We start from the raw sequence: 110,727 nt of genomic DNA, 5'->3' as shown, positions 1-110,727 counted from the left end.
CCCCCTCAAGATGAGATTTCCCAATTAGTAAGACCCCTTGAAGACGACGAGGTTGATAGGCCTGGGGTGGAAGTGCAGCAATGCATGGAGCTGACAGGTACTAATCGGTCGAGGGCTTATCCAAAAACAACTCCAAAAAGTGGCGTCAGGCTGAACAAGCCGATCTGAGCACTTGAGGAGACTAAAACGCAAAGCACGTTTCGTATCCAGTTTTCAGGTGATCAAACATCTGAACACGTTTGGTGGCGATGGCGGAGGGGTTCCACGCGTACCCATCCCGAACACGACCGTTAAGCCCTCCAGCGCCGATGGTACTTGGACCGAAGGGTCCTGGGAGACTAGGACGCCGCCAAGCGAACTTTATTCCCTGATAGCTCAGTTGGTAGAGCACTCGACTGTTAATCGAGTTGTCACAGGTTCGAGTCCTGTTCGGGGAGCCATTTCATGGCCCGTTGGTCAAGGGGTTAAGACACCTCCCTTTCACGGAGGTAACAGGGGTTCGAATCCCCTACGGGTCACCATTTCTCTACTTTGTTTTTATCCCAGTAGCACGGAGGCTTAGCTCAGCTGGGAGAGCATCTGCCTTACAAGCAGAGGGTCGGGGGTTCGATCCCCTCAGCCTCCACCATATGATTTTCTTTTACTGACGCGGGGTGGAGCAGCCCGGTAGCTCGTCGGGCTCATAACCCGAAGGCCGCAGGTTCAAATCCTGCCCCCGCAATTATCCCTTCAATGGGATGCTTAACTAGTGTGGAGCCGTGGTGTAGAGGCCTAACATGCCTGCCTGTCACGCAGGAGACCGCGGGTTCGAATCCCGTCGGCTCCGCCATTTACATCTTAAGATTTCGCTTACGCGAGCCATTAGCTCAGTTGGTAGAGCACCTGACTTTTAATCAGGGTGTCGAAGGTTCGAGTCCTTCATGGCTCACCAGTTTTATTTTCTTTTTTTGCGGACGTGGCTCAGCGGTAGAGCATCGCCTTGCCAAGGCGAGGGTCGCGGGTTCGATTCCCGTCGTCCGCTCCATAATGCGCGCCCTTAGCTCAGCTGGATAGAGCGTTTGACTACGAATCAAAAGGTCAGGAGTTCGAATCTCTTAGGGCGCGCCATTCTTTTTATAGGCCGGTGTGGCGGAATTGGCAGACGCGCGCGACTCAAAATCGTGAGGGAAACCGTGGGGGTTCGAGTCCCTTCACCGGCATTTATCGGGACGTAGCTCAGCTTGGTAGAGCACCTGGTTTGGGACCAGGGGGTCGCATGTTCGAATCGTGTCGTCCCGATCCAAAACAGTCATCTTACGGATGGCTGTTTTTTTTATTGGAATTGGAAATGTGAACCGGGGTGCTAAAGGCATTGTATATTTCTAGAAACACGAGGTCAGAATATACAATAAAACTCCGATAGAAGGGGATCCTCGTGAATAAATTTCATCCTTTAAAGTGGCTCGGGAAATGTTGGAGAGCATGGAGACGTAAGGTTTTTACCATCTGTGCGTGCGGTATCGTTGCCTTTATGGCTTGGCTCGGTTTGCCGCTCTCCAAACAAATGGAAAGCCTGATGACCGAAGAACCGCTGGCCCTGGAAGCCCTCGGCAATTGGGTTGCCCCCGATACCTCGGAAGAAGCTGAAGGTTGGCTCGAAGACTTACGGAGGACGAAGCATCTCCGGATTGTACATCTGAACAAGAACTATACCTGCGGACAAGAAAGTTCGGTTCTGGGGTTAATGCGTCCCGAGGAGATTGAGGCATTGGCCAAGCAGCACCCGGAATGGAGCGGGCGTCTTGCCGCCGGCGGCGATGTTTGGTTTGATGAGCAGGTGCAGGGCATGTCGGAAATATGTGAGCGCGACGGTTATGTAGGCATTGATAAGAAGGGATATCTGAGCCTTTTTGAAGGACCGCCCAAACAGGAAAAGGTGATCCGAACCTTTTTTCAGTTGGACGTAGAAACCATGGAGAGCGCTCTGCCTACCGAAGTATTGGAGCAATTGCAAAACGGTATTCGCATCCGGGATATTGAAGAATACAACAGTGTATTATCCACCTTTAGCGACTATGCGGTAGAGGCATCCGAAGGAGCCATGAAGCCAACCGATGAAGAATAAGGAATAGGGCCGCCGCCCGTATTTAAAATAGAGAAGAGTCCAGGGACGTTGCGAGGCAACGTCTCTTTTTTGTTAGCGAAGGGCCTTCGAATTTATATTAAAGTTTTTCCTCAACCCCTTCAAACTTTTGTTATAATGAAGTGAATACATATGTTCGCTTTACCGGACATATCCCGAGGGGCTGGTGCAAACAGCCGGATCGGAGACTTGACTTGAGCAGGCTAGGGAGAGATTGGATTTTGCGAATATTGGGAATCGACCCCGGAATCGCAATTGTCGGTTTCGGTTTTATCGATAAGCAGGGGAGTAAGCTGGTACCCGTTCAATACGGTTGTATTCAGACGGAGGCCCATACGCCGGAGGAAGAGCGGCTGCTTCATGTCTATGAGGGAATGGTACAACTGATCGACAAGTATAAGCCGGATGCGGTTGCTTTGGAGAAGCTGTTTTTTAATCGGAATGTGACAACGGCGATGTCGGTGGGACAGGCCCGGGGAGTGATGGTGCTGGCTGCGGTGCAAAAAGAGTTGCCGGTCTCGGAATATACGCCGATGCAAGTCAAGCAGGCTATCGTCGGGTACGGAAAGGCCGAAAAACGGCAAGTCCAGGAGATGACGAGGATGTTTTTGAAGCTCCAGGCGATTCCCAAACCGGATGATGTAGCCGATGCGCTCGCTGTGGCGATCTGCCACGCACATTCCTGCACTTTAAATTCCAAACTAAATGAGGTATTGCGGTCATGATTGATTTTTTGCGGGGCCAGGTCGCCCATTTTGAAAGTGAATATATCGTACTGGACGTACAAGGGGTAGGGTACCGGGTCTTCTGTCCGAATCCCTATGCCTTTGCCGCCAAAAATCAGGAGATCACTACCGTGTATACGCATCATCACGTCAGAGAAGATGCCATTTTACTGTTCGGCTTCCCGTCCAGGGAGGAACAGCGGCTGTTCCGCAAACTGATCGAAGTGTCGGGGATCGGCCCCAAAGTGGCATTGGGAATTTTAAGCGGAGGCAATCCGGATACCGTGGTCGCCGCGATTCATCAGGAGAATATTTCATTTTTGACGAAGCTGCCGGGTATTGGCAAAAAGACGGCCCAGCGGATGATCCTGGACCTCAAGGACAAGCTGGATGGCATGGGCGGAACCGCCTCGCTGTTCGATCCGGTTCCGGCCGCGGTCGTGTCGGTGGACGGTGTGCCCGGCTGGCCGGAAGCCCGGGAAGGGCTAAAAGCGCTCGGATATACCGATGCCGAACTGGACCGCGTGTGGAACACCTTAAAGGATCAGGTGCATGTGGATGAAGCTGTCGATTCGGTAATGAAAAAGGCCCTCAAGCTGCTGTACGCGGGTTGATCATAGGCTGAAGGAAAGAGGTGCTGAAAAATGGAAGACCGAATCATTTCGGCAAATCTGATGATGGAAGACCAAGCCGTGGAGCTAAGCCTTCGTCCCCGCTATTTGGCGGAATATATCGGCCAGGAACGGATCAAGGAAAATCTTAAAATTTATATAGAAGCGGCCAAAATGCGCAAGGAAGCTCTGGATCATGTACTTCTTTACGGACCGCCGGGGCTGGGAAAAACGACGCTCGCGAATATTATCGCCAATGAACTGGGGGTCAATCTGCGGACGACTTCGGGGCCGGCGATCGAGCGCCCCGGCGATCTGGCGGCTTTGTTAACGAATTTACAGGAAGGCGATGTCCTGTTTATCGACGAAATCCACCGACTGCACCGGACCGTGGAGGAAGTGTTATATCCGGCGATGGAGGATTTTGCGCTGGATATAATGATCGGCAAAGGGCCGAGCGCGCGTTCTGTCCGGTTGGACCTGCCGCCTTTTACCCTGGTAGGCGCCACAACGCGCGCCGGTTTATTGTCCGCGCCGCTGCGCGACCGGTTTGGCGTAGTGAGCCGGCTGGAGTTCTATACCCGCGACGAGCTCAGCTTCATTGTGTCCCGGGGCGCCGACATTCTGGGCATCCCGATCCTGGGAAATGCCTCCGACGAAATCGCGCTTCGCTCGCGGGGGACACCGCGGATTGCCAATCGTCTGCTAAAGCGGGTAAGGGACTACGCCCAGGTTCGCGGAGACGGCATGATTACGCCGGAAATTGCTAAAGAGGCTTTGGAGATGCTGCAGGTAGATCCGATGGGCTTGGATCTGATTGACCATAAGATGCTGCGCGCCATGATCATGAGTTTTCGCGGCGGACCGGTCGGCCTGGACACGATTGCAGCGACCATCGGGGAAGAGAGCCAGACGATCGAGGATGTTTACGAACCGTATCTGCTGCAGATCGGTTATTTGCAGCGGACACCGCGCGGCCGGGTGGTAACACCGGCGGCTTATGCCCACTTGGGGCTTCCTCTGCCGGAACCGCCGAAGTAAAGGGTCGCCTGGCCACCCTGTAATAGGACTGCAACAGCAACATGAGGAGGAGTCGCGACATGAAGAACAAGACGCCGGGGATTTCCCCAAGACTATGGGGAAAAGCTCTTCTGGCCGGACTTTTGCTGGCTGGAGCCCTTCAGCTTCCCGTTTCGGCCGATCGCGGGACAAGCGCTAATGTAAGGGTAGCCATGTTTCTGGATTTCGGAGGCACCTTTAAGTCCACCGTTCCGGCGGTGACCTTGAAAGCTGATTCGGCTTGGGGAGCCGGTCTGCAGACGGGAGGGGACAATTGGGTCCGGCTGTCGGCCGGAGAATCCGCCCGTTTCAGCGTTTCCGGCTATAAGGTAAAGGTCATGGAAAGCACGGACTGGAACACGGTAGCGGCGGCGGTAAAGAAGCTGCAGGCAACCGCCGATAAACCGGTGGCGTTTGAACAGAAACAAGACGGAGGCACCCGCTATCTCATATATACCGGCCCTTACGCAAGCGAGGCGGAAGCCCGGAAAGCCGCGGATCGCACCGCTTCCGCACTTTCCGCCTCGCTAAAAGGCCAACAGCCGTCCGTGCGGGGCGTCCATTATGCTTCCGCCGGGAGCTTTGACAGTAAGGTCGAAGCGGAAGTGGTGCGCGCTTCCCTGGATGTGCCGAACGGAGAAGCGTTCGTGGTGCTTACCGGACCGCAGCAATACAGCGTATGGGCAGGGGGCGCGGCGAATGAGGCAGATCTTGCGGCGTTGAAAGGGCAACTGAACCAAACGGCGCCCCAGCTATCCTGGACTACGGCAAACACGAGTCAGCCCGCGCTGCTTATTCACAGCGACGTTACGCTCAACTTGGCAGCGCCTTCTTCAGTAGATCACTTTGAACTTAGCGGAAGTGAGGCAGCACTGCGGATTGGGGACGATGAAGATTCCTTGATCCAGGTGGCAGAACGATCCAACCGCAAATATCGCGGCGACTTTGAAATTAGCCGCTATAACGGTCAATTGGCCTTGGTTAATGAAGTCCCGCTAGAGCAATATTTATATTCCGTCGTAGCTGCCGAGGTTCCTTCTTCCTGGCCCCAGGAATCCCTGAAGGCGCAGGCGGTGGCCGCCCGAAGTTACGCGCTGTTCAACGCCTCAGCCAATAGATTCAAAGTGGCCGGATTGGTTGACACGACCTTAAGCCAGGTTTATAACGGAGCGGAGAAGGAAGTAAAGAGCGTGAAACAGGCTGTAGACAGCACGGCGGGTGAGGTTCTCACGGTAAACGGCAAAGTCATCGAGGGGATTTTCTCCTCCAACAGCGGCGGGGCCGTAGCGGATTCCTCGGAGGTCTGGAACAGCCTTGATCCGGTATTTTCCTACGTGCCGAGCGAGGAGGATCAGGCGGCGCAGGCCGGTTTGAAATCCTGGTATTACGTCCTTTTATCGAGCGGTAAGACAGGCTATATTCGGCAAGACCAAGCGGAATTAACAGGCGGCTCAACCGCCGCCGGATTAAAGAAACTGACCGCCAAGTCGAATTCGGTCATGGTCAGACCGCTGCCATTGATTCAATCGGGAGTGGACCCCGTCGCCAAAATCAATCTGGGCGACCAGGCGATCGTCCTCGGTGAACAGGTTGAATCAAACGCCTATGCCTGGATTCGGGGTCCCTTCAGTTCGGCGCAATTGGAGAAATCGTTGAAAGGCAAAACGAGCACCCCGGTACCTTCGCCCATCAACAGTCTTGAGGTCACTCAAAGAGGGCCGTCCGGTCGGGTTACCCAGGTCAAAGCCAACGGCCAAATTGTGGATGTCAAATATCCCGACGCCTTGCGTTCGGCTTTGAACGGCTTACCGAGTACCCTGTTTGATATTGTGCCTACCGGACGTTATACTTTACAAGGTGCGGATGGTGTTGTCGCCAGCAAAAAGGCATCTGAGGGCGTTCAAGTCATGACGGCTTCCGGTACCAAGAACTTGTCCGGCGGAAACCTCGTTGTTATGGACAGTAGCGGCGCGGCTCGTGTCGTGGACGATACCCAGGCGTTTTTGTTTATAGGTAAAGGAAACGGCCATGGTCTGGGATTATCCCAATGGGGAGCCAAAGGAATGGCCGACGCCGGGTATGATTATCGGAAAATCTTGCAACACTACTATCAAAATGTGACTATTGTCAAGGAATGAAGGCTAATTATGAATGTAGACCTGTACGATTTTGAGCTTCCGGAAGAACTGATTGCCCAGACGCCGCTTGCGGATCGTACCGCTTCCCGGCTGCTGGCCTTGAATAAACAAGACGGAAGCATACAGCATCATACGTTTTCGGACATCGTGGATTATTTGCAGCCGGGCGATACCTTGGTCTTGAATGATACTCGCGTAATTCCCGCCCGACTATTCGGGGTCAAGGAGGATACCGGGGCCAAAGCGGAAGTTCTCCTGCTGAAAAATTTGGGAGAAGATCGCTGGGAGGCCTTGGTCAAGCCCGGTAAAAAATTAAAAACCGGAGCGGTCATCGTGTTCGGCGAAGAGCTGAAGGCGACGATTGAACAGGAAGGTGAAATGGGCGGTCGTGTGCTTCGTTTTTCCTATCAAGGGATTTTTCACGAAATTCTCGACCGCTTGGGGCAAATGCCCCTCCCGCCTTATATCAAGGAGAAGCTGGATGACCGGGAAAGATATCAGACGGTTTACTCGAAGCATGAAGGCTCGGCGGCCGCTCCGACGGCCGGACTTCATTTTACGGAAGACCTGCTGGATGAGATTCGAAAAAAAAGGATCGATATTGCTTTTGTGACGCTGCATGTCGGGCTTGGAACGTTCCGCCCGATGTCGGTCGATCGCGTTGAGGATCATGTAATGCATGAGGAATATTATGTTCTGCCGCAAGAAACCGCGGATTTGTTGAACGAGACGAAGGCGAGAGGCGGCCGGATTATCGCCGTAGGAACGACATCCGCGCGGACGCTGGAAACGGTGGCGCAGAAATGCGGGAATGGTCCGGTGGTTCAAAGCAGCGGTTGGACCGGAATCTTTATCTATCCCGGTTATCAATTCGGGCTGGTGGATGCGCTCATCACCAATTTTCACCTCCCGAAGTCAACGCTGGTTATGCTGGTCAGCGCCTTGGCGGGCCGGGAGACAATCTTGAAGGCTTACCGGGAAGCGGTTGAGCATCGATACCGGTTCTTCAGTTTTGGGGACGCCATGTTTATTTACTAAAAGCTATAGAGGATGGATGATAGATGGCTGCAGCGATAACTTACGAACACATCAAAACCTGCAAACAATCGGGGGCCAGACTGGGGCGTGTGCATACGCCGCACGGCAGTTTCGATACCCCCGTTTTTATGCCGGTCGGAACACAGGCTACCGTCAAAACGATGAGCCCGGAAGAGCTTAAGGAAATGGATGCGCGGATTATTTTAAGCAATACGTATCACCTGTTCCTTCGTCCGGGGCACGACATCGTCCGGGAGGCGGGCGGGCTGCACAAATTTATGAATTGGGATCGCGCCATCCTGACGGATAGCGGCGGATTTCAGGTTTTTTCCCTGAGTGAAATGCGAAAGATTACGGAGGAAGGCGTGCATTTTCGTTCCCACCTGAACGGAGACAAGCTGTTTCTTTCCCCCGAGGTCGCCATGGAAATTCAGAACGCGCTCGGCTCCGATATTATGATGGCATTTGACGAATGTCCGCCTTATCCGGCGGATTACGATTATGTCAAGAAATCCACGGAACGGACAAGCCGCTGGGCCGAACGCTGCCTGAAGAGCAACGCTCGACCGCATGACCAAGGGCTCTTTGCCATCGTGCAGGGCGGCATGTATGAAGATTTGCGCAAGCAGAGCGCCAAAGATTTGACTTCCCTGGATTTCCCGGGGTATGCTATTGGTGGACTGAGTGTGGGTGAACCAAAGCATTTGATGTATGAAGTGTTGGACTATACGGTGCCTCTGTTGCCGATGGACAAGCCCCGCTATCTGATGGGCGTCGGTTCGCCGGATGCGCTGATTGAGGGCGCGATTCGGGGAGTCGATATGTTTGACTGCGTATTGCCGACACGGATTGCCCGCAACGGCACCACGATGACGAGCCAAGGAAGACTGGTCGTCCGAAACGCTCAGTATGCCAAAGACTTCGGACCTCTGGACCCGGAATGCGACTGCTACACCTGCCGGAACTATTCCCGCGCTTATCTTCGTCATCTGATCAAAGCCGACGAAACGTTCGGACTCCGGCTGACTACATATCATAATCTGCATTTCTTGATCAAACTGATGGATAACGTTCGCCAGGCGATCATGGATGACAGATTGCTGGATTTCCGGGATGAGTTTTTCGAAAAGTATGGTCTTTTTGGCAACGAAAAAGGATTTTAAAGATTCGGATATACCATGAAAGGGGGAAAAATGGGATGTTCCATCAATTTTACGCGGCAACACCGGCGGCCGGTGCACCGGGAACAGGGGGACTGCTTTCGTTCATCCTGCCGCTTGTGATTATGTTTGCCGTGTTCTACTTTTTGCTGATCCGTCCTCAGAAGAAAAAACAGCAAACCCGCAATACGATGCTCAACGCGCTGCAAAAAGGGGATAAAATCGTCACGATCGGCGGCCTGCACGGCTCGATTGTAGAATTGACCGATGATACGGTTGTCATTCGCGTCAACGATGTAACGAAAATGACGTTCGACCGCAATGCCATCAGCCACCGGGTGGATGAAAAGGCATAGCCTTACGGTGTGAACTTGAAAGAGCCTGAAGTCAAAACTTCAGGCTCTTTTTTTCGACCAATCGGAAGAGGGGAGGGACGGATTCACACTTCGATCAAGGCGCCGGGCCCATTTTAAACCAAGGCCGGATGCCAAAGTGGCGAGAAGCAGTCCGCCGATCATATCCGTTAGCCAGTGAATGCCCAGGTAAAAGATGGAGAAAACGATAATAGCCGCGCTTGCCGTAGCCGCGATCGCCCATTTCCGGTTTCCCGAACGGATCGCGAGCATCGCCATCGAAACCGAGACCGAGGTATGCAGGCTGGGAAAGCAGTTGTTAATCCCCGAAAGGGGACGGTAAAGCGTATTGAATTCCGGAAAAGCCTCCAGCATGTAGAACGCTGCTCCCGATGGCGGATAGGACCATACTTCGTTGACCGGAAACAGCGCATAGAAGGGGAGCGCGACCAAATAATTCAGCATAACCGTACAGCAAGTGGCATATACGAAAAGCTGCCGGCCGTCTCCGGCATAAATAAACAAAGAGGCTAAAATAAGCGCTTGAAATACGACCAGATAAAAGAACGACACGACCAAAGTTACCCCAGGGGCATGAAAAAGCTGCTGAAAAAAGGAAACAAAGTGGCCTTCCAGTTGGAATACCCAGGGCGTAAAATCAGCGGAATAGCTGTAATTTTGTTCCCAGGTCAATTCCAGGCTGTTTAACAGAAGCACAGCCACCATCATCGCCACCACGAGAAGCAATTTTCTGGATTTGACCAACAAGCTTAGCATAGCGGTCGCCGCGGTCCATAAAGAACGCGTACAGCAAAGTAGAACAAGAAGAAGAAATACCACCGCCGTTAGCAAGGAAATTGTAGACATCGAATGAAACTGCACGATCAAGCCTCCTACTATAGATCATCATCACTATGAAAGATTACCATAGTAGAGAGACGGGGAGTTTGCAGTTCCGTTACTTTTTCGTAAAGTTCACGCCAAATACCCCGCCGACGGCACCCAGAAGCAGCGAAGGAATGAGCAGCGCAAACTCCTGAACCCCCAGGGCATGATCCAGAGCCAGAAAACTGACAAGAAGCAACAGCAATCCGTACAGCCCCCCTGTAATAGAGCCTTGGTACAATCCTTTATGCCCGGCTTTTTTTCCGGAAACCAGCCCTCCTGCCAGCAGAGAAATCCCGTGTACCAGATAGGTATACCAAGTGAGTTCCTCTTCTTCCAAAATCCCGGATTGAAGCAGCAGCGACAAGATTAAGGCACCGATCATCATCCACAGAAAAGCGTACCATAATCCGGAAACAGTAGGATGAGAAAAGCGGAATGAGAACATACGGCGAATGAGATGCATGGCAAGTTCCTCCATTCGATATTGTTAACCCATTTTATGGCCAAGCCGGGAGCGTTATGACTGAACGTCCAAAAATCAGGAATAAATTGTTTGGCATGTTAGCGGGAAGCGAAAGCCAGAATACAGGTACACCCCATTTTTGAGAAATGACGGGAGGGAACAGTTATGGCCGGGCATATCACACATCTTTCACTTGTCGTTTTTCGAACGGTATTGATGTATGTATTGGTTTTCGGAGTCATGCGGATTATGGGGAAAAGAGAAATCGGCCAGCTGTCCATCTTTGATCTGGTCATTTCGATTATGATTGCGGAAATCGCGGTTTTCGCTCTGGAAGATCCGGAACGACCTCTATATGACGGGATTGTTCCGATGATCACGTTGCTGCTTATCCAAATCGGCATTGCCGTCTTGTCCTTGAGGTTTCGCAAGGTGCGGCTTTGGTTCGATGGCGAGCCGAGCGTCATTATCCGTAACGGGGATATCAATCAGAAAGAAATGAGAAAGCAGCGCTATAACATCGATGACTTGTTGATGCAGCTGCGGTCTCAAAATATAGACAGCGTGGCCGATGTGGAGTTTGCCGTGCTGGAAACCAGCGGAAAGCTCAGCGTGCTGCCGAAAGATAAAACACTGGCCGGCGAGCACCCCGCCAAAGATGGCAAGAGCAAGGAAGCGGTATTCCCGTCGCTCGTTCCTAAGGTAAAATATGAAGCGCTGCCCCTGCCACTGATTTTGGACGGAAAAGTGGACGATCACAATTTGAAACAAATCGGAAAAACCCGGTTCTGGTTGAAAAATCAAATTCAGGCCAAGGGGGTCCAGGATTTCAAGGATGTCTTTTTCTGTTCGATCGATCATAGGGGCAGATTTTACTTCAATCGAAAGAAGAACGACTAGGAGATTTCTAGGCCTTGAACCATCTCCGGAATAGGGGGAGGCGTTTAAGATCATGCAAATCCACGAGCCCCAGCAAACCGGATAAAATCAAATACAAAATACCCGAGAGCGAGACGGAGGTCAGAAATTGAACTCCTGCGTTACCACCCATGGGAACTTCATAGTAGAGATAAGAGGCGGCACCGGCCATGATGATCATCGCACAACAGACTTTGACCAGATCCAGCAACGGCAACCGGTAATTTAACGTTTTGGCGACGCTTTGCCCATGGAGTACAGTGACGATCACAAAGTTGACGATGATGGCAAGAATGGCCCCATAAATGCCTAGCGACGGATTTGAAGCCAGGTAAAAAATAAGAACAATTTTAACGATCGCTCCAATCAGCGTGTTGACGAGAGCCCTTCCCGGCTTATCCAGCGCTTGCAGTGTTGCCTGCAGCGGGGTTTGGACGTACAGCAGGAGCGCGAAAGGGGCCATCAGTTTCAGCATGCCCGCTATATCCCCATCATTATAGACCAACTCGCAAAGTGGTCCGGCCAAAACATACATAACCGCAGCGAAGGGGGCGCCCGTCACCAGGGCTAGCCGGATGGATTGATGCAATCGCAAGTGAATCGTTCGGTGATCCCCCCGCGCTTGCGCCTCCGCCAATGAAGGAACCAGGGAAACCGCCAGGGCGGAGGTCAAGGCCCCCGGCAGCAAAAGCAAGGGAATAACCATGCCCTGCAGCGCTCCGTACTGGGCGGTGGCCACGGCGGTAGCAACCCCTGCAATCGCTAGACTTTGCGCGGTAGTAATGGACTCCAGCAAATAGGACAGCGAGCCGACAAGGCGACCTCCGGTAACCGGAATGGCGATACGCAGAATTTTGCGGAGCATTGCGGAAAAACTCTTAACCCGGGTGGCTGGCGCGGTTACGGAGATCTCCGGGGTTCCTTGCGCCTTCTTTTCCCGACGTTTCAGCCGGTGATACTGCCATAGCAAGACCGCCATTCCGGCCATTTCACCGACAACGACACCAAGCATGGCCCCGGCTGCGGCATATTCGATTCCCATCGGCAGCAGCAGAAAGGAAAACCACAGCACGCAAATGATCCGGGCTACCGTCTCCAGAATGGAGGATACGGCCGAAGGAATCATGTCTTGCTTCCCTTGAAAATAGCCGCGGAATACGGAGGAAATGGCAACGATGACAATCATCGGGCTCATGGCCAGGAAAGTCTGATATACCCGCGGATCCGTCAAAATATAGCGCGTGACCAAAGGAGCCCCCACAATGCACAGGACCGTAAAAAACAACCCGGCCCCGGTTGCAAAAATCAGGCTTGTTCGCAAGATGGCTTTGGACCGCTCGGGGACGCCGGCCGATTCCGCCTCGGCGACCAGCTTGGCGACAGCCAGCGGGATGCCTCCGGCGATCAGCGTGACGATCACGAGAAAGAACGGATAACCAAGCTGGTAGAGGCCGACGCCTTCGGCTCCGATGACCCGGGGAAGCAAAATTCGCGGAATAAACCCGAGAATACGATTGATTATACTTGCGGCCAGCAGAATCATCGTGCCCTGGATAAAGGTCTGTTTGTTCAAATGGGATTCCCTCTCTCCTTATTAAGCGGCTTTGCGTGCATGCAAGACCCGCGGTTGTTAATAACCATATGCCGGTCCTGTCCCACTTCATGACTTGTCTTTTTGGGTCTTTATGCAGGAATCCAAAAAATAAGGTAGAATGTAATAAGACGGGGAGATAGAAGGAGGCATCATGATGGCTGAAGATGAAATGAGCGAAAAGCAGTTAAACGAAGCAATCGAAAGCCTTTGCGTCAGCAAAGCGGAGGAGTTCCGGTTAATCGGGTATGAGCATGTTACCGGCCGGGATATCTGGGAGTGCGTCAGCCAGAAATACGAGAAAGAAGGCTTCCCGCCATTGTATCAGTTAGTGAATGATATCCTTTCTTTAAAAGCGACCCAGTTTATGAACTATATGACGATTTCCGCATTTCGTGGATCCCGTTTCGAATGAAAGGGGTCTTTTTTGTGATGGAATTTTAACCACTGTTTAAAAACCGACATAATTTGATAAATTGACGCTCATTTCAGGCATAGCTATAATAGGAATATTGAGAATTGAAAGGGGAAGGAAGCACGGGATGAAAAGAATCTTTGCATTCGTAACCGTCGTGGTTGTGATTTCCGGCCTTATGGTCTGGTCAACCCCCGGATTGCTGAAAAGTGTACATCTCGGACTGGACCTGAAAGGCGGGTTCGAGATTTTGTATGAGGCTTCGCCGATGAAAGGCGGAGAGGAAGTATCCAGACAATCGCTGTTAAAAACCGCTCAGAGCCTGGAAGACCGGGCCAATAAGCTGGGAACCAGCGAACCGGAAGTTACGACGGAAGGGACGAACCGCATACGTCTGAAACTGGCAGGTGTGACCGATGAGGCCGAAGTCCGCAAGTTGATGAAGGAACCGGCTTCTTTGACTTTCCGTAGTAAGGACGGGACGGAAAAATCGGAAAACGAGTACAACAAAATCGAAATGATCGGGACGGACTTTGTCGAGAACGCGGCCAAGCTGGAAGTTAACTCGATGAACGAGCCGATCGTGAGCATCAAAGTCAAGGACAAGAAGAAATTTGCGGAGATTACGCAGCGTTTAATCGGTCAACCGCTCGCTATTTACATGAATGATAAGTTGATTTCCGACCCCATCGTACAAAACGTACTAACGGAGGGTACCGCCACAATCACCGTGGGGGGAGACCGAGAGAAAGCCAAGGAAGTCCGCGATAACATCAACCTGGGCGCTTTGCCCCTGAAGCTGACCGAGAAATATACGCAAAGCGTCGGCGCTACGCTGGGCAAGCAATCCCTCGATAAGACGATCGAAGCCGGATTGATCGCTTCCGCATTCATCTTGCTGTTTATGGTGGGCATGTACCGGGTTCCCGGTCTGGTAGCCGCCTTCACGCTGATCGTCCATACATGGCTGTTGATACTCGTCTTTGAATGGGCGGATTTCACGCTGACGTTACCGGGGATTGCAGCCCTCATTCTCGGGGTCGGGATGGCGGTCGACGCCAACATTATAACCAATGAACGGATTCATGAAGAAATGAAGAGTGGCAAGAGCGTGATGTCCGCCGTCAAAGCCGGGGATAAGCACTCCTTCCGGACCGTTATGGACTCGCAAATCACAACGATCATTGTCGCGGCCGTAATGTACTGGTTTGGAACCGGCGCGGTCAAAGGCTTTGCGCTTGTGCTTATCGTAGAGATCGTGCTGAGTATCGCAACGAACATTTACCTCTCCCGCTTCCTGTTGAACCTGCTGCTTAAAGCCGGTAAACTGTTGAAGCCGAAGTACTTCGGTGTAAAGGAGAGTGATATACGTGAGCTTTAAGAAAACCTTGGACTATGTACATCTTAGCAAGTATTTTTATATATTTTCGATCGCTCTGACCCTTGCCGGAATTATTTGTTTGTCCGTATTTGGGCTGAATTACAGCGTAGATTTCAGAGCCGGCTCCAATGTGGATATCACGTTGACCAAGGGGATCACCGCGGAGCAAGTAAAGCCGATTCTGGACAAGCTGAAGATCTCGGATGAAGCGACAATAAGTCCCGGCGAGGAACGGATGAATATCCGGTTTACCAAGGTGTTGAATGAGGACCAGGAATCCCAATTGAAGCAGGAGATAACGAAGCTTGATGAGAAAGCCTCCTTTGAGGTGAACACGGTCGATCCGGAAATGGCCAAGGAATTGGCTCGCAACGCGATCTATGCCGTCCTGATCTCCTGTCTGGGCATTATCGTTTACGTCAGTATCCGTTTCGAATGGAGATTTGCCTTGGCGGCGATTGTCTCCCTGCTGCATGATGCATTTATGGTCGTTTCGGTGTTCTCGATTTTCCGCTTGGAAGTCGATTTGACCTTTATCGTTGCCGTTTTGACGATTATCGGGTATTCGATTAACGATACGATCGTAATTTTTGACCGGATTCGTGAGAATTTGCGCTTCAGCAAGCTGAAAACCCGTCAGGACCTGGTCGAATTGGTCAACCGAAGCGTCTCGCAAACCATTATGCGTTCGATTTACACCGCATTAACGGTATTTGTGGCTGCCTTCTTCCTTTTCCTGCTCGGTGGAGAATCGATCCGGATGTTTTCGCTGGCGATGGTTATCGGGCTCTTGTTCGGGGCATATTCCTCGATCTTCATCGCAAGCCCGTTGTGGTTCGTTTTGAAGAGCAAGCAGAAAAACAAGCCGGCCAAGGCGTCTTAAGAGGCCGCTTAGCCTTTTGTTTGGTATAATAGAGCCGCGTCGAATCTTGACGCGGCTTTCCCTCTCTTTACGTAAAAATGTCTCAGGAGGATTCATATGTCGCGCGAACAAGCCGCTCCAACCAATTCCGCAGTATGGCTCGGTATCGCTAATCATATTGTTTTAGCCGCATTTAAGGGCACGATCGGTGTGCTCTTCGACAGCAGGGCGCTGCTGGCGGGCGCGCTGCATTCGGCCGCGGACGGGGCCGCCCTGGTTTGTGAGAAACTCAAGCTGCCAAGACAAGCGAAAAAGAACGGGGAATCCCGGCGGTCCGGTGCCGGAAAAGCCGGGGAGCCGCTTCTGGCCATCTTTTTGTCCGTGTTCCTGCTGATGGGAAGCTTTCAAATGGGCATTTCCTCCATCGGCGAGATATCCCAAGGAAAGATAGCTCCCCCCGGCGCCTTGGCCGGCGTGGCTATCGTCATCTCGATTGCGCTGAAGGAAGCGCTGTTCCAATACCAGTACCGCCAGCTTCGGAGGTCTAAAGGCGAACAGGTTCAGGGGTTGGTCGATTCGCACAGACATTCCCTTTACGCCTCGGTCGCCGTATTGATCGGCGTATTCGGCGCGATGACCGGCCAGGAGATGGGAGTGCCCGTGCTGCTTTATCTGGACCCGGCCGCATCGCTGCTCGTGTCCGTCATGGTGCTGTGGCGAGTGTATCGCATGATTCTGGGAACCGTATACGGTTCTTTGATTTCGGACATCCAGGAAGAGGACGCCTCCCTGTTCGTCGAGACGGTTCAGCGGGTGCATGGGGTCATCACGGTGGACGAACTGAAAGCCAAGGAAAACGGTCATTATGTAACGGTTACCGCCAGAATCAGTGTAAATCCGCGGATCACCGTCCTGGAAGCCAATGAGATCGCCACACGGGCAAAGGTATTGCTGATGACCCGGTTCACGCATATCAGCGAGGTAAGCATTCAGGTGTTTCCGTATGATCCCGGTTATCCTTACAAAAGCAATTTCGAAGGTGCCGGCGATGATCTGCCGACCTTGCTTCAGTAGGAAAGGGTCTTAGAAAGAAGGTGTTAGAGGCTTGATTCAACCGAGATATCAATGGAAAATACTCCCCAACGACCGGGATGCTGCCGCGGAATTGGAGCGGAAACTGAAGCTTCCATCGCTAGTCGCTTCTTTACTGGTGACCCGGGGATTAACCGATGCGGACGAAGCCGCAGCATTTCTCAAAGGGACTATGGGAGATTTACATGATCCGTTTCTGCTGAGCGGAATGCGAGAGGCGGTCCCGCGAATTCGGAAAGCCCTGGAGCATGGGGAGCGCATTTTGATATATGGCGATTATGACGCGGACGGGGTATCCTCGACGGCGTTGATGATTTGTTTAATGAGACATCTAAAGGCTGACTTCGAGTATTACATCCCCCACCGTTCCAAAGAGGGGTATGGACTGCATCTTCCGCCTTTACAGCAGGCCCGGGAACGCGGGGTCACGCTGGTGATTACGGTGGATACGGGGATCAGCGCCTTCGAACAGATCGCCTTTGCCAAGGAAGCCGGAATGGACGTGATTGTTACCGACCATCATGAGCCGCCTGCCCGGCTGCCGGAAGCCTTCGCATTGATCAACCCCAAGCTGCCTTATTGTCCTTATCCCTTTAAAGGACTGGCCGGAGTAGGGGTGGCGTATAAATTGGCCACGGCCCTTCTCGGGAAAGAAGTGCCCGCATCCTGGACGGAGCTTGCCGCTTTGGGCACCATTGCCGATTTAATGCCGCTTACGGGCGAGAACCGGGCGATCGTCCGCTCCGGTCTGGCGTCCATGGCGGATTCACCTTTTCCGGGGATGACCGCTCTGTTAAAAATTGCGGGCTGGAAAGCGGGGGAAGTCACGGCTATGAACGTGGCCTTTGGATTGGCGCCGCGAATCAATGCCAGCGGACGGATGAGCCATGCGGACCGCGCGGTGAAACTGCTGGTTACCGAACTGGCGGAGGAAGCGGAAGCGGCGGCTCTTGAACTTGACATCCTGAACAAAGAACGGCAGGAACTGGTGGAGCAAATCGTTCAGGAGGCCCTGCTCGGCCTGGAAGCAAAGGCGGCGGCGGGAAAGCTGCCGGATGTGATTGTCGTGGCCGGGGAAGGATGGAACGTCGGCGTCGTGGGCATCGTCGCTTCCAAAATCCTGGAGAGATACTACCGGCCAACCCTGGTGCTCGGCATTCACCCCGAGACGGGAGAATGCAAAGGCTCGGCCCGTTCGATTCCCGGTTTTGATATATACGAGGCCCTGACGGAATGTGCCGATCTTCTGGATCATTTCGGCGGGCACCCTTCGGCTGCCGGAATGTCGCTTTCCCGCGAGAATCTGGCCGACTTTGAGCGGCGCTTGAATGAGTTTGCCGCAGGTGTGCTGAAGCCGGAGCACTTTGTTCCGACAATGGTGAACGATTTGGAGTGCTCTTTGTCGGATATCACCCTATCGGTCATTGAGCAGATGGAAACTTTGGCTCCTTTCGGAATGGGCAACCCCTGTCCCCGCTTGTTGATCCGCGGTGCGAAGCTGGTGGACTGCAAGCCGATCGGAAAAGACGGCAAGCATTTACGGCTTACGGTCGCCCAGAACAACACAACGATGGAGGCGGTAGCTTTCGGAAAAGGGGAGCTGGCCATCATGCTGGCCGAGGAGGCGGAGCTCGATATCGTCGCGGAGGCGGGAATTAATGAGTGGAACGGCTCGCGGAAACCGCAATTGCTGATTCAAGACATCGCCGTGTCCCATCTGCAGGTGCATGATTTCCGCGGCTTTGGCAAGCCGGCAGCCAAACTGAACGAGTTGACCGAAGAACTCTTGAAATGCCCGGGATTCCGTGCGGAATCCGTTGCGGCGCTGCTCAACCCGGACTCCGAAATTTTGGAGCGTCCGGAATTGAATCCTGCCTCGCTTTGGGTATATGATAGGAGAGTCGGTGCCGTACCGGCAAAATCCCGCGATCCCGAAACGGGAGCCCGGGAAGTGACCACACTTTTTTTGCTGGAGCTGCCGAAAACTCCCGTGGATTGGAACCGCATACTGGGATTATTCGGGGCTTTGGAAAGGGTTTATCTGCTTCATCCGAAAACCCCGCCTCAGGAGCTGCTGGAGCCGCCGACCCGAGACCAGTTCAAGCAGGTGTATGCTTTGCTCCGAAGCTTTGCGGCCGAGGGGCAGCCGGAAGAGAAGCTGATTTCCGCCATGATGGCCAGAACGCGGTTATCCAGACGCATGTTGGCCCTTACCATGGACGTTTTTGAAGAGCTTGGCTTTATTGCACGGACTTCGGGAATAGTAACCGTAATGCCATCCCCGTCCAAGCGCCCGCTGGAATCATCCGCAAGGTACATGGAGCTGGGGCTGCTTGCGGAAACGGAGCAGATGCTGCTCAGGGCCAAGGTTTCCCAGATTACCGAATGGTTGCAAACCCGGATTCAAGGAGCTTCATAGCTATATACCATATACTTATTAGCGTTTCGCATACCTAGGAGGAGATTGTATTGGATTTTAAAGATTACATCCGGGTCATTCCCGATTTTCCGCAGCCGGGAATCAGCTTCAAAGATATTACGACCTTGCTGAATGACGGTGAGAAATACCGGCTTGCTATTGAAAAACTAAAAAGCCTGGTGTCCCACCTGAAGATCGATCTGATCGCCGGCCCGGAAGCCCGCGGCTTTGTCGTCGGCGCGCCGCTCGCTTACGCCCTGGGCGTCGGGTTCGTCCCGATCCGCAAAAGCGGGAAGCTGCCTTACGAAACCATCGAGGTCGGCTACGATCTGGAATACGGCAAGGACAAACTGGCGATGCATACGGATGCGGTTAAACCGGGGCAGAATGTGCTGATTGCCGATGATCTATTGGCAACCGGCGGTACGATCTCGACCTCGGTCGACCTGGTCCGCAAGCTGGGAGGAAACGTAGTCGGAACCGCTTTCCTGATCGAACTGGGCGACTTGAACGGCCGGGCCAAGCTGCCGGGAATCGACGTCTTCACCCTCGTCCATTACGATTTCTAACCATCGCTTAAGCGATAAGAACAACGTCTATCGACGTACATTTATAATCTAAACAAAAAGAGCTATCTTCCCGAACCGTGAACGGTTCGGAAAGCATAGCTCTTTTGCATAACTCCTAGTGGGCCGCTTCATCCTTGTCATTGGACCATCCGAGCACCTGGAACAGCTTGAAGAACAGGCTGAGCAGGATGCCGACAATCGTAGCGAGAGCCATCCCCTTCAACTCTACGTTGCCCATAACCAACTTGGTGCCGCTGAGGCCGACAACCAGGACGACGGTAGCGAGCAGCATGTTGGTCGGTTTGGAGAAGTCGACTTTCTGTTCCACGAAAATCCGCAGCCCCGATGCGGCGATCACGCCGAACAGCAGCAGGGAGACACCGCCCATGACCGCGGGAGGAATATAAGCGATAATGGCCGAGAACTTGCCCGAGAATGAGAGCAGGATGGCAAAAAACGCCGCACCGCCGACGACAAAGACGGAGTAAACCTTGGTCAGCGCCATAACCCCGATATTTTCTCCATAAGTAGTATTAGGCGTCGAACCGACAAAGCCGGACAGGATCGTCGACAAGCCGTTGCCGAGCAGAGAGCGGTGTAGGCCGGGATCCTTGGACAAATCTTTGCCGACGATATTGCTCGTTACGAGCAAATGGCCGATATGCTCCACGATCACGACCAGCGCGACGGGGATGATGGTGATGATTACAGAGGGATCCCACTGCGGCGTAGTGACGGTAGGGAGCGAAAACCATTTCGCCTTGGCGATCGCCGCGGTGTTTACCTCGCCCATAAAATAGGCGGTCACGTAGCCGACCACGATTCCGATCAGAATATGAATAATTTTCGGGAATCCGCGAAACAGGACCGCGCCGAGAACCGTTACGCCAAGGGTGAGCAGGGACAGCAGAATTGTCGGAGGGTCGGGTGTCCAAGGCTCTGTCGGATTGGTGGAAATCCATCCGGCCATACCGGCGGCAACCGGGATCAATTCAAGCCCGATCAGGGCAACGATAGCGCCCATGGCGGCCGGAGGGAACACGACGTCAATCCAGCCGGTCCCCGCGTATTTGGCGATAAGACCAACGGCGATGAAGATCAGACCGGTGATAATAAAAGCGCCCAAAGCCAGTGCAAAACCGTTGCCCGCATCCGCATGGGAAATCAGCACGCTCTGAACGGGGGAGATAAACGCAAAGCTCGAACCCAGGTAAGCGGGGATTTTCCCCTTACAGATTAAAATGTAGAGCAGCGTACCGATCCCGTTCATCAGCAGGATCATGCCCGGATCGACGCCGAACAAATTCGGCACCAGCACGGTGCTGCCGAACATCGCAAACAGATGCTGCAGGCTCAGCAGGACGCCGGGGGCGAAAGGAACTTTTTCATTCACTTGAATTTCACGTTGCAAACGGGGTCACTCCTCTATTTTTCCGCTTATTGAAGACCATCCTTAATAGATTATAGAGATTGATGACATTTTTCAACAGAAAATTTAATGCCCTTTCGGGATTCCTTTACAGATTCTCCTAAAGCGAATCGTTGCATACTTTAAATTCGGGGCAGGTTTGCTGGATTTGGATACCACGTCTTCAAGTGTTGACGGAAGAGAACGCAAGAGTCATAATTATAGGAAATCAAAATTGGGGGAAAAATGTCCTCTTACATGCAGTTATCCCGTTTATTTTCATATAGAAAGGACTCGAGCAGGATTCAATGGGCATAGAGCGATTACTTGAAAAGGCGTCCGCCTATATTAAAGAACCCGATTTGGAGCGCGTCCGGGAAGCCTATGATTTCGCGGAGCAGGCCCATCACGGACAAGTGCGGAAATCCGGCGAACCTTATATTCTGCATCCCTTGGCTGTTGCGGAAATTGTCGTAAGCATGCAGATGGACATTTTGTCCATCATTGCGGCGCTTCTTCATGATGTCGTGGAGGACACTACGGTTTCCCTCAAAGAAATCGAAGAGAACTTCGGCAAGGATTGCGCCCTGCTCGTGGACGGATTGACGAAGCTGGAACGCATCAAGTTCCGGTCCAAGGAAGAGCAGCAAAATGAAAATTACCGGAAAATGTTCATCGCGATGGCGCAGGACATCCGGGTGATCGTCATCAAGCTGGCCGACCGCCTCCACAATATGCGCACGCTGAAATACCAATCCGAGGAAAGTCAGCGCCGCATCGCCTATGAGACGCTGGAGATCTTTTGTCCGATTGCGAACCGGCTCGGGATTTCGGCGATCAAATGGGAAATGGAAGATATCGCGCTGAGATATTTGAATCCGCAGCAATACTACCGGATCGCGAATTTAATGCGGAAGAAAAGAGCGGAACGCGAGGAATACATCGAAAGCGTGATTTCGCGGATTGCCGAAAAGCTGGACGAGATGGGCGTGGAAGCCGATCTATCCGGCCGTCCCAAGCATATTTACAGCGTCTACAAGAAGATGACCACGAAGAACAAGCAGTTCAATGAAATCTACGATCTGCTGGCGATTCGGATCATCGTGGACAATATTAAAGATTGTTATGCGACCCTGGGGATCATTCACACCTTGTGGAAGCCGATGCCGGGGCGCTTTAAGGATTATATCGCCATGCCGAAGGCCAATATGTACCAGTCGCTCCATACGACGGTCGTAGGGCCGAACGGCGAGCCGACGGAAGTGCAGATCCGCACCTGGGAGATGCACCGGACGGCGGAATACGGTATCGCGGCGCACTGGGCGTACAAGGAAGGACCCGAAACCGGGGGTCCGGAGAGGAAAATGACCTTCTTCAACGAAATTCTGGAGCTTCAACACGAGGCCAAGGATGCGTCCGAATTCGTGGAATCGTTGAAGATGGATTTTTTCACGGATCTGGTCTTTGTGTTTACGCCATCCGGCGAAGTCATCGAGTTGCCTTCGGGTTCCGTCCCTTTGGATTTCGCGTACCGGATTCATACGGAGGTCGGCAACCGGACGATCGGCGCGAAGGTCAACGGCCGTATCGTGCCGCTGGACCATCGGCTGAAAACCGGAGATATCGTCGAAATTTTAACTTCGAAGCATTCATACGGGCCGAGTCAGGATTGGCTCAAGATCGCCCAGTCCTCACACGCGCGCAGCAAGATTAAGCAGTGGTTCAAGAAAGAGAAGCGCGAGGAGAACGTCGAGAAAGGCCGCGAAGCAATTGAGCGCGAGCTGAAGCGCGCGGGAATCGAGCCTTCCGCCTGGATGTCGGACGACAAGCTGATGGAGGCCTGCAAGAAGTTTGCTTTTAACGATGTGGACGACATGTTGTCCGCCGTCGGATTCGGCGGAATTACGGCCGCACAGATCTGCACAAAGCTTACGGAGAAGCTGCGCAAGGAGCAGGAGGAGAGTCATTCGATCGAGCTGACTTCCGAAGTGAAGGAAGTGAAAGCGGCCGAGGAACGGAAGCCCCGCCCAACCAACGGGGTGGTCGTCAAGGGGATCGACAACCTGCTTGTGCGGTTTGCCAGATGCTGCAATCCGGTGCCGGGCGACGATATCGTCGGCTATATTACCCGGGGGCGCGGCGTTTCCGTGCATCGCAGCGATTGTCCGAATATCCCGAACGGAAGCGATGGGGAAGAAGCGGCCCGCGTGATTGAGGTGGAATGGGAGCGTGCCATCGAGGCCAACTACAGTGTCGATATCGAGATTACGGGGCACGACCGCCGGAATTTCCTCAATGAGGTGCTGCAGGCGGTTTCCGAAAGCAAGACGAATATCTCCGCGGTCTCGGGACGCTCGGACAAAAACAAAATGGCCTTGGTGCATATGACGATTCTGATCCGGAATACCGATCATTTGCAATCTGTCGTGGAAAAAATCAAGCGGGTGAAGGATGTATACACCGTGCATCGGATCATGCAGTAAAAGGAAACCGGCCTTTACCCGCTTTTGAGGGAGCCAGAAAGAAATGAAAATTGTCGTTCAACGCTGCAAGCGTGCCAAGGTTACGGTTGCCGGAGAAACCGTAGGTTCGATCGGGCCCGGTCTGATGCTGCTCGTCGGGGTGACCCACGAGGATACGGAGAAGGATGCCGCTTACCTGGCGGAGAAAGTCGCCGGCCTGCGCATCTTTGAAGATGCCGAAGGGAAGATGAATCTTAGCGTGACGGACGCGGGCGGCGCCATTTTGTCAGTGTCCCAGTTCACACTTTACGGGGATTGCCGGAAAGGCAAACGGCCGAGCTTTATAGCGGCGGCTCGTCCGGAAACGGCGGCCCCTCTTTATGACCGGTTCAATGAGTTATTGCGTCAAAAAGGGCTTGTCGTCGAAACCGGACGGTTCGGGGCGGATATGGATGTAGAGTTGACCAACTGGGGGCCGGTTACCCTGATCCTTGAGCACCCCGCGCCCGCGGATGGAAACGGGAGCCAGGGATAGGCCGGATGCTTATTGGACAACCTTAGGGTGACAGTGAAAAATCGTCCCTTTTAAAGGAGTCCGATCCAACCGATGCGCCAATCCATGAAATCCAGGGTCTGGCAGAGCCTACCGCTGATGCCTGCGGGACACCGCGGCGAGGCCTGGACGACGATGCGCCTGGCCGAAGAGGAACAACTTTATCATGTCCGTCAGATCAAGCCTTCCGGCGAGTATATTCCCAGGCCCGGAAGCTGACGAGGAAGGCACCGGAGAAAAGTTCCGGTGCCTTTTTTGTGTTAGATCCGCCCTGTTATAATCTCCTTACGTTCGGGTAATAACAAAGCAAAAGATATTTCGGGAGGGAATGGAGAAATGAGCAAGGTTGCATTTTTACTGGCAAACCAGTTTGAAGATTCGGAAATGCAGGTGCCCTATGATGAAGTGAAGAAGGCCGGACATCAAGCCGATATCATCGGACTAAAGGCCGGTGAAACGCTGAAAGGCAAGCAGGGAAAGGCGGAATACACGGCGGAGAAGGCTATTTCCGAAGTCAACGCCGAGGACTATGATGCTGTGGTGATACCGGGCGGTTCCTCCCCGGAAAACCTGCGGCTCGACGCCGATATTCAGAAATTTGTGACACGGGCCAACGCTTCGGGAAAACCGATCGCGGCGATTTGCCACGGTCCGCAGATTCTGATCAGCGCCGGATTGCTCAAAGGAAGAACCGTCACCTGCTATCCGCCGCTTCAAGATGATGTGGTCAATGCCGGGGCGGAATTTCGCGACGAAGAAGTCATTGTGGACGGCAATTTTGTTACATCGCGCACTCCGAAGGACGAGCCGGCCTTCGTGCGGGAGCTGTTAAAGAAGCTGTAACCGGTCATTCTCCGAGCGGTTGATATACATGGATGGTCGGGACGGCAAATCCAATGCGTTCTAAAGGAGAGATCGACATGTCCAAGCATATTCAGGCTTATTTCAAGAGTGAAGATCAGGCGGAGGGAGCAAGGATCAGCTTGCTTCCGTATGAAACGGAACAACTGGAGGTCGGAGCGCTGGATCGGTCGATCGGCCGAAACAGCAATATTCTCGTTCCGCTGCTGCCCCTTAACGGATCCGGGGTCGATACCGGCGGAACTTACGGATCGGTCGGCGTGCCGGGCACCGTGTCCGCACAAGGGGTCGTCCCCGTTGTGGCCATGGCGGGCCGTACCGACGATAACGAGCCGGTATCCGGGGAACGGGAGCGTGCGCAAGGAGATGTTCCCGGGTCTGGCCCAGTCGTGGACGTAACCCGTACGGACGAGGGAGATTACGATGACCTGAAATATGTGTTGACCGCCAAGGTCCGGGATAACGACTATGACGACATCGTGAGAAAGCTGCGGATGCAAGGCGCCTATGTGGAGCATTTGGATTAGGCAGGCAACACTATGATGCTTTGTAATGAAACTGTAATATTCGGTTCATGTTCCTTTAACATAGCCTGTTTATAATAACAGCATGACCCCCTTTTAATATATTTACCTTTTGGACCTGTGCCCCGTTGGTACAGGTTTTTTCTTTGGGTTGGGCTTGACTTTGTTTCTGCATTTCCTTAAAATCAGGAAATATACAGTTTCAAACCGATTTGATGACGGGACAAAGTAATTCAACCCCACACCCGCAGAGAGGAATCCCTGCCCGGAAGGCCCGCGATTGTTTGGAGGCGGTCCTGCAGGCTAGGCTGGAAGGATTCCGGTGATGATTGAACGAAAGACTTCCCCGAGAACCGGCGGCGAAGTGCATCAAGGTGCAGAGTAGACGTGCGGCGCAGGCGGGCGTTAACCGCTTATGAGCGGATCTTTTGGCGGCGAATTTTGCCCCGGGATTCGGAATGTGGGTGGCACCACGGGTGAATGGATAACCAATCTCTCGTCCCTGTTTGTAATAAACAGAGGCGGGAGTTTTTTATTTCCAAAAACTTCGAAATGAAGCAGATCAAGAGAGATGGAGGATGGGATTATGGCGTTTCAGAAACCGACGGGCACGCAGGATTTGCTGCCGGGCACGGTGGAAAAGTGGCAATGGATCGAAGACAAAGCCCGCGATCTTTGCCGCCGTTTCAATTACCGGGAAATCCGGACGCCGATGTTTGAGCAAACCTCGCTATTTGAACGGGGAGTCGGCGAAACGACGGATATCGTGGAGAAGGAAATGTACACGTTTCAGGATAAAGGGGAACGCTGGATGACCCTGCGTCCGGAAGGCACAGCCGGTGTAGTCCGCTCTTATGTGGAAAATAAATTGTACGGCGATCCGGACGTGACCAAATTGTATTACATCGGACCGATGTTCCGTTACGAGCGTCCGCAGGCGGGACGCCAGCGCCAATTCCACCAGTTCGGCGTCGAAGCTTTCGGGGCGACGGACCCGGCGATCGATGCGGAGGTCGTCGCTCTTGGTTTTCAATATTGCCGGGAGCTGGGATTGAAAGAGGTGAAGGTGGAGATCAACTCGGTAGGAAATCCGGCCAGCCGGGCCGCTTATCGCGAGAAGCTGCTGGCGTTTCTGACCCCGATGAGGGACACGCTCTGCAAGGACTGCCAATCGCGAATGGAGCGAAATCCGCTGCGGGTGCTGGATTGCAAAGTGGACCAGGATAAGTTCGGAGGGGCCCCGTCGATCCTGGACAGTCTGGATGAGGAATGCACCGCTCACTTCGCCAAGGTTCAGGAACTGCTGACCGCGATGGAAGTGGATTATGTCATCAATCACCGGCTCGTCCGCGGTCTGGACTATTATACGCACACCGCGTTCGAATATAAAGCGCAAGGGATCGGGGCCATCGATACGATCGGCGGCGGGGGCCGGTACAATGGCCTTGTTGCCGACGTCGGCGGGCCGGACCAGCCGGGAATCGGCATGGCTCTTGGACTTGAGCGGATCGCGCTGATTCTCGAGAAACAAGGGATCGGCCTTGACGCGGTCAAGCCGCTGGATGTTTATCTGGTGGCGCTTGGCGAAGCGGCGGACAAGGAGATTACGACCCAGTTGTTTAAGCTGCGGCAGGCCGGATTCTCCGGAGAGCGGGATTATTTGGGGCGTAAAATGAAAGCCCAGATGAAATCCGCCGATCGGATGCAGGCCCGGTATACGGCCATCCTGGGCGACGACGAGCTGGAGCGCGGCGAAATTGCGCTGAAATCGATGGAAACGGGCGAACAGAGCACCGTCAAGCTTGCGGAGTGGATCGACTTGTTGCGGAAGTAAGAGAAGAACACCGTTTTTTCAAAATTAACCATATTAATTAAAAGTGAAGGAGCCATACCTGTATGAAACGTACGCATCAATGCGGAACACTGACGACCGCAAATATCGGAGAAACCGTTACCCTGAACGGGTGGGTCCAAACCCGCCGCGACCTTGGAGGTGTCTTGTTTATCGACCTGCGTGATCGCAGCGGGATTGTTCAGATCGTCTTTAATCCGGCTTACTCCGGAGAAGCGCTGCAAATTGCGGAAAAAGTGCGCACCGAATATGTGCTTGCCGTTCGCGGCGAAATCGTAAAACGGGATGCGGAAACGGTGAACCCGAATCTGCCAACCGGCGAAATTGAAGTTCGCGTGACGGAGATCGAGGTGCTGAACGCGGCTAAAACGCCTCCGTTCTTCATCGAAGACGGCATTGAAGTCGATGAATCCTTGCGCTTGAAATATCGTTATCTGGACCTGCGCCGCCCGGAAATGCAGAAAACGCTGTGGCTGCGTTCCAAAGCGGCTAAAGTATTCCGCGATTTCCTCGACGGAGAGGGCTTTATCGAGGTGGAAACGCCGATTCTAACGAAAAGCTCGCCGGAAGGCGCCCGTGATTATCTGGTGCCGAGCCGTGTGCATCCCGGCGAATTCTTCGCTCTGCCGCAATCGCCGCAATTGTATAAGCAATTGCTCATGGTCAGCGGGGTCGAACGCTACTACCAGATCGCCCGCTGCTTCCGGGACGAGGATTTGCGGGCCGACCGCCAGCCGGAATTTACGCAAGTCGACATCGAGACCTCGTTCCTTAGTCAGGACGAGCTTTTGGACATGATAGAGAAGCTGGTGGCCCGTTTGTTTAAAGAGACCAAGGGTCTGGACATCGAAACGCCGTTCCAGCGGCTCAGCTATGCCGATGCAATCGGCAAGTACGGTTCCGATAAACCGGATCTGCGTTTCGGTCTGGAACTGGTTAACGTAAGTGATCTTGTCGCGACCAGTGGTGTTAAAGTATTCGCTTCCGTCATTGAAAAAGGCGGGGAAGTCAAAGTGCTGAACGCCAAGGGCTGCGGAACATGGAGCCGAAAGGACATCGATGACCTCGGCCCGTTTGCCGCCCGCTACGGCGCGAAAGGCCTGGCCTGGATTCAGGTGAAGGAAGGGGAATTCCGCGGACCGATCGTCAAGTTCTTTACCGAGCAGGAAATCGAAGCGTTGAAGGAACGCACGGGTGCGGAAGAAGGCGATTTGCTTCTCTTCTCGGCGGACAACAAGAAGGTCGTTGCCGACGTTTTGGGCGCGTTGCGTCTGAAGATCGGCCGGCAGCTCGGCCTGATCGACGAGAGCGTGTACAAATTCGCCTGGGTCGTCGACTTTCCGTTGCTCGGATGGGATGAAGAGCAAAAACGCTATGTGGCGGAGCACCATCCGTTCACCCGTCCGCGCGAAGAAGATCTTGCCCTCTTCGAGACCGATCCGGGTAAAATCTTGGCTCAAGCTTATGACCTTGTCTTGAACGGCTACGAAGTCGGCGGCGGCTCCATGCGGATTTACAAACGTGAGGTACAGGAGAAGATGTTCGAAGCCATCAAATTGTCTCCGGAAGAAGTCAAGGATAAATTCGGCTACCTGCTGGATGCCTTTGAGTATGGAACGCCTCCGCACGGCGGGTTCGCCTTCGGCTTCGACCGTCTGGTCATGTTGCTGGCCGGCCGTTCGAACCTGCGCGAAACGATCGCCTTCCCGAAAACGCAAAGCGCCGCCGATCCTTTGATGAACGCTCCGGCCGAAGTCGATGTGGCTCAGTTGGAAGAACTGCATATCAAGCTGGCTAAGAAACCGGCTGAAGATAAAAAGTAAGTTCGGAATCGAACCAGAAACCTGATGGGAGGTTAGCCTACACATGCTTCATCAATTTTCACGAACCGAGCTGGCCATTGGTGCCGAGGGTCTGGACATTCTGAAAAAAAGCACGGTAGCCGTGCTTGGTGTCGGCGGCGTCGGGGCTATGGCGGTCGAAGGGCTGGCCCGGACCGGCATCGGGCGGATCATCATGATCGACAAGGACGTTGTCGACATCACGAACATAAACCGCCAGATTCATGCTTTGACGACCACCATCGGCCAGAAAAAGGCGGATCTGATGTGCGAACGGGTAAAACTGATCAATCCGGAATGCGAGACGATCGCATTGAACATGTTTTACACCGAAGAAACGTATGAGGAATTGTTCAAATACGATATCGATTATGTATTGGACGCTTCCGATACGATCATGTACAAAATTCACCTGATCAAGGAATGCCGCAAACGCGGAATACCGATGCTCTCCAGCATGGGGGCGGCCAACAAAATGGATCCGACAAAGTTCCAGGTGGCCGATATTTCCAAAACCCATATGGACCCGATGGCGCGGGTGATCCGCACCAAACTGCGCGAAGACGGCATCAAGAAGGGCGTCAAAGTCGTTTTCTCCACGGAACAGCCGGTCAAGCCCCGCGTGGACGTCACCGAGAAAATCGCTCCGGCCGACGCGAAGATTCGGAAAGCGAAGCAGCCGCCGGCGAGCAATTCGTTTGTGCCGCCGGTCGTCGGCTTGATCATGGTCAGCGTGGCCGTACGCGAGCTGCTGGAAGCCGGGGGAGTGCGGGCATGAACCCGCAGCCGGAGCTGATCAAGAAGCTGCGATTGCCCGCGGATCACGAACGCGTTCTCGTGCTGGGCGCGCCGGAGGGGTATGTGGAGCAGTTGGGCTTAAGCTCGGCGCATACCGTTTTGGACGAGGGACTGGCCGGAAGTTACGAGTTCGTGCAGATGTTTTTCCGTTCGATCCGGGACGTGGAGGAAGGGGCACCCGCGGCGCTGCGCGCCATCAGGCCGGACGGACTGCTGTGGCTGTGCTATCCGAAAGGAGGCGCCAAGGCGGGCACCGATCTGACCCGGGACAAAGGCTGGGAAACGGTAAAAGCCGCCGGGTATGACGGCATCGCGCTGGTGTCGCTGGATGACGTGTGGTCGGCGATGCGGTTTCGGCCGGCGGACCTGGTGAAGCTCACGCCGAGGTCCACCCGCCGCACGGCCGGGACGGGAGAGGCGAAGCGCGAACCGGCGACCCCCGCCGAAGCGCCGGAGGAGCTGACGTTGGCGCTCGGGAAGGAGCCGCAGGCCGCGAAGTTTTTTGACGAGCTGGCCCCGTCTCACCGGAAAGCGTACCTCGAGTGGATCACGGATGCCAAGCGTGCGGAAACGCGGGAAAAGCGGATTGCTCAAACCATAGAGAAGCTGAAGCTGGGCTTGAAACGTCCGTCGGACAAAATCTGACGCTATAAAATGCATAGGCTGCTGCAACGAAGCGCAGGTTTGATGGGAACATCAAACCTGCGTTTTTTATTGGGTGCGGCTTCGCAGAAGTTGTGCAAGAATGTTTCTCTGAGGCAGGGGGGCCGGTTGCGACAGACTGCGGGTGTGGTATGAGCAAGCTTGGTGGTGGTGCCTGTTCTAATAATTAACGGGATTTCCTACCGTTAATTTCGAGCGTTTCCCCTTGTGGAGCAGGATTAACGGGAGTTTATCCCGCTATTTCCGCACAAAGTGGTCGATGGAGCCGCAGGGGTGCGGATTAGCTGGAGCTTTTCCAGTTATTTATGCCCGCGGGGCTGGAGTGTCCAAAATAGCGGGATGTTTTCCCGCTATTTAGAATGCGCCGCTCGCCGGGCCCCGCCGGAACCTGTGACATTTAAGCAAGTAAATTCGCTTTAATCCGTTCTTAAGTGGTATAATAAAACTCCTTTTGACTTCGGAGCAGGGCAGCCAGAGCTACACCGGATCGGCCGGAGCACAGACGGAATACTAAACCTTAGGAGGTAACTGAAATGGAAGATTTTCAAAGTGCCTATCAAGAAGAAAAAGAGCGGCTGAATCGGACGCTGGGCGAGGTGGAAGCGAAGCTTCAAGAGCTGCGTAGCATCCCCGTGTATACGGGCCATGATTTTACGGAGCAAATTCTGGAATCGGGCAGGGAAGCCCAGCGGCAGCAGTTGGAGAAATCTATCCGCGAGCCTTACTTTGGCCGGCTGGATTTTGAGGAACGGGGCAAGGGGGCGTCGCCGCTGTATATCGGCAAAGTGGGCGTGGCCGACGCCGACGGGAGAAATCCGCTGATCATCGATTGGCGCGCCCCGGTGGCCAGCTTGTTCTACTCCTTTACCGGCGGGGACTCGGCCGCCTATGAGTCGCCCGAGGGACTGATCGAAGGGCTTGTGTACTTGAAGCGGAACATCGTCATCCGCAAGGGCATTCTGGAGCGGGTCGTGGACACGTTCAACAAGCAGAGCGAAGGTCCGGCCGTATCCGACGAGTTCCTGGTGTACCGCCTCGGCGAAAACAAAGACAACCGGCTGCGTGACATTGTTTCCACGATTCAAGCGGAGCAGGATCTGATCATCCGGGCGGCGAAAAACACCGCACTCATTATCCAGGGCGTGGCCGGAAGCGGAAAAACGACCGTGGCGCTGCACCGGCTCGCTTTTTTGCTGTATCAGTTCAAGGAGCAAATCAAGGCGGAGCGGATGGTTATTTTTGCCCCAAACCATATGTTTATCGACTATATTTCCGAGGTGCTGCCCGAGCTGGGGGTCGGCGACATTCAGCAGAGTACCTTCGGCGACTGGGCGGCCCGGGTCCTGGGACTTATGGAAGCGCCGACCGACGGCGCGGCTACGCTGACGCGCTGGTTCGATAGCGATGAGTTTGGCGGCAAGCGGCCGGACGATGAAGCATTGCCCGGGAGGTACAAGGGCTCGCTTGCCTTTCAAGCGATCCTCGACCGCTATCTGGAGCGGATTGAGGCCGGCTGTGTACCCGATGCGGATTTTGAGCCGTGGGACGGGAGCCGGCTTGCCCGGGAAACGATTCTGCAATGGTTTGAGGGCGAATATAAGCACTATCCGGTTGCCCGCCGCAAAGAACGGGTGTTGGCCCGGATTCACCGCTGGGTCGAGATGGAGCTGAAGAAATCACCTTCCCAAACCGCGCTCAAAGAACGCAAGAAAAAAGCGCAGCAGCGGGAAAAGGCCTATGCCAAAAAGTGGCCGGAGCTGGAGGCGGTGGCTTTATACAAAAACTTATTTTTGACGTTCGGGGGAAAAAAAGGGAACAGCTTGGACGGGGATATCCTCTCAGGCATACCGGCCGCGATGTATAAGGAAACCAGGGATTATTTGAAAAAGGGACAGGTCAAGGACGAGGATCTGGCGGCCATGCTTTACTTGCATTCCCGAATCCAGGAAATCGAGGGGAGCCTGACTTTCGATCACGTCGTCATCGACGAGGCCCAGGATTTCAGTCCTTTTCAAGTGGCGGTGCTGGACCGGTTCGTCAAAGGGCACTCCTTCACGATTCTCGGCGATCTGTCGCAGGGGATCCATTACTACAAAGGGGTCCGGACCTGGGAGGAGATGCAAGCCTTGTTCGCGCCCCAGGAAACCGCTTATTTTGCGCTGACGCGCAGCTACCGGTCGACGATGGAAATCATCGAATTTGCCAACGATATTTTGAAAAAAGGGGTGGGCACCGACCTGTTGGCGGTTCCGGTATTCCGCAGCGGGGAGCCGGTTAAATTGAAGCCGGCGGTTGGTGACGGACGTCTGGCGGCCATCTCGGAAGCCTTGGACCATACGCTATCCGGCACGCACCGCACGGTGGCGCTGCTGACCCGGACGATGGCGGAGGCGGAGGAGCTGCATCGCGAGTTGGCGGAACAAGGCAAGGATGTTCATTTGATCGACGGCGACCAGCGGCAATACGCGGGCGGGATTTCCGTGCTGCCGGTCTACCTGTCCAAAGGCCTTGAGTTTGACGCCGTGCTCGTGACGGATGTGGACCGGGCCCACTATGGCCCGCAGGATGCCCGGCTGCTGTACGTCGGTTGCACGCGGGCTCTGCATGAGCTGTGGCTGATGCATGGCGAACAACTGCCGGAGTATGTGCCGGACAAAGTGCCAGCCGATGTGTAAAGCTGCCCGGCTAAACCAGCCGGACCGCATTCAACGGCCGTCGATAAAATCCTCCAGGCTGCGGTCGGCCTTGCTTTGATTGCATTCGCTGCAGGCGCAGACGCAATTTAGCGGCGTCGTATGTCCGCCCTTGGCTTTCGGCAAAAGGTGGTCAATCGTATCCCCGTAGGCGCCGCAGAAAAAACAGGTATAGCGGTCCCGGGTTAAAATGTAGCGGCGGAAGGCCTTGTTGCTGTACAAACGGCGGATCGTGTGGCGATTGACGACGACGGCGGCATGCTCTTTCACGAGGGTGACCGCGAGTTCCAGGTCGACCTCCTGATGCCAGCGGCTGCCTTTGTCGGTCCGGCCGCGCATCCGGATTTTCCCCTCCCGGTTAGGGCGCAGCACCGAGGCATCGGGGGCCGAGGCCGGCGCCGAAGCGGGAGGAGCGGGGAGAGCCCGCTTCATCAAGGGGCGGGCGATTGTCCCTTCGACCGGCTTATCCGCAGCCGCAGCCGTGGACGCTTTGAGCTCGATCGGCCGGGAGGCAGGCTGCCCCAGCCGTTTCAATTCGGCGCGGCAGCCCCGGCAGGTGCCCCGGCGGGCGCCCTTGCCGGAACGCTTGCCAGTGCGCCGTAAAAAATGAGAGACCGGCTTTATTTCGCCGCAGCGGGCGCAGCGTTTGAAGTTCTTTTGCAGTTCCCCGCTTTTCGTATCGGGGGCTTCGGCAAGTTTGTCCGGGTTGTTCGGGCCGGTCCGCATCATCGGTTCACCTCGTTCTTCAGAGCATCGTGGAATTTCGTTATATGTATATTATACCTCCCAGCGCCCATAAGTCCTAAACGGATTCGTTTTTTTTCGCGCAAATCAAATAGGCCGTCCGGGCCTGATCCGGGCGGCCTATCTCTATTCGGTAACGGCTGCGGCTTCCCTGAGGGAGGTTCGCATTTTACAAATGATTTTACGGATGCTTTCGTCGGATAGAAAAAATCGCTCCGCCAGATCGCTGACGGTATGCCCCGAATGGTATAGGCGGTAGATTTCTTCATTTCTTTTGGCCATCGATTTGCGGGTTCCGCTGAGCTCACCCCATAATGCCCGGGAACGTTCCGGCTTGGGGATATAGAGCAGTTCGCCCTGGATATAATTCTGAAGTTCTTTCAACAGCCTAGGGGGAAGCACATCCTTCCCGTTTTTGTAGTTCACGATCATGTTCCTCCTTGATCCTGGGTATGGAAGTTTGGCGGATAAATTGAGTTTCCATGGTCGTAAATCCCCCTTTCGGCGTAAAATTTGGTTTGCCCTAATTTGGCAATGCTTGCGTCTATCTTAACATACTTGGTTTCAAACGGAAATAAGAGGGGCATTACAGCCCCCCTAGCATGAGCTCCCGCGTTACGCGGAAGCCACCTCACTCACTGAAATCACTTCGATCAGCCCCCTTTCCAGTGATTCGTCGGCCCGACATCTATATTAACTCATATTCGAGGTGGGGAAGAAAGCGAAAGAACGTTTATAAATGTTTTTTACCGTTCATGTGCTAGAATGTGTATTGTATAGTCGATAACAAATGAATTGAGGAAGTGAGTTCATGGATTTATTCTCTTATTCCCGGGAAAGCGATCCCTCGGGGCGGCTGCTGGCCGACCGGATGCGGCCGACGACCCTGGACGAATATATCGGGCAAGAGCATATCGTCGGCCCGGGGAAGCTGCTCCGGCGCGCGATTGAAGCCGACCAGGTCTCCTCGATTCTGCTGTACGGTCCTCCGGGCTGCGGCAAAACGACGCTGGCCCATATTATTTCCCACCACACCCAGGCCGAATTTGTGCGGCTCAACGCGGTCGACGCTTCCGTCAAAGATGTCCGGGAGGTCATCGAAAAGGCGCAGAACGATAAAGCGTTTTACGGCACGAAAACGATTCTGTTTCTCGATGAGGTCCATCGCTTCAACAGCTCGCGGCAGGACGCCCTTCTTCCCGCGGTGGAGAAGGGTACGATCATCTTCATCGGCGCGACGACCGAGAACCCGTTCCACTATGTAAACGGGGCCTTGTTAAGCCGTTCGACGCTCTTCCAGCTGGAACCGCTGACGAAGGAGCACTCGCTCGTCGCCATGCGCCGGGCGCTGGACGATCGCGAGAAAGGTCTCGGCTTTATGAAGCTCGAGACCTACGAGGCGGCGCTCCGGCATATCGCGGAGATGGCCAACGGCGACATCCGCCGGGCCCTCAACGCGCTGGAGCTCGCCGCCATGACGACGCCGCCCCGCGGGGACGGCACCGTCCTCATCACGCTCGAGGTGGCGGAGGAGTCGATCCGCCGCCCGCTGGTCAAAGCGGACGAGTCGACGCAGTACGATGTCCTCTCCGCGTTTCACAAAAGCATCCGCGGTTCCAGCGATGCCGCGTTGTTCTGGTTTCTCTACGCCGTCGAGAAACTGGGGATGGACCCGATGACGTTTATCCGGCGGCTGATCGCCGCCAGCAGCGAGGACATCGGGCTGGCGAACCCGCAGGCCATGGTGCAGGCGGTCAGCGCCCTGGAGGCTTACCGCCACAACGGCTGGCCCGAGGCCAAACTGAATATCGCCCAGGCGATCCTGTTCGCGGTCGAGAGCCCGAAATCGAACGGCGTGGTGGCGGCGATCGGCAACGCGATGGCGGCCATCGAGGAGGTCAGGAGCGCGGAGGTGCCGCTGCATCTGCGGGACGCCCATTACAAAGGGGCGGTCAAGCTGGGGCATACCGGCTACAAATATCCGCACGACTATCCCGGCCACTACGTGAAGCAGGAATATCTGCCGGCCCATCTCGCCGGGCGCTCCTTTTACCATGCGACGGAGCAGGGAAACGAGAGCAAGATCCGGCATAATCAGGAGCTCCGGCGCAAAGGGGAGTAGGGAGTTGTAGCCCCCTCTCCGAAGACCATAACTGCAAAAAAATCCCCGCCCTCCAGGCTGTATGAAGCCGGAAGGCGGGGATTTTTGCGGAAAACGAGCGGGTTTACCGATGGCGGCCGAGCTCCGGTACAGGCAGCTTCTCCGGCGCTTCGATAATGCCGCCGCCCAGGCAAATTTCGCCATCGTAGAAGACGACGGCCTGCCCGGGGGTGATGGCCTTTTGCGGCTCATCGAATTGAACGGACAGCGTGCCGTCTTCCTGCGCCGTTACCGTAACCCCTTGGTCGGGTTGACGGTAGCGGAACTTGGCCGTGCACTTGAACGGCCCTTGCGGCAGTTGATCCTGCCCGGCGATCCAGTTGACGCCCGACGCGGTCAGGCCGGTCGAATAGAGGCTTGGGTGCTTGTCGCCTTGAACGACGTACAGGATGTTCCGTTCGAGATCTTTTTCGGCGACAAACCAAGGTTCGCCTGTGCCCGAACCGCCGATGCCGAGCCCTTGCCGCTGGCCGAGCGTATAGTACATTAAGCCGTCGTGCCGGCCTTTGACTTCGCCGGAGACGATATCGACCATCTCGCCGGACTTAGCCGGCAGATAGTGGCTCAGAAACTCGCGGAAATTCCGCTCGCCGATGAAACAGACCCCGGTGCTGTCTTTTTTCTTGGCGGTGTACAGCCCGGCCTCTTCGGCAATGCGCCGTACCTCCGGCTTGGGCAGATGGCCGATCGGGAACATCGCTTTGGAGAGCTGCTCCTGGTTCAGCGCGTTCAAAAAGTACGTTTGATCCTTGTTATTGTCGACGCCGCGCAGCAGCTTGTACACTCCCGCTTCTTCCACAACGCGGGCATAATGTCCGGTGGCCACGTAATCGGCGCCAAGGTCCAGCGCCTTGTTCAAAAATTCGCCAAACTTGATCTCCCGGTTGCACATGACGTCCGGGTTCGGCGTACGTCCGCGCTTATATTCGTCGAGAAAATAGGCAAATACTTTATCATAGTATTCTTTTTCAAAATTGACGGTATAGTACGGGATATCGATTTGCTCGCAGACGCGGCGCACATCTTCGGCATCCGCCTCGGCCGTGCAATAACCGAACTCGTCGGTATCGTCCCAGTTCTTCATGAATATGCCGATAACATCGTACCCTTGCTGTTTTAACAGCAGGGCGGTTACCGAGGAATCGACGCCGCCGGACATGCCGACAACGACGCGGGTTTCGTGATTGGGCTTGCTCATCTCTTTTCACTCCTTTAGGCCTCTTTGGGCCATATAGTTATTTTACCATAAGATCCGAGATCGGATTCGATGCTTCTCCTTGTGCTGTCGTAGGGCAGCCGCTGTCGAGCCGGTTTGTGAAAATGGTAAATTCCGGGCAGAAAATTGCAGGATTCCGGTCGGATTTGTTTTCCAAAAAGAGGCGGGATATGTTACGATAAACAAAGATTAATGATAGGAATAGACAGCAATATCTATTCTTAATTGATCAAAGTTCAATTATATAAAGATTATTTGAAAATTGAAAGAGGTGGCTTCTTTGAAGATTTCCACGAAAGGACGCTATGGCCTGACGATCATGATGGAGTTGGCCGCTAAATTCGGTGAAGGACCGACTTCACTCAAGAGCATTGCGGAGAAAAACCAGCTGTCCGAGCATTATCTTGAACAACTGATCGCCCCGCTGCGCAATGCCGGTTTGGTCAAGAGCGTTCGCGGCGCGTACGGCGGGTATATCCTGTCCCGCGAGGCCGGCGAAATTACGGCAGGCGACATCATTCGCGTGCTGGAAGGGCCGATTTCTCCGGTGGATTTTACGGAGGAAGACGATCCCGCGAAACGGGATTTATGGCTGCGGATTCGCGACAGTATCGCCGAAGTGCTGGATTCTACAACTTTGGAGAATCTGATATCCTTTGAGGAGAAGGGCGCGAAGGAAAATTATATGTTCTATATTTAGCAGGATTAGAATCCCGCCAATTCAATGGGATTAAAGAATGCTTGTCAAAAATTGTAATGCGTACCTTGCCCGCAATTGGTTGTTGTTGTTGGCATTTTTGAATGGTGTCAAGATAAATAAATAAGAGTTGTTGTCTAGTGCCCCATCAGCCATCGTAGTGAGAGTTTTTAAGACTCTTCGCCTCGGCGTAGCGGGCTTAATTCCGCATGCCTCCACCACAATTTCTCTAGGCCCTCGCTGTCGCTGCAATACCGGCCTTTTGGGCCGTTATTTCGGCCCGATTCGCCTCTACGGAGAAAATAGCGGTCAAAAAAGGCCTTGTTTCCTGCCTTGGAGTCCAATAATCAGGTTTTGACCCGCTTTTTCCTAAAATAGAGCCTTAAAAAGCCGTTATTTCCAAGCGCTGAGCCAAATTCGACAAAATAAGGGCGTAAAAAGCTCTTATCACGATTCACTAACCTAGCTTTCAAACAAGGTTGTCTGCTGGGGGACTCGGCATAACCGGAAAAATCGAGAACAATGAATAAGCCCACTGGCCTAAATGGCTGTGGGCTTTTATGCTCATACTTGAGACAAGAGATCTTTCTTTTTTAGTTCAAATTCTTCTTCGCTGATGATTCCTTGTTCCTTTAGTTTTGCTAATTTTTCCAGTTTTGAAAAAGCGTCTTCACTGGTTGGGGCGGCTTGAGCGACCGGTACCGCCGGATTTGGGTCGCTCTGCAATTTATAAATTAATTTTTCTATCCTCTTAAAATCATCAAAATTACCACGAATCATTACCGTGTTTTCATCTTTAGCATAATCAAAGGCGGAACCGAATCGCTTCGTATTGTCACCGGAGCCACTAGCAATAATTTGAAAATGACCGGCTGTCAACATGCTTGGTTTTTTTGTCTGAACCGATGTTATGCTTTTGATGAGGTAAGTCTTTAAAGATTTCTGTTCGAGCAACTTCCCTCTCTGTAAATAAACTACGTTCTTAGTTACAGCAATCAGTCCATTTATGCCTTCGGCAGAAGCAATGATGTCCTTTTGATCTACTGATTCGAGCAATTTCCTCATCAAATTTGACATATTCGACTTTCCTCCCTATTATTGAAACAATGATACCAAATATTGTATGGTACATCTATTACTTTTTTACCAAAGTTATATCACTTTTCGGATGGATTTTCGGGCAGGGAAGTCCAATCGGGACAAGTATGCCTCTCATAATGTATAGCAACCGCTTTGACATGGAGGTGGAGGCAGTGCCACGTGTATCAATAATCATGCCGGTTTATAACAATGCGGCGTTTGTCCAGGAAGCGATTCACAGCATGCTGATTCAGACTTTTAAGGATTTTGAGCTGATCGTCATCGACGACGGATCGAAGGATGGTTCGGCTGAGCTTATCGATCAGTTTAAGGACCCGCGGATTCGCAAAATCATTCACCGCCAAAACCGGGGGGTTGTCTCGGTTTTAAATGAGGGATTGGGACTGGCCACGGGAGAGTACATCGCTCGAATGGACAGCGACGATATCTCCACACCGGATCGGCTGAACATCCAGGTTTCGTTTATGGATCAGAATCCGGCGGTTGGTTTGAGTGCGGGAGCATTTACCACATTCATTGGCGGAAGGCCCAAAATTAATCCGTTTTCCCATGAGGAAATCAAAACCTGGCTCTTGTTTCATTGTTGTATCGCTCATCCGACAGTCATCATGCGAAACAGCATCGTTCAACAGCTGGGAGTTCGGTATGACAGCAATTATCCGCACGCGGAAGACTATGAGTTGTGGAATCGGCTGGCGTTTCAGACGCAATTGGCGAATCTGCCCGTAAATATGCTGTACTATCGCACGCATAGCGGACAAGTATCCCACTTGCACCGGGCGATCCAGAACGATTCGGCCCGGAGGGTCCGGCAAAGGCAATTTTCGCGCTTGGGTTTGCACCTTTCCGATGAAGAGAATCGGATTATGCTCGATTTTATACATTTCAATATTAATCCGGCGGACTATCCCGGTTATTTTCGGGCCGTTGGCTTCGCTCGTTGGTTGCTTGAACAAAATGCGAAGCATCGGGTGTATGATCAGCAAATGCTGAATATGGCATTATCCCGCTGCATTTCCCATCTGCCGTATTAAAAGAGGATAAACTCCGCCGCAGCTTCTTTGCGGCGGAGTTTTGTATAGTCGGACGAATTTGTCCGGATCCCGAAATTTACAAACCTTCCAAGCTAATAGGCAGTAGTTTTTTTGTCAAAAATAATATAGAATTAAACTCGCTCAAATGACTGTCTGATTTCATATTATCGAAGGTGGCTTGCCATACTATGAAAACCATATATTTGGACCACGCGGCTTCCACGCCCGTACATCCGAAAGTGGCGGAAGCGATGGTCACCGTCATGCGGGAGCAGTACGGGAACGCTTCGAGCATCCATGCCTACGGCCGTGCCGCCAAGAGACTTGTTAACGGATCGCGGGACCGGCTGGCGGACCTGGTCGGATGCCGCTCGGACGAGCTGGTGTTCACGGGCGGCGGAACGGAGAGCGATAATTTGGCTTTGTTTGGCGCAGCGGAAGCGCGAAGGGACCACGGCCGTCATATTATTACGACGGCGATCGAGCATCATGCGGTGTTGCATGCTTGCGGCCGCCTGGAGAAGCAGGGCTACGAAGTTACATATTTGCCTGTCGACCGGTATGGCCAAGTCCAACCGGAGCAGGTTCGGGAAGCGATTCGTCCGGAGACGATTATCGTCAGCGTGATGTATGCCAATAATGAGGTCGGGACGATACAGCCGATCGAGGAGATAGGAGCTATAACCGCGGAGAAGGGGATCGTGTTCCATGTTGATGCCGTCCAGGCTTTGGGCGCGCTGCCGATTCGGCTCGGGGAACTGCCGGTCGACTTGATGAGCTTTTCCGCGCATAAAATTAACGGGCCTCAGGGAGTAGGCGCGCTTTATGTCCGGCGGGAACTGGTGATTGAGCCGATTCTCATCGGAGGCCTGCAGGAGCGTAAACGCCGTGCCGGCACAGAGAATATGGCCGGGATTGCCGGATTCGCCAAAGCGGCCGAACTTGCGGCGGAACAGCTTTCCGGGCGCGCCGCGCAGGATGAAGAGCTGCGCCGGGTTTTCCTGGATGCGCTGGAAAGCGAGGTTGGGGCGGGGTGTTTCCATGTCAACGGACACCCTGTCAAGCGGCTTGCGCATATCGTCAATGTCAGTTTTCCGGAATGCGACACGGAGACGATGCTGATGAATCTGGATATGGAGGGAATTGCGGTAGCCAGCGGGTCAGCGTGCTCTTCGGGATCGCTGGAGCCGTCGCATGTTTTGGAAGCGATGAATCTGCCGATAAATTTTTTGAACTCGGCGATTCGATTTAGCTTCGGTTTGGGTAATACTACTGAAGAAATGAAACTTACCGCCGAAAAAGTTGGAACCATCCTGGAACGTCTTCGTAGAAGAAGATAATGGGCGTCTTTTGTAGTTTTTTCGGAGGGAGGTTTATTTCGCTGGTCTGCAGCAAGAGATTGCCACAGTAGGAGGAGCCGTGCTCATGATGAAACTTCAAGAGATGGTAGGCTTGGCCGTGTTCGATGTGGAAGACGGCAAACAGATCGGGAAAGTTCTCGACTTCCTGCTGGATGATCACTGGAGAATCACAGGCATACAGCTGGAGGGGAAAGCGATGTTTTCCTCCACAGTGAAGGTGGTGCTCTGGGAAGATATTGTAGCGTACGGTGAAGATGCCGTGATGATACGCAATCAACAGGCGATCCGCAAATGGGATGCCGAGAATATACAGCTTACCTTTTTCGCAGGTAACGGCAAATTGAAAGAACTTCCGCTCCTTACCGAGGACGGAATTTTGATAGGGCATGTGGCAGACGTTTATTTTGACCAGGAAATGGGAAATACAATTACAGGAATAGAAGTCAGTGACGGGTTTATCTCGGACCTGATGGAAGGGCGAAAAGTGCTGCCTTTTATACCCGGTATGACCAAAGGCGAAAACGCAATCATGGTCCCTCCAAACAGTGAGCAGCGGTTGGAGAAGGCGATGAATTCTGTTAATGGATAGGTGATGTGTTGATGATGAAGTGTCCAAACTGCAGTTCCAAGGATATCGGCAAGATCGGCTCCCATCAGTTTTATTGCTGGGGGTGCTTTATCGAATTAACGGTAAATGGCGAGAAAATGTCGGTTTACCAAGTGGAAGAAGACGGAACCCTCAGTTCTTTGGATGATTTGTTTTTTGGAGAAGAGGTTTCTCAGGATCTTCCCCAAATCCATCTGTCCTAGCAGCACGTAGATAACTTAAAATCATCATTATAGAAAAGCTCTCTCCTCCCAGAGGAGAGAGCTTTTTTGTTGTTCTCGGAAACCGGCGGATGAGATTTTAAATGTTGTCAACATTAATCATGACGGAATCGGGTTTTGATTTGATTGAGTGTGAAAGCGCTGTGAATTAGGATGAAATTAAGGAAGCGGTGCTTAAAACAACGCTGCTCCGAAGACAATTCAACAAAAGGAGGCATCCTCGTGATGGGTATAGAAACGAAGCAAAAATCCGGAGGAGCAAGGGTTAGAGTACAGCAGGTCGGGCGGCTGCTCAGCGGAATGGTTATGCCGAACATCGGCGCGTTCATCGCCTGGGGCCTGATTACCGCTTTGTTCATTCCAACGGGCTGGATTCCGAATGAGAAGCTGGCCACGCTCGTGGGGCCGATGATTAATTATCTTCTCCCTCTGTTGATCGGGTATACCGGAGGACAAATGATCCACGGGAAAAGAGGCGCCGTCATCGGGGCGATTATGACGCTTGGCGTCGTGGTGGGCTCGGACATTCCGATGTTCCTCGGCGCGATGATCGTCGGTCCGCTGGCCGCGTGGGTATTGAAGCAATTCGACAAATTGGTGGAAGGCAAAATTAAATCCGGCTTTGAAATGCTGGTCAACAACTTCTCGCTGGGGATTATCGGCGCCATTCTCGCCATCGGTGCTTATACGGGGATCGGTCCGGTTATCCAGGCGATCAGCAAGACGCTATCGGCGGGCGTTGACGTTCTGATCAATATGCATCTGCTGCCGCTCGTCAACATTATTATCGAGCCGGCCAAAGTTCTATTCCTGAACAACGCCATTAACCACGGCATTCTGAGCCCGATCGCGGCGGAGGAATCCGCAGGGTTGGGAAAATCGCTGATCTTCATGCTGGAATCGAACCCGGGGCCGGGCCTTGGCATTTTGCTTGCTTACTGGCTTGTGGGCCGCGGTTCGGCCAAACAATCCGCCCCGGGCGCGGTGGTCATTCATTTTTTGGGCGGGATTCATGAAATTTATTTCCCTTACATCCTGATGAAGCCTATCTTGATTTTGGCCGCGATCGGCGGTGGGGTAACCGGAACGTTTACGTTCCAACTGTTTAACGCAGGACTTGTGGGCTCCCCATCCCCGGGCAGTATCTTCGCCTATATCGCCATGGCGCCGAAAGGCGGTCTGGTACCGGTTCTTGCCGGGGTCGTCACCGCGACCGTCGTCTCGTTCCTGCTGGCTTCCTTACTGCTCAAGACAGGCAAACAGAATGAGGAAGAATTGGATCTTGAGCAGGCGGCGGAAAAAATGCGCGAAATGAAAGCGGCAGGCCGTGTTCCGGCGGCAGCTCAAGCCGCGTTGGAGCAAGAGGCCGCCGACCGCAAAACCAACGTGAACAAAATTGTCTTCTCTTGCGATGCCGGTATGGGTTCGAGCGCGATGGGCGCTTCCATCCTGCGCAAGAAGATGCAGCAAGCCGGAATTCATGTGACCGTTGTGAACTCGGCGGTAAGCGAAATCCCGGCGGACGCGGACATCGTCATCACGCAAAAGCAGTTGACGGATCGGGCGAAGGCGAATAAGCCGGATGCCGAGCATATTTCGATCGACAATTTCTTGAAGAGTCCGAAATATGACGAGCTGGTGGAACGCCTGAAAGGGGAGTAAACCAGTAAACAACTTATTTTTGGACCATAACGCTGGAGATGGCATTCTCCAGCGTTTTATCTCACATTCACATTCAAGCGAGGGATGAATATGGGGAAATTTACCGCCAGACAGCGACAGATTCTCATGTTCCTCCTTGGCCGGAAGAACGGGGTGACCGCGGCGGAGATCGCCGCCGAAACCGCGGTTAGTGTCCGGACGGTACACCGGGAACTTGACGATATGGACAGGAGTCTGGCTGAGTTTGGCATCCTGCTTCTCCGCAAATCCGGCACCGGGATTGCGCTTCTCGCTCAGGACGGCGGCCCGCTTGAAGAAGAGGGGCTGACGAAAGTCCGCGAAGAGTTGCTGACGGGGAAACCGGCGGACTATTCGGGCGATGAGCGGAAAATCATGCTGCTGTGCGATTTGCTCGAGACGGAGGAGCCGATCAAGATGTTCGCTTTGGCCCACAGCTTGAAGGTGACCGTGGCGACGGTGAGCTATGACCTTGATGAGCTCGAAAGCGAATTGAACAAGCTGGGTTTGCAACTCGTACGGCGGCGGGGATACGGAGTTGAGATTCAAGGCGCCGAGACCCAAAAGCGGGCCGCCATCGTCCGCGCGGCTTCCAATGAACTAACCTACTCCGACCTGGTGGGAGCCCCGGCTATTCATGAGAACGCGGGAGCACGCCGCCTGTTGGAACTGATCGGCAAATCCGACCTGCTTACCGTGGCGAATTGTTTTTGGGACATGAATTGGCCATGGACCGAGGAGCTGAGCGAAGGGGCTTACACAGGGCTGTTGACCGCCTTGTCCGTAATGGTGAACCGGCTTCGCCGCGGGAGAATGGTCATGGCGGGAGAGTTGCAATCACCGGGCCGGGGAGCTTTGGAGCAGAGCTTGCTGAATCAAGCAGGGGACTTGGCAAGGCATCTGGAGAAAACTTTCGCCATCTCGGTACCCGGGGAAGAGACCGCTTATATCGCAAGCCTGTTCCAGCGAGCCAGGGAGGATTCTCCCGAACTTGCCCATCTCGATCTTAAGATCGTCGACATCATCGAGAGGCTGATCGGTTTGATCATGGAGCGGACCGGGATTCCTTATCAAGAGGATCGCACGCTTAGGAGCGGGCTGCTTGAGCATCTCCGCCCCGCGTTAAAAAGAATCCGGGAAGGGGCGCGCATACGAAATCCCCTGCTTTCCGCCATCCGGAAAGATTATGAGGAGCTGTTCGCCAACGTTCGGGAGGCTGTCGACGAACTTGCGGGGGATCTGCAGGTGCCCGATGAGGAGATCGGATTCCTGGTCATGCATTTTGGAGCTTCGGCGGAACGGCTTCACCAGCCGGGCCGGAATTTGCGTGCAATCCTGGTATGCTCCAGCGGGCTAAGCTCCTCAAGGCTGCTCGCTACCCGTTTAGCCAAGGAAATGCCGCAAATTCAGGTGCTGGGAAATGCCTCCTGGTACGATGTGGCCCGGCTGCCGGAGGAGAACTACGATTTGCTGGTTTCAACAATCGATCTGCCGCTTCCCGGGGACCGGTACGTGCGGCTCAGCCCTTTATTGACGCGGGAAGACCGTGAACGCCTGCTCTCCCATATCCAGCAGATGACCCTAGGAAAGAGAAAACCTCCGGAAGCCGGCGTGCCGCTTCAAAAGGAAGGCGCGATGGCCCGGCTCGGGACGCTCAACGCCACGCTTAGCGAAATTCACTCGCTGCTTCAGAGCTTTGGGCTTTACGAACTGAACAATGAAGGAGCCGGGCTCGGGAACATCGTAACGGAGGCGCTGGAGCTGGTGAACGGTGCGGGATCTGAATCCGGGGGAAAGCTGATCGCCGATATCCCCGCGGTTGCTGAACGGCTGCTCGAACGCGAGCGTTTGGCCACCCAGATGATCCCCGGGACCGCCCTCGCCTTGTTTCATACAAGAAGCCCGTATATCCGGTCGCGCGCACTTTCGCTGTTCCGGTTGAAATCGCCGTTGGCGTTGGAATCGGAGGGAGAAGTCAAAGTCATTCTGCTGATGCTGGCCCCGCAGGAGCTTTCCAAGGAAAGCTTGGAGGTACTCAGTGAAATCAGCGCTCTGCTGCTGAATTCGCAGCTCGTGTCCCTGCTTGAAACAGGGACGGAAGAGGAGATTCGCAATTTTTTGGCCGCGGAACTGCTGAACTTTTTTGAGAACAACGGATGATTTCACAACGAAAAAAAAAGGAGAGAGAACAATGAGCATACTGTCGATAGATAAAATTGTACTCAATGCTGCCGCTAAAGATAAATACGAGGCGATTCGGCTGGCCGGCGAACTGCTGGTGCAAGCGGGACACGTCACGGCGGATTATGTGGAAAAAATGATAGAGCGGGAAAATATCGTGTCCACGTATATGGGGGCCGGTCTGGCCATTCCCCATGGGACGAAAGAGGCAAAATCGATGGTATCATCGACCGGCCTGTCTATCGTCCGGTTTCCGGAAGGCGTCGATTTCGGCGGCGACGAGCCGGCGTTCGTCGTCATCGGGATCGCCGGAGCCGGGGGGGAGCACATGGAGATTTTGACCCAGGTCGCGATGATATTCTCCGACGATGACAGCATCGAACGCGTGATGAACGCCGCCACCAAGGAAGAAATTATGGAACTGTTCGGAGGCGAATTGGCATGATGAAGGCTGTCCATTTTGGCGCGGGAAACATCGGAAGAGGCTTCATCGGGCTGCTTTTGTCACAGGCGGGATATGAAGTGGTATTTGCGGACGTCAACGAGCATGTCGTCGCTGCGTTAAAAGAGCGCGGGGAGTATTCCGTCGTCCTGGCCGGAGAGCGGCGGGAAACGACCGTGGTTCGGGGAGTGACGGCGTTGAACAGCAACGCGGACAATGAGGCGCTGGTCCGGGCGGTGGCGGAAGCCGATCTGGTGACCACGGCCGTCGGGGTTTCCGTGCTGAAGCATATCGCCGGCACGGTTGCCGAAGGTGTTGCCTTGCGGTTGCAGCATTCCGACGCCAAGCCGCTGCATGTCATCGCTTGCGAGAACGCGATTGGTGCCAGCTCGCAGTTGAAGGAGCTGGTCTATAGCCGGCTCGGCGAGGAAAGCCGGGTGCGTGCCGACCGGACGGTTGCGTTTCCGGATGCGGCGGTAGACCGGATTGTGCCTCAGCAGAGCCACAAAGATATATTGAAGGTTGTCGTAGAGCCCTTCTTCGAGTGGGTCGTCGATGCCTCGGCGATGCTGCCGGGCTATCGCCCCATCGGCGGAGTCAAATATGTGGACCGACTTCTGCCGTACATTGAACGCAAATTGTTCACGGTCAATACGGGTCATTGCTCGGCCGCCTATATGGGCTACCTTCAGGAATACGACACGATTCAGGCGGCCATGCACGATGAGGAAGTCGTCGGCCATGTAGCTGCGGTCCTGAAGGAGACGGGAGCGGTGCTGATGAAGGAGCATGGCTTTGACGCGGAAGAGCACCAGGCTTATATCGCCAAAATCCTGGAGCGGTTCCGCAACCCCGCCCTGACGGACGAAGTTTCGCGAGTGGGACGTTCGCCGATCCGCAAGCTGTCGCCGGGCGACCGGTTGGCGCGGCCGGCGATGAAGGCCTTCGAGCAAGGCCTGGAATACCGCTATTTGGCGCGGACCATGGCGGCGGCCCTGCTGTTCCGGGCGGGTGACGATCCGGAGGCGGCGGAACTGCAAGCCGAGCTCCAAGCCTCGGGGCCGTCGGAAACGATCGCCAAGTACACCGGAATTGCCCCGGATCATCCGGTTCACCGGGAAATTATGAAGCAATACGAACTGTTGGAAAATTGGGCGTAAGTCCGGTCGTGATCGATTGAACGCAGATCGCCGCCTCCCCCGCTTTTTGGGATTTGTCTCAAAAAGCGCGGACGGGCGGCGATTATTTTTTCCGGCCCCCGCATATACTTTCTTCATAGCTGGTCCGACTCCGAAATGTGGGAGGGGGTTACTGTAAAGTGGAACCGTTCACCAAAAGCAAAGTGTTCCGGTATGCGGTCTGGGTGCTGCTGGGGCTTGTCATCCTTTATTTTGTTTGGCTGCTTCGCCCTATGTTTACCGTGATTTACGGATTTTTGAAAGCCATACTCTCCCCGTTTATCATCGCCATGATTATTTCCTATGTCCTGAACCCCGTTGTCAGACTGCTGGGCGGGCGGAAGGTGCCGAGGACGGTGGCTGTGCTGCTGATCTATGCGGTATTTTTGACCAGTCTGTCCGTGATATTAATGAATGTCATCCCGATGTTTGTCGAGCAATTGGAGGAACTGGGAGAGCATTTGCCCGAACTGACGCTGCATACCCAGCAGTTGATGAACCGTTGGGATAACACGCTCGTGCCGGGGAGTATCCGGATGGGGATGAACAACTGGTTCTTCCAATTCGAACAGCGGCTCGCGGCGGCGATTTCCAGCTTTCTGAACAATATCGGGACGACGATCAGTGTCGTGTTTAACGCGTTCATCGTACCGTTCCTTATTTTTTATATGCTGAAGGATTTTGAAAATTTTGAACGGATCATTCTGAAGTATCTGCCGAGATCTCGGAGGAAGTCCATCGTGTCCTTGTTAAAAGAAATCGATGAAGCGCTAGGAAACTACGTGCGCGGACAACTGCTGGTTTGCGTGATCATCGGCGTGCTGGCCTACATCGGATACGTCATTATCGGGATGCCCTTTGCGCTCCTGTTCGCCGGGGTTGTCGCCGTCTGCAATATCATCCCTTATCTCGGCCCGTTTCTTGGAGCCGCCCCCGCCATGGTGATGGCGACCACAATCTCCTGGAAAATGGTGTTCATGGTATTGTTGGTCAATATGATTTGCCAAATGATCGAAAGCAATGTCATATCACCCCAGGTCGTGGGGCGGAGTCTGCATCTCCATCCGATGCTGATCATTTTCGCTCTGCTGGTCGGCGGGGAAATCGGCGGCATCCCGGGGCTGGTGCTGGCGGTACCTTTTTTTGCGGTGGGCAAGGTGGTCATTCAGCATTTCTATGCTTATTACGTCCGAAGAAAGACCGTATAGCGAGGGATTTCCTTGATTGACAGCCTGTTTGCCGCCTTATATACTAATACTGATTGTTAGAATCAAAGAAAACGTTGACGAAATAAAGTATGTCCGTGCCCGATTTTCCCCAGAGAAGGTGTTCCTTCGTTCCGTAGCGGCCTGTAGATGAAGAGCTGGAAACGATTGGCTGAAAGAACCCGATGATCCCCGGACAGAAACGCTGATTTCCGAGTGCGAGGCCTAAACCCTCGCCGGGGGGTTCCCGTTACCGGACCGTCAAAGGCGATCGCTCTTCTCTTCTGAATGAATGGATTCGGAAAGCAAGGCGATAACCAGGGTGGTACCGCGAGACAATCGTCCCTGATCTTCAGGGGCGTTTTTCTATTTTTTGAGAGTTTAGAGGCATATCTGTCGTGTCGCGTAAACATGAAATCAAAACGAGGAGGAAACATAGATGAAAGCAAGTGAAATTCGCTCTAAATGGCTGGAATTTTTCGCCAGCAAAGGGCACAAAATCGAGCCGAGCGCTTCGCTCGTGCCGCATAACGATCCGTCCCTGCTCTGGATCAATGCCGGGATGGCGCCGTTAAAGGCGTATTTTGACGGTCGGGTAAAGCCGGAGAATCCGCGGATCACCAACTCGCAGAAATGCATACGCACCAACGACATCGAGAATGTCGGGAAGACGCGGCGTCACCATACGTTTTTTGAGATGCTCGGCAACTTCTCCATCGGCGATTATTTCAAGGAGGAGGCCATTACCTGGGCCTGGGAGTTTCTGACCGGCAAGGAATGGATCGGCTTCGATCCGGAACGTTTGTCCGTGACGGTATATCCTGAAGATGAAGAAGCGTTCAAGCTGTGGAATGAAAAAATCGGCATTCCTGCCGAGCGTATCATTAAGCTGGAGGATAACTTTTGGGATATCGGCGAAGGTCCTTGCGGCCCTTGTACGGAAATTTTCTATGACCGCGGCGAGGCGTACGGCGATCTTTCCGATCCGGAATGCTACCCGGGCGGAGAGAACGAACGGTTCCTGGAAGTGTGGAATCTGGTGTTCTCGCAATTCAACCATAACAAGGACGGCAGCTATACGCCGCTTCCGAATAAAAACATCGATACCGGCGCAGGCCTGGAGCGCTTTGCTTCGATTCTGCAAAACGTAAATTCCAACTTCGACACCGATCTGTTCCAGCCGATTATCGCCGAGACGGCCGTGCTGGCCAAGGTCGCTTACGGGACGAGCGAAGATACGGACGTGGCGCTGAAAGTGATTGCGGACCATATTCGCACGGTGACTTTTGCGGTCTCCGACGGGGTTCTTCCTTCCAATGAGGGCCGCGGCTACGTCATCCGCCGTCTGCTGCGCCGTGCGGTTCGCTACGGGAAACTGATCGGCTTGGACAAGCCTTTCATGTTCCAGCTCGTGGAGACGGTGGGCGAGATTATGGGTTCGTATTACGAGGATATCGTAACTAAACGCGAATTTATCGAAAAAGTCATTCACTCCGAAGAAGAGCGGTTCCACGAAACACTGACGGACGGATTGGCGATCCTGGCCGAAATGAGCTCGGAAGCCAAAGCCGCAGGAAGCACGCAGATCAGCGGACCCGATGCCTTTAAACTGTATGACACCTATGGTTTTCCGTTGGATTTGACGGAAGATTTCGCGGCGGAGCACGGGCTCACGGTGGATCGCGACGGCTTTGAAGCGGCGATGGAAGAGCAGCGCGAGCGGGCCCGTTCCGCCCGTCACGACAGCGGCAGTATGAAGGTGCAGGGCGGGGTCCTTTCCGATTTTACGACTAAAACGGAATTCGTTGGATATAATGAGCTAGAAGCTGCAACCGAGATCGTGGCCTTAATCTCGGAAGATGAATTTGTCGAGGTACTGCGCGCCGGGGAGTCGGGACAGGTTGTTCTGGCCCGTACGCCATTTTACGCGGAGAGCGGCGGTCAAGTGAGCGACCGGGGGACGATTTCCGGCGATGCGGGGACCGCGGCGGTGCAGGGGCTGTTTAAGGCGCCTCACGGGCAGCATGTTCACCAGGTGAGCGTCACCTCCGGCGAGCTGCGGACAGGCGCGAAGGTGAAGGCGGAAGTGAACCGGGAGATGCGCCGGGACATCGTCAAGAACCATACCGCGACCCATTTGCTGCACAAGGCGCTCAAAGAAACGCTGGGCGAGCACGTCAATCAGGCCGGATCTCTGGTCGAGCCGCAGCGGCTGCGCTTCGACTTCTCGCATCTGGGCAGCATTTCACCGGAAGAATTGGCCGAAATCGAACGCCGCGTTAATGAGCAGATCTGGAACGCCCTTGATGTCGTCATCGAACTGAAACCGATCGATGAAGCCAAGGCGATGGGAGCGATGGCGCTGTTCGGGGAAAAATACGGCGATATCGTCCGCGTCGTTCAAGTCGGCGAATACAGTCTGGAGCTGTGCGGCGGCTGCCATGTCAACAACACGGCTGAAATCGGCCTCTTCAAGCTGGTGAGCGAGAGCGGCATCGGCTCCGGCGTGCGGCGCATCGAGGCCGTGACCGGACGGGGGGCTTACCTCTTCATGGACGGTCAGCTTGATCTGCTGAAGCAATCGGCCGCCCTGCTCAAGGCCAATCTGCCGGACGTACCTAAGCGCATTGACGCCTTGTATGCACAGCTCAAGGAGTTGGGCCGTGAGAACGAATCGCTGCAGAGCAAGCTGAGCGCGATTGAAGCGGGCGAGTTGACGGACAAAGTGGTCTCCGTGGGCACGACCAAACTTCTCTCCGTCAAAGTCCAGGCCGGCAGCATGGATGCGCTGCGCGGACTGGCTGACGAATTGAAAGCGAAGCTGCCGGATACAGTGATCGTCTTGGGCGCCGCGATGGACGACAAGGTGAATTTCGTCGTGGTGGTGCCACAGGAGGAAGTGAAGCGCGGACTTCATGCCGGCAAGCTGGTCAAAGAAGTCGCCGCCGTATGCGGCGGAGGCGGAGGCGGCCGGCCGGATATGGCGCAGGCCGGCGGAAAGGACATTTCCAAGCTGGACGAAGCCCTTAAACTGCCAGAACAATGGATTTCCGCGCAGGCATAAAATTCATAGTTTTTCTTCAAAATATAAAGCGGGATTATCCAAAATTTCCTTATGGGGCCCATGATATGTTATAGTAAATATAGGTAAAACATCAGCCGCACAGTTGCGCGGGTCTGAAGAAGCGAGGTGTCATCATGGACTCCATGGATAAAACCGTTAAGTTTAATGTCGCCGGCGACGAACAGGAAGCGTCGGCGAAGGAAATTCTTCTTGCCGTTTATGAGGCGCTCCAAGAGAAGGACTATAATCCGATTAACCAGATGGTCGGATATTTGTTGTCCGGGGACCCGGCATATATTCCGCGCCACAACAATGCAAGAAGCCTGATCCGCAAGAAAGAGCGCGATGAGCTGATTGAAGAGCTGGTCAGATATTATCTTGCAGGCCATCGTTAGGAGTTTGCATGAAAATTTTAGGTTTGGATTACGGGGATCGGCGGATCGGCGTCGCGGTCAGCGACGCCTTTGGCTGGACCGCCCAAGGCCTTACGGTTATTGAACGCCGCCGTGAAGGCGACGAGCTTGACCGGATCGCCGAACTGGTATCCGAGCATGAAGTCGAAGAAGTCGTCGTAGGACTTCCGAAGAACATGAACGGCAGTGTGGGACCCCGCGGGGAAATATGTATGGCCTTTGCCGAGGAACTGAAGACAAGACTTCAGATTCCCGTTCATTTATGGGATGAGCGTTTGACCACGGTATCCGCGCAGCGGACGCTGATCGAAGCGGATGTCAGCAGGAAGAAGCGCAAAGGGGTCGTCGACAAGATGGCCGCAAGTTTGATTCTGCAAAATTATTTGGACTCGAAGAGTCAAAGGTGAGGGTGATCGCACATGTCTAAAGATCGTATCGGCAATGAAGAAGAACCGGAAATTATTTATATCCCCGACGAAGAGGGCAATGAAGAAGAATTCGAAGTCATTATGAAATTCGAAGTCGACGGTTCGGACGCGAAGTATATGATGGTCGTTCCTCTGGATTCCGCAGGGCCAGAAGAGGACGAGAGCGAAGAAGTATACGCATTCCGTTACGAGGAAGACGGGGATGACCTGAAGCTGTACACGATCGAAAGCGATGAAGAATGGGAAATCGTCGAGGAGACCTTCAATACGCTAATCGATGAATTTGACGGGGAGGATGACCGTGACTGAGTTTTCCGCAGATCAGGTTGTTTGGTCCACGCGTGTCCAAGACGCCTTCGGCCCTATAGTCGAATTGGAAGATGAAGAAGGTAAAGTATCTTATTACAACGTAGAGAAGGAATTTCAAGTCGCTGGTTCTACGTACGTGGTTCTTCGACGCGAGAATGGCGAAGCCGGAGACGAACCCGAAATTTTCAAGCTGGTGGCTGCGGCTGACGGCTCGCTGGAGCTCGTTACGATCGACGATGACGAGGAATGGGAGAACGTGTCGGAGCTTTACGATGAATTGACCTTCCCGGAATAGACCGGGCGGGTCGGATTGTGTTACTATAGATCGGAACCAAGAAAGGGCGGGATAACCGCTCTTTTTGAATTGTTCTCATATTTACTGGATACGAATAGGGGTTGAGTTATTGAAGAAGGGGTCAAAATGGCTGATGTCGCTCCTCACGGTAGCGGTTGTTATTGCTGCGGCGGGAGGGGTTTATATCTATAACGGGATGCAGCTGGTGAAACCGTCGAACAAGCCCGTCAAGCTGGCGATCCCATCCGGGACGGGTACGGGGGGAATTGCGGATTTGCTGGAGGATCGGGGACTGATCAAAAATTCCTTTCTCTTTCTTTCCTATCTAAAATGGAAGTCCGAAGGCAGCCGTTTTCAAGCCGGGACTTATGAGCTGACGCCGGGCGTGACTTACGACGAAATCATCGCCAAGCTCAATCGCGGTGATGTGGTTGCGGAAGAGATGATCAAGTTTACGATTCCGGAAGGCTTCACCGTCGTGCAAATGGCGGACAAGCTGGCCGAGCAGGGAATCGTGGACAAAGAAGCTTTCCTGAGCTTGGTGAAGACACCGACAGGGATTCACAACGCTTTGTTGGCGGATATCCCGGAGGATACTGAGCTTAATTACAAGCTTGAAGGTTATCTGTTCCCCGAGACGTACGAGCTGAAGAAAGACAGTACGGCGGCGGATATCGTTCAGCGGATGTTTGAAGAGACGGAAGACCGTCTCGATCAAATTCCAAATTTTCGCGAGAAGCTGACCCAGCGGGGAGTCGACTTGAATGAGCTAATGACGGTGGCGTCCCTAGTGGAACGCGAAGTCGTCGTCGATACCGAGCGCGCCTTGGTGGCCGGCGTCATCTACAACCGACTGGGCAAAGGGATGAAGCTAGAAATCGATGCGACGGTACAGTATTTGCTGGGAAAATCGAAAGAAAGACTCCTCCACTCCGATTTGCGGAGCGTGGATAGTCCTTACAATACTTATATATATGAAGGGCTGCCCCCGGGTCCGATCGCGGCTCCGAGCCTGAAGTCGATCGAGGCGGCTTTGGAGCCGGAAGAATCCGAGTATTTGTTTTATGTGACGAAAAAGGACGGCAGCGGGGAGCATCTGTTTGCCAAAACGTACAAAGAGCATCTGAAGAACATCGAGAAAAGCAAGGCTACGGCCAAATAACTGGGGTGGATAATCATGGGGTACAAACCGGAACTGCTCGTTCCCGCAGGTTCATTAGCGGAGATCAGGGCTTATCTTGAGGCGGGGGCGGATGCCGTCTTAATCGGCGAGACCAGATACGGCATGCGCCTGCCTGGAAATATTCAGGCCAATGAAGTCGCGCAGGCGGTCCGGCTTGGTCACGATCACGGCGCCAAGGTTTACGTCAGTGTCAACAAGCTGCTGCATAATGACCAGTTGAAGGAACTGCAGGATTATGTCAAGGTTTTGGCCGAAGCCGGCATAGACGGCATCCAGTTCGGCGATCCCGCAGTGCTCCAGGCGGTACGGGAGCTTGCCCCCCAAATCGCATTGCACTGGAATGCCGAAATGACTTCGACGAATTACTCGACCGCCAATTACTGGGGAAGTAAAGGAGCTACCCGCGCCGTACTGGCCCGTGAGCTGAACATGGACGAAATTACGGAAATGCAGCCTCACCTGCAAGTCGAGGCCGAGGTACAGGTTCATGGAATGACGAATATTTACCATTCCAAGCGCCGGCTGGTCCAGAGTTATATGATGCATCAGGGACGATCGGTAGAGGGCGGCGACCTGGGGAAAGAGCGCGGGTTGTTCCTCATCGAGGCGGAGCGGAAAGAAGAGAAATTTCCAATTTACGAGGATGACAACGGAACTCATATTATGAGTTCGGACGATATATGTATTTTGGAAGACCTGCATATTTTGCTGGCGGCCGGTGTGGCCGGTTTCAAAATCGAAACGCTGCTCAAAAGCCCGGAATACAACAAAGTGGTTATTCAGGCTTATCGCAAAACGATTGATGCGTATATCGCGGATCCTGACCAGTATGAAATGGATGAGGCCTGGATCGAGAGCATCCGACGGGTCCAAGATCCGGAACGGGAATTGTCCTTTGGCTTTTTCTACAAAGAACAGGTTTATTGATCAATCGCATGCATCGTCATGCATAATCACGCAAAGAGGTGAACGAAGATGCAAACCGCGGAGAAACATATCAGGAAATACACGGGGAAACGTTACCGGTTGGAGAAGCCCGAGCTGCTTGCGCCGGCCGGTAATCTAGAGAAGCTGAAATTCGCGATTCATTATGGAGCGGATGCCGTGTATATCGGAGGACAGAAATATGGCCTTCGTTCCAATGCCGATAATTTCAGCTTTGAAGAAATGCGCGAAGGGGTCGAATTTGCCAAAAAATACGGCGCCAAAGTGTTCGTGGCAACCAATATTTATGCGCATAACGAGGATTTGGCGGGGATTGAAGAGTACCTGCGCAACCTGTATGACGCGGGAATTTCCGCCGTGATCGTCGCCGATCCGATCATCGTGGATACGGCCCGGCGGGCGGTTCCCGGCTTAGAGGTCCATCTCAGCACTCAGCAATCGACGGTGAATTGGCAGGCCGTCAAGTTCTGGAAGGAAGAAGGTCTCCCACGGGTCGTCCTCGGCCGCGAAACGAGCCTGGAAGAGATCGAGGAGATTAAAAAGCACGTTGACATCGAAATTGAAGCATTCATACACGGAGCGATGTGCTCATCTTATTCGGGACGCTGTGTTCTGTCGAATCATTTTACCGACCGGGATTCGAACCGCGGCGGCTGCTGTCAATCCTGCCGCTGGAAATACGACCTGTTCGAAGATGGCCGTCCGGACGAAGCATGGATTTCCGAAGAGGAAGCGATGGGGGATCCCGTGCTGCAGCAATTCCAGCTTGGGGTGAACCAGCTGCCGCTATTCGGTGAACAGGACAACGCCTTCACGATGGGGTCCAAGGATTTGTGCATGATTGAGCATATACCCGATCTGATCGATGTCGGTGTCGACAGTTTCAAGATCGAAGGGCGGATGAAATCCATCCACTACGTGGCCACGGTCGTTAACGTTTACCGCCAGGCGATCGACGCCTACATGGCCGATCCGGAAAATTACGTATTGAAGCCGGAGTGGGTCGAGGAGATCAACAAGGCGGCGAATCGTCCGCTCAATACCGGATTTTTCTATGATACGCCGGATCACGAGGACCATATTTACGAACCGGAGGAGAAGGCGGCGCCTTACGATTTTGCCGGTTTGGTGATGGACTATGACGCGAAGACCGGGATGGCGGTCATCCAGCAGCGCAATCACTTCAGACCCGGCCAGGAAGTGGAATTCTTCGGTCCCGGAGGTACGTTCTTTAAGCAGACCGTAACCGCGATTTGGGACGAAGAGGGGAATGAACTGGACGCCGCCCGCCATCCGCTGCAAAAGGTCAAAATTAAAGTGGATCAACCCGTTTCTTATTTCGATATGATGCGCAAGAAAAAATAAAATGGCTGCTTATATAGCAGGAGCCCGTGGAGTGAAGAACTTCCGGGCTTTTTTGTTGTTTTTAAGAATCTCCCCCAGTTCCATGTTGTTGAACGTACACGCCTTTACAATATTCAACAAGTATGCGAATCCGAAACATTCGCTCTTCTTTTGCTTAGGTCAAAAGTCCCTTTTTTGCGTTTTGCGTTCTTTTTTTACCTCAAGCTTTAAATTCATGGCCGAATTATGCCGATATTAAAGAGGAGTTGCTTACTTGCTGTCGAATGATGTAAGTGACGAGTTATGTTAAGTAAACGTAAAAAGTAAGACCACAAGCCTAGGTTTGTGGGTGCAACAACTAATCTAAGCGGTGGGTGATGGAAATGGGTCTGGTTCCGAAGAAAGAGAACCGAGAAGGCAGCAACAAGGAATCAAAGAAGAAGGGCTTCGATGAAATGAGGAACACCATGAAGAAAGCCTTCGGTGGAGAAACATGGTCGGCATTGGGAAGCAAGCTTCCCAAACAATTGAACCCGAACAAATCGGTTGGCGTCCGTCTGTTCCTGATTTTCTTTATCGCGATTATGTTCTTCGTCTTGACGATCGGCATCATATCCTATCAAATGGCGAAGGGAACGATCCAGAAGAACGCCAAAAGCGCGAATCTGCAGACGATTGTTCAGACCTCGCAGAAATTGGATATTGTTTTGGGCAAATATGAAGAAAATTTGCAGCAAATGTTCCTGGACGACGAAATGCAAAAAGCGATTACGGAAGCTTCATTATCCAACATTTCCGATTATGACCGGTTTACGGTGATGAACAAATTAAGAACCCGGTTAAACGGGATTACTTTTTCCACAAAAGGAATTGTTGCCGTTTACATGATGTCGGCGGACAACCTGATCGAAGATGTTAGCTCGGGCAGCGCGGATTCCGCATTTCTTCAGGAGGCCAGAAAGCAGCCATGGTTTGCGGAAGCTGCTAAGGGACCAAGTGTGGCCTGGCTGAATGTTCCTGAAAAGAGCGGAGGGACGCAGGTTTTCCGACTCGTCCGGTCGGTGCAAAGCGTCAACAGCATGAAGCGTTTCGTTCTGGTTGCAGACATTAATCTGGAAGTGCTCAACGGTTATTTGAAAGAGATCAGCCTCGGGAAAAACTCGGAAATTCAAATGCTGACCCCTGACAATGTGGTGGTGGGATCTTCCACTGGGGGGAATGAAGGCAAGAAGTCCGAAATCGACTTGGCAAAAGCGGGCGATAAGAAAACCGGCAGCATTAATACGAAAAATGCGAAGGGAAAAGACGTTCTGGCGGTCTTTAATACGCAAGCCAGCACGGGATGGAGACTGGTGGGTACGGTCGGCACCGCCGAATTAACCAAGGATGCGGGCGGAATTTTGCTTGTAACGTACATATCCGCGGCTGTGGTGGCGGTAATCACGATCCTGTTGGCGATGTGGATAGTTCGAATGATCGCTTATCCGCTGGCCAAGCTGAAGAATCTGATGGAAGAAGGCGCCAGAGGCAATCTGAACGTTCGGATGGTACTGAATTCGAAAGATGAAATCGGCCAATTGGCGGCCAGCTTTAACGTCATGATGGAGCAAATTACCGGCCTCGTCAAACAGACGAACCAATCGGCCAAGGATGTTCTGGATACGGCCGCCGAGCTGACCCAGGCCTCCAACAAAACGGCGATTTCCGCGAAAGAGATCGCTGTGGCGACGGAGGAGATCGCCAACGGCGCGACAAGCCTGGCCAATGAGGCGGAACGCGGCAATACGCTTACCGAGAATATCACGCGCCAAATGGAACGCGTTATTTACGCCAACAAGGAAATGGAAGAATCCGCCCACCAGGTGGAAAAATCGAGCCAGCAGGGGACCGGCTATCTGAGCAGCCTGCTGGACAAGACGAATATGACGGTGGATATGATCAACGCTTTGACGGCCAAGGTGGATGCCTTGAAGGCAAGTACGTCGTCCGTATTGAAAGTGCTGGACGTCATGCAGAACATTACGCAGCAAACCAACATTTTATCCTTGAACGCGACCATTGAAGCGGCCCGGGCGGGGGCGGCAGGACGCGGATTTATGGTCGTCGCGGATGAAATTCGCCAATTGGCGGATCAATCCCGTCAATCGATTACGATGGTTGGCCAAATTACCGACAACATTCAGAAGGAAATGAACGAAACGGTCCAGGCGCTGTCGGAGGCAAGTCCATTATTCCAGGAACAAATCAACTCGGTCAAAGAGACCAGTCAGATTTTCGTGTCCGTTCAGGAGCAAATGGAAGGATTTATTCGTCATCTGGATACGGTAACGGCATCGATCGACGAGTTGAACGAGTCCCAGAATGTGATGTCCGAAGCGATGGGCAATGTCAGCGCCGTCGCGCAGGAATCTTCGGCGACTTCCGAGCAGGTGGCTTCGCTCAGCAGCGAGCAGCAAACGGTTGGAGAGCAGCTTGTGCAGTTGTCGAATAAACTGGAAAATGTGTCCAATGGGTTGAAGGATTCGCTGTCTAAGTTTACGGTATAGGGTATTTAAATCATATAAGCGCATTGTTAAAATTGCGGGTTGTCAGGGCGGATTGTCCTTGGCGACCCGTCTTTTTTGTCGGCGTGTTTTATGTGGGTTATGGCAATGTCGACATCGGTACCATCTCTCCCAGGGTGTGAAGTGACTTTTCCCAGGAAATAATGGGAGAGAGAAATGGAGGCGGCGTACATGTCATTATCCGGAAAGAAACGCATATTTTATATTCTAATGCTATTCGCAGGGGTCTTTGTTCTTTTTGCGGTTCGGGTGGCATGGATTCAATGGACGGCGGCTTTTGTTCCGGTAACGAAGGCGGGAAAAACGATGAATGAACTGGCGGTTCGGCAGCGGGAAGAGGGCGTTGAACTGGATAGCGGAAGGGGACAGTTCGCGGACCGCAACGGAGAACCCTTTACCGGACAGATTCACTGGAAACCGACGCTGTTTCCCATCTCCGAGTTACCCCCGAGGAAGTCGGTACGGGAATTGGCCGGCCTTCTTGGTACCGATATGGAACATTTAAGCGAATTGTGGATGGGGTTGCAGAAACCTTACATCTGGCCCGATGATCCAATGGACGATGGGAAAAAGTCGCTGCCCGAATCGCTGCCGTGGCCGGTCGTCAAGGGGTTTGAGCTTCTTCCTTATAAAGAGCGTTACCCCGAGGGACTGCATGGGAAACAGTGGCTGGGCTTCACGGCCCAGCGACCCGATGAAGTGCGGAAGCTGGCGGCCGCAAACCCGTCGAAGCGACAGCTCCCTTTAAGTTTGCAATTGGGGGCCTCGGGATTGGAAAAAACGTTGGACCGTTTTTTACACGGAGACGGCGAAACCCGGGTATATTACTCCGTGGATGGCCGAAAGCGGGCAATAGACGAGATCGGAACGAGAGCGGTAAGCTCCAAGAACCGCTATTTTCCGGTCAAGGTGAACACCACGATCGATTTGGCGATTCAGCAGCGCCTGGAAAAGTTGACGGAAGAGATGAATATTCGGGAAGGAGCTGTCGTCGTCCTGGACACCGACCAAAGCGATATTGTCGCCATGGTGTCCCGGCCTTTTTTCGATCCGAAGCAGGTGGATATTCAAAGCGGGGATTGGAGCAACCGTGCCGTCAAGGCGGCGATTCCCGGCTCCATCTTTAAAACTGTCGTCGCTGCCGCCGCTTTGGAGAAAGGAGTGGCCCATCCCGGCGAAAAATTTCATTGTTCGGGGCATTACGGCAAATACGGACTGGCCTGCTGGAAAAAAGAAGGGCATGGCACCCTTACATTAGAGGAAGGCTTTGCCCGTTCTTGCAACGTCGTTTTTGCGTCCCTGGGCGAACGCTTGACCGCGTCCGATTTGGAGAGAACGGCCGCCGCTTTAGGCTTGAACAGGAAGGTCGGCTGGAATGCTCAAGCGTTTATGGGCGGAGCCGATCTATGGCAAATTGATCAGGAGGAGAAAGGGGCTTTGTTCGGAACCACCGGAAAAGTGGACGGCGGGGTGATGGCTCAGACGGCGCTGGGGCAGCGGGATGTCCTGATGACTCCGCTCCAAGCCGCCAATCTGATCGTTACCCTGCTTCATGACGGACAAGTGACCTCTCCGCGGTTGGTCCGCTCGATTCAATATAATGATGGCACCACCCTGGCCGATTTTCCGGTGCAGCGTTTGGTCCGCCAGGAAGCGGGGGTCTCGGCCGAGACAGCAAGAACCCTGCTCGCCTGGATGAGGATGACGGTCACCGACCGCAACGGAACGGGGCGTTCTTTGCTTCAGGCTGCATGGCCCCTGGCCGGCAAATCGGGTACCGCAGAGGCGGGAAAGGGGGAGAGTGGCCGAAACCAACGAAACCATCAATGGTTTATCGGGTACGGCCCCAAGGACAACCCCCGGTATGCCGTAGCCGTGCTCGTGCAGAACCGCCCCGCCGGTTCCCCGCATCAGGCTGTCGCCTTGTTCCGCAGCGTGATGGATACGCTTGCCGAACAGAGTAAGCCTGGGGTCGGATCCCATGGGGATCCGGCCACTTTTCCAAAAAAATGACACTAATTCTATGGCGGGTGTGATAAAATAGTGAGGATGCTATGTTTTAGTGCATGACAAAGTCAATGATCATAGAAAAGTGGGGAAAGCACATGGAGACTTTGCTGCTGTGGTTATTTTATATCTCATCGCTTTATGCGTTTATACCTGGCCTGATCACCAGGCTCTTTGGATACCGGGTTTTCAGACGGGGCCTTAGCGACAGCAGGTTCGCCCTTACCTTCGATGACGGTCCCGATCCGGTTTATACCCCTCAACTGCTTGATTTGCTGAAGCGGTATGATGCCAAAGCGACCTTCTTCGTTGTGGGCTCCAATGCCGAGAGACATCTTGATCTGATCAAAAGGATGCACGAAGAGGGCCATTTGATCGGGATCCACAATTACATCCATAAAACCAATTGGTTGATGCGGCCGGCGACCGTCAAGAAGCATATTCAAAAAACGAGCGGCATCATTCAGGCCGTTACAGGCGTGAAATCGATATACTATCGGCCGCCTTGGGGCATCGTGAATTTGTTTGATTTCGCCAAGCGCGGCGACACGCAGATCGTGCTATGGTCGGCGATGTTCAGCGATTGGCGAGTACGGATCGGAGCGGACAAATTAACGAAACGGATGATGAGGAAACTGCGGGGCGGCGAGGTGTTTCTGCTTCATGATTGCGGTTCGACACTGGGCGCAAACCGGGGAGCACCGGGGGAAATGTTGGTCGCCCTGGAGCGGGTCTTGACGGAGGCAGACCGGAAAGGTCTGAAAAGCGTGCGAATCGACGATCTGATCCAAATCACCGAAAACGCCAAGTTCGGAAAAAAGGGCAAACCTGTTCCCGTTGACGGAGAGAAGGTGGCCAGAAGTGGGCCTACGGATGCTTCACGTTTCAAAAAAATACTGATCTCGTTATGGTTGCTTTGGGAGAAGGTATTTCACCAACTTTTCCACGTGCAATCCATACACAAAGAAGACTCCTTCTTTCATTTCCGGATTCGGCCGTATCACGGAGATTCGGTCGAGATGAACGGGGGCGCCAAGCTGAATAACGGAGATCGGATTATGGAGCTTCATTTTGACAATAAGAAGCTGTATGAAATCGGCTCCCGCTCGAAATCGCCGGTTCAACTGGCGATTAAAATGGTTCGGGGCGTGGAGAAGGAACTGCCGAAGTTGGCGAATTACATCGCCAATCACCCGGATCTGCATGATGTCAAGGCTTTGTATGGCGTCAGCATGATCAACCGGGGACCGGAGCAATTCGGGTTTACAGTAACCGATCTGCCCAAAGGCTGGTTTGCCAGCTCGTCGCGGCTGTACCTCAAATTTCTGCTGAGAGTCATCCATCCGGACGGAGGGGCAAGATTGAAGCAGTCCGCCGAGCGTTTGGTTCCCAAACTGATCCTGATGCCGATCGAACATTTGGTCAGCCATTACATGCAGGACGATTCCAAGCGCAAAATGAACGACAAACCGGAAGCTGTTCCGGAAGAGGAGCCCGTTTTGAATGCCAGCATGTCCTGTCCTTAAGGTCTTATCGCACTTAATATGCCAAACGTCTACAAAATGCGCCCGCAGGAGCTTCCTGCGGGCGCATTTTCTTTAGATGGAACCGACTAAAATTAAATCTTCATAACACCGCCGGAGCTGGCGTTGGTTACGAGCTTCGAGTAACGGGCCAAATACCCGGTCTTCACTTTCGGCTCAAAGCCTTTCCAGTTGGCCCGGCGGCGGGCAAGTTCCTCATCGTCGACATGCAGCTCGATCTTCCGGTTGTTCAGATCCAGCTCGATGATGTCCCCGTCCTCGACAAAGGCGATTGGTCCGCCCTCGGCCGCCTCCGGAGAAATGTGGCCGATACTGATCCCGCGGGAAGCGCCCGAGAAGCGGCCGTCCGTAATGAGGCCCACCTTGGCGCCCAGGCCCATGCCGACGATCTGGGAGGTAGGCGCCAGCATTTCAGGCATCCCCGGACCGCCCTTAGGTCCTTCATAGCGGATGACGACAACGCAGCCTTCCTTCACTTTGCCGTTGGCGATGCCTTCCAACGCTTGCTCCTGAGAGTCGAAGCAGATGGCCGGCCCTTTATGATAACCGCCGACCGAAGGATCGACCGCTCCGACTTTAATGACGGAGCCCTCCGGAGCCAGGTTGCCGTACAGAATGGCCAGTCCGCCTTTCTCCGAATGCGGATTAGCGATCGGGCGAATGACGTTATGATCCAGGATTTCGCAGCCCGCCACGTTTTCGGCAATGCTCTTTCCGGTCACGGTAATCCGGTCCCCGAAAATGGCGCCGGGCTTCTTAAGCAGCTCGTGCAGCACGGCGCTTACGCCGCCAGCCCGGTGAACGTCCTCGATGAAAAGATCGGAAGCCGGTGCCAGCTTCGCGATATGCGGGACACGGTTAGCCACTTCGTTAATCCGCTCCAGCGGATAATCGATGCCGGCTTCCTGCGCGAGTGCGAGTGTATGAAGCACGGTATTGGTGGAGCCGCCCATCGCCATATCGAGCGCGAAAGCATTGTCGATCGACTCCTGCGTGACGATATCGCGCGGTTTAAGGTCGAGCTTGATCAGTTCCATCAGTTGGCGTGCGGATTGTCTGACGAATTCTCTGCGCTCTTCGGCTACAGCCAGGATCGTTCCGTTACCCGGGAGAGCAAGACCCAGCGCTTCCGCTAGGCAGTTCATGGAGTTCGCCGTGAACATACCGGAGCAGGAACCGCAGGTCGGACAGCCGTATTGTTCAAGCTCTAGCAGATCGTCATCGCTGATCTGTCCGGCTTGGTGAGCGCCGACGCCTTCAAATACCGAGGTGAGCGAGAGCTTGCGACCCTTGCTGTCCACGCCCGCCTTCATCGGCCCGCCGCTGACGAACACGGTTGGGATGTTGACGCGGAGCGCGCCCATCATCATCCCCGGCGTAATCTTGTCGCAGTTCGGAATGCAGACCATGCCGTCGAACCAGTGCGCGGATACGACGGTTTCCAGCGAATCGGCGATAATTTCCCGGCTCGGCAGGGAATAGCGCATGCCGATATGGCCCATGGCGATCCCGTCGTCAACCCCGATCGTATTGAATTCAAAAGGAACACCGCCGGCTTCGCGGATGGCTTCCTTCACGATTTTGCCGAATTCCTGCAAATGCACATGGCCCGGCACGATGTCGATATAAGAGTTGCAGACCGCGATGAACGGTTTGCCGAAATCTTCATCCTTGACCCCCGCTGCCCGCAGCAAGCTGCGGTGAGGAGCGCGGTCGAAGCCTTTTTTAATCATGTCTGAACGCATTTTCTTTGCTGTCATGATGTTGGATCCCCCCACGATTGAAATAATGAAATATATTGATTTTGGAACTTTACACCGCTAAAGGTTTTCTTTAAAGTCTATCATAGATAACCCGGTTTTTCTACCAACCAGAAAAAAGAAACCCCGGTGGGTACCGGAGTTTCTTCATTAAGAAACAGCGCTGATGACCGTTTCGTTATTTATTGTTATTATTGCGCGCTTCGCCGCCTTTGCGGCCAATTTCACGGTAAAATTCTTTATCGTGTTTTTCGGAGGTAGCTTCGCCGCCCTTTTGACCGATTTCTTGGTAGAACTCGCGGTCATGATTTCGGGAAGTGGCTTCGCCGCCTTTTTGACCGATCTCCTGATAGAATTCCTTACCGTGATTTTTGGCGGTAGCTTGCCCGCCCAAACGGCCTGCTTCTTCACGGCTCATTTTTCTTTTGTCCTGTGCCATGCTTATCACTCCTTAGGTCGTTTTGGTGTGTTAGTTCGTAACAGTTATTTACCACGGGCAGCCGCCTTGAAACCAGATTTAACAGAATAACTAAAATCTTCTATTTGAATTTGCTCCAAGCCCTGATTTCTCATCATTGGTGTTTGCCGATGGCGCCAAAGCTGCCGAAGGCTTTACGCTCCAAATTTAGTACCCACTGAACCGGAGGTTCGATCGCGAAGGAGGTCCATTTTCGGACAATGGGCTGGCTGAGCAGCAGGGTCAGACCGAACGCCGCCATAATGACGGCAACTCCGGCAAGGGCTCCCTCCAGCCGGCCATACAGCGGCGATGCCACAGCCAAGCGGATGATGAGGCCATGGAGCAGAAAGACATATAGCGTCCGGCGGCCGTATTCCGTCAGAAGGTTCTCGCGCTTGGGCACGAAAGAGAGAAAAACCGCGCCGGCAATGAGCTGCAGGCCATACAAGGCCAGCCGATACAGGCCCGCATACCACTCTTCATGATGAAGCTGCATATAAGTCATGCTCCCGTAGAGCCAGCCCGGAACCAAACGGTTCCCGCCCAGAAGGATAGCGGCGAATAATCCGGCGGACAAGAGGATTCCGGCCATCCGAACCTCGCGGGTCAATCTCTTCTCCAAAGCCTCGAAGGAAAAATGATAGCCGGCGATGAAAAACGGCAGAAACACGAAGGTTCGCGAAACGCTGAGCCAGGTTCCGTCCAACGGGAGATAGCCGACGAGCACCCCGAGGGTAACGGCCGCCCCAACCTGTTGCAACGGGGACCATTTGCGCATCGCCAGCAGCAGAAGCCGCCAACATAAATGGCTGGCCAGGAACCAGAGCAACAAGAAGGGAGCGAAAAAGGAATGATGAATATCTTTGACATGAAAGACGGTTAGATCCAGCACCGAATACAGGGACTGGAAAATGATATACTGCATGCCGATCTGCAGCATGATTTTGCGGCCGGCGGTGCCGGTCAGGCTGGACTTGGCAAAATACCCCGTAACAAAGACGAACAAGGGCATATGGAAGGTAAATATCCATAGGTACAGCGTATGGAGTCCCTCCATCCGCGCAATCAGCGGCTCAACGGCATTGCCGATTAAAACGCAGACGATGAGCAAAAAGCGTAAATTGAGGAAAAACGTTTCACCTCTGGGATTTAGCTGATGTGCCGACATACGTAAAACTCCTCCCCCATGGATTTGATGCTTATAGCCAATTGTTTGGTCGAGATTAACGGGATGCCTGAAATTGCGGATAACGGCGGCTGAGCGGTGAAGTAGAATTTAAACGGACCAGACAACCCGGCGTGAAAAAAACTAAAATTTTAAATATATTCTCATAATAAAAGTACTTTGAATTCTCTTAAATTCTTGTGATATTAATCACAATTGAAAACGCTGCCATTGATCATTTTTGTGTCTATCCAATGAAACCCCGAGTAGGGAAAATTTTGTCTCCTGAATGATCACGGAGTACAATGTTTTTAGAGTATATAAGTTTAGTTTGTTTAGGGGAACTATTTAAAGGAAGACAGGGGGGGACGATAGTGCCGGCGATCCGAATTCATGACCGGGCGGTTCCTTGCCGGGGAATTCTGTTCGATAAGGATGGGACTTTGCTCGATTTCCTGCAGCTGTGGGGGAATTGGGCGCGGACGCTAACCGAGCTGCTTGTGGCCCATCTTGGGGTGCTCGGGGCGGAACTTCCCGTTCCCAAGCGGCGTTTGATCGGGCTTCAATACAACGCAGAGGGGCAGGTGAGCGGATATGACAAGACCGGCCCGCTCGCGATGGGAACAGAGGAAGAAATGACGGCGCTGCTCGCCTGGCAGTTGTATGCGGCCGGCGTGCCGTGGAATGAAGCGCTGGTTCAAGTCAGGCAATTCAGCGTTTCCGCGATGGTGGAGGTGGAGAAACATAGAAGCGCCCAGCCGCTGCCGGGATTGAGCGACTTTTTGAACTCGTGCGAAAGAGCTGGCCTGCGGCTCGGCGTGGTTACGTCGGACACGACCTCCGAGGCGTTGAAGCACCTGGGCTGGCTCGGTTTCCGCGGCCGGTTCCAATCCGTGGTCGGCCGGGAACGGGTCGTGAAGGGGAAGCCGGATCCGGAGATGGCCTTTCTCGCGATGCGGGAACTCGGGATCGCGCCGGAGGAATGCATCGTCATTGGAGACAGCAACGCCGACATGGTGATGGGCAAGCAGGCCGGTGTTGCCCTGACGATCGGGATTGCGCCGGATGGCGAAGGTCCGTCTTATCTGCTGGATGCCGATCATATTATCTCCAGCTACCGCAGCCTGGAGGCTTATTAATGGTAACGGATTACGGGACGGATTAGGAAGAGCAAGGAGGAGAAGAACGAATGAAGGAAGAATCGCAAGCCAAAATCGCCATACTTTCGGAATGGATCGGGGAGAGCGAAAACATCGTCTTTTTCGGCGGGGCCGGGGTCTCCACCGAGAGCGGTATTCCGGATTTCCGCTCGGCGGCCGGAATATATCAAATTGAGAAGGAGTCGCCGTATTCCCCGGAGGAGATTTTGAGCCGCCCGTTTTTTAACCGGCATCCGGAGGTGTTTTTTGATTTTTACAAATCGAAAATGATCCACCGGAAGGCACAGCCCAATCAGGCCCATCTGTTACTGGCGAAACTTGAGGCGGAGGGCAGACTAAAGGCCGTGATTACGCAAAATATCGACGGGCTCCATCAATTGGCGGGCAGCCGCCGCGTGCTTGAACTGCACGGGTCCGTCCACCGCAACTTCTGCATGGACTGCGGGCGCTTCCACTCTCTGGATGAAGTGATGGCCAGCCCGTCTGCCGTTCCCGAGTGTTCCGCTTGCGGCGGCATCGTTAAGCCCGATGTCGTTTTGTACGGAGAAAACCTGAATGACCGGGTGATAACCGAAACGGTTCAAGCCCTGGCGGAGGCGGATTTGCTACTGATCGGAGGCACCTCGCTGACCGTATATCCGGCCGCTTCGCTGATCGGCTATTTCAAGGGACGCCGCATCGTGCTGCTTAACGCATCAGCTACCGCTTATGATGACCGTGCCGACTTGCTGATCGCTGAGCCGATCGGCGCAGTAATGGAACAAGCAGCGGATCTGCTTGAGCGCAAGTCTTCCGCGGACTTCTAGCTAGAAAACGGTTTCTTGCCAAAGCGGAAGGAACGAGCTATGATGTTTTTCAAGGAAAATTCACTTCGGGAAGGATGGGAAGAGTATGGTCTATACGGCAAGCGATGATCGTTATGAATCTATGAAATATAACCGGGTCGGCCGCTCGGGTCTGAAACTGCCGGCCATTTCGCTGGGGCTGTGGCATAATTTCGGCGGCGTCAATTCGTTTGAGAACGGACGGGAGATGCTGCGCCGCGCGTTTGATCTGGGCATCACACATTTTGACCTGGCAAATAACTATGGGCCTCCTCCGGGTTCGGCCGAAGAGATGTTCGGTCAGATGTTGAAGAAGGATTTCGCCCCTTATCGGGACGAAATGGTCATTTCGACGAAAGCGGGTTACTATATGTGGCCGGGGCCGTATGGGGAATGGGGGTCCCGAAAATATCTGATCTCCAGCCTGGATCAGAGCCTAAAGCGGATGGGGGTAGATTATGTGGATATTTTCTATTCCCACAGACCGGATCCGGAAACGCCTCTGGAGGAGACCATGATGGCGCTGGACCAGATTGTGCGGTCGGGAAAAGCGCTGTACGTCGGCATTTCCAGCTATTCGGCCGAACAGACCGCGGAAGCGTCCCGCATTCTGAAAGAGCTCGGCACACCGCTGCTGATTCATCAGCCGAGTTACTCGATGCTGGAGCGTTGGATTGAGAACGGACTCCAGGATGTGCTGGATGAGAACGGCGTCGGCAGCATCGCTTTCTGCCCGTTGGCCCAAGGTTTGCTGACGAATAAATATTTGAACGGCATCCCGGAAGATTCCCGGGCGAAGAGCGCAACGGGTTTCCTCAAAGAAGAGCAGATCACGCCGGAAACGCTGCGCAAAGTAAGGGCGCTGAATCAGATGGCCGCGGCCCGCGGGCAAAGCCTTGCGCAATTTGCGCTCGCTTGGGTCCTTCGCGGAGGCCGGGTCACCTCCGCCCTGATCGGGGCCAGCCGGGTGAGCCAAATCGAGGAGAACGTCCAGGCGCTGAACAAACTAGACTTTACCGAGGAAGAATTGTCCCGGATTGAAACGATCTTGAATACGAACGGGGATCATTAAGGGTGTAAGGCCGAGACCGATCGGCGGATTACGCGGCGACAACACCCCTATCCTCCGGCTGGTTACGGAGAGGTGGGGGTGTTTTTGTTGTGCGGCCCGCCGGAGGCGTTCTTCCTATACTCACTGGGCGATTCGCCGTGAAAGCGCCGGAATTGTCGGGAGAAATACAGCGCGTCTCCCATGCCGACGGAAGCGGCGATTTGTTCGATCGACAGCTCGGAGCGTTCGCGGAGCAACTGCCGCGATTTATCGATCCGCAGCTTCAGCAAATAGGTCACGGGAGACAGCCCGGTCTCCTTCTTAAATATCCGGGATAAGTAAGCGCGGTTATATCCGAGACTTGCGCACATCTGCTCGATCGACATCGGATGCGCATATTGGCTGGACATATAGTGAATCATTTGCTTGACGATGCGCTGGACTCCCGTTTCGCCTGCCGGCAGGCCGGATTCCAGCACCAGTTTTTCCTCCGCTTCGGCCATAATCAAATACAGGCAGCCGAGCGAGGCCAGATGGGAGCTCGGCTTCTTGCTGCGGAACGCTTGCAGTGCGGATTCCAGCAGCAGGGGGATCCGGCTCTCCTCGCCGGAGCGGAAGACCGGAAGCTTGGGGGTAAAGCCGGCGCGCAAGATCAGGGTCTGCGCCTTCTCGCCGGAAAAAGCAATCCACCGGTAGCCCCAGGGATCGTCATTGTCCGAGGCGTAGCTCACGAGCTGGTCGGGCTGGATGAGAAAGCAGTCGCCCTGGCTGAGATCGTAGTGGGCGAATTCCGTCCGGAAGCTTCCTTTTCCGCGTTCAACAAAATGCAGAAGATAATAATCGTATACTTTAGGGCCCAGACGGTGCTCCGCCATCGTTTGGCTTTCTCCCGCAAAAAGGACATGGAGATCATGGTTTTCGCTGATTTCCGGGTTGGCCGCGGCGCTATAAGTTTTCTCGGGCATCGGTACACTCCTCTTGGGTTCAGGTCACATATGTCCATATTATTCTCGCATAGATGCATTATCAAATACAAGCGTTTTCTTTATACTAGGAACAAGAACTTAAGATTCCATGAAGATGGGGTGCAGGTAAATGAAAAAGCAGGAAATGGAACAAATGTTTATATCGCGTTGCGGAGGGAGCGGCGAGGGTGTGCGCATCTTTAACGCACCGGGCCGCGTCAACCTGATCGGCGAGCATATCGATTATAACGGAGGCTATGTGCTCCCGGCCGCCCTGGAGTTCGGAACCACGCTGGCCGTACGGAAGAGAGACGACCAAAAAGTTACATTTGCATCAAGTAATTTACCTTATACGGCGGAAATCGCACTGGATGACCTAGGCAAGGCGAAAACCGGAGAATGGGTGGATTATCCGATCGGGGTGATCGTGGAACTCGGCAAGAAGGGAATCCGTTTAACGAGTGGCTATGACTTGTTTTTCCATGGGGAAATCCCTAACGGCGCAGGATTGTCTTCCTCGGCATCGATTGAGGTGGTAACCGCTTATGCGCTGCTGTTCATGGAAGGCCAACCGACGGACAAGGTGGAGATCGCCGTATTGTCCCAAAAGGCGGAAAATCTGTACGTAGGGGTAAACAGCGGCATCATGGACCAATTCGCCGTTTCGAACGGCGCGCGGGATCATGCGATTCTGCTAATGTGCGACACGCTCGAATACAAGCTGGTTCCTTTCCGGACCGGGGCGTATAAGCTGATTATCGGCAATACGAACAAACGGAGAGGACTTGTGGATTCAGCTTATAACAAACGGCGCGAACAGTGCGATGCGGCTCTGCGCATCGTACAGCGGGAGGAGCCGGAGATTCGGTACCTCGCCCATTTGAAACCGGAACGCTTCGAAGCGCTCCGCGGCAGCTTCACGGATGAAGTGCTAGTGAAACGGGCGAAGCATGTCGTGGAAGAGAACGCCCGCGTGCTGCAATCGGTGGATGCGCTCAGCGCCAATGATCTGACGGCGTTCGGCAAGCTGATGAACGCGTCCCATGACTCTCTTCGCGATCTATACGAAGTGAGCTGTATGGAGTTGGACGTGATGGTGGAAGAAGCCCGCAAAATAGACGGGACGCTGGGCTCGCGGATGACGGGTGCCGGGTTCGGGGGATGTACGGTATCCCTGGTGCACGAGGATGCGGTGGAACGGTTCGTTCAGGAAGTCGGCGCGGCTTACCTGGAGCGTACCGGACTTAAGGGCGATTTCTATGTATGCGGCGTCGGCAACGGCGTTCATGAAATGAAGGGAGAGGTTTAATATGGCGATCCTGGTAACGGGCGGAGCGGGTTATATCGGTTCTCATACGGTAGCGGAGCTGCTGGATCAAGGGAAAGAGGTCGTGGTGATCGACAACCTGTTGACCGGTCATAAAGGGGCGCTGCTCGGCGGCAAGCTGTACGAGGGTGACCTCCGCGACAAAACGCTGCTTGCCAAGTTGTTTGCGGAGAACGAGATCGAAGCGGTCATTCATTTTGCCGCCAGCTCCCTGGTTGGAGAGAGCATGAAGGACCCGGTGAAATACTTCGATAACAACGTATACGGAACCTTGTGCCTTTTGGAAGCGATGGATCAAGCCGGCGTTCGCAAAATCGTCTTCTCATCGACGGCGGCGACTTACGGGGAGCCGGACAAGGTGCCGATCGAGGAGACCGACGCGACCCACCCGGCCAATGTGTACGGGGAAACGAAGCTGACGATGGAACGGATGATGGCCTGGTTCGACCAGGTTTTGGGCATCAAATACGTATCCCTGCGGTACTTCAATGCCGCCGGCGCGCACGAAAGCGGCAAGATTGGCGAAGATCACCGGCCGGAAAGCCACCTGATCCCGCTGATTTTGCAAACCGCGCTGGGGCAGCGCCCGTCCATCCAGGTGTTCGGTGACGACTACAATACGCCGGACGGAACATGCGTCCGCGATTATATCCACGTGAGCGATTTGGCGGACGCGCATCTTCGCGCCGTCGATCACCTGATGAAGGGCGGGGAAAGCGAGGTTTTCAACCTGGGGAACGGCCAGGGCTTCTCGGTCAAAGAGGTGATTGCCAAGGTCAAGGAAGTGACCGGACGGGATTTTCCGGTGGTCGTCAGCCCGCGTCGCGAGGGCGATCCCGCCGTGCTGATCGCCTCCTCCGACAAGGCCAGATCGGTGCTCGGCTGGCAGCCGAAGCGCGACAAGCTCGATGATATTATCCGCAGCGCCTGGGAATGGCATCTTCATCATCCCGACGGCTACGGCGACAACTAAGGAGTGAGGAACTGTGGAAGCTGAAGTGATGCAAAGACAGGAAGCGCAGCAAGCGATCGAACGGCTGATCCACTATGGGCTGGAGCAAGGGATGATCGACTGGTATGATCTGGACTACTCCCGGAACCGGCTGCTGGAGCTGTTTCGTTTTGATGAGCCTTTTGCCGGCCAACTCGACGGGGAGCCGCTTTCGGGGCCGCAAGAGCCGCTGGCCAAGTTGATCGATTACGGACTTGCGATCGGTCTGATCCCCGAAAACAGCGACACCTACCGCGATTTGCTGGACGCCCGCATCATGGGCCTGTTGATGCCGCGCCCTTCGGAGACGATCGCGAAATTCCGCCAAACGGCGGAGAGCCAGGGCATTCAGGCGGCCACGGACGAGTTCTACAAATTGTCGGTAACGAGCAATTATATCCGGATGGATCGTGTGGCGCAAAATATTTACTGGACTCAGCCGACCGATTTCGGCGATATGGAGATTACGATCAATCTGTCCAAACCGGAGAAAAATCCGAAGGAAATCGCCATGGCGAAGCTGCTTCCGCCGCCGATCTATCCGAAGTGCCAGCTGTGCCGGGAGAACGTCGGCTACGCGGGACGGCTCAACCACCCGGCCCGGCAAAACCTGCGGGTGATTCCGCTTGAGCTGAACGGCGAGCCGTGGCTCTTCCAATATTCGCCGTACGTGTATTATAACGAGCACTGTATCGTATTCCATCACGATCACGTGCCGATGAAGCTGACCAAGGAGACGTTCAAACGGCTACTTGATTTCACGGGGCGTTTCCCGCACTATTTCATCGGCTCGAATGCCGATCTGCCGATCGTCGGCGGCTCGATTCTGACGCATGACCATTTCCAGGGCGGACGTCATACGTTCCCGCTGGAGAAGGCTCCGATCGAGGCCTCGTTCCGCCATCCGGACTTTGCCGGCGTTACGGCCAGTCTGGTTCACTGGCCGATGTCGGTGCTGCGGCTGAGCGCACAGGATCCGCAGGTGCTGCTGGAGGCGGCGGACGACCTGTACGAGAAATGGAAGGCGTATAGCGATCCGGCGGCGGACATTCTCGCCTTCAGCGAAAGCGACGGTTCCCCGGTACCGCACAATACCGTCACGCCGATCGTCCGCCGCGGGGCGGACGGCGGCTATGAGATGGATATCGTGCTGCGCAACAACCGCACCAACGGGGAGCACCCGGAAGGGATATTCCACCCTCACCGGAAGATGCACCATATCAAGAAGGAGAATATCGGCTTGATTGAGGTCATGGGGCTGGCGATTCTGCCGGGACGGCTGAAACAGGAGCTGGCCGATATCGCCGACCTATTGAGCGGCAATGACGAACTGCGGGAGCAGGCGCTTTCCGCCGATTCTGCCGGCCCGCTTGCCGTGCACGCTTTATGGATCGGCGAGCTGATCGAGCGTCACGGGACGAAGCTGGCCCGGGAGCAGGCGGAAGCCTTGCTCCGAGAAGAGGTCGGCCGCAAGTTTGCGGAAATTTTGGGCCATGCCGGCGTGTTCAAGGTAAGCGACAACGGCCGGGAAGCCTTCCGCCGGTTTATCCGGTCGGCGGGTTATCGGGAATAGGGTTGCGGTAGACCGTGGGTTGCAAAGGAGAAGTCGCCTTTGCAGCCCGCTTTTTTATTCTCTGGCCCGGTTTGTTTTTAGAACGGAAGCGGCAGTATAATCAGAGTGTCATGTTGCATTTAAAATTCAACGTAGGAGGGCGTCTATAATGAATCGTTTTCAATTTCACAATCCGACCAAGCTAATCTTCGGCAAGGAGCAATTACACACTTTGAAGGAAGAAGTTCCGCGTTATGGGCGCAAGGTTCTGCTCGTTTACGGGGGCGGCAGCATCAAACGGAGCGGCCTCTATGACAGAGTGATGTCCCTGCTTCAGGAGATCGGCGCGGAGGTGACCGAGCTTTCCGGCGTGGAGCCGAATCCGCGGCTGTCCACGGTGCATCGCGGCGTGGAGCTGTGCAAGACCAAGGGCATCGAACTTGTCCTGGCCGTAGGGGGCGGTAGTGTGCTGGACTGCTCGAAGGCGATTGCGGTGGGCGCCAAGTACGACGGCGACATGTGGGATTTTGCGGAGCGAAAAGCCGTACCTCAGGCTGCGCTGCCATTGGGAACGGTGCTGACGATGGCGGCTACCGGTTCGGAAATGAACGGAAGCTCGGTTATCTCCAATGAAGCGACCCAGGAGAAGCTCGGCTGGGGCAGCAAGCTTGCTTACCCCGCTTTTTCGATCCTGGAGCCGGAGAATACGGTGACGCTGCCGAAGGATCAAACCGTCTACGGCATGGTGGATATCATGTCTCATGTGTTTGAGCATTATTTTCACAAGGAAACGAATACTCCAGTACAAGACGGCTTCTGCGAGACAATTCTCAGAACGGTGATCGAAACGGCTCCGAAGCTGATCACGGATCTGGAAAATACGGAACACCGCGCAACGATTCTCTACTGCGGCACGATGGCGCTGAACGGCGTACTCAACATGGGTTTGTCCGGCGATTGGGCAACCCACAATATCGAGCATGCGGTGTCCGCGGTATACGATATCCCGCATGGCGGCGGACTGGCTATCCTGTTTCCGAACTGGATGAAGCAGGTCATGCATCATGACCTTACCCGGTTCAGACGGCTGGCGGTCAACGTGTTCGATGTCGATCCGGCAGGCAAAAGCGATCAAGCCATCGCCGAAGAAGGGATCGCTTCGCTGCGCGCGTTCTGGGATTCCATCGGGGCGCCGAGCCGGCTGGCCGACTATTCCATCGACGACAGCAAGCTGGAATTGATGGCCGACAAAGCCGTGCGGTTTGGAGCGTTTGGCAATTTTGCCCGGCTCGAAAAACAGGACGTATTGGAAATTTACAGACGGTCCCTGTAACTGAATAAACTGTAAAATGCCTCTCTTGGATTTCCGAGGGAGGTTTTTTTATATGAGTAAGGGAGAATTATGCAACAATGTCGAATGTAAAACGTAACAATCTACATATGGGTTTGAGATACAGCTGGAAAAGGGGGGGATGGATTGGAGGTTTTGTTTTGGAGCTGTTTTGTAGGCGGAGCCCTCTTCGCCCTCATCAGCACCATCGTTGGCGATTTGGTGGGAGGGTGGCTGGAAGGCCTGTTTGACGCCTTTTCGGCGGATTTCCTGAAACCGGTGGTTACGGCCTCGGCGGTCACCACCTTTGGCGGTGCCGGGATTCTGCTCGACCGCTATACCGGTTTGGGAAATGCCGGCGTTGCGCTTATGGCCATTCTCATTGCGCTCGCCTTATCCGCACTGATTTACTTCGCTTACGTAAAACCGATGGAAAACAGTGAAAACTCCATCGGCTACTCTCATTCCGAACTTCCCGGCAAGCTGGGGGAGGTCACCGTACCGATCCCGTCCAACGGATACGGTGAGATTATGGTGAAATTCGTTTCCGGCAATACGCTGCATACGGCTGTAAGCTGGGACCGCCGCGATATCCCTGCGGGGACCATGGTGGTGATTATCGATGCGAAAGACGGTGTCGTCCATGTATCCGAGTTCGAAGAGCACAATCAAACACAAGGAGATGATGTGATTGGAAAACATGCCTGATTTTTTGTTGATCCCCGGGATTGTCATTGCCGTCATAATTATTCTTGGTCTGGCCTTTTGGGCCCGATACAAAACGGTCAGTCCGGATGAAGCGATGATCGTGACCGGCTCATTTCTGGGGAACAAGAACATTTCCGAAGACGAGTCCGGAAGGAAAATCAAAATCGTGCGCGGCGGCGGGGCGTTCATCTGGCCGATTTTTCAAAAAGCCGAATTTATGTCGCTCCTGTCGCACAAGCTGGATGTGATGACGCCCGAAGTTTATACGGAGCAAGGGGTCCCGGTGTCCGCAGACGGCGTCGCCATCATTAAAGTCGGCAGTTCCGTCGAAGATGTCGCCACCGCGGCCGAGCAGTTTATGGGCAAACCGATTGAATCCCTGAAAGGGGAAGCCCAGGAAGTTCTTGAAGGGCATCTTCGCTCCATTCTCGGGTCGATGACGGTGGAGGAGGTATACCGGAACCGCGACAAATTCGCCCAGGAAGTTCAGGGTGTAGCGGCGAGAGATTTGAAAAAGATGGGCCTGCAGATCGTTTCGTTTACAATCAAGGATGTTCGGGATAAGCACGGGTATCTGGAGGCGCTCGGTAAGCCGCGAATTGCCGCGGTCAAGCGCGATGCCGAGATCGCCGAGGCGGAAGCGATGCGGGATGCCCGCATTCAAAAAGCCTTGGCGGAGGAATCCGGGCAGAAGGCGGAACTGCTGCGGGACACGAATATCGCGGAGGCTTCGAAGGAGAAGGAACTGAAGGTCGCTTCGTTTAAGAAGGAACAGGACACCGCCAAGGCCGAAGCCGATCAGGCCTACCACATCCAGGAAGCCCGGGCGAAGCAGACGATGGTCGAGGAGCAGATGAAGGTCGAATTGGTCCGGAAGGAGCGCGAAATCGATCTCCAGGACAAGGAAATCGTCGTGCGCCAAAAGCAATATGACGCCGAGGTGAAGAAGAAGGCGGACGCCGACCGTTACGCCGTGGAGCAGGCCGCCGAAGCGGAAAAAGCCCGGAAAATGCGGGAAGCGGATGCGCTCCAATATTCTATCGAGACGCAGGCCAAGGCCTCCGCGGAACAAAAACGCCTCGAGGGCCTGGCGATCGCCGATGCGGAACGCGCCAAAGGGACGGCGGACGCCGAAATTATCCGGTTGCGCGGTCTGGCCGAGGCGGAAGCCAAGGAAAAACTGGCGGAAGCGTTCCAGAAATTCGGTGAGGCGGCCATCTTGGATATCGTGGTGAAGATGCTGCCCGAGTTGGCCGGCAAAATCGCCGCACCGATTTCGACGATCGATAAGCTAACGGTTGTCGACACCGGCAAAGGCGAAGGCGCCGCCCGCGTCAGCAACTATGTTACCGAGCTGATGGCCACTGCACCGGAGATGTTGAAGAGCGTGTCGGGCATCGAGCTGGATCGCCTGATCCAAGGCCTTACCCGGGGCAAAGCGGTCCCGGCGGCTGAGGCTGCCGCAACCAAGTCCACGGTCCCGGCGGAGAAATCCTCCGTTCTGCTGGAGAGCGCCGCGGCTTCGCAAGAAACTCCCTAACCGGCGAAGAAACCGGCGGACCCCGTCCGGCTGTGATCATTAAGGAAGACGGTTCAAAGTAAAAAAGCGCGAGTTGCAAGGGGAGTTATGCCTGCAACCCGCGCTTTTTTAAAGCGGTTCTATTTTGTGGGAAATATTTTTATAGTTCGCATAGTTTAAGTTACAATGTTACATGCTGGCCTCTGGCACGGAGGAGACCCGTCGATTATAATAGGCATAAGCATCCCTGAAGTACAACAATGTAAGGAAAATGAGGTGCAATTGTGAACAGCTTACAAGTAGCTAAAGCGCTGAACAATAATGTCATTATTGCCCATCATCCCGAACATGACGAAGTGGTCGTGATCGGTAAAGGCATAGGCTTTAACCGGAAAGCAGGGGACGCGATTCCTCTGGAAGCGGTAGAGAAGCTGTTTATTTTGACCAGCCGATACGAACAGGAACAGTATAAACAGCTTGTTACCCACGTCGATGAGCAGTTGATCGAAATTATTGGCGAAATTATTACGTATATTTCCAAGAAGACACAGACGGAGCTTAACGAGCATATACATATCGCGCTTACCGATCACCTCGCTTTTGCCATTAAACGGGCGGAGCAAGATCTCGCGTTCCACAATCCTTTTCTGTACGAAACAAAAGAGATCTATCCGGTGGAATACGAGCTCGCGGAGTATGCGATTCGTTTGATTGATCAAAAGCTTGGCGTCGATTTGGGAGAAGATGAAATTGGATTCGTAGCGCTTCATATCAACAGCGCCATGACCAACCGCCATATCAGCGAAGTTCGCGGCCATACCCAGTTGATCGCCGATCTGGTCGAGGTGGTGGAAAGTGAATTAAAGTTTACGATTTTGCGCAATACTCTGGATTATTCCCGGTTGTTGACGCATTTGCGCTTCGCTATTGAACGGATTCGACGGGGGGAGCAGGTAGGCGAGGTGGAGAAACTCGACAGTTTGCTGAGACAGGAGTATCCGGTGCTTTACGGGGTGGCGGAGAAAATGACCCGGATCATGGAGCAAAGGCTGGAAAGACCGGTTTACGCGGCCGAAGTCAGCTACCTGACGATGCATTTGCACCGTGTGGCTCCTCCCCATATTAAATAAAGTGTTGCATGACCGGTAAGGGTCTGCTATAATTCATTGCGTTAAACAACATGCTTCATGACAACGTGTTACTGATTCGATCAGGCATGAGTTGATAAAAGTTTTTTTGATTGTATCGCCGGATTGCGGGGTATTATAACCGTAATTACGGTAATGCGATTGATGAACTTTCATTGGCTCATGCTTTTTTGTTGTCTGAACCTTTAAGAATGAGTGTGGGAGGTTACTTATGTTCAAGAAGTTTTTCGGCGTTTTACAGCGTGTCGGTAAGGCGCTCATGCTTCCTGTGGCGCTGCTTCCTGCCGCGGGACTGCTTCTTGGGATCGGCAATATGCTGGTAAGTCCGGAGTTTCTGGAACATGTTCCGGCCTTGGAAAATCCGACGGTACACGCTATTGCCACGGTCATGATGAACGCGGGCCAAATCGTCTTTACCAATCTCGCGCTCCTGTTTGCGGTCGGGGTAGCGGTCGGTTTGGCCGGCGGGGAAGGCGTTGCGGGCTTGGCCGCCATCATCGGTTACCTCGTCATGAACGTGACGATGGGAACTGTGATCGGCGTTGTGCCGTCCATGATCGGAACCAATCCGGCCTATGCGAATGTGCTGGGAATTCCGACGCTGGCCACGGGCGTGTTTGGCGGGATTATCGTCGGGATATTGGCGGCCAGCATGTACAACCGGTTCTTTAAGATCGAATTGCCTTCTTATTTAGGCTTTTTCGCCGGTAAGCGTTTTGTGCCGATTATGACGGCAGCGACATCCGTCTTGCTCGGGCTGCTGATGGTGGTCATTTGGCCGCCGGTCCAATCGGGCCTTAATGCGGTGTCCCATTTTATGCTTGAGCAAAACCAAACGCTGTCGGCTTTCATTTTCGGGATTGTGGAGCGGGCGCTAATTCCGTTCGGTCTGCACCATATCTTCTATTCGCCGTTCTGGTTTGAGTTCGGGGAATACATCAACAAGGCGGGGCAACTCGTACGCGGCGACCAGCAAATCTTTATGGCGCAGCTGCGCGACGGCGTTGACTTCACGGCAGGTACGTTCATGACCGGTAAGTTCCCATTCATGATGTTCGGTCTGCCTGCCGCGGCACTGGCCATTTACCATGAAGCCAGACCGGAGCACAAAAAATACGTGGCCGGGATCATGGGCTCGGCGGCCCTTACTTCGTTCCTGACGGGGATTACCGAGCCACTTGAATTCTCGTTCCTGTTTGTGGCTCCTGTTCTGTTTGCGGTACACTGCGTATTCGCGGGTTTGTCTTTTATGGTGATGCACATCCTCGGCGTAAAAATAGGGATGACGTTCTCCGGCGGTTTGATCGACTACTTGATCTTTGGAGTCATCCCGGGACGCACGCCATGGTGGTACGTGATTATCGTAGGTCTGATCCTCGCCGTGATCTATTACTTCGGTTTCCGCTTTGTTATCCGGAAGTTCAATTTGAGAACACCGGGCCGGGAAGATGCGGCCGCTGAGAATGAGGGCGACTCCGGTCAGAGCAAGGCGGTGAAGCAGGATGAGCTTCCGCATAACATTTTGGCGGCGCTCGGCGGCGGGACCAACATCGCTCATCTGGATGCCTGTATCACCCGCTTGCGGGTAGAGGTTAAGGATAAAGCCAATGTCGACAAGGATCGGCTGAAGAAGTTGGGCGCTTCGGGCGTGCTCGAGGTAGGCAACAACATTCAGGCGATATTCGGTACCCGATCCGATACCATTAAATCGCAGATTGCGGACATTATGAGCGGCCGGACGCCGGCGATTCCAACGAAGCCGGATGCCGCCGCGGAGGCCGCGCCAAAAGCGGCCGAAGTCGAGCAGCAAGCCGCCAAAGACGGCGATGCGATCATCAATGAGGATATCGTGATGCCGGTAAACGGGGAACTGCTGGATATAACCCAGGTGCCGGACCCCGTGTTCTCCGAAAAGATGACGGGCGACGGTTTCGCCGTGCTTCCGGCGGACGGCAACATCTGTTCACCGGTTTACGGTAAAGTGTTCAACGTATTCCCGAGCAAGCACGCCATCGGCATCATGTCCGACGGAGGCAAAGAAGTGCTCGTCCACATTGGAGTCAATACGGTGAAACTCAAGGGTCAGGGCTTTAAGGTACTGGTCAACGAGGGCGATCTGGTCGCGGCCGGACAGCCGATTATGGAAGTTGATATCGCTTATGTGAAAGAGCATGCGCCTTCCATCATTTCGCCGATTATTTTCTCGAATCTTCCCGAAGGAGCCGTAGTTACTTTGAAGAAAAGCGGTCCCCTGAAAAAAGGCGAAGGCGATATTATCACCATCCGCTAATATGACAAATCGGAAAGAAATTGGATTTGGTATTACCGATCCCTTACAATAAGGGTGAATTCATAATAAGAAAGCGAGTGTATTCAACATGGAAAAAAGATTCAGAATTACAGACGAAGACGGTATCCACGCACGTCCGGCGACGGCATTGGTCAACACGGCCAATAAATTCAAAGACGCTGAATCCTTTGCTGAAGCTAACGGGAAAAAAGTGACGCTGAAATCGATCTTGGGAGTTCTTTCCCTCGGTTTGGAAAAAGGCGATAACATCACTTTAATCGTGGAAGGCGACAGTGCCGCAGAAGCTCTTCAAGCGCTCACGGATGTGATGGTAAACGAAGGGTTAGGCGAAGTTGATGCTTAAGATTGACGGCATTGCCGCATCCGCTGGAATCGCGATCGCTTCGGCTTTCAGGCTGGAGCATCCCGATTATACGGTGAAGCGCAAAAACGCTGAGGATCCGGCCGCAGAGCTTGCCCGTTTGGAGCAGGCTCTGGCCATTTCTCAGCAGGAGCTCGAAGCGATTAAAGAGCGCACGCTGCAGGAGCTTGGCGCCAAAAAAGCGGAAATTTTCGAATCCCACCTGTTGATTTTGAATGACCCGGAGCTGCTTACACCGGTCCGCGATAAAATCGCCGAGGAGAAGGTTTCGGCGGAATACGCGCTGGACGAAACGGCCAAACAGTTCATCAGCATGTTTGAAAACATGAAGAGCGCCTATTTGCAGGAACGCGCCGCCGATATGCGCGACGTGACGAAACGCGTGCTTACTCATTTGCTGGGGCTGAAGTACGTCAATCCCGCCGAGATTAGCGAAGAAGTGATCGTCATCGCCGAGGATTTGACCCCGTCGGATACGGCCCAACTGAACCGGAAATATGTGAAAGGCTTTACGACGAACATCGGAGGCAGAACCTCCCACTCGGCCATTATGGCCCGGTCGCTGGAAATTCCGGCCGTTGTCGGAACGAAGGACGTTTTGTCCCGGGTTCAAGCCGGAGATACGGTGATTGTGGACGGACTGGGCGGGACGGTCATCGTAAATCCGACACCTGAGGTGCTGGAAGAGTACAAGGCCAAGCGCGACCAATATCTCCGGCAAATCGAGGAGTGGAAGAAGCTGCGCGAGGTTCCGACCGTGTCCAAGGACGGCGTCCATGTCGAATTGGCCGCCAATATCGGAACACCGAACGATGTCACCGGGGTTCTGGAGAACGGTGGCGAAGGTGTCGGATTGTACCGGACCGAGTTTTTGTACATGGGCCGAACCGAACTGCCGTCCGAGGACGTTCAGTTCAACGCCTACAAGACGGTGCTGGAGAAGATGGAAGGCAAACCGGTCGTCGTCCGCACTTTGGACATCGGCGGAGATAAGGAACTGCCTTATCTGGATCTTCCCAAGGAAATGAATCCGTTCCTCGGTTTCCGGGCGGTTCGCCTGTGCCTGGATCGCAAGGACATATTCCGCACCCAACTGCGGGCCCTGCTGCGCGCCAGCACATACGGCAACTTGCGGATCATGTTCCCGATGATCGCTACGCTGGACGAATTCCGTCAGGCAAAGGCGCTGCTTCTCGAAGAGAAGGAAAAGCTCGTGTCGGAAGGCGTTGCCGTATCCGACGAGATCCAGCTTGGAATCATGGTGGAAATTCCTTCGACGGCCGTCCTTGCGGACCAGTTCGCCAAAGAAGTGGATTTCTTCAGTATCGGAACCAACGATCTGATTCAGTACACGATGGCCGCCGACCGGATGAACGAGCGGGTATCCTACCTGTATCAGCCTTACAATCCGGCGATTCTCCGTCTGGTCAAAATGGTGATCGACGCGGCGCACAAAGAAGGGCGCTGGGCCGGGATGTGCGGCGAAATGGCCGGCGATTCCACGGCGATCCCGCTGCTGCTTGGGCTTGGGCTTGACGAATTCAGCATGAGCGCGACCTCGATTCTGCCGGCCCGCTCGCAAATTGCGAAGCTCTCCAAGGCGGAGATGAAATCTTTGGCCGAGCAGGCTTTGCAAATGCAAACCGCGGAGCAGGTCGTCGAGTTGGTACGCAGTATCGGCGAGTAATTGATTTTATTAGCATCTTTTCCAACATTATTGCGGGTTTCCTACTCAACCGGCGCCTGAGGGTGCCGGTTTTTTTTGCGCATCGGTTTATTTTTTCGCTTATTTGGGATAAAGTGAGGGTAAAACTTACTATGTAAGTTAAACCAAGGAACTAGCCACGGGCCAGTAAAGTGATAACAGGAGCTAATTTACTCATGACAAACAACTTAGCGAGGACGGGGATTATCGACATCGGTTCCAACTCCATCCGTCTGGCAATCTATGAAGCTACGCCGGAAGGGGCTTACCGGCTGGTGAATGAAAATAAGGAATCCGCCCGCCTTAGCGGAAAAATCAACCGTGAGGGAATTTTGGAAGAGCAAGCCATTCTCGGGATCGTTCCCGTGTTGACCCAGTTTCGTGAGATTTGCGAGGTTTACGGCTGCCGGACCGTTCGCGTAGCCGCGACGGCGGCGATCCGAAACGCTGCCAACAGTTTGCAAATTACGGAGCGCTTACAAGCGGAGACCGGACTTGAGGTCGAAATTTTAACCGGCGAACAGGAGGCTTACTTGGGGTTTATGGGCGTTGCCGCCGGGATGGAGACGAAGGACGGACTAATTATAGACATCGGCGGCGGAAGCACCGAAATTACCTTGTTTCGCGATCGCCAATTGCTGCACAGCGTATCCCTGCCTATCGGAGCGGTAAACGCCCAGTTGAGATTCGGAGGCCCGGATCCTTGGGGACAACCCGATACGGCCAGGCTGCAGCAGGAAGTCGAGCGGCTGCTGGCCGGGCATGACTGGCTCGTAGAGCATCCGGGACTTGCGCTGATCGGCCTTGGCGGCACGATCCGGACGCTTGGCAAGCTGGATCAGCGCAGGCGGAAGTATCCGCTCCGGCTGGCGCACCACTACCGGCTGGATGCCGAGAGCCTGGCGTATTATGCCGATCTGCTCCCCGCTATGCCGCTGGAGAAGCGCAAGGCGCTCGACGGGCTGCCCAAGTCGCGGGCCGATATTATCGTGCCCGGCCTGATCCTGCTGCAGGCCGTCTTCCGCCATACCGGAGCCGCCTGCTGCATCGTCAGCGGGACGGGGCTTCGCGAGGGCCTGCTGATGGATACGCTCGGCATCGGCGTGCCCGAGCCGGCGGAGGTACTGGCCCGGCAGGCGTCCGGCCTGCTTGCTTTCCATGCCGGGGCGCCGCTTGGCCATTTCCGGCAGGTCAGCCGGTTTGCGGAGCGGCTGAGCGCCGTCATGGAAGCGGGAGAACCCGCGCCGGAAAAGGCGATGGAGACGCGTCGCCTGCTGTTCGCGGCCTCGATGCTCTATAAAATCGGCGGAGCGATCCGCTATCACCAGTACGACAAACATACGTCGTACTGGCTGCTCCACGCGCCGCCGGGCGCCCTGACCCATCGCGAGGCGGTGCTGTGCGGGGCGATCGTCGACTGCGCGGCCGGAGGCGGCAAGAAAGCGATCGATAGAGAGCTCCAGCGCCTTCTGGAGGAGGGGGACCTTGAACGGATCCGCGAGCTCGGCTCGCTGCTGGAGATTGCGATTGCGCTGGACGCCAGCGAAACGCAGAATGTAGACCTAAAGGAAGCCCGGCTGCAGGACGGAGCATTATTACTCCGCTTAAACTGCCGCAGCCGGGCTTACCTGGAAACGAGCCGGCTCGAAGGAGCGGCCAAAAACTTTAAAAAGGCCTGGAAGTTCAGGTTGGAGTGGGAGTTGAGTCCTGCTTCCACTTGCTGATGTCCAGCGCGTCGAACTGGCTCCGGCAAGGCGGATGCGGGTTGACGGCGGGCACATACTTGCCGTTCTGAACGAGCTTCTTCGCCTTGACGTTGTCGGCCAGAGAAAGCATCAGCACTTGCATGAGCGTTTCGCGGGTATCTTCATTTAAAACCGGGCACATCAGCTCCAGTCTTCGCGTCAGATTACGGGTCATCCAATCCGCACTCGACAACCAGACTTCCGGCTGGCCGCCGTTTTCGAAGTAATAGATCCGCGAATGCTCGAGAAACCGGTCCACAATGCTGACGACCCGGATTCGTTCGCTTAAGTCTTCGATCCCCGGGCGGAGGCAGCAGACGCCGCGGACGATCAAGTCGGTATTTACGCCGGACCGGGAGGCCTCATACAATTCGTCGATGATTTCCTGATTCGATAAGGAATTCATTTTCGCGATAATTCTGGCCGGCCTCCCGGCGGCCGCATGTTCCGCCTCGCGGCGGATCAGCGAAAACAAGCGGTCCTTCATCCCCGTCGGCGCCAGCGTAAACGCCTTCCACTGATCGGCCTCCGAGTAGCCGGTAATCAGATTGAACAGCTGCGAGGCATCCTCGCCGATGGCGGAATCGGCCGTAAACAATCCGATATCCGTATACAGTTTGGCGGTGATATCGTTATAGTTGCCGGTCCCTACATGTACATACCTCTTCAGGTCCCGTCCTTCCTGGCGGACGACGAGCAGGATTTTGGCATGGGTTTTCAGGCCCACAAGGCCGTAGACAACGTGGCAGCCCGCTTTCTCCAGCGTCCGGGCCCAGGCGATATTCCGCTCCTCGTCGAATCGCGCTTTCAGTTCCACGACGACGGTGACCTGTTTCCCGGCCTCGGCCGCGCGGGCCAGCGCCTGAATGAGCGGAGAATTGCCGCTGACGCGGTACAGCGTCATTTTGATCGCCATGACCGCGGGATCTTCCGAAGCCTGGGTGATAAAGTCGGTGACGGCTGCAAAGCTTTCGTACGGATGGTACACCAGGACATCGCGTTGTTTTAATACCTCGAAATAATCCTCACTGATCTCGAACTCCCGGGGGTACACCGGCTCGATCTGCGGATAACGGAGCTTCGGATTTCCTTTGACCGCGGCCGGGAGCTTGCCGAGAAAGCCGAGATCCAGCGGCCCGTCGATTTGAAAAATCGCCTCGCTGATTTCAAATTCCTCCCGCAGCACTTCCAGCGCGTAAGGATGAATCCCCTTCTGGATCTCGAGCCGGACGGGCGCTCCCCAACGGCGTTTGCGGAGCTCTTTTTCGATTTCCTCGAGCAGATCTTCAGCCCCTTCCTCGTCCAAGGCCAAGTCGGCGTTCCGGGTCACCCGGAACTGATGAACGGCCAGCGGGGTATATCCGCTGAACAGCGTGTGAATATGATGCTGAATGACCTCTTCGATGAGGATAAAGGATTGCTTTTTGCTGTTGGAATGATGCGGCAGGGGAATAATCCGCGACAGATTGGACGGGATTTGCACGATCGCAAAATAAGGCTCCCGTTCTTCCTCGTCCTCCAGGCCCCGCGCAGCCAGGGGGTCCCTCGCCAAAACGACCGCCAAATAAACGAATCCGGTATGGACGAGCGGGAACGGACGGCTCTGATCCACGGCCATGGGCGTCAACACGGGAAATATAATGTCGTGGTAGTACGTCTCCATCGACTTCCGTTGGGTGGAGTTCAACTCATCGTATTTAAGAAACAAAATATGCGCCTTGGCGAGTTGACGGGTCAAGTCCCGGAAAGTCCGGTATTGATCCCCCACCATTGCCGAAATTCGGGTGATCAGCCGCTTGTACAACCCCGCGGGCGTATAGCCCGTGAAATCGGTTTTGGTGTAGCCTGCCCGGATTTGGTCCTGAATCCCCGCTACACGGACGCTCATAAACTCGTCGAGATTGCTGGATACGATCGCGAGAAATTTGGCTCTTTCCAGCAAAGGCGTGGCCGGATCCTTCGCCTCCATCAGCACGCGGCGGTTGAATTCGACCCAGCTCAAATCCCGGTTCAAATATCGGGACCCTTTATTTTTATGTTCAGCAAGTGCCATTCTGCATGACCTCCATTTGCCCTAAAAACTCTCAGTTTGGAAACAAGCTAATATTATTTTACTATGCCGATAGGAAGCGAAATGCATGATTGTGTAAACGCAGTGTAAAAATTATAACTCTATGTAAAAATGTACGGATTTTTTGAGCCACCGCCTGTTAAATTCAGCAGAGATATGGGTAATAGATATTTATAGCATTTATTGGCGTTTCGCCACTGTAGCTTTTCTAAGGAGGATGATGCATATATGGCAACGAATCATCAGACACATCGGTTAGATGCTGAGCGAAGAGAGACGTTTACCCGGGCATCCCTACGTCAGTTAAGGGACAGCGGCCGAATTCCCGCGGTTATCTATGGGGCGAGCACGGAGCCGCTGCCGCTTCATGTGGATTTCAAAGAGCTGGCCAAAATTTCCCGGACCGGAAGGGCGGAGGTTTTCGAACTTAAGCTGGATAGCGGGGAAACCTACCCGGTTCTCATCAAGGAGATTCAGCAACGTGCCGGTAAAGTAGTGCATGTGGATTTTCAGCAAGTTTCCAAAAACAAACCGATTCGCGTCAAGGTTCCGTTGACTTTAAGCGGAACGGCCCAGGGGACGAAGGTTGGCGGCGTACTGCAAGTGCAGTCGACGGAGCTGGAAGTGGAAGGGTTGCCGGATGATCTGCCGGCCGAAATCGAGGTGGACATCTCCCATTTGGGAACCGGCGACAAGCTGACGGCCGCGGACGTGACCTTGCCGGCAGGAATAACGCTGGTCGGGGCGGAAGAGGAACTGCTGGCTTCGGTTGTGCTGCCGCGGGTGGCGGAAGCGGATCTCGCCACGGATGAAGCCGAAGAAACTGAGCCGGTGGCCGAAACATAGAAGATTAACAACCTGTTTGATAGAACGGCGTGGGCTGTGCAGCAGCTGCGCCGTTTTTCGTTGGTCTCTTGTGCCGCCGAACTTTTTTAACGGACACAGTAGCGCCTATTTTGGCAAAAAATAGCCTATCCAATTTCTAACGGAAGCAGTAGCGCCTATGTTCCTCAATCACCTTCAAACAGAGCGATTTGCAACGAATAGGGACTATGATTTCCGTTAACCTCTGAAATCGGCCTTTAGGCGCAAATAGGCGCTAATATTTCCATTAGGCCGGTAAGTTCTCTTCCCATGTGGCGAAGCATCCGTCTGCCGGCGGGGAGTTCCTTCTCTTCTTCTTCCAGCTTGACGAATCTGTCATTTGTAACTAGAATGGTTGCATGATCTAGGAGTCATACTATTTTATAAGAAGAAAGAAGGGGTTTGGGTGCCACCGAAAAAGACAGGAAACGCCATGACGCAGCGAAAAGAGGAGGCGGAGAGGCAGGCGCAGCAGCAGCGGAAGAGGCGGGTGATTTGGTTCTCGACCGTCGGCGTTCTGCTCGTATTGATCATCGTTGTGCTGTCCTTGGATCCGAAGCCGAAGGCCGCTTCGTTCGATTACGAAAATCTGCCTGTGCTCGGCCGGAGCGATGCGCCGGTGAAAGTTGTGGAGTTCGGGGATTTCAAATGTCCGTCCTGCAAAATAGCCATTGAGACGATCAAGCCGCAACTGGTCAGCGATTATATAGATCAAGGGAAGGTCGCTTTTTATTTTATGAACCTGCCTTTCATCGGTAAAGATTCGACAACGGCGGCCCTCGCCGTTCAATCCGTTTACCACCAAAATAAGGAAGCTTACTGGCCGTATTTCGACGCCATTTTCAGCAGGCAGGGGGAGGAAACCGCAGAGTGGGCTACGGTCGACTTTCTCGTCGGATTGGCGGAGGAACTTAAGCTGGAAGTGAATTATGAGCAGCTCCGCAATGATATCGAAAGCAAAACCTACCAAAATGAAGTGGACGAGCAGTACGCCAAAGGAGATTCCTTGGGCGTCGACAGCACCCCGACCTTCTTTATTAACGGCCGGGAGTTTACCGGCAATATCGCCAACTATGACGAGTTCAAACAAGCCATCGATGAAGCGATGAGCAAGTAGTGGGAGGAATCGGCGGATGCGCTCTTTTTTTAGGAATTACGGCATTTATCTCGCTTGGCTGGTCTCGCTGGTGGCTACCGCGGGCAGCTTGTATCTAAGCGAAGTGCTGCATTATGAACCGTGCCGGTTATGCTGGTTTCAGCGGATCTTTATGTACCCTCAGGTGATCATCCTGGGAATTGCCGCTTACCGCAATGACCGTTCGGCCGTCATCTATGCCATTCCTCTCAGTGCCATCGGCGGTTCCATTTCGCTCTATCATTACGCCGAGCAGAAGATTCCGGCTCTATCCAAACTGCTCCCCTGCAAAGTGGGCATTCCCTGCAATTTCGATTATTTGAATTGGTGGGGGTTCGTCACGATCCCGTTTATGGCGTTAATCGCCTTTATCTTGATCATTTTATGTCTCTCCGCCGCCCGTAAAGGGGCTGCGGATCAGCCGGAAGCTTAGCAAGAACGTACCAAGAAGCGGGGCCCCTTGTCTGTAATGGACAAAGGGCCCCGCTTTGACGTTGCCGGGCGTCATTACGCGTTCAATTCGTTCAGGGAAGGGGACGGAGGGTGTACTGTATATCCGCCTGCTTTTGAAGGAACGCGTAAGCTCATTAAAACTCCGTCCACCTTTCGAGCGAATCCAACTTTTGCTTGAACAGAGCGGCTTGTTTCTTGATCTCTTGTTCGTTTTGAGACGCGAGGACGCGTTCGAACTCGAGAATGAGATCGGCGATATATTCCCGTCTTTCATGAAGGGCTTCTTCATAAAGCCGTTCCCCTCTCGCCAGCAGCAAACGGTTCTCACTGCGGTCGCGGGGATGAATTTTCAAATGCTTCAATTCCTCAAGCCGGGCCTGGATTTGTTCCGGGGAATATTGGCCGGGATTCTTCTCGATAATCATCGTTTTCTTCTCGCCGGTTTTGACCGTGGTGACCTCGACCTCCAGCACGCCATTAATATCGTAGGTATAACGAAGATCGATGCTTTGTTCGCCGGCGGGGGCTATCGGAATTTGAATGGTCAAATCGCCCAAATGCACATTGTTCTCGACCCGCCGGCTTTCCCCTTGATAAATGCCGAGGGTAATCGCGGACTGGTTATCATGAACGGTACAAAGCCGATCCACTTTGCTGACCGGAATCGGGGTGTTCCGTTCAATAATCGGAAGGAAATAGCCGTCCTCGATTCGGCCGCCTTCAAACCGCTTGATGATATCCGTCCCCAGCGTGAACGGGCAGACATCGGTCAAAATCATCTCCTGCAGGCTGGCGTCGCGGTCTTTCAGCGCGACCTGGATCGCTGCGCCCAAGGCGACGGCTTCGTCGGGATTGATATTGGAGTAAGGCAGGCGGCCGAACATTTTGCTGACCACCGATTTAATGATCGGCATGCGGGTGGCTCCTCCGATTAGGATGACCGCGTCCAGATCTTTCGGCGCCAACGAAGCGTCGCGCAAGGCGCGTTCAATCGGGTTGCGCAGACGAAGCAACAACTGGCCCGCCAGCTGTTCGTACTGGTTCCGGTCGATGGTCAACTGGTAGGTCCGATCCCCTTCGCTAAAGGCCATCTCGCCGGTATTGCCGTTGCCCAGCGCGATTTTGCACGTTTCCGCCTGTTTAAACAGAGCCGACCGGGCCTTGCCGGACAAATTCACAAAGTCGATGCCCTGGTTCTCCACAAAGTAAGACAGCAGAATGTCGGTAAAATCCTCTCCGCCCAAATAGTTGTCCCCGGCGATGGATTGGACTTGCATGACGCCTTCAAACAGTTCGAGAATCGATACGTCGAAGGTGCCTCCGCCCAGGTCAAACACGAGGAACCGGGTGTCCGCCTCCTGCTGATGAAGTCCGTAGGAAACCGCGGCGGCGGTAGGTTCGCTGATCAGACGCTCCACGTGCAGCCCGGCCAGCGCCGCGGCCCGAAGCGTCGCTTTGCGCTGGGTATCGTTGAAATAGGCCGGAACGCTGATGACGGCCTCTTCGATTTCCTCATTTAAGTAGGCTTCGGCGTCCGCCTTTAAAGACCGGAGAATAAAAGAAGACAGGTCCTCCGGGGAAAAAGAATATTTGCCGATCTGGTACTGCTTGTCCGTCCCCATGTAGCGTTTGAAGGTGGAGGCGGTCAAATGCGGATGCGTGATGCTTCTCTCCTTGGCGATTTGTCCTACCAGGATTTCATCGTTGTCGTCCAGGCTGACGACGGATGGCGTGAGATGGGAACCCAGCGAATTGGGGATGATTACCGGACCGTTTTCGGTCCAATGGGCCACCAAACTGTTGGAGGTTCCGAGGTCGATTCCGATTTTTGCCATAATGTACCTCGCTTCAGTGATAAGTATTCATTATAATTATCGGTTTGAAAGTAAGAAATTGTAATGCTGTACTGTCTTCAGGGTTCCTCCGCGTTGTTCTCCGCAAAAAAGCGTCCGCTTTTCAAATCGTGGACAAACTGCTGCAGCCACTCGTAGTACCCCAAGGCGTGACGGAGCTTGTGCAGGTCTTTCAAACAGTTCGTACGCTCTTCCTCCGGCGTCTCGAGATCCAGGATTATCTCCGTAAGCTCGGGCAGTACTTCTTGAATGGCTTCGGACATCACGTCGATTTCGCGCTGCAGCTTGGCGGTGAAGAAGTTCTGAAACGCCCGGTAGAAATCCGTCTCCGCGACATACAGGTCTTTGCGGTCTTCTTTTTCCGCCAGCTTGGTCACCATTTGGGAGGCCATGAGGGAGCGGACCGCATAGCTCATATTGCTCTTGCTCATATTCATCCGTGTTTTCATTTCTTCCAGAGTCATCGGCTTGTCCTCAAAATACATGATTCCATACAGCTCGCCGAAGGAATGGGTGGCGCCGTATAAATCCATCGTATTCGCGATTGCCTTGATCACTTTGCGGCGAAGCCGGGCCGCCGGCCCGACTTCGTCCGGTGTAAGCTGATTCATAGATTCACCTGCCGATAGCATCGATTTGGTCCCGACTTCCATTATAAGTTTCATAGTGGAAATGGGGGAGAAAAACAAGTTTTTTTACAGGATTCGAAACGGAATTTTACATCAAGAAAACCATGCGTACACGCTTCGATTGTACAATATTTTTTGAACACTAGGAAAGTTATTGCAAGGAATCTGATTAAATGGCATGTTTCTTGCCAAATGTTAAATGAAAATTGAACGATAGGAGGAACGATTTGAAACCTTCAAAATGGGCCCCGGAACTTAAGGCGCTGTCATACACGCTGCCGGCGATGATCCCGCTTGCAATGTTTTGGCTGTTCCCGCTGGGGTATGCTTTTTATTTGAGCTTAACGGATTGGGATTTTATGAGTCCGGACAAAAAGTTTGTCGGGTGGGACAACTTCGTCCAACTTTTCGGTAATCCGGAGTTTTACAAATCGTTAAAGGTCACTTTCCTGTTTATGGCCGGAAGCGTGATTCCGACACTGGTCGGCGGCCTGGCCCTTGCGGTGCTTTTCAACGTCAAGCTGCGATTTTCCGGATTATACCGAGCGCTTATTTTTTCGCCATGGGTAACGCCTACGGTGGCCGTCTCGATCGTGTGGTCCTGGATCTTTGAGCCGGAGGTGGGATTGGCCAACTATGCGCTCCGCCTTTTTGGAGCCGAAGGGGTCGGGTGGTTGAGCGATCCCAACTGGGCGCTTGCCGGGATCCTGATCGTTACGGTTTGGAAGTCGGTAGGCTGGGCGATGATTTTTTATCTGGTGGCGCTGCGCAATGTACCGCGGGATTTGCTGGAAGCCGCGGAGATGGACGGGGCCGGAAGTTTCCGCCGGTTTACCCGGATCACGGTACCGCTGATCTCGCCAACCACTTTTTTTCTGGCCATCATTTTAATGATCTCGTCGGTCCAAGCTTATGACCAAATTAATATTATGACGCAGGGAGGGCCTTCCGGGACGACGCGAACTTTGCTGTATCTGTATTACCAGTCCGCGTTCGAGGCGTTCCATATTGGCGAAGCTTCCTCGGTGGCGGTCGTACTTGTGATCGGCTGCGCCCTCTTGTCGCTCGCTTCTTTCGCGGTAAGCCGGCGGAGCGTGCATTATGAATAAACCCGGGATGAAAGAGGAGTGCGATTCATGACGGAGAGAAACGGACTGCCGCGCATTATGAGGCATTTGGCGCTCGCTCTGATCGCCGCCTTGATGGCCTTTCCTTTTTATTGGATGGTTACGAGCGGTTTGAAGACAAACGATGAGATATGGCGGTTCCCGCCGACCTTTTGGCCTGAAGCTCCCGATTGGGGCAACTTTCCGGAGGCTTGGAAAGCGGCTCCCTTCTGGAGATATATGATCAACAGCATCGGTGTTGCTTGTGCCATCGCGGCGATTCAAGTGATCAACTCGGCTATGATGGCCTATGCGTTAACGCATATGAAATTCCGTCTTAAAAGCCTGCTGACGGCGGTAATTCTGCTTGGCTACATGGTGCCTAACACCGCTGTCTATTTGCCGGGGTATGTCGTGCTGTCCAGGCTTGGACTGCTGGATACTTACACAGGGCTGATATTATCGAATTGCGTCAGCGTCTTTTCGATTTTCTTAATCAGACAGGCGTTCCTTCAGGTGTCCCACGAGCTGGTGGAGGCCGGGCAGATCGATGGCGCGCCGCACCGGACGATCCTTTGGTCCATCCTGGTTCCGCTGACGCGGTCGTCTTTTGCCGTACTGGTTCTGATTACGTTCATCGAGCAGTACAACAACTATTTCTGGCCCATGCTGATCACGAAAAACCCGGATCTTCAACTAGTGTCCGCGGGGCTGCGCAGCTTTTTTGTGGAAGGGGGTGCGTACGGTCTGAAGTGGCCGCTCATTATGGCCGCCGGCTCATTTACCATTTTGCCGCTGCTGCTGCTGTTTCTACTGACTCAAAAAACGATTATGCAAAGCGTGAATTTATCTGCGGGTGTCAATAAAGGGTAGGTTAAAGGGCAAGTCCATATTTTGCGGAGCGGGGGAAAGAAGCATGAATTTGAAAAAAGGGCTGTTGTTCGCTTGGATCTGCGGTTTAGTACTGTTGTCGGCCTGCGGTACCGGGGCCAAAAACGCGGGGGAGACGTCGGCCACGGCCGGCAAGGCCGCGGCGGAAACGGGCGGCGGAGCGCCCGTGGAAATCGAGTTCTGGTATGGGCTCGGCGGAAACCTCGGGGACCACATGAAAAAGCTGATCGACGATTTTAACGCCTCCCAGAAGGAGGTCGTTGTGAAGGGGATCGTCCAGGCCGACTATTCGGAGACGGAACGGAAGCTGCAGGCCGCCATTGCCGCGGGAAATGTCCCGGCAGCGGTACTGGCCTCCAATGTGGATTGGGCCAGGAAAGGCTATTTTGCCCCGATGGACGAGATGATTGCACAGGCCGCGGATTTTAACAAAGAGGATTTTGTCCAGACGTTCCTATCTCAGGGGCAGGTTGACGGAAAACAGTATTTTCTTCCGATGTACGGAACGACACAGGTGATGTATTACCGTAAGGACAAGTTTGAGAAGGCGGGGGTTAAGCCGGAGGATATCAAAACCTGGGAGGACCTGGCGGAGGCCGCAAAAGCGATGACGGAAAAATCCGGCGGCAAAACGACCGTCTACGGCTGGGAACCGATGTGGGGAGAAGGGAATATGATCGATGCCGTTCTCAGTAAAGGCGGCCGCATTCTCAGCGAGGACGGCAAAACGGTGCTGATCGATTCGCCGGAATGGGTGGAAACCTGGGCTTTGTTCGGGAAATGGATCCACGAGGACGGGATCATGCGGATTCACTCCGGCGGCCAGGGCTGGGAGTACTGGTACAAGACGATCGACGATGTCATGAAAGGCCAGGCTGCCGGATATACCGGCTCCAGCGGGGACCAGGGCGATCTCGACTTTACGCAGATCGGTGCCATGGAGCAGCCCGGCTGGGCAGGCGTCGGGGAGGGCAAGCCCGTAGCCAGCGCGATTATGGCCGGTATCCCGGCCAAAGCCAGTCCGGAGCAGCAGCAGGCGGCATTCCAATGGCTGACCTATTTCAACAATGCGAAAAACACCGCATACTGGTCGATGAATACCGGGTATATCGCGGTTCGTCAATCCGCACTGGAAGATCCCGATTTTGTCGCGTACAGCGAGCAGAATCCGCACAGCAAGGTGCCATTAATGCAGGCGGCGCACGGTTCCGCTCCGTTCCAGGATCCGACGGGCGGCAAGATCAACGATGCCTTGAAGATCGCAGCCGACAAAGTACAAATCGAGAACATTCCGGCCGAACAGGCGCTCAAGGAAGCGAAGGAAGCGGCGCAAAAGGCGCTCGACAGCGTGAAGTAGAGGCGGACGGGAATGAGCGAACTTTTTGTGAATGGACGCCGCTATGCCATCGACGGCATTTTATTCGATAAAGACGGAACCCTGCTGGATTTCGTCAGCATGTGGGGAAGTTGGGGCGATCGGATGCTGGACGGATTTCGCAGCCGGCTTGCTTCCCTCGGGTTGCGCCCGGCCCCTTTGGATCCTTCCCTGTGGGGTACGCTTCACGCCGGTGATGGAGGCATTTACGATTATGACCGGAATGGTCCGCTTGCCATGGGGACCCTGGCTGAGCTGTTCACCCTGCTGACGTGGCAGGGATACCGGGCGGGGCTGAGTTGGGCAAAGGCCAAAGAAGTGGTTGAACTCTGCCGCATCGCCGCGGACGAGGAGCTGGACCGGGGCCGCCCGGTCCTGCCGATGCCTGGTGTCGCCGCCTTCCTGGAGGCCTGCGGCGAGCGGCAAATTCCGCTCGGCGTTGTCACCGCGGATGATACGGCGGCCGCCGAGAAGCACTTGGAGTGGCTCGGGATCCGCCGCTATTTCGCGGTTGTTATCGGCAACGATCTTGTGGCGCGGGGCAAGCCGTTCCCGGATATGCTGGAACTGGCCTGCCGGAAGCTGTCGCTTCGGGTGGAGCGGACGGTTGTCATCGGCGACACGAACGGGGACATGCGGATGGGCAAAGCCGCCGGAGCGGGCCTCTGCATCGGACTTGCGAGCCAACCGCCGGAGCGTGGCGAGCCGGCCGAGCTGTTCCCGGATGCCGATGTTCTGGTCGAGTCCTATAGCTCACTAACCTTGAGAAGAGGGAGCGGCGCAGGCCTTGAACATCTTGAAAACTCATTCGGCGGGGAAGGGGAGGTACAACGATGAGCATGGAGCTTAACAAGCCGGAAAGGGAGCGGCCGCGGCTTAGTTTTCAAGTGATCACGGATACACATGTCACTGTGGACCCGGATCATGAATACAACCGGAACTTCGACCGGGCGTTAAAAGATATCGCCGCCAACGCGGTCCGCAGCGGGGGGATTATGCACGTCGGGGATTTAACCGACCACGGCGATCCGGAGGAGTACCGGGAAATGAACCGAATCCTCGCGGCTAACCGCGAAGGGCTGCCCGATGTTTATTTTACGCTGGGCAATCACGATGTCGCTCTGGGGGACTGGAATTCGAGGCTGGCAAACTACATCGGGCATTCCGGGATGGCCGGCCCTTACCATGACCACTGGATCGGCGGTTATCATTTTATTTTTATCGGTACGGAGCGGGGGCTGGAAAGGTTTTGCGATTTAAGCCAAGCCCAGTTGAACTGGCTGGATTTGAAGCTCGGAGAGCGGGCTTCCATGGATAAGCCCGTCTTCGTATTTCTTCACCAACCCTTGAAGGATACGGTTGCGGGCTCGCTGGAAGCGCAAAACTGGTACGGAGTTGTGCAGGATGCGGAGTTGAAGCGAATTTTGGGCAGGCATCCGCAAGCGATCCTGTTTACTGGGCATACGCACTGGCATCTCGGGGCGGAGCGCACGATGGTGGAGGGGCGGGGGAGCATGGCGACTCTATTCAACGCCGCTTCCGTAGCTTATCTGTGGACGGATGAGGATGAGCCGCTCCTCGGGAGCCAAGGCTATTACGTTGAAGTTTATGCCGATAGAGTGTTGGTCAAAGGGCGGGATTTCACGGCGGGGCGTTGGGTGGAATCCGCGCAATTTTCGATCCCGATCCCGTCCTAGGACCTGCCCGTGTCGGTTTGGAGGGTGGTATGCATTTCCAGGCCTGAGACCGCAACATTTCCACCTTTTTTACGTTCGTTATGATGGAGGTGTTACTATTGATCAGACACAAGAAATGGCTCGTTTCCATCATGGTGGCCGTACTCGCGGTTTCGCTGGCCGCCTGCGGCGGGAAGAATAATGCCCCGGCAAACTCCGCTCCGCCGACTAATCAAACCGACCCGGGCAACGGGGAACCGAACCGGAACGACTCCGAGACGCCATCGGAAACGAAACAGGGGACAGGGGTCTGGGTAGGCCTGATCGATAACCATTCCGCCGAAATCCGGGTGGATGGAAATCCGGAAGCCTTCCAATTGAACCAGGATGTACAGGAACTCGCCGACGGATTGAATCCGGAGGAGACCGTACAATTTGAATATGTGGAGCAAAAGGTCGAAGGTGACGATTCCCTGATCCAAAAGACCATCACCAAACTGGCCAAAGCAGGCAAGGGTGAACAAGCCGAATCGGGTTCCGGCGGCAAGCAGGCACCCGCGGGGGATTTGCCGGCGACACGAACCGTTGAGGTCGAACTTGAAGGGATGAAGGAAGAGCGAACGGCCAAGCTGGCTGAAGGCGAAGGCTATGCCTTTTACGCTTTTGACGGCTTCACCTTCGATGCCAAAGAGAACAAGTTAAAGATGGATTACGACAACAACTATTTCGTCGAAATTGTCAAGCTGCCGTCCGACTACAGCCTGGACCAAATTGCGGCGGATGCCAAAAAAGAACTGGCCGAAACCGGCAAGGTCGAAGAACGGAAGGGCGAGGAAATCCATGCTTCGATGCGGGACGCGTCGCTCTTTCTGGTTGCAAGCGGTGAGAAGCTGACCAAGGAATATATCCTTAAAGAAGTGGACGGCCAAGGATATATGTTCAGGGTAAACATGCCGCATGGCGAGGCTTCGGAAGGATTTGGCCCGCTGGCCTTCGCTTCCCTGAATACCATCGTGAACCGGTAGGGAATTTAAGGGGAATATTTCGGAATGGGGAGCCAAATGTACCGTGAGGTTCCGTATCACGAGCCGATGAGTGTATATCGCTAACCGGCGTTCTTGTCAGAAGCTACCCGTTCTTTCCTAAGGGAAAAGATGGGTAGCTTTTTCTATAGTCGATGGACATTTTTTCATTGGGAGTACTGCTTGCGGAATTTTTGCGGCGAACAGCCGTTTTTGATCGTAAACCGGTTCGAGAAGTAAGGGGCATTCCGGAAACCGACATCCTTGGCGATCTCCGACACCGGCCATTCGGTCTTCAGTAACAGCAGTTTGGCCTGTTCCAGACGGTAGTGCAGCAAATATTCATGCGGGGTCATACCGTATACCTGCTTCAGGCACCTCGTAATATAGTTATAGTGAAAATGCAGGGCTTCGGACAAGCTTTCGCTGGTGATTTCGGAACGATAATGGTTTTTGATATACGCCTCCGTCTGTTCGGCCACGGTGACGACGGGGGAGGCATACTGCTCAAGTTGGCGCAAATCCATCATGCGGATCAGTTCGTCGAATGTCTGCTGACTGGACCAATAAGCGCTGGATTGACGCTCGGTCGTATAGGCAAGCAGCTTGTCCATCAATCGATAGGTTTGACCGGGATAAGGCAGATGCCAATGTTTCGGCAGTTGAATGGAATAAGGCGCCGTCCCGTAAACACGGGTATGCTCTTCCGGCTGATAGAGCGCAGGCAAGCTTCCCGAAGCTGTTTCCTGCCAGGGACAGACGGTGTGAAAATGGAGCCAGTAAAAAGAGCAGCGCTCCTCACACGGCTTGAACGCGTAATGGTAACGGTCCGGCAGCAGCAGCAGCGTTTCTCCCGCCCCCAGCTCCCAGCGTTTCTCTTCCTCTCCAATAAACAGGGTTCCCCGCTCCACCAACAGCAGGTCGAAAACTCCGAGATTTTTCCGGTTCGGATGCTGGTCTCCGGCAGCGTAGACCGTATGGCCGCATTCCAGAAAATAGGGGGCTGGCGGGGCCGGAATATGAACGATATCGGCGGCTTTGATCATTGGGCCTCTCCTCCTTGGTTTGTGTGAAATATTATAAACAACAGGTTGGAAGCGCTTATATTATTTATTAAATATATAAGCTAGAATGAAATCTGTCAGTATGATTTTTCGATAAAAGGAGGAGTCTCCAAGATGGTCAAAAGCGCGAATACGGCTTACGCGGCTCGAGTGCCGCTGCATCAGGTGCACATTCAGGATGAATTTTGGAGTTACTATATTAATCTGGTACGGGATGTCGTTGTCCCCTATCAGTGGGACGCCTTGAACGACCGGGTCAACAGTGCGGAACCGAGCGGGGCCGTACGGAATTTTAAAATTGCGGCGGGAGTGGAGCAGGGCGACTTTTACGGCATGGTATTTCAGGACAGCGATATCGCCAAATGGCTGGAGGCGGTGGCCTACCTGCTGGAATCGAAACCCGATCCGGCATTGGAGGAGATCGCCGACGGTTTGATCGATATCATCGCGATGGCTCAGCAGGAAGACGGTTATCTCAACACCTATTTCACGATCAAGGAGCCGGGGCAGCGCTGGACCAACTTGGCGGAGTGCCATGAGCTGTACTGTGCCGGACATATGATCGAAGCGGGCGTAGCTTACTACCGGGCCACCGGAAAAAGAAAGCTCCTCGACGTCGTCAGCCGCTTCGCCGACCATATCGACAGCGTGTTCGGCACCGATCCGGGGAAGCTGGCGGGGTATGACGGCCACCAGGAGATCGAGCTCGCTTTGATCAAGCTGTATCAGGCTACCGGGAATGAGCGATATTTGCGGCTCAGCCGTTATTTTGTGGATCAACGAGGGCAGAAGCCGAACTTCTATGCCCTTCAGTTGGAGGAGCGCGGAGGCAAGACCCACTGGCCGGGGAATATGGCGCTGGATCTGGAATACAGCCAGTCCCATGTCCCGGTGCGGGAGCAGGATAAAGCGATCGGGCACGCGGTACGCCTGCTCTATATGCTGACCGGCATGGCCGACGTCGCCGCCGAAACGGGAGATGACAGCCTGTTTGCCGCATGCCGGCGCCTGTGGGACAACATCGTCACCCGGCAGATGTACATTACGGGCGGCGTGGGCTCCATGCCGCAGGGCGAAGCGTTCTCCTTCGACTACGATTTGCCGAACGATACGGTCTATGCGGAGACCTGCGCTTCCATCGGCTTGATCTTTTTTGCCCAGCGGATGCTGCGGATCTCGCCGGAAGCGGAATTTGCCGACGTGATGGAACGCGCCTTGTACAATACGGTGGTTGGGGGCATGTCCCGGGACGGCAAGCACTTCTTCTACGTCAACCCGTTGGAAGTGGACCCTAAGGCGTGCGGCGGAGCCAACCGCAAATACGACCATGTCAAGCCGGTACGCCAGGAATGGTTCGGGTGCGCCTGCTGCCCGCCGAACGTTGCCCGCTTGTTGGCCTCCTTGGGCGAGTATATTTATACCGTGCACGAAGATACCCTGTATACTCATCTTTATATCGGCGGCGAGGCGCAGCTGGAAGTGGGCGGCGGTGAAGTGAAGTTGAAGCAGGCGTCGAATTATCCGTGGGACGGCAAGATTCGGCTGGAGGTGGAATCGGATGGGGCGGCAGGATGGTTCGTGCTGGCGCTGCGGATTCCGGGCTGGTGCAAGCACGCGTCGCTCAAACTCAACGGTTCGGCCTATCCGCTGAACGATCAAACCGTAGTGAACGGGTATGTGCGGATCAAGCGGGAATGGGCGGCCGGCGATTGCGTAGAGCTGGACCTGGAAATGCCGGTGCAGCGGATATATAGCCATCCGCTGGTTCGCGCGAACGCCGGTAAAGTCGCGCTGCAAAGAGGCCCGCTCGTGTACTGCCTCGAGGAGGCGGACAATGGCGCCAACCTGCACGAGCTCGTGCTGCCTCGCGAGGCGGAGCTTACGGCGGTCCGGGAGGAACAGCTTCTCGGCGGCGTGGTCACCGTCCGGGCCGAGGCCGAGAAGCTGCGGGAAGAGGACTGGACGAACGGGCTCTACAGCCCGGAAGCCGCACCAGGGACGAAGCCGCACCCGGTGAAGTTCATCCCGTACTACGCCTGGGCCAACCGGGGCGAAGGCGAAATGACCGTTTGGGTCAGAGAGCGATAATAGAGCGAACATAGTGAAGGGACCAGGCCCGATTGCCGCCAGAGTGCGCGGCGGTCGGGTTTTTTGTATTGGCGGTCGGCGCGGGCGGGCGGCTGTAACGGAGGTGGAGTGCAGGATTAATGGGATATTCTCCAGCTAAATATCCTTTTCGGCGTAGTCCGTTACCCTTTGACTAGCGATGCACTAACCCTAACATGAAAGAAGAGTGTGGTAAAAATGAGAGCCCTATCTTACGCGTGGCGTAGTCCTGCTTTATTTCGGGAGATTTTATCTTTTTCTTCCAATATTAACCCGAATCGATATAATCGAGTATGAATTCCTGCAAAAGGTCAGGCATTCCGGCTGGTACTAACGCCTGAGAGGAGTCTAACGGCAGTAGCAGCCGCTATTTAACGAAAAGTAGCCCTTTCGAAATTCTAACGGTCGTGAGCGCCGTTATTCCCCTGGATTCTCGCCTTAACAGCCTGTTTATGCGAAAATAAGCGCCGTGGCGACCGTTAGAATGGGAGATCGGCGTTTTCAGGACAAATAACGGCTGTGGCAACCGTTAGCGTTAATTTTCGTCTTTCTTGCAAGGCTGCTCATGCGACGGCGGTTAGGGAAATGGGGCACGCCGAATCCAACTCGCCACACCGAGGCGACAAGGTTCAAAATAAGCAGCACCCTGTCAGGTTTGATGCAACTTTAGTGCATTTTAGGGTCTTATTCTGGGAAAAAGCAGGCCAAACCCTGATTTCGGTGCCCGCAGCAGGGAAATAAGGCCTTTTCTGACCGCTATTTTCCTCGTGAAGGCGAATCGGGCTGAAGTAGCGGCCCCAAAGGCCACTATTTCAACGGGCGGCTAGGGAAACTGCGGGGCGCCGAATTCAGCACGCTACGTTGAAGCGAAAAGTCTTAAATATCAGCACCAAGGCAACGCCGTTCGTTTCTCAAAAAATGCTAGAAGGAGCTGAATTTTGCATCTTTTGGAGTTGGAAGAAGCTCTAAATGGGCGGATTTAGAGAGAGTCGCCAGCCTACAGACTATAGCAATCCCCGCAAGCGGGTCCGCAGCAATACCAGCAGTACGACGAGATTCCAAACGGCGCAGCCGAGAAAAACGACCGCCGAGCCGTACCAGGCAATGATCCATCCGGAGGCATACACGGCAATTGGCATGCCGACCCGGAACAAAGTACCGGTAATCCCCGCGATCCGGCCCATTAACGGAGCCGGGGTCTGTTCCTGCCGAAAGGAGTAAACGCAGACACTGTGGATGGTCGAGCCTAATCCGGTCAAGAACAGGGCGGTCAAGAATACCGGCAGCCCGTCGGTAAGGAATAAGAACAGATATCCCGCGCCGCTGATGAGAATGGACGCGGCGTACAGTTTGCCGAGGCCGAAGCGCAAGCGCATTTTTCCCATGGCGAGACTGGCGGCAAGTCCCCCCGCTCCGGCTGCCGACAGAACGACGGCCAACCCCGAAGAAGACAGATTCAATTCATCTTTGGCGAAAAAAATCACGGTCGTGCTGACCACGGTCGAGCTGCAATTCAGAAAAATGACGAATACAGTCATCATCCACAGTGAAGTGTTGCTTTTAAAGGCGGTCCAGCCCTCCATAAACGCTTTGGCCAAGCTGGCTTGCCCGTGGCCCTCCCCGCCGCCGGCACTCTTCTCCTCCAGGCGAAGCCGGGTGAACAGCAGCATGCACGAGCCGTAACAGCCAGCGGTAATCAGCAGCCCGTCGGAAATGTCCGGCAGCAAGAGGATCATGGCCGACAACGCCGGTCCCATGATGCCGACGAGCGTTTCGGCAAATGACAATTTGGCGTTTGCGGAGGTAAGCCGGTGCGTAGGTACGGCCAGCTTGGTCAGGCTGACCTGGGCGTTGAAGTAGCCGTAATTGAACGTCATCAGCAAAAATCCGATCGCATAATACAGCGGTAGCACATGGGTGCCCGAGCGAAAAAACAGAACGAATCCGATCAGAAGCAGCGCCTGAAGGCCGATCATCCAGAGCACCCAGCGTTTTTTGTCGACGCGGTCCACCAAGACGCCGATGAACAGGGCAAAGAAGAAATTCGGGAGCAACTCGGCGGTCTTCATACTGGACATGGCCACGGAGGAGTGTGTGATGTCATACATCATCAAAGGCAAGATGATTTCGTACAGCTTACTTCCGAAAGACAAAAGCAGCACACTGCAAAGAATCACAAGAAAAGGCCGGTTGGATTTCGTACCGTTGTAAATGTTCAGCGGGGATGAAGTTCCGCCTTGGGCTTTCGCCGGCTTGGGTTGCGCGGCCGCGTTAAAATCGGGATTCATGGGGCTACCTCCAGGAGTCATTTGAACTTGTTTTATTGTAGCTCTCCGGGCCGGCAAGAAAAATGGAAGGTTTGCCACGGAATATTTCTACTTTTTCACGGGTGGCGGGAGTTGCTGTGACACGGGCCTATTCTGCCGCATATGATGCCTAAGACGATCATCTTGTGGCAAAGGGGAGGACGGCTCTGAAAAAGCGAATCAAAACCACGAAGACCAGCAGCAGAGCGAGGAAGTCGCTCTACTTCGTAGATAATCCGGAAATTGACGAGTTAATGATGCTGGAGGAAACCGAGGTCGGGGAACCGGAGATCAAGATCGAACCGACGCGGGAGATGAAAATTCACCAAACGATTTACGCGCCGGAACTTCCGGTGAAGGAGGTATTTGTAGAGGAACAAGCGTCCGGGGATGATCCCGATGACGAAGCGGTTTGGGCTGAAGACCGGGAGGAGCAGTTGGAAACCGTGTTGGCGGAAAAAAAGGCGACGGCATCCTCGAAAGGAATTATCTATACGGATGATTTGACGGAGTACGCCGTAACCGGAGACAAAATCGCTCCCTATACGATCGACGCCACCAAGCTGAAGTTCAGCACGGTCGGTTCCGCCTGGATTGCCGACTACGCGGTGCTCGGCAGCAAGATCGCCGACGGTGCCGTGAACGGAGCAAAAATCGCGCCTCTGGCCATCCGCGGCGATCATTTGATCGACGGAGCGGTGGAAGGGCGAAACATCCGCGACCGGTCCATCAGCGGCAGCAAACTGGAGGACGGCAGCGTCACCGGTGATAAGCTGGCGGACGGGATCATTAATGGCGGCAAGCTGGCGGACGGCTCCATCGAAAGCCGTCACTTAAGCGAGTGGATCGTCACGACCGATTTGATCCAGGACCAGTCGGTGACGTCCGAGAAAATCCGCAGCGGATCCGTCAAATCCACCCACCTGGAGAATGGAGCTGTCGATAATTCGAAGCTGGGCGATTTGTCCGTGACGACTTCCAAGCTGCGCGACGGGGCGGTGACATCCGACAAGGTGCAGGACGGCTCCATTGAATGCCGCCATTTGGCCGAAAATGCCATTACGGTTCGTCACCTGGCTCCGGGCATGATCAGCCAGGAACATTTGGCCGCTTCCAGCGTGGGGGCCGAGCAACTGGGCGATGGCAGCGTCGGATCCGGACATTTGGCGGATCGGAGTATCGAAGCCCGGCATCTGTCTCCGGGGGCGGTTCACGCCGAGCATCTTCAGCCGGGAAGCATCGGGGAGCGGCAGATCGGTAAAGGCGAAATTCATGGCAAGCATCTGGCGGACAAAGGCATCCAGTCCACGAAACTGGCGGATCAATCGATAGGAACGTCTCAATTGGTGGACCAGGCGGTAACCTCGTCCAAAATTACCGATCAGAGCATCCTGCCGAGCAAAATCGCTGAGGAAGCCGTGCAAACGCGCCATCTCGCCAGGTCCTCCGTGCATGGCCCGCAGCTTGCCCCGGAGGCGGTAACGACGCTGCATCTTACTCCCGGTTCGGTGAACGGGGAAAAAATCGCCTTCGAAGCGATCCAGGGTTGGCATCTGGCCGCTGGGACCGTGACGGGCGACAAAATTGCGCCAGCATCGATTTCCGAAGGCCTGCTCGCAGCGGAGTCGGTGACCGAACGGCATTTGCAGGTTGGCAGCGTGACAAGCGCCAAGCTCGCGGACGGCGCTGTAACCGAGAGCAAGTTGGCGAACGGCTCGATCACCGGCCGGGCGATCGGCCAGGAGCAGGTGGATTCAGGGCATATTCGGCCGGGTGCGATCGAAAGGCCGCACCTTGCGGAGCGCAGCATTGATGGCAGCGCGCTTCAGGAAGGAAGCGTCCGCGAAGAACATATCGGAGACGGGGCGATATTTTCCCGGCATTTGCAGGACTTCGCGGTGACGTCCTTAAAGCTCTCTCCCGAAAGCGTAACAACCGATAAACTGAACGACTTGGCCGTAACAGCCCCCAAATTGGCCGAGGGAAGCATCACCGGTTCGAAAATCGCTCCGGGCTCGGTTGAATCTCGGCACCTGGCTCCGGGCGCGGTGCAGGGTGAAAGTTTGGCGAACGGCGCGGTGGGCGTCCGGCATTTGGACGCCAATGCAGTTGGGTCGGAACAGATTCAGCCGGCAGCGGTACAGGAAATCCATTTCGCCGATGCTGCAGTTTCCGAGCGGGTCCTGCAAAATGAGTCCGTCACCACAGCCAAGCTTGCGGCTGGAGCGGTTCGCTCCGAGCATTTGGGAGAGGGCAGCGTAATTGGCGTCCACCTGGCAGACGGTGCGGTGGAATCCCGGCACATCGGGTCCGCGGAGATCACCCGGGAACATTTGTCCGAGGGCCTGAAGCAGGAAGGCGTTCTGCCGGAGAACGGCATCGGCGGGGCCGATCTTCAGCCGTCTTCCATACAGCGGGCCCACTTGCAAAAGGGCATTATCGACGGGGAAGTGCTCCAGGAACATGTGGTGGGTCCAACCCATCTTCGTCCCAAGACCGTGCAAAGCTACCATTTGGCGGAGGCGGCCATCCAAGCGGAGCATCTGGCTGAAGGCGCGGTGGATTCGCGTCATGTGGCCGAAGGTAGCATTGACGGCCGTCTGCTCGGAGAACAGGTCATAGAGGGCCGGCATCTGCAACCGCACGCCGTCTCGATTGGCCATCTGTCCCCCGAATTGCAGGAGAACGGTTTGCTGCCCACCGACGGGATCGGCAGCGACGATCTTCAGGCCGGCTCAATCCGCAGGTCTCATTTGCAGAAGGGCAGCGTGGACGGGACGATTTTGCAAAATGAATCCGTGGGCGCCCTGCATCTGAAATTGCAGGCTGTGCAGTGCTATCACATTATGGATGAAGCGGTGCAAAGCCAGCATGTGTCTTCGGGCAACATCCATTCCCATCACTTGGCGAAAGGAATTATCGATGCCGTCCATATCGCGGAAGGGGCGGTGCAATCCGGTCATCTCGGAGAGAACGCGGTTTCGTTCCGGCAGTTGTCTGCCGAATTGCAGCGGGACGGTCTGCTGCCGACGGCGGGAATCGGCGGGGAGCAATTGCAAGCGGGCTCGATCGGGCCGCACCATCTCCAGCCGGGATCGGTGAACGCGGAGACGCTCGGTGCCGAGGCGGTAGGCCCGGATCACCTGCAGGCCAACGCTGTGACCAGCCGTCATCTGACGACGGGCTCCGTGCAGGAACACCATATCGGTAACGGTGTGATTCAGCGTCAGCACTTGTCGGCGCAATTGGTTGAAGCGGGCCATCTGGCCGACGAAGCGGTCCAGACGCGGCACATTTCTCCGGGCAGCGTGGAAACCTGGCAACTGTCGGCAGAATTGCAGCAGGGCGGTCTGCTGCCGTCGGCGGGGGTCGGCGGGGATCAACTGCAAGCGGGCTCGATCGGGTCGCACCATTTTCAGCCGGGAGCGGTACCCGCGGAGGCGCTTGGCGCCGACGCGGTAGGCCCGGATCACCTGCAGGCCAACGCCGTGTACAGCCGCCATCTGACGGCGGGATCGGTGCAGGAGCACCATATCGGTAATGGTGTGGTTCAGCGTCAGCACTTGTCGGCGCAATTGGTTGAAGCGGGCCATCTGGCCAACGAAGCGGTCCAGACGCGGCACATTTCTCCGGGCAGCGTGGAAACCTGGCAGCTGTCGGCAGAATTGCAGCAGAGCGGTCTGCTGCCATCGGCGGGGATCGGCGGGGATCAACTGCAAGCGGGCTCGATCGGGCCGCAGCATCTCCAGCCGGGAGCGGTGAACGCGGAGGCGCTTGGCGCCGAGGCGGTAGGCCCGGATCATCTGCGGGCCAACGCCGTATACAGCCGCCATCTGACTGCGGGGTCGGTACAGGAGCACCATATTGTGAATGGTGCGATACAGCACCAGCACCTGTCGTTGGAATCGGTGCATGCCGACCATCTGGCCGACGAAGCGGTTCAAACGCGGCACATCGCTCCGGACAGTGTGGAAACCTGGCAGCTGTCCGCCGAACTGCAGCGTGATGGTCTGCTGCCGTCGGAGGGGATCGGCGGAGACCAACTGCAAGCGGGCTCGATCGGCCAGGAACATCTTCAGCCGGGAGCGGTGAACGCGGAGGCGCTTGGCGCCGAGGCGGTAGGCCCGGATCATCTGCGGGCCAACGCCGTATATAGCCGCCATCTGACGACGGGATCGGTGCAGGATCACCATATTGTAAATGGTGCGGTACAGCGTCAACACTTGTCGTTGGAATCGGTGCATGCCGACCATCTCACGGATAAGGCGATTCAAACGCGGCACATTGCACCAGGCTCTGTGCAGGATCACCATATCGGGGACGGTGCGGTACAGCGTCAGCACCTGTCGGCGGAATCGGTTGATGCGGTGCATCTGGCCGACGAAGCGGTTCAGGCCCGGCACATCGCTCTAGGCTCTGTGCAGGAGCACCATATCGGGGACGGTGCGGTACAGCGTCAGCACCTGTCGGAGGAGTCGGTTGATGCGGTGCATCTGGCCGACGAAGCGGTTCAGGCCCGGCACATCGCTCCAGGCTCTGTGCAGGAGCACCATATCGTAGATGGTGCGGTACAGCGTCAGCACCTGTCGGAGGAATCCGTTGATGCGGTGCATCTGGCCGACGAAGCGGTTCAGGCCCGGCACATTGCACCAGGCTCTGTGCAGGAGCACCATATCGTAGATGGTGCGGTACAGCGTCAGCACCTGTCGGAGGAATCCGTTGATGCGGTGCATTTGGCCGACGAAGCGGTTCAGGCCCGGCACATTGCACCAGGCTCTGTGCAGGAGCACCATATCGTAGATGGTGCGGTACAGCGTCAGCACCTGTCGGAGGAATCGGTTGATTCCAGCCATTTGGCCGACGAAGCGGTCCAAACGCGGCACATCGCTCCGGACAGCGTGGAAACCTGGCAGCTGTCCGCCGAACTGCAGCGTGATGGTCTGCTGCCGTCGGCGGGGCTCGGCGGAGACCAACTGCAAGCGGGATCGATTAGCCAGGAGCATCTTCAGCCGGGAGCGGTGAACGCGGAGGCGCTTGGGGCCGAGGCTGTAGGCGCGGATCATCTGCAGAGAAGCGCCGTATACAGCCGTCATCTGACGGCGGGGTCGGTACAGGAGCACCATATCGGGGACGGTGCGGTACAGCGTCAGCATCTGTCGGCGGAATCGGTTGATGCGGTGCATTTGGCCGACGAAGCGGTCCAAACGCGGCACATCGCTCCGGACAGTGTGGAAACCTGGCAGTTGTCCGCCGAGCTGCAGCGAGATGGTCTGCTGCCGTCGGCGGGACTCGGCGGAGACCAACTGCAAGCGGGATCGATTGGCCCGCAGCATCTTCAGCCGGGAGCGGTGAACGCGGAGGCGCTTGGGGCCGAGGCTGTAGGCGCGGACCATCTGCAGAGAAGCGCCGTATACAGCCGTCATCTGACGGCGGGGTCGGTACAGGAGCACCATATCGGGGACGGTGCGGTACAGCGTCAGCATCTGTCGGCGGAATCGGTTGATGCGGTGCATTTGGCCGACGAAGCGGTCCAAACGCGGCACATCGCTCCGGACAGTGTGGAAACCTGGCAGTTGTCCGCCGAACTGCAGCGAGATGGTCTGCTGCCGTCGGCGGGGCTCGGCGGAGACCAACTGCAAGCGGGATCGATTGGCCAGGAGCATCTTCAGCCGGGAGCGGTGAACGGGGAGGCGCTCGGCGCCGAGGCTGTAGGCCCGGATCATCTGCGGACCAATGCCGTGTATAGCCATCATCTGTCGATGGGTTCCGTGCAAGAGCACCATATAAGTAATGGTGCAGTACAGCGCCAACACTTGTCGGTAGAATCGGTGCATGCCGACCATCTGACGGATAAGGCGATTCAAACGCGGCACATTGCACCAGGCTCCGTCCAGAAGCACCATATCAGGGATGGTGCGGTACAGCGTCAGCACCTGTCGGCGGAATCGGTTGATACGGTGCATTTGGCCGACGAAGCGGTTCAGGCCCGGCACATCGCTCCAGGCTCTGTGCTGGAGCACCATATCGTAAATGGTGCGGTACAGCGTCAGCACCTGTCGGCGGAATCGGTTGATGCGGTGCATTTGGCCGACGAAGCGGTTCAGGCCCGGCACATCGCTCCAGGCTCTGTGCTGGAGCACCATATCGGGGACGGTGCGGTACAGCGTCAGCACCTGTCGGCGGAATCGGTTGAAGCGGGCCATCTGGCCGATGAAGCGGTTCAAACGCGGCACATCGCTCCGGACAGCGTGGAAACCTGGCAGCTGTCCGCCGAACTGCAGCGGGATGGCCTGCTGCCGTCGGCGGGGCTCGGCGGAGACCAACTGCAAGCGGGATCGATTGGCCCGCAGCATCTTCAGCCGGGAGCGGTGAACGCGGAGGTGCTTGGCACCGAGGCGGTAGGCCCGGATCATCTGCAAAGAAACGCCGTGTACAGCCATCATCTGACGGCGGGCTCCGTCCAGAAGCACCATATCGGGGACGGTGCGGTACAGCGTCAGCACCTGTCGGCGGAATCGGTTGAAGCGGGCCATCTGGCCGATGAAGCGGTTCAAACGCGGCACATCGCTCCGGACAGCGTGGAAACCTGGCAGCTGTCCGCCGAACTGCAGCGGGATGGCCTGCTGCCGTCGGCGGGGCTCGGCGGAGACCAACTGCAAGCGGGATCGATTGGCCCGCAGCATCTTCAGCCGGGAGCGGTGAACGCGGAGG

The 110,727-nt window shown here is 54.6% G+C and carries 89 protein-coding genes, 10 tRNA genes and 2 rRNA genes; 84 read left to right on the top strand and 17 right to left on the bottom strand.

The window, feature by feature from the left end:
- From V4U84_RS22860 to yajC, 20 genes are all read left to right on the top strand, one after another.
- A 23S ribosomal RNA gene (locus V4U84_RS22860) occupies nucleotides 1-124 on the top strand; the annotation flags it as partial.
- 114 nt (nucleotides 125-238) lie between these two features.
- Nucleotides 239-355: ribosomal RNA gene (gene rrf / locus V4U84_RS22855) — 5S ribosomal RNA — on the top strand.
- A 9-nt stretch (nucleotides 356-364) separates the two neighbouring features.
- A tRNA-Asn gene (locus V4U84_RS22850) sits at nucleotides 365-440 on the top strand.
- Between the two features lie 6 nt (nucleotides 441-446).
- Nucleotides 447-521 (top strand) — tRNA-Glu (locus tag V4U84_RS22845).
- Nucleotides 522-552: 31 nt separating this feature from the next.
- Nucleotides 553-628 (top strand) — tRNA-Val (locus tag V4U84_RS22840).
- 19 nt (nucleotides 629-647) lie between these two features.
- Nucleotides 648-721, top strand: a tRNA-Met gene (locus V4U84_RS22835).
- A 31-nt stretch (nucleotides 722-752) separates the two neighbouring features.
- Nucleotides 753-829: transfer RNA gene (locus tag V4U84_RS22830), tRNA-Asp, on the top strand.
- Nucleotides 830-855: 26 nt separating this feature from the next.
- Nucleotides 856-931, top strand: a tRNA-Lys gene (locus tag V4U84_RS22825).
- A gap of 18 nt (nucleotides 932-949) precedes the next feature.
- Nucleotides 950-1,024, top strand: a tRNA-Gly gene (locus V4U84_RS22820).
- Between the two features lie 6 nt (nucleotides 1,025-1,030).
- A tRNA-Arg gene (locus tag V4U84_RS22815) sits at nucleotides 1,031-1,107 on the top strand.
- Between the two features lie 12 nt (nucleotides 1,108-1,119).
- Nucleotides 1,120-1,199 (top strand) — tRNA-Leu (locus V4U84_RS22810).
- Nucleotides 1,200-1,204: 5 nt separating this feature from the next.
- Nucleotides 1,205-1,278: transfer RNA gene (locus tag V4U84_RS22805), tRNA-Pro, on the top strand.
- A gap of 136 nt (nucleotides 1,279-1,414) precedes the next feature.
- Nucleotides 1,415-2,104, top strand: coding sequence for a BofC C-terminal domain-containing protein (locus V4U84_RS22800; RefSeq protein ID WP_334075671.1), 690 nt, complete (start codon nucleotides 1,415-1,417; stop codon nucleotides 2,102-2,104).
- A gap of 239 nt (nucleotides 2,105-2,343) precedes the next feature.
- A complete protein-coding gene (ruvC, locus tag V4U84_RS22795) occupies nucleotides 2,344-2,847 on the top strand; it encodes a crossover junction endodeoxyribonuclease RuvC (RefSeq protein ID WP_334075670.1) in 504 nt (167 codons plus the stop codon).
- Nucleotides 2,844-3,461, top strand: coding sequence for a Holliday junction branch migration protein RuvA (ruvA, locus tag V4U84_RS22790; RefSeq protein ID WP_334078037.1), 618 nt, complete (start codon nucleotides 2,844-2,846; stop codon nucleotides 3,459-3,461). The genes ruvC and ruvA overlap by 4 nt, the downstream gene beginning before the upstream one ends.
- A gap of 30 nt (nucleotides 3,462-3,491) precedes the next feature.
- Nucleotides 3,492-4,499, top strand: coding sequence for a Holliday junction branch migration DNA helicase RuvB (gene ruvB, locus V4U84_RS22785; RefSeq protein ID WP_334075668.1), 1,008 nt, complete (start codon nucleotides 3,492-3,494; stop codon nucleotides 4,497-4,499).
- A gap of 59 nt (nucleotides 4,500-4,558) precedes the next feature.
- Nucleotides 4,559-6,655 (top strand): SpoIID/LytB domain-containing protein, encoded by a 2,097-nt coding sequence (locus V4U84_RS22780; RefSeq protein ID WP_334075667.1) that lies wholly within the window; start codon nucleotides 4,559-4,561, stop codon nucleotides 6,653-6,655.
- 9 nt (nucleotides 6,656-6,664) lie between these two features.
- On the top strand, nucleotides 6,665-7,693 hold the full coding sequence (queA, locus tag V4U84_RS22775; protein ID WP_334075666.1) for a tRNA preQ1(34) S-adenosylmethionine ribosyltransferase-isomerase QueA: 1,029 nt from the start codon (nucleotides 6,665-6,667) through the stop codon (nucleotides 7,691-7,693).
- A 23-nt stretch (nucleotides 7,694-7,716) separates the two neighbouring features.
- Nucleotides 7,717-8,856 (top strand): tRNA guanosine(34) transglycosylase Tgt, encoded by a 1,140-nt coding sequence (tgt, locus tag V4U84_RS22770; protein ID WP_334078036.1) that lies wholly within the window; start codon nucleotides 7,717-7,719, stop codon nucleotides 8,854-8,856.
- Nucleotides 8,857-8,891: 35 nt separating this feature from the next.
- Entirely contained in the window at nucleotides 8,892-9,209 is a 318-nt protein-coding gene (gene yajC / locus V4U84_RS22765; RefSeq protein WP_334075664.1) for a preprotein translocase subunit YajC, read from the top strand.
- 39 nt (nucleotides 9,210-9,248) lie between these two features.
- Here yajC and V4U84_RS22760 read toward each other — a convergent pair whose 3' ends face one another.
- Nucleotides 9,249-10,088: a phosphatase PAP2 family protein gene (locus tag V4U84_RS22760; protein ID WP_334078035.1), complete on the bottom strand. Its 840-nt coding sequence runs from the start codon at nucleotides 10,086-10,088 to the stop codon at nucleotides 9,249-9,251.
- Nucleotides 10,089-10,164: 76 nt separating this feature from the next.
- Nucleotides 10,165-10,557 carry a TIGR04086 family membrane protein gene (locus tag V4U84_RS22755; RefSeq protein WP_334075662.1) on the bottom strand — a complete coding sequence of 131 codons (393 nt, stop codon included), beginning with the start codon at nucleotides 10,555-10,557 and terminating at the stop codon, nucleotides 10,165-10,167.
- 165 nt (nucleotides 10,558-10,722) lie between these two features.
- Here V4U84_RS22755 and V4U84_RS22750 point away from each other — a divergent pair, with 165 nt between their 5' ends.
- Complete coding sequence (locus tag V4U84_RS22750) at nucleotides 10,723-11,457, top strand: DUF421 domain-containing protein (RefSeq protein ID WP_334078034.1); 735 nt, start codon at nucleotides 10,723-10,725, stop codon at nucleotides 11,455-11,457.
- Between the two features lie 7 nt (nucleotides 11,458-11,464).
- On the opposite strand, the gene spoVB is transcribed toward V4U84_RS22750, so the two are convergent.
- The gene (gene spoVB, locus V4U84_RS22745; protein ID WP_334078033.1) at nucleotides 11,465-13,048 is read right to left on the bottom strand and encodes a stage V sporulation protein B; all 1,584 of its coding nucleotides are present in this window, start codon (nucleotides 13,046-13,048) and stop codon (nucleotides 11,465-11,467) included.
- A 175-nt stretch (nucleotides 13,049-13,223) separates the two neighbouring features.
- Here spoVB and V4U84_RS22740 point away from each other — a divergent pair, with 175 nt between their 5' ends.
- The 6 genes from V4U84_RS22740 (at nucleotide 13,224) to V4U84_RS22715 (ending at nucleotide 19,804) form a co-directional block, all read left to right on the top strand.
- Nucleotides 13,224-13,481 carry a post-transcriptional regulator gene (locus tag V4U84_RS22740; RefSeq protein ID WP_334075682.1) on the top strand — a complete coding sequence of 86 codons (258 nt, stop codon included), beginning with the start codon at nucleotides 13,224-13,226 and terminating at the stop codon, nucleotides 13,479-13,481.
- Between the two features lie 127 nt (nucleotides 13,482-13,608).
- Nucleotides 13,609-14,862 carry a protein translocase subunit SecD gene (secD, locus tag V4U84_RS22735; RefSeq protein WP_334078032.1) on the top strand — a complete coding sequence of 418 codons (1,254 nt, stop codon included), beginning with the start codon at nucleotides 13,609-13,611 and terminating at the stop codon, nucleotides 14,860-14,862.
- Nucleotides 14,852-15,745, top strand: coding sequence for a protein translocase subunit SecF (gene secF, locus V4U84_RS22730; protein WP_334078031.1), 894 nt, complete (start codon nucleotides 14,852-14,854; stop codon nucleotides 15,743-15,745). The genes secD and secF overlap by 11 nt, the downstream gene beginning before the upstream one ends.
- Before the next feature lie 96 nt (nucleotides 15,746-15,841).
- Entirely contained in the window at nucleotides 15,842-16,798 is a 957-nt protein-coding gene (locus tag V4U84_RS22725) for a cation diffusion facilitator family transporter (RefSeq protein ID WP_334078030.1), read from the top strand.
- Between the two features lie 31 nt (nucleotides 16,799-16,829).
- Complete coding sequence (recJ, locus tag V4U84_RS22720; RefSeq protein WP_334078029.1) at nucleotides 16,830-19,235, top strand: single-stranded-DNA-specific exonuclease RecJ; 2,406 nt, start codon at nucleotides 16,830-16,832, stop codon at nucleotides 19,233-19,235.
- A gap of 50 nt (nucleotides 19,236-19,285) precedes the next feature.
- Nucleotides 19,286-19,804 (top strand): adenine phosphoribosyltransferase, encoded by a 519-nt coding sequence (locus tag V4U84_RS22715; RefSeq protein WP_334078028.1) that lies wholly within the window; start codon nucleotides 19,286-19,288, stop codon nucleotides 19,802-19,804.
- 115 nt (nucleotides 19,805-19,919) lie between these two features.
- Here the strand turns inward: V4U84_RS22715 and uraA are convergent, their stop codons facing one another.
- Nucleotides 19,920-21,215: a uracil permease gene (gene uraA / locus V4U84_RS22710; protein WP_334078027.1), complete on the bottom strand. Its 1,296-nt coding sequence runs from the start codon at nucleotides 21,213-21,215 to the stop codon at nucleotides 19,920-19,922.
- A gap of 305 nt (nucleotides 21,216-21,520) precedes the next feature.
- On the opposite strand from uraA, the gene V4U84_RS22705 reads away from it, so the two are divergent.
- From V4U84_RS22705 to V4U84_RS22660, 10 genes are all read left to right on the top strand, one after another.
- Nucleotides 21,521-23,695, top strand: a complete 2,175-nt coding sequence (locus V4U84_RS22705; protein ID WP_334075653.1) for a RelA/SpoT family protein — start codon at nucleotides 21,521-21,523, stop codon at nucleotides 23,693-23,695.
- Between the two features lie 43 nt (nucleotides 23,696-23,738).
- Nucleotides 23,739-24,209 (top strand): D-aminoacyl-tRNA deacylase, encoded by a 471-nt coding sequence (gene dtd, locus V4U84_RS22700; RefSeq protein WP_334075652.1) that lies wholly within the window; start codon nucleotides 23,739-23,741, stop codon nucleotides 24,207-24,209.
- 72 nt (nucleotides 24,210-24,281) lie between these two features.
- Entirely contained in the window at nucleotides 24,282-24,446 is a 165-nt protein-coding gene (locus V4U84_RS22695) for a hypothetical protein (RefSeq protein ID WP_334075651.1), read from the top strand.
- Nucleotides 24,447-24,563: 117 nt separating this feature from the next.
- Nucleotides 24,564-25,070: a type 1 glutamine amidotransferase domain-containing protein gene (locus tag V4U84_RS22690; protein ID WP_334075650.1), complete on the top strand. Its 507-nt coding sequence runs from the start codon at nucleotides 24,564-24,566 to the stop codon at nucleotides 25,068-25,070.
- Between the two features lie 77 nt (nucleotides 25,071-25,147).
- On the top strand, nucleotides 25,148-25,615 hold the full coding sequence (locus V4U84_RS22685; RefSeq protein WP_334078026.1) for a hypothetical protein: 468 nt from the start codon (nucleotides 25,148-25,150) through the stop codon (nucleotides 25,613-25,615).
- Between the two features lie 583 nt (nucleotides 25,616-26,198).
- Complete coding sequence (gene hisS, locus V4U84_RS22680; RefSeq protein WP_334078025.1) at nucleotides 26,199-27,446, top strand: histidine--tRNA ligase; 1,248 nt, start codon at nucleotides 26,199-26,201, stop codon at nucleotides 27,444-27,446.
- Nucleotides 27,447-27,508: 62 nt separating this feature from the next.
- Nucleotides 27,509-29,287 (top strand): aspartate--tRNA ligase, encoded by a 1,779-nt coding sequence (gene aspS, locus V4U84_RS22675; protein ID WP_334075647.1) that lies wholly within the window; start codon nucleotides 27,509-27,511, stop codon nucleotides 29,285-29,287.
- A 43-nt stretch (nucleotides 29,288-29,330) separates the two neighbouring features.
- Nucleotides 29,331-30,083 (top strand): tRNA threonylcarbamoyladenosine dehydratase, encoded by a 753-nt coding sequence (locus V4U84_RS22670; RefSeq protein WP_334075646.1) that lies wholly within the window; start codon nucleotides 29,331-29,333, stop codon nucleotides 30,081-30,083.
- Nucleotides 30,080-30,748 carry a YdeI/OmpD-associated family protein gene (locus V4U84_RS22665; protein ID WP_334078024.1) on the top strand — a complete coding sequence of 223 codons (669 nt, stop codon included), beginning with the start codon at nucleotides 30,080-30,082 and terminating at the stop codon, nucleotides 30,746-30,748. Before V4U84_RS22670 ends, V4U84_RS22665 begins: the two co-directional genes overlap by 4 nt.
- A gap of 551 nt (nucleotides 30,749-31,299) precedes the next feature.
- Nucleotides 31,300-33,441, top strand: a complete 2,142-nt coding sequence (locus tag V4U84_RS22660; RefSeq protein WP_334078023.1) for a HelD family protein — start codon at nucleotides 31,300-31,302, stop codon at nucleotides 33,439-33,441.
- A 30-nt stretch (nucleotides 33,442-33,471) separates the two neighbouring features.
- On the opposite strand, the gene V4U84_RS22655 is transcribed toward V4U84_RS22660, so the two are convergent.
- Together V4U84_RS22655 and V4U84_RS22650 are read right to left on the bottom strand one after the other, a co-directional pair.
- A complete protein-coding gene (locus V4U84_RS22655) occupies nucleotides 33,472-34,188 on the bottom strand; it encodes an HNH endonuclease (RefSeq protein ID WP_334078022.1) in 717 nt (238 codons plus the stop codon).
- 141 nt (nucleotides 34,189-34,329) lie between these two features.
- A complete protein-coding gene (locus tag V4U84_RS22650; RefSeq protein ID WP_334078021.1) occupies nucleotides 34,330-34,629 on the bottom strand; it encodes a CD3324 family protein in 300 nt (99 codons plus the stop codon).
- Between the two features lie 385 nt (nucleotides 34,630-35,014).
- Between V4U84_RS22650 and V4U84_RS22645 the strand changes: the two genes are divergently transcribed.
- Nucleotides 35,015-36,325, top strand: coding sequence for a replication-associated recombination protein A (locus V4U84_RS22645; RefSeq protein ID WP_334078020.1), 1,311 nt, complete (start codon nucleotides 35,015-35,017; stop codon nucleotides 36,323-36,325).
- A 103-nt stretch (nucleotides 36,326-36,428) separates the two neighbouring features.
- Here the strand turns inward: V4U84_RS22645 and mnmA are convergent, their stop codons facing one another.
- Complete coding sequence (gene mnmA / locus V4U84_RS22640; protein WP_334075640.1) at nucleotides 36,429-37,562, bottom strand: tRNA 2-thiouridine(34) synthase MnmA; 1,134 nt, start codon at nucleotides 37,560-37,562, stop codon at nucleotides 36,429-36,431.
- Nucleotides 37,563-37,860: 298 nt separating this feature from the next.
- Between mnmA and cymR the strand changes: the two genes are divergently transcribed.
- Entirely contained in the window at nucleotides 37,861-38,280 is a 420-nt protein-coding gene (gene cymR, locus V4U84_RS22635; RefSeq protein ID WP_334075639.1) for a cysteine metabolism transcriptional regulator CymR, read from the top strand.
- Between the two features lie 561 nt (nucleotides 38,281-38,841).
- Here the strand turns inward: cymR and V4U84_RS22630 are convergent.
- A complete protein-coding gene (locus V4U84_RS22630) occupies nucleotides 38,842-39,354 on the bottom strand; it encodes an SHOCT domain-containing protein (protein WP_334078019.1) in 513 nt (170 codons plus the stop codon).
- 176 nt (nucleotides 39,355-39,530) lie between these two features.
- Between V4U84_RS22630 and V4U84_RS22625 the strand changes: the two genes are divergently transcribed.
- The 20 genes from V4U84_RS22625 (at nucleotide 39,531) to V4U84_RS22530 (ending at nucleotide 63,365) form a co-directional block, all read left to right on the top strand.
- Nucleotides 39,531-40,412 carry a glycosyltransferase family 2 protein gene (locus V4U84_RS22625; protein WP_334078018.1) on the top strand — a complete coding sequence of 294 codons (882 nt, stop codon included), beginning with the start codon at nucleotides 39,531-39,533 and terminating at the stop codon, nucleotides 40,410-40,412.
- 188 nt (nucleotides 40,413-40,600) lie between these two features.
- Nucleotides 40,601-41,752 carry a cysteine desulfurase family protein gene (locus V4U84_RS22620; RefSeq protein ID WP_334078017.1) on the top strand — a complete coding sequence of 384 codons (1,152 nt, stop codon included), beginning with the start codon at nucleotides 40,601-40,603 and terminating at the stop codon, nucleotides 41,750-41,752.
- Between the two features lie 88 nt (nucleotides 41,753-41,840).
- Entirely contained in the window at nucleotides 41,841-42,362 is a 522-nt protein-coding gene (locus tag V4U84_RS22615; protein WP_334078041.1) for a PRC-barrel domain-containing protein, read from the top strand.
- 14 nt (nucleotides 42,363-42,376) lie between these two features.
- Nucleotides 42,377-42,583, top strand: a complete 207-nt coding sequence (locus V4U84_RS22610) for a hypothetical protein (protein ID WP_148452582.1) — start codon at nucleotides 42,377-42,379, stop codon at nucleotides 42,581-42,583.
- A 243-nt stretch (nucleotides 42,584-42,826) separates the two neighbouring features.
- A complete protein-coding gene (locus tag V4U84_RS22605; protein WP_334078040.1) occupies nucleotides 42,827-44,263 on the top strand; it encodes a PTS mannitol transporter subunit IIBC in 1,437 nt (478 codons plus the stop codon).
- A gap of 90 nt (nucleotides 44,264-44,353) precedes the next feature.
- The gene (locus V4U84_RS22600) at nucleotides 44,354-46,441 is read left to right on the top strand and encodes a BglG family transcription antiterminator (RefSeq protein WP_334078016.1); all 2,088 of its coding nucleotides are present in this window, start codon (nucleotides 44,354-44,356) and stop codon (nucleotides 46,439-46,441) included.
- A 31-nt stretch (nucleotides 46,442-46,472) separates the two neighbouring features.
- Nucleotides 46,473-46,907 carry a PTS mannitol transporter subunit IIA gene (locus V4U84_RS22595; RefSeq protein ID WP_334075634.1) on the top strand — a complete coding sequence of 145 codons (435 nt, stop codon included), beginning with the start codon at nucleotides 46,473-46,475 and terminating at the stop codon, nucleotides 46,905-46,907.
- The gene (locus V4U84_RS22590) at nucleotides 46,907-48,064 is read left to right on the top strand and encodes a mannitol-1-phosphate 5-dehydrogenase (RefSeq protein WP_334078039.1); all 1,158 of its coding nucleotides are present in this window, start codon (nucleotides 46,907-46,909) and stop codon (nucleotides 48,062-48,064) included. Before V4U84_RS22595 ends, V4U84_RS22590 begins: the two co-directional genes overlap by 1 nt.
- Nucleotides 48,065-48,222: 158 nt before the next feature.
- Nucleotides 48,223-49,290, top strand: coding sequence for an AI-2E family transporter (locus V4U84_RS22585; RefSeq protein ID WP_334078015.1), 1,068 nt, complete (start codon nucleotides 48,223-48,225; stop codon nucleotides 49,288-49,290).
- A 436-nt stretch (nucleotides 49,291-49,726) separates the two neighbouring features.
- Nucleotides 49,727-52,351 (top strand): alanine--tRNA ligase, encoded by a 2,625-nt coding sequence (gene alaS, locus V4U84_RS22580; protein WP_334075632.1) that lies wholly within the window; start codon nucleotides 49,727-49,729, stop codon nucleotides 52,349-52,351.
- A gap of 134 nt (nucleotides 52,352-52,485) precedes the next feature.
- Entirely contained in the window at nucleotides 52,486-52,746 is a 261-nt protein-coding gene (locus V4U84_RS22575; RefSeq protein WP_148451291.1) for an IreB family regulatory phosphoprotein, read from the top strand.
- Nucleotides 52,747-52,754: 8 nt separating this feature from the next.
- A complete protein-coding gene (gene ruvX / locus V4U84_RS22570) occupies nucleotides 52,755-53,171 on the top strand; it encodes a Holliday junction resolvase RuvX (RefSeq protein ID WP_334075631.1) in 417 nt (138 codons plus the stop codon).
- 12 nt (nucleotides 53,172-53,183) lie between these two features.
- Nucleotides 53,184-53,501, top strand: coding sequence for a DUF1292 domain-containing protein (locus V4U84_RS22565; RefSeq protein ID WP_334075630.1), 318 nt, complete (start codon nucleotides 53,184-53,186; stop codon nucleotides 53,499-53,501).
- Nucleotides 53,488-53,796: a DUF1292 domain-containing protein gene (locus V4U84_RS22560; protein WP_334075629.1), complete on the top strand. Its 309-nt coding sequence runs from the start codon at nucleotides 53,488-53,490 to the stop codon at nucleotides 53,794-53,796. The genes V4U84_RS22565 and V4U84_RS22560 overlap by 14 nt, the downstream gene beginning before the upstream one ends.
- Nucleotides 53,797-53,929: 133 nt before the next feature.
- Nucleotides 53,930-54,958: an endolytic transglycosylase MltG gene (gene mltG / locus V4U84_RS22555; RefSeq protein WP_416367289.1), complete on the top strand. Its 1,029-nt coding sequence runs from the start codon at nucleotides 53,930-53,932 to the stop codon at nucleotides 54,956-54,958.
- Between the two features lie 15 nt (nucleotides 54,959-54,973).
- Nucleotides 54,974-55,906 carry a peptidase U32 family protein gene (locus V4U84_RS22550; protein WP_334078013.1) on the top strand — a complete coding sequence of 311 codons (933 nt, stop codon included), beginning with the start codon at nucleotides 54,974-54,976 and terminating at the stop codon, nucleotides 55,904-55,906.
- 48 nt (nucleotides 55,907-55,954) lie between these two features.
- Nucleotides 55,955-57,289, top strand: coding sequence for a peptidase U32 family protein (locus V4U84_RS22545; RefSeq protein WP_334075626.1), 1,335 nt, complete (start codon nucleotides 55,955-55,957; stop codon nucleotides 57,287-57,289).
- A gap of 362 nt (nucleotides 57,290-57,651) precedes the next feature.
- Nucleotides 57,652-59,814, top strand: coding sequence for a methyl-accepting chemotaxis protein (locus V4U84_RS22540; protein WP_334078012.1), 2,163 nt, complete (start codon nucleotides 57,652-57,654; stop codon nucleotides 59,812-59,814).
- Nucleotides 59,815-60,003: 189 nt separating this feature from the next.
- Entirely contained in the window at nucleotides 60,004-61,845 is a 1,842-nt protein-coding gene (locus tag V4U84_RS22535; protein ID WP_334075625.1) for a peptidoglycan D,D-transpeptidase FtsI family protein, read from the top strand.
- A 92-nt stretch (nucleotides 61,846-61,937) separates the two neighbouring features.
- Entirely contained in the window at nucleotides 61,938-63,365 is a 1,428-nt protein-coding gene (locus V4U84_RS22530) for a polysaccharide deacetylase family protein (RefSeq protein ID WP_334078011.1), read from the top strand.
- 92 nt (nucleotides 63,366-63,457) lie between these two features.
- On the opposite strand, the gene ilvD is transcribed toward V4U84_RS22530, so the two are convergent.
- The 3 genes from ilvD to V4U84_RS22515 form a co-directional block, all read right to left on the bottom strand.
- On the bottom strand, nucleotides 63,458-65,143 hold the full coding sequence (gene ilvD, locus V4U84_RS22525; protein ID WP_334078010.1) for a dihydroxy-acid dehydratase: 1,686 nt from the start codon (nucleotides 65,141-65,143) through the stop codon (nucleotides 63,458-63,460).
- Nucleotides 65,144-65,321: 178 nt separating this feature from the next.
- Nucleotides 65,322-65,582, bottom strand: a complete 261-nt coding sequence (locus V4U84_RS22520) for a general stress protein (RefSeq protein ID WP_334075622.1) — start codon at nucleotides 65,580-65,582, stop codon at nucleotides 65,322-65,324.
- Nucleotides 65,583-65,715: 133 nt separating this feature from the next.
- Nucleotides 65,716-66,771 carry an acyltransferase family protein gene (locus tag V4U84_RS22515; protein WP_334078009.1) on the bottom strand — a complete coding sequence of 352 codons (1,056 nt, stop codon included), beginning with the start codon at nucleotides 66,769-66,771 and terminating at the stop codon, nucleotides 65,716-65,718.
- Between the two features lie 371 nt (nucleotides 66,772-67,142).
- On the opposite strand from V4U84_RS22515, the gene V4U84_RS22510 reads away from it, so the two are divergent.
- From V4U84_RS22510 to mgrA, 3 genes are all read left to right on the top strand, one after another.
- Nucleotides 67,143-67,907, top strand: a complete 765-nt coding sequence (locus V4U84_RS22510) for an HAD family hydrolase (RefSeq protein WP_334078008.1) — start codon at nucleotides 67,143-67,145, stop codon at nucleotides 67,905-67,907.
- Nucleotides 67,908-67,957: 50 nt separating this feature from the next.
- Complete coding sequence (locus V4U84_RS22505; RefSeq protein ID WP_334078007.1) at nucleotides 67,958-68,734, top strand: NAD-dependent protein deacylase; 777 nt, start codon at nucleotides 67,958-67,960, stop codon at nucleotides 68,732-68,734.
- An 85-nt stretch (nucleotides 68,735-68,819) separates the two neighbouring features.
- Nucleotides 68,820-69,824: an L-glyceraldehyde 3-phosphate reductase gene (gene mgrA, locus V4U84_RS22500; RefSeq protein WP_334078006.1), complete on the top strand. Its 1,005-nt coding sequence runs from the start codon at nucleotides 68,820-68,822 to the stop codon at nucleotides 69,822-69,824.
- A 62-nt stretch (nucleotides 69,825-69,886) separates the two neighbouring features.
- Here the strand turns inward: mgrA and V4U84_RS22495 are convergent, their stop codons facing one another.
- The gene (locus tag V4U84_RS22495; RefSeq protein ID WP_334075617.1) at nucleotides 69,887-70,768 is read right to left on the bottom strand and encodes an AraC family transcriptional regulator; all 882 of its coding nucleotides are present in this window, start codon (nucleotides 70,766-70,768) and stop codon (nucleotides 69,887-69,889) included.
- A gap of 130 nt (nucleotides 70,769-70,898) precedes the next feature.
- On the opposite strand from V4U84_RS22495, the gene V4U84_RS22490 reads away from it, so the two are divergent.
- The 11 genes from V4U84_RS22490 to V4U84_RS22440 all read left to right on the top strand — a co-directional run bounded on the left by V4U84_RS22490 (nucleotide 70,899) and on the right by V4U84_RS22440 (nucleotide 85,444).
- The gene (locus V4U84_RS22490) at nucleotides 70,899-72,077 is read left to right on the top strand and encodes a galactokinase (protein ID WP_334078005.1); all 1,179 of its coding nucleotides are present in this window, start codon (nucleotides 70,899-70,901) and stop codon (nucleotides 72,075-72,077) included.
- A gap of 1 nt (nucleotide 72,078) precedes the next feature.
- Nucleotides 72,079-73,068, top strand: coding sequence for a UDP-glucose 4-epimerase GalE (gene galE / locus V4U84_RS22485; RefSeq protein WP_334078004.1), 990 nt, complete (start codon nucleotides 72,079-72,081; stop codon nucleotides 73,066-73,068).
- A gap of 28 nt (nucleotides 73,069-73,096) precedes the next feature.
- Nucleotides 73,097-74,659: a UDP-glucose--hexose-1-phosphate uridylyltransferase gene (locus tag V4U84_RS22480; protein WP_334078038.1), complete on the top strand. Its 1,563-nt coding sequence runs from the start codon at nucleotides 73,097-73,099 to the stop codon at nucleotides 74,657-74,659.
- Between the two features lie 148 nt (nucleotides 74,660-74,807).
- Nucleotides 74,808-75,971 carry an iron-containing alcohol dehydrogenase gene (locus V4U84_RS22475; protein ID WP_334075614.1) on the top strand — a complete coding sequence of 388 codons (1,164 nt, stop codon included), beginning with the start codon at nucleotides 74,808-74,810 and terminating at the stop codon, nucleotides 75,969-75,971.
- Between the two features lie 144 nt (nucleotides 75,972-76,115).
- The gene (locus V4U84_RS22470; protein WP_334075613.1) at nucleotides 76,116-76,676 is read left to right on the top strand and encodes an NfeD family membrane protein; all 561 of its coding nucleotides are present in this window, start codon (nucleotides 76,116-76,118) and stop codon (nucleotides 76,674-76,676) included.
- Entirely contained in the window at nucleotides 76,669-78,216 is a 1,548-nt protein-coding gene (locus V4U84_RS22465; RefSeq protein WP_334075676.1) for a flotillin family protein, read from the top strand. The genes V4U84_RS22470 and V4U84_RS22465 overlap by 8 nt, the downstream gene beginning before the upstream one ends.
- 263 nt (nucleotides 78,217-78,479) lie before the next feature.
- Nucleotides 78,480-79,325, top strand: coding sequence for a glucose PTS transporter transcription antiterminator GlcT (glcT, locus tag V4U84_RS22460; protein ID WP_334075612.1), 846 nt, complete (start codon nucleotides 78,480-78,482; stop codon nucleotides 79,323-79,325).
- Nucleotides 79,326-79,554: 229 nt separating this feature from the next.
- The gene (ptsG, locus tag V4U84_RS22455) at nucleotides 79,555-81,633 is read left to right on the top strand and encodes a glucose-specific PTS transporter subunit IIBC (RefSeq protein ID WP_334075611.1); all 2,079 of its coding nucleotides are present in this window, start codon (nucleotides 79,555-79,557) and stop codon (nucleotides 81,631-81,633) included.
- 88 nt (nucleotides 81,634-81,721) lie between these two features.
- Nucleotides 81,722-81,997: an HPr family phosphocarrier protein gene (locus V4U84_RS22450; protein ID WP_334075610.1), complete on the top strand. Its 276-nt coding sequence runs from the start codon at nucleotides 81,722-81,724 to the stop codon at nucleotides 81,995-81,997.
- Nucleotides 81,990-83,702, top strand: coding sequence for a phosphoenolpyruvate--protein phosphotransferase (gene ptsP / locus V4U84_RS22445; protein WP_334075675.1), 1,713 nt, complete (start codon nucleotides 81,990-81,992; stop codon nucleotides 83,700-83,702). The genes V4U84_RS22450 and ptsP overlap by 8 nt, the downstream gene beginning before the upstream one ends.
- A 194-nt stretch (nucleotides 83,703-83,896) precedes the next feature.
- Nucleotides 83,897-85,444 carry a Ppx/GppA phosphatase family protein gene (locus V4U84_RS22440; RefSeq protein ID WP_334075609.1) on the top strand — a complete coding sequence of 516 codons (1,548 nt, stop codon included), beginning with the start codon at nucleotides 83,897-83,899 and terminating at the stop codon, nucleotides 85,442-85,444.
- On the opposite strand, the gene ppk1 is transcribed toward V4U84_RS22440, so the two are convergent.
- Nucleotides 85,404-87,518, bottom strand: coding sequence for a polyphosphate kinase 1 (gene ppk1 / locus V4U84_RS22435; RefSeq protein WP_334075608.1), 2,115 nt, complete (start codon nucleotides 87,516-87,518; stop codon nucleotides 85,404-85,406). The two genes, V4U84_RS22440 and ppk1, sit on opposite strands and share 41 nt — an antisense overlap.
- Before the next feature lie 246 nt (nucleotides 87,519-87,764).
- On the opposite strand from ppk1, the gene V4U84_RS22430 reads away from it, so the two are divergent.
- From V4U84_RS22430 to V4U84_RS22420, 3 genes are all read left to right on the top strand, one after another.
- Entirely contained in the window at nucleotides 87,765-88,382 is a 618-nt protein-coding gene (locus V4U84_RS22430; protein WP_334078003.1) for a 50S ribosomal protein L25, read from the top strand.
- Nucleotides 88,383-88,806: 424 nt separating this feature from the next.
- Nucleotides 88,807-89,517 (top strand): DsbA family protein, encoded by a 711-nt coding sequence (locus V4U84_RS22425; protein WP_334075606.1) that lies wholly within the window; start codon nucleotides 88,807-88,809, stop codon nucleotides 89,515-89,517.
- Between the two features lie 16 nt (nucleotides 89,518-89,533).
- A complete protein-coding gene (locus tag V4U84_RS22420; protein ID WP_334075605.1) occupies nucleotides 89,534-89,968 on the top strand; it encodes a disulfide oxidoreductase in 435 nt (144 codons plus the stop codon).
- 154 nt (nucleotides 89,969-90,122) lie between these two features.
- On the opposite strand, the gene V4U84_RS22415 is transcribed toward V4U84_RS22420, so the two are convergent.
- Together V4U84_RS22415 and V4U84_RS22410 are read right to left on the bottom strand one after the other, a co-directional pair.
- A complete protein-coding gene (locus tag V4U84_RS22415) occupies nucleotides 90,123-91,823 on the bottom strand; it encodes a molecular chaperone HscC (protein ID WP_334075604.1) in 1,701 nt (566 codons plus the stop codon).
- A 77-nt stretch (nucleotides 91,824-91,900) separates the two neighbouring features.
- A complete protein-coding gene (locus V4U84_RS22410; RefSeq protein ID WP_334075674.1) occupies nucleotides 91,901-92,452 on the bottom strand; it encodes a GbsR/MarR family transcriptional regulator in 552 nt (183 codons plus the stop codon).
- A gap of 302 nt (nucleotides 92,453-92,754) precedes the next feature.
- Between V4U84_RS22410 and V4U84_RS22405 the strand changes: the two genes are divergently transcribed.
- The 6 genes from V4U84_RS22405 to V4U84_RS22380 all read left to right on the top strand — a co-directional run bounded on the left by V4U84_RS22405 (nucleotide 92,755) and on the right by V4U84_RS22380 (nucleotide 98,543).
- On the top strand, nucleotides 92,755-93,579 hold the full coding sequence (locus V4U84_RS22405; RefSeq protein WP_334075673.1) for a carbohydrate ABC transporter permease: 825 nt from the start codon (nucleotides 92,755-92,757) through the stop codon (nucleotides 93,577-93,579).
- 27 nt (nucleotides 93,580-93,606) lie between these two features.
- Nucleotides 93,607-94,449, top strand: a complete 843-nt coding sequence (locus tag V4U84_RS22400; protein ID WP_334075603.1) for a carbohydrate ABC transporter permease — start codon at nucleotides 93,607-93,609, stop codon at nucleotides 94,447-94,449.
- A gap of 43 nt (nucleotides 94,450-94,492) precedes the next feature.
- Nucleotides 94,493-95,824, top strand: a complete 1,332-nt coding sequence (locus V4U84_RS22395) for an ABC transporter substrate-binding protein (protein ID WP_334075602.1) — start codon at nucleotides 94,493-94,495, stop codon at nucleotides 95,822-95,824.
- Nucleotides 95,825-95,836: 12 nt separating this feature from the next.
- Entirely contained in the window at nucleotides 95,837-96,679 is an 843-nt protein-coding gene (locus V4U84_RS22390) for an HAD family hydrolase (RefSeq protein ID WP_334075601.1), read from the top strand.
- A 2-nt stretch (nucleotides 96,680-96,681) separates the two neighbouring features.
- Nucleotides 96,682-97,539: a metallophosphoesterase family protein gene (locus V4U84_RS22385; protein WP_334075672.1), complete on the top strand. Its 858-nt coding sequence runs from the start codon at nucleotides 96,682-96,684 to the stop codon at nucleotides 97,537-97,539.
- A 98-nt stretch (nucleotides 97,540-97,637) separates the two neighbouring features.
- Nucleotides 97,638-98,543 carry a hypothetical protein gene (locus tag V4U84_RS22380; RefSeq protein WP_334075600.1) on the top strand — a complete coding sequence of 302 codons (906 nt, stop codon included), beginning with the start codon at nucleotides 97,638-97,640 and terminating at the stop codon, nucleotides 98,541-98,543.
- A 164-nt stretch (nucleotides 98,544-98,707) separates the two neighbouring features.
- On the opposite strand, the gene V4U84_RS22375 is transcribed toward V4U84_RS22380, so the two are convergent.
- Nucleotides 98,708-99,586, bottom strand: coding sequence for a helix-turn-helix transcriptional regulator (locus V4U84_RS22375; protein ID WP_334075599.1), 879 nt, complete (start codon nucleotides 99,584-99,586; stop codon nucleotides 98,708-98,710).
- A gap of 132 nt (nucleotides 99,587-99,718) precedes the next feature.
- On the opposite strand from V4U84_RS22375, the gene V4U84_RS22370 reads away from it, so the two are divergent.
- On the top strand, nucleotides 99,719-101,692 hold the full coding sequence (locus V4U84_RS22370) for a glycoside hydrolase family 127 protein (RefSeq protein ID WP_334078002.1): 1,974 nt from the start codon (nucleotides 99,719-99,721) through the stop codon (nucleotides 101,690-101,692).
- A 1,022-nt stretch (nucleotides 101,693-102,714) separates the two neighbouring features.
- Here the strand turns inward: V4U84_RS22370 and V4U84_RS22365 are convergent.
- Nucleotides 102,715-103,998 carry an MFS transporter gene (locus tag V4U84_RS22365; protein ID WP_334076244.1) on the bottom strand — a complete coding sequence of 428 codons (1,284 nt, stop codon included), beginning with the start codon at nucleotides 103,996-103,998 and terminating at the stop codon, nucleotides 102,715-102,717.
- Nucleotides 103,999-104,162: 164 nt separating this feature from the next.
- On the opposite strand from V4U84_RS22365, the gene V4U84_RS22360 reads away from it, so the two are divergent.
- Nucleotides 104,163-110,727: hypothetical protein (locus V4U84_RS22360; RefSeq protein WP_334078001.1), on the top strand; the 6,565-nt coding region annotated here is incomplete at its 3' end.

The sequence above is a fragment of the Paenibacillus sanfengchensis genome (genome assembly GCF_036864765.1).
GTDB lineage: Bacteria > Bacillota > Bacilli > Paenibacillales > Paenibacillaceae > Fontibacillus > Fontibacillus sanfengchensis.
Note: the sequence above shows the minus strand (reverse complement) of the source record. Positions and strands in the feature narration are given on the sequence as shown.

Excerpts from the sequence above, each read along its gene's own strand:
- ruvA (WP_334078037.1), top strand. The coding sequence starts at position 2,844 with ATGATTGATTTTTTGCGGGGCCAGGTCGCCCATTTTGAAAGTGAATAT.
- ruvB (WP_334075668.1), top strand. The coding sequence starts at position 3,492 with ATGGAAGACCGAATCATTTCGGCAAATCTGATGATGGAAGACCAAGCC.
- V4U84_RS22780 (WP_334075667.1), top strand. The coding sequence starts at position 4,559 with ATGAAGAACAAGACGCCGGGGATTTCCCCAAGACTATGGGGAAAAGCT.
- queA (WP_334075666.1), top strand. The coding sequence starts at position 6,665 with ATGAATGTAGACCTGTACGATTTTGAGCTTCCGGAAGAACTGATTGCC.
- tgt (WP_334078036.1), top strand. The coding sequence starts at position 7,717 with ATGGCTGCAGCGATAACTTACGAACACATCAAAACCTGCAAACAATCG.
- yajC (WP_334075664.1), top strand. The coding sequence starts at position 8,892 with ATGTTCCATCAATTTTACGCGGCAACACCGGCGGCCGGTGCACCGGGA.
- V4U84_RS22755 (WP_334075662.1), bottom strand. The coding sequence starts at position 10,557 with ATGCATCTCATTCGCCGTATGTTCTCATTCCGCTTTTCTCATCCTACT.
- V4U84_RS22750 (WP_334078034.1), top strand. The coding sequence starts at position 10,723 with ATGGCCGGGCATATCACACATCTTTCACTTGTCGTTTTTCGAACGGTA.
- V4U84_RS22740 (WP_334075682.1), top strand. The coding sequence starts at position 13,224 with ATGGCTGAAGATGAAATGAGCGAAAAGCAGTTAAACGAAGCAATCGAA.
- secD (WP_334078032.1), top strand. The coding sequence starts at position 13,609 with ATGAAAAGAATCTTTGCATTCGTAACCGTCGTGGTTGTGATTTCCGGC.
- V4U84_RS22725 (WP_334078030.1), top strand. The coding sequence starts at position 15,842 with ATGTCGCGCGAACAAGCCGCTCCAACCAATTCCGCAGTATGGCTCGGT.
- V4U84_RS22705 (WP_334075653.1), top strand. The coding sequence starts at position 21,521 with ATGGGCATAGAGCGATTACTTGAAAAGGCGTCCGCCTATATTAAAGAA.
- dtd (WP_334075652.1), top strand. The coding sequence starts at position 23,739 with ATGAAAATTGTCGTTCAACGCTGCAAGCGTGCCAAGGTTACGGTTGCC.
- V4U84_RS22695 (WP_334075651.1), top strand. The coding sequence starts at position 24,282 with ATGCGCCAATCCATGAAATCCAGGGTCTGGCAGAGCCTACCGCTGATG.
- V4U84_RS22690 (WP_334075650.1), top strand. The coding sequence starts at position 24,564 with ATGAGCAAGGTTGCATTTTTACTGGCAAACCAGTTTGAAGATTCGGAA.
- V4U84_RS22685 (WP_334078026.1), top strand. The coding sequence starts at position 25,148 with ATGTCCAAGCATATTCAGGCTTATTTCAAGAGTGAAGATCAGGCGGAG.
- hisS (WP_334078025.1), top strand. The coding sequence starts at position 26,199 with ATGGCGTTTCAGAAACCGACGGGCACGCAGGATTTGCTGCCGGGCACG.
- aspS (WP_334075647.1), top strand. The coding sequence starts at position 27,509 with ATGAAACGTACGCATCAATGCGGAACACTGACGACCGCAAATATCGGA.
- V4U84_RS22670 (WP_334075646.1), top strand. The coding sequence starts at position 29,331 with ATGCTTCATCAATTTTCACGAACCGAGCTGGCCATTGGTGCCGAGGGT.
- V4U84_RS22665 (WP_334078024.1), top strand. The coding sequence starts at position 30,080 with ATGAACCCGCAGCCGGAGCTGATCAAGAAGCTGCGATTGCCCGCGGAT.
- V4U84_RS22660 (WP_334078023.1), top strand. The coding sequence starts at position 31,300 with ATGGAAGATTTTCAAAGTGCCTATCAAGAAGAAAAAGAGCGGCTGAAT.
- V4U84_RS22655 (WP_334078022.1), bottom strand. The coding sequence starts at position 34,188 with ATGATGCGGACCGGCCCGAACAACCCGGACAAACTTGCCGAAGCCCCC.
- V4U84_RS22645 (WP_334078020.1), top strand. The coding sequence starts at position 35,015 with ATGGATTTATTCTCTTATTCCCGGGAAAGCGATCCCTCGGGGCGGCTG.
- mnmA (WP_334075640.1), bottom strand. The coding sequence starts at position 37,562 with ATGAGCAAGCCCAATCACGAAACCCGCGTCGTTGTCGGCATGTCCGGC.
- V4U84_RS22630 (WP_334078019.1), bottom strand. The coding sequence starts at position 39,354 with ATGTCAAATTTGATGAGGAAATTGCTCGAATCAGTAGATCAAAAGGAC.
- V4U84_RS22620 (WP_334078017.1), top strand. The coding sequence starts at position 40,601 with ATGAAAACCATATATTTGGACCACGCGGCTTCCACGCCCGTACATCCG.
- V4U84_RS22615 (WP_334078041.1), top strand. The coding sequence starts at position 41,841 with ATGAAACTTCAAGAGATGGTAGGCTTGGCCGTGTTCGATGTGGAAGAC.
- V4U84_RS22610 (WP_148452582.1), top strand. The coding sequence starts at position 42,377 with ATGAAGTGTCCAAACTGCAGTTCCAAGGATATCGGCAAGATCGGCTCC.
- V4U84_RS22605 (WP_334078040.1), top strand. The coding sequence starts at position 42,827 with ATGGGTATAGAAACGAAGCAAAAATCCGGAGGAGCAAGGGTTAGAGTA.
- V4U84_RS22600 (WP_334078016.1), top strand. The coding sequence starts at position 44,354 with ATGGGGAAATTTACCGCCAGACAGCGACAGATTCTCATGTTCCTCCTT.
- V4U84_RS22595 (WP_334075634.1), top strand. The coding sequence starts at position 46,473 with ATGAGCATACTGTCGATAGATAAAATTGTACTCAATGCTGCCGCTAAA.
- V4U84_RS22590 (WP_334078039.1), top strand. The coding sequence starts at position 46,907 with ATGAAGGCTGTCCATTTTGGCGCGGGAAACATCGGAAGAGGCTTCATC.
- alaS (WP_334075632.1), top strand. The coding sequence starts at position 49,727 with ATGAAAGCAAGTGAAATTCGCTCTAAATGGCTGGAATTTTTCGCCAGC.
- V4U84_RS22575 (WP_148451291.1), top strand. The coding sequence starts at position 52,486 with ATGGACTCCATGGATAAAACCGTTAAGTTTAATGTCGCCGGCGACGAA.
- ruvX (WP_334075631.1), top strand. The coding sequence starts at position 52,755 with ATGAAAATTTTAGGTTTGGATTACGGGGATCGGCGGATCGGCGTCGCG.
- V4U84_RS22565 (WP_334075630.1), top strand. The coding sequence starts at position 53,184 with ATGTCTAAAGATCGTATCGGCAATGAAGAAGAACCGGAAATTATTTAT.
- V4U84_RS22560 (WP_334075629.1), top strand. The coding sequence starts at position 53,488 with ATGACCGTGACTGAGTTTTCCGCAGATCAGGTTGTTTGGTCCACGCGT.
- mltG (WP_416367289.1), top strand. The coding sequence starts at position 53,930 with ATGTCGCTCCTCACGGTAGCGGTTGTTATTGCTGCGGCGGGAGGGGTT.
- V4U84_RS22550 (WP_334078013.1), top strand. The coding sequence starts at position 54,974 with ATGGGGTACAAACCGGAACTGCTCGTTCCCGCAGGTTCATTAGCGGAG.
- V4U84_RS22545 (WP_334075626.1), top strand. The coding sequence starts at position 55,955 with ATGCAAACCGCGGAGAAACATATCAGGAAATACACGGGGAAACGTTAC.
- V4U84_RS22540 (WP_334078012.1), top strand. The coding sequence starts at position 57,652 with ATGGGTCTGGTTCCGAAGAAAGAGAACCGAGAAGGCAGCAACAAGGAA.
- V4U84_RS22535 (WP_334075625.1), top strand. The coding sequence starts at position 60,004 with ATGTCATTATCCGGAAAGAAACGCATATTTTATATTCTAATGCTATTC.
- V4U84_RS22530 (WP_334078011.1), top strand. The coding sequence starts at position 61,938 with ATGGAGACTTTGCTGCTGTGGTTATTTTATATCTCATCGCTTTATGCG.
- ilvD (WP_334078010.1), bottom strand. The coding sequence starts at position 65,143 with ATGACAGCAAAGAAAATGCGTTCAGACATGATTAAAAAAGGCTTCGAC.
- V4U84_RS22520 (WP_334075622.1), bottom strand. The coding sequence starts at position 65,582 with ATGGCACAGGACAAAAGAAAAATGAGCCGTGAAGAAGCAGGCCGTTTG.
- V4U84_RS22515 (WP_334078009.1), bottom strand. The coding sequence starts at position 66,771 with ATGTCGGCACATCAGCTAAATCCCAGAGGTGAAACGTTTTTCCTCAAT.
- V4U84_RS22505 (WP_334078007.1), top strand. The coding sequence starts at position 67,958 with ATGAAGGAAGAATCGCAAGCCAAAATCGCCATACTTTCGGAATGGATC.
- mgrA (WP_334078006.1), top strand. The coding sequence starts at position 68,820 with ATGGTCTATACGGCAAGCGATGATCGTTATGAATCTATGAAATATAAC.
- V4U84_RS22495 (WP_334075617.1), bottom strand. The coding sequence starts at position 70,768 with ATGCCCGAGAAAACTTATAGCGCCGCGGCCAACCCGGAAATCAGCGAA.
- V4U84_RS22490 (WP_334078005.1), top strand. The coding sequence starts at position 70,899 with ATGAAAAAGCAGGAAATGGAACAAATGTTTATATCGCGTTGCGGAGGG.
- galE (WP_334078004.1), top strand. The coding sequence starts at position 72,079 with ATGGCGATCCTGGTAACGGGCGGAGCGGGTTATATCGGTTCTCATACG.
- V4U84_RS22480 (WP_334078038.1), top strand. The coding sequence starts at position 73,097 with ATGCAAAGACAGGAAGCGCAGCAAGCGATCGAACGGCTGATCCACTAT.
- V4U84_RS22475 (WP_334075614.1), top strand. The coding sequence starts at position 74,808 with ATGAATCGTTTTCAATTTCACAATCCGACCAAGCTAATCTTCGGCAAG.
- V4U84_RS22465 (WP_334075676.1), top strand. The coding sequence starts at position 76,669 with ATGCCTGATTTTTTGTTGATCCCCGGGATTGTCATTGCCGTCATAATT.
- ptsG (WP_334075611.1), top strand. The coding sequence starts at position 79,555 with ATGTTCAAGAAGTTTTTCGGCGTTTTACAGCGTGTCGGTAAGGCGCTC.
- V4U84_RS22450 (WP_334075610.1), top strand. The coding sequence starts at position 81,722 with ATGGAAAAAAGATTCAGAATTACAGACGAAGACGGTATCCACGCACGT.
- ptsP (WP_334075675.1), top strand. The coding sequence starts at position 81,990 with ATGCTTAAGATTGACGGCATTGCCGCATCCGCTGGAATCGCGATCGCT.
- V4U84_RS22440 (WP_334075609.1), top strand. The coding sequence starts at position 83,897 with ATGACAAACAACTTAGCGAGGACGGGGATTATCGACATCGGTTCCAAC.
- ppk1 (WP_334075608.1), bottom strand. The coding sequence starts at position 87,518 with ATGGCACTTGCTGAACATAAAAATAAAGGGTCCCGATATTTGAACCGG.
- V4U84_RS22430 (WP_334078003.1), top strand. The coding sequence starts at position 87,765 with ATGGCAACGAATCATCAGACACATCGGTTAGATGCTGAGCGAAGAGAG.
- V4U84_RS22420 (WP_334075605.1), top strand. The coding sequence starts at position 89,534 with ATGCGCTCTTTTTTTAGGAATTACGGCATTTATCTCGCTTGGCTGGTC.
- V4U84_RS22415 (WP_334075604.1), bottom strand. The coding sequence starts at position 91,823 with ATGGCAAAAATCGGAATCGACCTCGGAACCTCCAACAGTTTGGTGGCC.
- V4U84_RS22410 (WP_334075674.1), bottom strand. The coding sequence starts at position 92,452 with ATGAATCAGCTTACACCGGACGAAGTCGGGCCGGCGGCCCGGCTTCGC.
- V4U84_RS22405 (WP_334075673.1), top strand. The coding sequence starts at position 92,755 with ATGATCCCGCTTGCAATGTTTTGGCTGTTCCCGCTGGGGTATGCTTTT.
- V4U84_RS22400 (WP_334075603.1), top strand. The coding sequence starts at position 93,607 with ATGACGGAGAGAAACGGACTGCCGCGCATTATGAGGCATTTGGCGCTC.
- V4U84_RS22395 (WP_334075602.1), top strand. The coding sequence starts at position 94,493 with ATGAATTTGAAAAAAGGGCTGTTGTTCGCTTGGATCTGCGGTTTAGTA.
- V4U84_RS22390 (WP_334075601.1), top strand. The coding sequence starts at position 95,837 with ATGAGCGAACTTTTTGTGAATGGACGCCGCTATGCCATCGACGGCATT.
- V4U84_RS22385 (WP_334075672.1), top strand. The coding sequence starts at position 96,682 with ATGGAGCTTAACAAGCCGGAAAGGGAGCGGCCGCGGCTTAGTTTTCAA.
- V4U84_RS22375 (WP_334075599.1), bottom strand. The coding sequence starts at position 99,586 with ATGATCAAAGCCGCCGATATCGTTCATATTCCGGCCCCGCCAGCCCCC.
- V4U84_RS22370 (WP_334078002.1), top strand. The coding sequence starts at position 99,719 with ATGGTCAAAAGCGCGAATACGGCTTACGCGGCTCGAGTGCCGCTGCAT.
- V4U84_RS22365 (WP_334076244.1), bottom strand. The coding sequence starts at position 103,998 with ATGAATCCCGATTTTAACGCGGCCGCGCAACCCAAGCCGGCGAAAGCC.